Raw genomic sequence first — 115,343 nt, 5'->3', positions numbered from 1 at the left:
GTTCCATTGGTGGCATGAAAATACTGATATGTGATGACTCAGCTGTTGCAAGAAAGCTTATTGCGCGTTCTATCGTACAAGATACATCATTGCATCTTATTGAAGCGCAAGATGGTTATGAGGCGCTTAATATTCTTGCTGAGCAAAATATCGATATTTTGTTTCTCGATTTAACGATGCCCATAATGGATGGTTTTGAGGTCCTCGAATCATTACCTGTTAGTCAGTACCCGACCAAAATCGTCATTATTTCTGGAGATGTTCAACAAGAGGCAAAACAGCGCTGTCTCGGTCTTGGTGCTCAAGCTTTTATCGCTAAGCCTCTGACAGAAGAGCAGGTGCTCCCACTATACGAACAATTAGGACTGCATTATGCGTTCAAACCTAGTCATTCGGTTGATTCTAAAAACCAGGGTTGCGAAGAGCTTTCCTTACTAGCCAAATTCCGTGAAATTGCGAACATTGCCCTTGGTAAAGGGGCTGCGATTATGGCCGACCATTTACATGAGTTCATACAACTTCCTGTTCCTCATGTTGGACCGTTGTCCTACGGCGAGCTTCATATGACACTGGTTGATGTGGTTGGGCGTGACAGTTCCGTTGCGGTAGCGCAGAGGTTTGTCGGTGGTGGTATTCACGGAGAGGCACTGGTGTGCTTACGTGGTAGGGATATCAATCAGATTGGGGAAAAATTAGGTTACCTCCTTGAGTTTACGCCTCATAATGAAATCATCTTGAATATCTCTAACCTACTGGTTTCGTCATTTCTCACATCATTGGGCGATCAACTCGACAAGCAGTTCTCACTTCGTCAGCCAGGCATTGTGGATACCTTAACACCTTATTGTGAAGAGCAAGGCGAGTTGGGTGAGCTCTTTACTATCGAATACACCTACATGGCAGAAGCGCTCGATTTCGAGTGCGAGGTACTGTTTTTAATTGATAAGCCATCCGTAGAAATAATCTATGAAATCATGGAGCTAATCTAATGTCCGATATCACGCTGGACATAGCAGACTTTCATTGGGTCACACAAATTCTCGATACGATGGATTCAGGGCTTATTGTTTTGGATCAAGAGTATAAAGTGTGTGTGTGGAACAGTTTTATGCAGTCATACAGTGGCATTCTATCACAAGAAATTCTTGGTGAATGTTTATTTGAGCATTTTGAAGAGCTGCCAAGAACTTGGCTAGAAACCAAGATAAAAGCTGCCGCCGATCTGGAAACTCGTTCTTTTTCTAGCTGGGAAAACCGACCGTATCTTTTTAAGTTCAACAATTTTTCTCCGGTTTCAAACAGCAGTGATTTTATGTATCAAGATATCGTGATCACGCCGTTAATTGGGCTCTCAGGAGAGGTCAGCCACATAGCGATTCAAGTCAATGATGTTTCTGAAACTGCGAGAAATCGCATTCATTTGAAAGAAACAAATCAACATTTGTCGGAAATCAGTCGCAAAGATGGTTTAACAGGTTTATTTAATCGCGCTTATTGGGAGCAATCATTGAAAGATGAGTTTGCTCACTTAAAAGTTATCGACGGACCATGCTCATTAGTAATATTCGATATCGACCACTTTAAGAAGGTGAATGATACTTATGGTCACCCGACAGGGGACGAAGTCATTCGTCGAACCTCTGCATTGTTGAGAAAAACAGCAAGGAGCAGTGATATCTGCGGTCGTTTTGGTGGTGAAGAGTTTACGGTACTACTTCCTCACACAAACCAGGAGCAAGCTTGCTATTTCGCAGAGCGTTTGCGCAAAAGAATTGAGCAAGAGATCGTGAAAGTGGAAGATTTTTTGATTAATTACACGATAAGTATTGGTGTTTGCGAGTATAAGCCTTATTTTGAAACTCACACTCAATGGTTAAAGAGTGCCGATGCTGCGCTGTATCGTGCAAAAGAAAATGGTCGTAACCAAACCTGTTTGCATGAAAATGGCTGAAATATAAAAAGGTTTGAAGAAACCCTGCATCCGAATTCAGTGAAGCAAAGCTCAATTGTTTGAAAATCATCCAGTTGGTTCGTGAATGTTTGTTAATATGAAATAAGTTAATGAAATTTTCTCGGCATGTCTTACTATTGAAACTATTCTGCTTTCAGCTTCGAAGGCTTGCAATAAACGGAGAAAAACAGTGGTTTTAGAAACCGATGGATATCTCGCTCTTATCGAGCACTTGTCTCTAAATCTAGATATTTTTACGACCGAAATTGGCGACACTGGATCCGAAAGCATCGAAGATGTTGTCACCGATATGGTGGCTTCAAACATCATGGCGATTTTTGAGCAAAATCCAGAACTTCACTCGAGCGTACGCTTCAAATTGTTGAAAGAGGCTGATGCAGTTGTTGAAGATCTTGGTGAGATATTGGCTGGGGTATGGCATAAAAAAGCGACCAATGAACAGATCACGTTCCTTGATGAATACATCGCTCTGGTCAAAAATCTGTTCGATAATGCTGTTGCGACTTACGACTGATATTGTTTTAACTTACAGCAATGTCCGGTTAAAGAGTGAGAGGAGTTACATTGTAACTCTTCTTATTTGCCAAAACTTAGATGCCCAGTATGGGTTGTCGATTCTTGAAATAATCACACCTCTAGACGTCGATGCATGCATGAACTGCTTGTTACCCAAGTAAATTCCGACATGATAAGTTGTACGTCTTGTTTTAAAAAACACTAGATCCCCTTGCTTGGCATCTGTCCAACTTAACTCCACACCTTGCTTTGATTGCTGCCTAGTTGTCCTCGGTAACGAGAGCTGATAAGCCTCAACAAACGCTTTTTGTACAAATGCTGAGCAATCAATTCCAGATTTCTGTGTCCCGCCTAAGCGATAAGGCGTGCCGTGCCACTCTGTGTAAAAGTCGAACAAGTCAGGGTTGTCCGACAATAGCTGATTTGTAGGTGTTGTCACCTGTGCTTGCTCACTAGGCTCAGGCCCAGAAGAGCAGGCGCTTAGTAGCACACTGATTATCAAAGGAAAATATACTCGACGCAAATCACCACCTGTCATCTCTATGACCCACAACTGAAATATTAGTGTCATAACCAATCCATAGTATGGGCTGCAAATCACGGTTTTGTCTCACAAATGTGACGGAATCACTGCAGAACCGATTCAACCTTAAGAAAGAATAAAAATTGATTATGGCAAAGCGAAAACGCTCACGCACATCACTTTCACTGATTCAGGCTGTCAGTGCAACATTTTTAACTATCATTGCTCTTGTTATAGCCCTTTCTGTCTCAAGTTTCAAAGGAATGGAACAGGTAGGGGAACAATTTGAAGACTTGTCGCAAAAAGCATTACCAATCGCGATGGCAAACGCAAAGTTAACCAGGAATGTATTGGAGATGGTTAAGCTACTCAACCATGGTATGCAGATTACTGAGCCGAAAGAGTTGCCTCTCATAAAAGAGCAAATCGACTCTCTTGCAACTCAAAGCACAACTTTGGTTGTGAAAGCGTCTGGTGTAGCTCAGCAACTCTCGGAGGAGTTAGACACCAAACTAGCGCGTTTACATAACATCACGCAGTCCATTTTGTTGAAGCAATCTTCGGTGATACAAATTCAAATGGATATTGATGCCGCTGTTGGTGGTTTTCGCTATGGGCTTAGCTCTATCGGCCCGGAAATGAATCGAATCAGTTCGTTCCTTAGTGCTGATAATCCTGAGTCGAGCGATGCCGCTAACCGTTTCATTGCTTCTGCAAGCTCAATGGAAAGTACGTTCTTAGTCATGATGATGCACTCAGAATTAAACAAAGCCGAAAAAGAATACCGAGAAATGCGAAATCGCATAGCAGGTATTAAACTCGCCTATGAAGACTTCCAATCTTTCCATCCTGAAGTAAGTGAATATGCAAGCTTAACCGCACCATATGAGATGGTGAAACAAGGCTTTAGTGAAAAGGGCGTGCTGCGTTTGATCCTCGCCAAACTAGAACAAGGGGAATTGCAACGTTCAGAGTTTAAACAGGCTTCGATGCTTGCGGATGAAACCATGCGGTTACTTGATCAAATCTCCCAAACCGCTGGTCAGTTGATCGATGAAAAGGAGCGGGTGGTCAACGAGACCATTGAATCGGTGAGCGTTGTGCTCGTGTTTGCGGCGTGTGTGATTTCTTTTATTATTCTTGTTACTTGGTTTAGTCTCAAGTCATGGACAAACCGAGGGTTAAGGAATGTACTAACGCGTCTTTCAGCACTTACCGAACATGATTTTCGTGACAAGGCAGAAGAAGTTGGCCCCTATGAGCTGAAAGAAGTAGCACGAAAGTTGAATCAAGTAATCGATTCCACACATGACTCCATTCAAACGGTGACGCGCAATTGTGAAACGCTTTATCAGACGGCAGAAGTAAGTCACAGTGCAGCCGAACAAACAAGTGATGGGTTGGCAACACAAAATGAAGCGTTGTCGAGTATGATCACGACCATAACGCAGCTTGAAGCCTCTATTCGTGAAATAGCAATGGTGACAAATGCATCTTCACAGGACTCGCTCCTTGCAACCCAACACACTGAAAAAGGGGTTCAAGTCGTGGAACAAAACCGCGAACGTTTGGAGTCATTAGAAAGCTCTTTGGATGTAAATGAACAGTCAATGTTAGAGCTAGACCAGCGTGTTAAACAGATTCGTGAAATGGTGGATATGATCAGTGGGATCGCGGACAACACCAACTTACTTGCTCTCAACGCGGCAATAGAGGCTGCCCGTGCTGGTGAGCAAGGGCGTGGATTTGCGGTTGTCGCTGATGAAGTTCGCAAACTTGCAAGTGATACCTCTCAACAAACTACGAACATCCGAGAAATGATGAGCGAGCTTATTACTGCCGCAGAGCGCTCGCGCCAAGCAGTTAATGATTCAAGAGAAGAAATGACCCACGCGCTACAGTCCAGCAATGAAGTGAAATCGACATTCTCTGATATCAACCTCGCGGTTAAGCACATTCAAGAACGTGTTGAGCAAATCTCAGTTGCTACAGAAGAACAAGAACGAGCGACGGCAGATGTATCTCAATCCATCACACATATTTCTGATCTTGGCGAACGCACAAAGCTGCAGCTTGAGTCTATGGTTGAGAGTTCTGAGCAAGTGGCGGAAATTGCTGGGCACCAGCAAGCAATGCTGCACAAGTATGAGCTTCATCAGACCAAGTAAATGAGATGTTTCCACCGACTAAAAGCAGAACCGAGGTTCTGCTTTTTTGTTACGGCTACTCATTTAATGGCTCCTATTTGCATCGCAAAAGTGAGTTACATCTCATCTCGTTCATTTCTAAAGGGTTTAGTTATCACAACGTGATGTTAATGCTTTGTTCGAGGGACTCGTTGACTAGAATGTCGCCAGAATTCAAAGGAATGAATCATGCAGCTTCATGCGATTTTTTTATATCCAGAGAAAGCTAAAGCCATAAGAAGGAGTGGTTTTGTGATCGATAAAGTTTGCCCCGTCGTTCTACGTAATCAAAATCAAGAGATCCTACTTTTTAAACATCCGTTGGCGGGTGTTCAGCTCGTCAAGGGCACTGTTGAAGTGTTTGATGAAAGTTACATCATAGCGGCCAAGCGGGAGCTCGCTGAGGAGTCTGGTATCACACATGTTCGTTCCGCACGATATTTATGCTCATGGGACAGTGGCTTTCAAAATCAAGTATGGCATTTTGTTTTGTGTGAGTGTGCTGACCTCGCTAATTCATGGCTGTTTCATACGCAAGACGATGGTGGACATGATTTCGCGTTCTTCTGGCACGATGTCGAGAGCGGCCTTCCCGCGAATGCACATACTGTGTTTCAGCGCGGGCTGGAAAAGGTACGAGAGTTGATAAACCAAGGCGTGATTTAAAGGAGGATTCTGTCGTTGCATTGGCGGATTTGGGACAATGACAAAGCAAACACTATGCTAAATAAAGAAGGTAGAGCAGCCGTTACTGTTCTCATCGTGTTGATAATGGCACTGTCGATCTCAAAAATGGCGATGGGATTACAAATGTTTAAGTGACTTCTATATGCTTTGCTCATTCATTCAGATAAGGAAACGGTAATGGATAAATTCGTCGTGTTTCTCTTATGCCTTTTTATGACAGTTGGCGGAGTGGTTCATCTTTATGACAACATTGTTGGTGGCTTTTTACCTTACGATTTTGCGCCACGCTGGTTGAATATGTATTGGAGCGCTTTGGGACTATTGGACTTATTAGCAGCGTATCTATTGGTCAAGCATCGCCGCTCTGGCCTAGTCGTTATGTTATTGATTCTTATAACCAATGTTATCTTTAGTTCCCACGCTCACTATACATTAGAAATATTAGATAACAACGTCGCCCTACAAATGAAGACACTGTTTTTAGGGTTCTCATTTGGGGTATCTATCTGGTTATGGAATGCGCGAAAACATAGTCAATCGCGCCAAATATTTCGTTAATTATTATTTTCACAACACTCGATTAAGGATTGTAAACAGGGACTCGTTATGAACGATTTTAAAGACTTGGCCAGTTTTGCTGGTTTCAGCGTACTGACAGGTTTGAGCTTTGCCACCACTTTCTTCAGCCTTGCTTTTCTATACAGCTCAATAGAGGCACAGCAAGTAATGAACACCAATGCTTTGGCATGTGCAGTGCTTGGTGTTGTTGGTTTATTTGTTGGTATTACTCAGTTAAACAAAAAGCGTCAGCTAGCAGAAAACTAATCTGTTCTTACACATCATGAGGATGAAGTAGTGTTTAACAGGGGTTTAGGCTTGGTCTATTCGTTTTGTTGACATACTTCATCCAACAATATTTTTTCAACCATTACTTCTTCTCTTTATTGTAGCGAAAGGGCTGCGTTAAAAGCTTATCTAATCTTTGCTCTTCTTCGTCTCTAATTTCCGGCACACCAATAACAACATCATCATGACCCAACTTAGGCTGAGCTCGGTATGTCCCAAAAAAGCGGTCCCAAACTGAAAGGAAAAAACCAAAGTTTGAGTGGGTCTCTTTTACTATCACTGAATGGTGCACGCGATGCATGTCTGGTGTAACGATGACGTTTCGCAGTTTTTGGTCTATGGATAAAGCCAGTTTTGCATTACTGTGATTAAACATCGCGCTCGCATTAAGCACAATTTCAAATACCACAATTCCGATAGGTGAAACACCTAAGATAAACACGGCTGCAATTTTTACTCCCATTGAAATGATTATTTCGAAGGGATGAAAGCGTGCGCCTGTAGTGACGTCTATGTCGAGATCGGCGTGATGCATTCGGTGAATCTTCCACAGCGGCTTTACATGATGAAAGACAACATGCTGAGCGTAAATGACGAAATCAAGCAAAATGACGGTTAGAAAAATATTTAACCAAGCGGGGAGGGACAGAATATTGAGCAGCCCCCACTGTTGCTCCTGAGCTATGACCGCAGCTTGAAAGGCGGCGATAGGCATGATTAAAGCAATAACTAGGCTGTTAAAAGCGACCAATGACAAGTTATTGACCCAGCGAAACCTGCGCGAAGCGGTCAGTGTTTTTCTAGGCAATTTGTTTTCCCAAATGGCACAAAGCAATAATACGCCAAGGAAAAAGCCTAATCTGAGCCATGAGGGTTCTTGAAATGTCGTTTCTGTCACTGTCATTCCCTTATTTATTTCTTTATCTATGACCGAGATAAGAGTGAAATTATTTCAACACACTGCTGATGGGCTTATCTTGAGGCGAAGCCATAATATCAGTAGAATCGCGCTCTACTTTTTACTTGGCATTACTTACCATGAGAATTCACGCTTTCCACCGTTTATATCAGTACCGACAATCTATCTCAACCAAGCCTTTCAACGCGCGTGGATGTAAAGTGGTTCGTTGCCAATATTGCCAGGTTTCTGAGCAACACTGTTTGTGCGACCTTCAGCCAAACATCAAGGCCAATATTGCATGTATGTTGATTGTTTCTGAAAACGAAGTGTTTAAGCCAAGTAATACCGGTCGTCTAATCGCTGATACGATTCAAGAGACTTACGTGTATCAATGGAACCGAACAGAACCGTCTGAAGAGATGCTAGCGCTACTACAGGATGACAGTTATCAACCGGTGATTGTATTTCCTGCAGACTATGTGGATGATCCCTCTCGTTTAATTGAAGATCTAGAGCCAGGGCGATTGGTAAAAGAAGATGTCGAGAACAAAAAATTGTTGCTGATCTTTATTGATGGTAGCTGGCGTGAGGCACGAAAGATATTCCGTCGTTCTGATTTTCTTAAATCTTTGCCTGTGCTTTCCATTGAGCCGGAATCTCTGTCTGAATACATCATGCGCCGCTCCGAGAATGATCAGCATCTTTCAACCGCCGAAGTCGCGACATTAGTTTTAAAACAAGCTGGTGAGCCTAAAGCTGCGGAATGCCTTCAATTGTGGTTTGAAGCCTTCAGAGAAACTTACATGCTGAGCAAGACTCGAGTCAAAAGCGACCCTAACCAGCCACACTTGAAACGTTTCAAAGAGTGGATGAAAACCGAGAGCTGACTCTAAGGAATGAGCTTTTGTTGATGGTATGTTGTTCAACTGGCTTCGGTGAGGGGATAAATCTGCATTCGGTCACGGTTTGCAGGCGTACAGATATGGATAATGCCATCAGTTTATACTTTTGACTCTAGCCATTTTTGAGAGTCGTTTGAAGCATTTTTTAGGAGAGAAATACATGTATTACGGCTTTGATGTCGGTGGCACTAAAATTGAATTTGGTGCATTTAACGAGAAGCTTGAGCGTGTAGCGACGGAACGTGTACCTACACCAACAGACAACTACGAGCTGCTGGTTGATACCATTGCGGAATTGGTGAATAAATACGATACAGAGTTTGGCTGCGAAGGTACGATTGGTCTTGGCTTGCCAGGTATGGAAGACGCCGATGATGCAACGGTACTAACAGTTAACGTTCCTGCGGCAAAAGGCAAACCACTTCGTGCTGATCTGGAAGCTAAAATCGGTCGCAGCGTAAAAATTGAAAACGATGCAAACTGTTTCGCGCTTTCTGAAGCGTGGGACGAAGATCTTCAAGATGAACCATCTGTACTAGGTTTGATCCTTGGTACTGGTTTTGGCGGTGGCTTTATCTACGAAGGTAAAGTATTCTCTGGCCGCAACCACGTAGCGGGTGAGGTGGGTCACACACGTCTTCCTATCGACGCATGGTTCCACCTGGGCGAAAACGCACCATTACTTGGCTGTGGCTGTGGCAACAAAGGCTGTTTAGATAGTTACCTATCTGGTCGTGGTTTCGAGCTTCTTTACGCGCATTACTACGGCGAAGAGAAGAAAGCGATCGACATTATTAAAGCGCACGCAGAGGGTGAAGAGAAAGCAGTAGAGCACGTCGAGCGCTTTATGGAGCTGCTAGCAATCTGCTTTGCAAACCTGTTTACTGCAACAGACCCACACACCGTTGTACTTGGTGGAGGCTTATCTAACTTCGAATTGATTTACGAAGAGATGCCAAAACGCATCCCTAAACACTTATTGTCTGTAGCTAAGTGTCCTAAGATCATCAAAGCAAAACACGGTGATTCAGGTGGTGTACGCGGCGCTGCGTTCTTAAACATCAAGTAGTGACTGAAACCTTACTCGATACAAAGTAAGAAGAAATTTAAAGCCCCGTTTAGACCATCGAGGTAAAACGGGGCTTTTACTTGTATATCGAAGTAACTTATATACCCAAGTAACTTCTATATGCTTGGGTATAGAGCACGAACAAAAAATAGCATGCATAAAAAACTCGCGACGAATCGCGAGTTTTCTGTTTACAGCTAAGCTTATTTGTTCTTTTTGCCTACGCCTAGGTTTTCTTTTTGGGCTAGGGTGATTTTACTAAAGCCTAATTTTCTGAAGTAGTTGTCGCGGTAGTTGCGCACTGCTTTAGTGTCAGACACTGCTTCGATTTGTTGCTCCATCTTTAGGAACTCAGTGATATCGATACCTTCTGCCTCGGCAACTGCTTCTTGAATGTTGCGGTGTTGCTGGTATGAGAATGTCAGTTCTTTGTCTTGGTCTTTGTAAGTGTAAAGAATGGTGCGAGCCATAGCTGTCTCTCTGAAAAGGTTTCTGTATTAAACAAAAAGGCCAGACTCGCTGACCTTTGAATTTCTAGTTTGAGCTAGATTCTGCCTTGAAGTGGGATAATTGTCACGCTTTCTCCCGCTTTTACTGTATCAATAGCTGGGGAGATTTCGATCAAACAGTTTGCCTCACTCATTGAGCGCAAAATACCAGAGCCTTGCTTGCCTGTTGTACGAACGGTTAAACGGCCAGTTGCATCCAGTTCATAGACGCCACGGCTAAACTCGGTACGACCTTGTCGAGAGCGAAGGTTTTCAGTCGCGATGGCATTCACTTTCAGAGGCTTCCAGCCTTGTTCGCCTTGCATCTTACGCAGTGCAGGCTCGACAAAGTTAATGAAAGAGACCATCACGGCAACAGGGTTGCCCGGCAGACCAAAGAACGGCTTGTTGTTGATTTGACCAAACGCGAGTGGACGTCCCGGACGCATGTTGATTCGCCAAAAATCGATTTGACCAAGTTTATCCAAGGCAAGTTTGATGTAATCCGCATCACCAACAGATACGCCACCAGAAGTCATAACCACGTCCGCTTGCGCCGATGCGTTTTCCAACGCTTCAATCATTAACTGTTCGTTGTCTTCCAGAATACCGAAATCCAAGATCTCGCAGCCGAGCTTTTCAAGCATGCCCATGATGGTAAAACGGTTGGAATCGTAGATAGAATTCGCTTTTTGCTCTGTTCCCGGTGCTTGTACTTCGTCACCGGTGGAGAACACGGCAACTTTCAATTTGCGGAATACATTCGCTTCACCAAAGCCAAGCGAAGCGATCATGCCCATCTCTGGAGAGGCGAGGCGAGTACCTGCGGTAAAGACGTCACTGCCGATAGCGAGATCTTCACCTGCTTGACGAACGTTTTGGCCTGCTTTGATATTCGCACCGTTAAAAGTGACCTTGTCACCTTCTTGAATGGCTTGCTCACGCATGACCACTGTATCGCCGTTACGTGGTGTTGGTGCGCCAGTCATGATCTTAACTGCTTGACCAACTTCCAGAGGCTGCTCGTAAGCATGGCCCGCCATCACTTCAGCAACCACTTGGTAGCTATCACGGTCAACATCATCACTGCGGATGGCATAACCGTCCATCGCGGAGTTGGTGTATTGCGGCACATTTACTGGTGAAACGATATGTTCCGCAAGAACGCGGCCATAGGCGTTTTCAATCTTGCATGCTTCTATTTCCGAAACCGTGTTCACCAAAGAAAGGATTTTCTCTTGGCCTTGAACCACAGAAAGGAAAGCAGGAGAAAGGGTATCGCAACATGCGGCTTCTTTCTCTTTGTTTTTTGGTACTTTCGCTTCTTGAACATACTGAATAACGAACTGAGCAATCGCTTCAAGATCATTGATGTTCATTTGTGGCAGTTCAGAGTCCAACTCGCCGCCGTCTGAAGCGATAGCGATGATGTTTTCATCGTTTGGATAAAGCCAAGGCTTGCCGACTTCTTCACGGTGCAATTCGATTTTAGGAAACGCGATGTTTTTGCAGCCTTCGACCAAAACCACATCAAGCATGTCTTCATCAAAACGTGTTAATAGGTATTCAAACTCCGCTTCGGCTTCTGGCGTTTCTGTCATTAACGCAAAACGGTTGCGAGAAGCAATCAGCATTTGAGATGCGCCAGCTTTGCGTAAACGGTAGCTGTCTTTACCCGGCTTATCGACATCGAAGTTGTGATGAGCATGTTTTAGCATGCCAATGCGTAAACCTGCTTCAGTCAGTTTTGGCAATAGGGCTTCAAGTAGCGTGGTTTTGCCTGTGCCTGAATAAGCTGCAAAACCAAGAATAGGAATGTTTAGCGTGTGTTTCATGATTCTAATTGTCCAAATTGCGCCAGTTCTTCCGGAGTGTTCAAGTTGACGAAACAGTTTGGTGAGTCGCTAAAGTCAACGTAACTGGTATTGCACTCTTTGTAGAGTAGAATGATTTTGCGGTCGCCACGTTCTAAAAATGCGGTGAGTTTTGGCAGTACGCGCTTGTGGTAGAGCGTAAAAACAGGTTGCTGATGGTCACCATCATGCGCGACCAAAATATCGCTGTCTTCTTTGACAAACTGGCAGAAACGCTCGACAAGGTCGGTGTTAATTTGTGGACTATCGCAAGGTACAAATCCGACCCAGTCAGTTTCAGCATGCATCAAACCCGCGTGAATACCGCCCATAGGCCCAGGGAAATCTTTGAATTGATCACTAAATACGAAACCAAATTTGCTGTACGCATCTTGGTTTCGGTTGGCATTAATTAAAATGCGTGGAGTTTGTGGAGATAAACGTTCAATAACGTGTTCGATGAGTGGCTTCTGATTTAACTCAATCAGACCTTTATCTTTTCCACCCATACGGCTGGCTTGGCCACCAGCCAAAATGACCCAACTAGTTTGTGTTGGTTGAAGCATATGCATTCTCTTGGGATGTTTCTTTTGGTATGACATACAACAGAGGAGACTCTATCAAAGTCTTGTCTTTAATCCACCACTGTTTTTTACATAAGTCGGTCAGTGCGTTGGCCTGATGGCTTGTCACCACGATACTGGAACCACGATCCAAAAGATCTTTCGCCATCACCACCAATCGTTCAATGGATTCTTGGTCTAAAGACGCACTTGGCTCATCCATCAACAAAATCGACGGTTTTAAGATCCAAGCCCTTGCCATGGCAACGCGCTGTTTTTCACCGCCGGACAACACGGAAATATGTTCGTCCGCTAAGGTTTCTAAACCTACCATGCGCAGCGCGTGAATAACTTGAGCTCGCTTATCTTTTTGCGTGTCTTGTTGATATTTCACTCCATAGACTACGTTTTCATATACAGTGCCGTCAAAAAGGTAAGGGGATTGATGGAGATAAATCACATCGACACGACCATTGCGACGCGTCAGTTTTTTCAGCCACGTATCTTTTGGCGCAACAACATCGCCAGTAGAGGGTTTGAGCAAGCCAGCAAGGATTTTGAGTAGGGTAGTTTTGCCCACACCATTGTCACCCTTGAGATAAATGGCATCATTTGGGCCGATGGCTAACTCAGGGATGTGGAAAAGCACACGCTCTTTAAAGCGCATGGATAACTGTTCGGCGGTGATTTTTATAGTCATAATTCGCCTCGACATGGGGTTAATGGTGAGTCGTTTGTTTGCTTCATGTTCTATGTTCTGAGGTAGCCTTTGCCTCTCATACTTGATAAGAAGAAGTTTAGAGCCAACGCTAAAGATAGTAATACAATTCCTAATGCAACTCCTTGCGCAAAAGCACCTTTACTGCTTTCCATTGCGATAGCCGTGGGAATATTTCGCGTCACGCCCATAATGTTACCACCAACCATCATTGAGCAGCCCACCTCGGTCACGATACGTGAAAACCCTGCAATGATAGCCGCAAGTAGAGGAAAGCGGGTTTCCCAAATCATCGTAGCTGCCAAGCGCGGAATGGAGACGCCCAGCGTGATGGCAGTTTCCACTGCACGACGGTCGCTAGATTGTAATGCACCATGCATCATCGATACCAAAACAGGGAAGCAGATCACCATTTGGCCGAAGATCATTGCCTTCTGAGTGAACAGCATTTGCCAGTCTCCCCAAGGGCCAGCACGCGACAGCAACATGTACAGCAACAGGCCAATCACCACGGTAGGGACCGCTTGCAGCGTATTTACGATCGACAACAAAAACCATTTACCGCGAAAGTCGGTATACGCCAGTACAAAGGACATCAAAATAGCCGGCAATACCACTAGGGATATTGCCGTGATAGAAACACTAAAGGAGACCGCAACGATCTCCCATAGGTCTGCATCAAAATTCACCAGTAAGCGAAGCGCTTCCAGTGTTGTATCAGCAAGATTCATATTGCGTTATTTGCTCTCAGCATTCGCAACAAACAGTTGTTTACCGTTTAGGCGGAAACCATTGATAAGTTCCTGTCCGCGAGGGTTTACCAACCAATCACTGAATGCCTTCGCACCTTGATAGTTGATCGTTGGGTAACGCTCAGGGTTAACAAGAATAACTTGGTACGGGTTAAACAGTTTTTCATCGCCTTGGAACAGAATTTCTAGATCCAATTTGTTTTGGTAAGCCAGCCATGTGCCGCGGTCCGTCATGGTGTAGCCTTGCATTTCAGACGCCATGTTTAGAGTTGGGCCCATACCTTGACCTACGCTACGGTAGCCACCAAAGTTCGGTTCGATTTTAGTTTGAGCCCAGAAGCCCATTTCTTTTTTGTGCGTACCAGAATCATCGCCGCGAGAGATGAACGTTGCGTTTTTGTTTGCGATCTCTTTGAATACATCTAACACGCCTTCGTCATTTTTGATTGTTGCTGGGTCAGCTTTCGGGCCTACAATCACAAAGTCGTTGTACATTAGCTTGCGAGGTAAAACGCCGTAGCCTTTCTCAACAAATGCGCCTTCAGCTTTTGGTGCATGTGTCATCACCAAATCTACGTCACCGTTTTCGCCCATTTTTAAGGCTTTACCCGTACCTGCAGCAATAACATCGACTTTGTAGCCCGTGTCTTTTTCAAATTGTGGAAGCAGGTAATCAAGTAAACCTGAATGGTAAGTACTGGTTGTGGTTGCAAGGCGAACATGTTCTCCGTCTTGAGCAGAAAACGCAGAGTAACTTACAAGCGTGATAGACGTTGCAGCCAGAGTTAGCGCAATTTTTTTCATTTTTATGTGTTCCTTTCCAATGATTCTTTGGAATCTCTCCAGGTTTTAGGGAGAAGCCTTTTTGGACGAGAGCGATTAGCGTAATACGCAAGTTGTCTTAGGGTGTTGGAATAAGCAAACATCAACATCCTGAGATCACTTAAATGCGCTCCGTATCGACCTTATAGCAAACAAGATGCCAACCTTTTACAAGCTTAAAGTGCTTGGTTTATGCACTAAATCATGGGGTTATTTGCATAAAAGTTTGCGTTGGTACAAAATGTCGCACTTTTTGTAGGGTATCTCTGTTTAAACTTGGTACACTCTGTCCCATCGAAATCCATCTGGGGTAAATATGTCTACTCAATCCCATCTTAGTACAAACCAACAATATAGCGCCTTTTCCGTACTGGTCGTCGATGATGAATTAGGCATGCAAGCCATCTTGAAAAAGGCATTGGGTAAGCTTTTTTCACATGTCGATACAGCTGGTAGCATCGAAGAAGCAGAACAACTGCGTAATTCTCGACATTATGATCTGATCTTACTGGATATTAATCTGCCAGGGCGTTCTGGAATTGAGTGGGAAGAAGCGTTTGAAGATGATGACAAACGTGCCGATGTGATTTTTATGACGGGTTATGCGGATTTAGAAATTGCCATTCGAGCGCTACAGCTCGGTGCTTCCGACTTTATCCTCAAACCATTCAACCTTGAGCAGATGTTAAAAGCGGTCAGTCGCTGTATGGATCGCCGTTTGAACGAACGCATGCAGTACGCCATGACACGCGATTACCAGCGTCACAATACCTCAGAGATCATCGGCGGCTCAGAAAAAACGCGTCTGCTTAAGCAACTTATTAACCAATTTGCACCATCACGCGCTTCTGTTTTGGTGGAAGGTGAGTCGGGTACAGGTAAAGAGCTAGTTGCACGAGGTATCCACCAGGCGAGTGGGCGAACGGGCCCGTTTGTGCCAATCAACTGCGGTGCGATTGCACCAGAGCTTTTAGAAAGTGAGTTGTTTGGTCATACATCGGGCGCGTTTACCGGTGCAAAAAAATCGCGTGAAGGTTTGTTCCGTGTTGCTAACGGTGGCACCTTATTTCTTGACGAAATCGGGGAGATGCCACTTGCAATGCAGGCATCATTATTGCGTGTGTTAGAGCAGCGCACGATTCGCCCTGTCGGTTCAGAAAGAGAGATCAGTATTGATGTCCGTATTGTTGCCGCCACCAACCGTAATCTGCAAGAAGAGGTCAATCAAGGTAATTTCCGCAGTGACCTCTATTACCGTTTAAACGTTCTGAAAATTGAAGTGTGTCCGCTGCGAGAGCGCAAAACCGACTTATTTGAGTTGGTGCCATTTTTCAGCAACATGCTGACGCGCGAGCTCGGTATGCCTGCGCCCAAATGGGCTCACGAGGATATGGAAGCCATGAGTGAGTACGATTGGCCGGGAAACATTCGTGAGCTCAAAAACTTGATTGAGCGTTGTATCTTGCTTGGCAAACCACCTGCACACTATTGGCGAGAGCTGAATGGCGGGCATTCACTGCCTAATGTATCGATTACTGTTTCTCACTCTTCTGAGTTACCAACCTTTAGAGAAGGCAAAGAATTTACTGGCGAAGGCTATCCAAACAGCTGGACGTTAAAAGAAGTCGAGAAAGCACATATTAAACAAGTCGTTAACTTGCATGAAGGTAATAAGTCTGCTGCTGCTCGTGACTTGGGCGTAGCTCGCAAGACCTTAGAACGTAAGTACAAAGAATGGGATTCTGAGGGTGAGGAATATGCCGACTAACGGCCCACAGCACAAAGGATTGTCAAAATGGACGCACCGTTTTAAAACCATGGTGCGTTATCGCTTGTTATTCTTAACCTCTGCGCCGATTTTCCTCACATTGTTAGCTCTGATCGGCATTACCATTTATTGGTCTATTCATTACACGTGGCAAAATGCGCTGCTTGATGTCTCGGAACGTCTTGGTGTTGCAAATAACAGTGTAACGTTGTTACAGCAAAAGCAAGCCAATTACGTGCGGGCGTTTGCCGATTCGTACGATTTCCGTATTCGCATTAATAAAGGAATGCCACAAGGTGACCTGCAAAAGTGGGTCACAGAGCAGAAGAAAAGATATGCTTTAGATTTTCTCTCTTTCCAACGCGTTAATTCCATGGAAAACAAATTCCGCTTTATGGATCTCACCAAGCGCGAATCGTTTTTTGATGTACTCAATAAAGAAGAACTCGAACGCCTCGATCCTGAACTCGCCAAACGAGCAGAAGTGCCTATTCTTGCTGATGGTGACAGGGAAGTGCGTGGGTTAGTCAGTCGAACCGTGATTCCGGTATACAGCCAAGCGAACGATTTGATCGGCTTTCTTGATGGTGGTTTGCTCCTTAACAACAGCACAGTGCTGGTGGATCAAATCCGCGATCTCATTTACTTAAGTGATAATGACCGCCTTCGCCCTGTGGGTACGTTGACGGTATTTCTCGATGATTTGCGTGTGAGTACCAACGTTCCTCTAGACAGCGATCATAGACTAGGGCGCGCTATAGGCACTCGCGTGAGCGCAGAAGTGTATAACCAAGTACTTTCTAAGGGTGAACAGTGGGTTGATCGCGCTTATGTGTATGACGCTTGGTATATTACGGCGTATCAACCAATCAAAGACCAATACGACAATGTTATTGGTATGCTTTATACCGGTTACCTCATGTGGCCATTCGTTAAAGCCTACATGACGAACATTGCCGAAATCAGCTTGATTACGGTTATGTTATTGCTGGTTTCCGGCGTGATGGTATATCGCGGTTCTTATGATCTGTTTCGACCGATCGAACGCATTCATAAAGTGGTGAAGCAGGTCCAACAAGGTAAAGAAAAACGGATTGGCCCGTTAGGATTAGATGCCGATCATGAACTTGCGCAGTTAGCCAGACAGTTTGATGATATGTTAGACGCGCTAGAAGAGCGCAAAATTGAACTGAAAAACTCCGCAGCTCAACTTGAATGCAAAGTTCAAGAGCGTACGGCAAGCCTGAGAGAAAAAACCCAAGATCTTGAGCTGCATATTCAATTGCTCAACCAAACTCGCGACAAACTCGTTGTTCATGAAAAACTGGCAGCACTGGGAGAACTCACCGCGGGGATTGCTCACGAAATTAATAACCCAACCGCCGTGATTCTTGGCAACGTAGAATTGATCCATTTTGAATTGGGTGACGATGCAAGTCGAGTACAAGAAGAAATTGATGCGATTCACGCGCAAATTGATCGTATCCGCAATATCACACGCAGTTTATTGCAATACAGTCGCCAAGGCGGTGTTCAAGATGAAATCACTTGGCAACATGTCAATCCTATCATTGATGAAAGCATCACCTTGGTTAAAACTGGCACCAAGAAACGCGACGTTGAGTTTGTGACTGACCTACAAGCGCATACGTCCGTTGAGATAAACCGTCACCACTTGCTACAAATCTTAGTTAATTTGCAAATGAACGCCATTCACGCAATGAGCGGTAAAGGAACTTTAACAGTAGTCAGTGAAGACTGGATTGAAGAGGGCGAAGTGAAAGGAGCCGCGATTCATGTTATCGATGAGGGCTGCGGTATTAAACCAGAAAACTTGAGTCGAATCTTCTCGCCATTTTACACAACGAAACGAGAAGGCACAGGGTTAGGGCTATCGGTCTCCCAAAGTATTCTCAGCCAAACGGGTGGTGAGTTAAAAGCAGAGTCTGAATGGGGAAAAGGCAGTAAATTCAGTATTTATTTACCTAAAAAAGCCGAACTGATCCTAGAGGTGACGAACATCGCTTAGTCACTTTTTTGAAGTAATTAATGGAAAAAGAGCCACTGACGATAGTGGCTCTTTTTTGTATTTGATGACGCATTTATGTTTACGCTTTTGCTTCTTAGAAACCTTACAATGATTTCACTTGGAGTGAATTAATAAAAACAACACTTGCAGTATGTAGCATGAACAAGTACCGTTGCCCGGTTTTTCTAAATACACCCCAATTGCTAAGGTAAAGGTTTTGATCTCCACAGCGAATATTACTCAACAATTCGGCGCTAAGCCGCTATTCGAAAACATTTCAGTTAAGTTCGGCGAAGGCAATCGCTACGGCTTAATTGGAGCTAACGGTTGTGGTAAATCAACCTTTATGAAGATCCTCAGCGGCGAGCTTGAGCAAACCAGCGGTAACGTAAGCTACGATCCAAACGAGCGCGTTGCAAAACTGAACCAGGACCAGTTCGCTTACGAAGAATTTACTGTAATCGATACCGTTATCATGGGTCATAAAGAGCTATGGGAAGTGAAGAAAGAGCGTGACCGCATCTACTCACTTGCTGAAATGAGCGAAGAAGACGGCATGAAAGTGGCTGACTTAGAAGTTCAGTTTGCTGAAATGGACGGCTACATGGCAGAAGCCAAAGCGGGCGAGCTTCTTCTTGCTGTAGGTATCCCAATGGAGCAACACTTCGGTCTAATGAGTGAAGTAGCACCAGGCTGGAAACTTCGTGTGCTTCTAGCGCAGGTTCTATTCGCAGACCCAGATGTGATGCTTCTTGACGAACCTACCAACAACTTGGACATGGACACAATTCGTTGGTTGGAAGATACGCTAAACGCGCGTAACTGCACAATGATCATCATTTCGCACGACCGTCACTTCCTAAACTCAGTATGTACACACATGGCTGACTTGGACTACGGTGAACTACGCGTTTACCCTGGTAACTACGACGAGTACATGACGGCGGCTTCTCAAGCTCGCGAACGTCTACTAAACGACAACGCTAAGAAGAAAGCACAAATCGCTGAGCTGCAAACGTTCGTTGCGCGTTTCTCTGCAAACGCATCGAAAGCAAAACAAGCGACATCTCGTGCGAAGCAAATCGACAAGATCAAATTGGACGAAGTGAAAGCGTCTAGTCGTCAAAACCCATTCATTCGTTTTGAACAGTCTAAAGAGCTGTTCCGTAACGCTCTGATTGTAGAAAACCTGAGCCAAGGTTTTGAAGAGGACTTGTTCTCAGACTTCAATGCAATTTTTGAAGTGGGAGAGCGCGTTGCGATCATCGGTGAAAATGGTGTGGGTAAAACAACACTTCTAAACACGCTTGCTGGTGTACTTGAACCGCGTGCTGGTGAGTTCAAATGGTCTGAAAATGCAAACATCGGTTACTACGCGCAAGACCACGCGCATGACTTTGCAGAAGATATGAATCTAACGGATTGGATGGGTCAATGGCGTCAAGAAGGTGATGACGAGCAAGTCGTTCGTGGTTTCCTTGGTCGTATGCTGTTTGGTCAAGATGACATTAAGAAGTCAGTAAAAGTACTGTCTGGTGGTGAGCAAGGTCGTATGCTGCTTGGTAAGTTAATGATGCACAAGCCAAACATGCTGCTAATGGACGAACCAACCAACCACATGGACATGGAATCAATTGAATCTTTGAACACGGCGCTTGAGCAATACAAAGGCACGTTGTTCTTCGTCTCTCACGACCGTGTATTCGTAGACTCGCTAGCAACGCGTATTATCGAAATCCGAGATGGTAAAATCACAGACTTTAAAGGCACTTACTCTGAGTTCCTAAAATCTCGTGGCGTTGACGCGTAATTACTCGCAAAGCGTTTAAAAAGCAAAAGCCTCGCTATTTAGCGAGGCTTTTTTTATATTTGGCCTTAATCCTTAAACTGACCTGTTATATACGCATAGATTCCGACTACGCCAAAGGTAATAATCATAGAAAGCATGATACCGCTGGGCGTAAGCAGAAAATTCCACAATTGGTCATTATTCATAGTCCACATCCTCTGTGAATCCGCATTATTGGTTTTAGTTTACACTGAAAAGGTGTTATTGGTTGCCTTTTACATCAAATTCAACCTTGTCGGCTCCTGTAAACACTTGGAAGCGCAAACCTTTCGCACGCGCAATGGTCGTAATACCAAATTGCTTCGCTAGATCTAACCCCATTTGAGTAACGCCAGAGCGAGAAAGCAGAACAGGAATGCCCATTTGAGCCACTTTAATCACCATCTCTGATGTAAGGCGACCAGTTGTGTAGAAAATTTTATCTTCACCTGTTTCTTCTTTGAGCCACATCTCACCTGCAAGTGTATCCACTGCGTTGTGACGGCCGACATCTTCCACAAATGACAACACTTCATTACCTTTGCAAACCGCACAGCCGTGTACTGCGCCCGCTTTTTTGTAGGTGTCGTTGTAATGAGTTAACGCTTCCAGCGCAGAATAAATTTCTGACTGCTTAAGAGAAACTTGAGGCACTTGATAATTTTCAAGCTGCTTCATCACGTTGCCATACATAGTGCCTTGGCCACAACCTGAGGTGACGGTTTTCTTTTTCAGGGCGCCTTCTAAGTGCTCAGTGTTTTCTTTAGTAATCACCGCTGCGGAATGCGTTTCCCAGTCAATAATAACGGATTCGATCGCGGCTGGATCGGACAGGAAGCTTTGGTTTTTTAAATAACCGAGTACTAGTGCTTCTGGACGCGAACCTAGCGTCATGAGCGTGACCACTTCTTTCCAGTTCAGCATGACCGTAAGAGGACGCTCGCAAGCGATTTGCTTCGTGAGCTTTTCGCCGTACTCGTCGTACACATCGACTTCAATGGTTTGCAGGGGATTTTCACTGGTTTTAATAATATTTGGTTTCAGCACAGTCGTGTCCTAGTGATTAAGAGCGTTAGGTTGCTACGCATTTAGCTTGCTAAGTGGTTAGCAAAGCAAATCTCATTCCAAAATAGCGGTTCCCACAGAAATTGCGAGGTTTTATGTCAACAATGCATTAAAACTGCGAGTTCGCAGTAATGACACATCAATACATTTGAGTTTCGTCTAGTTTGGTACTTATAGCCTGAGGGAGTATATAGACTAAGTTATATCAGCTTGGCGCGTTTATTGCTTCGAAGACAATAAAAATGGTCGAAAACGGGGGCAAAATGTCCTGTGTGTTTTCAGACCAAAAATAGAAAGACTGGGTGAGTTATGTCGGATAAGAAAGATTTCGAAAAAAATTACGAAAAGACTGAGGATACATGGCCAATCGGCGTAGAGCTTGTTGAGCATGAGATCAGTACAGGGATTTGGGTGACAACCCAATGGCAGTTGACAGGATTTGCGCTGAATCCGACGGAAGAGACTCCAGATGTTTGTCTGTTGCAATTACATAAAGACGAGCGTACAGACTACCGCTTTAACTTAAGCTCTCAGCAACCTAAACTCTTTTTAGTGATGGATAACGTCGAGTCTGGTGAAAAACCAGCGATACAGTTACTGACGGCTTCACAATCTGTTGCGGCGCAATATATGGATGGTGATAACCTTGTACTATCTAACGATATGCCGTTAGCCGTTCAGGCTTGGATGGAAGCCTTTATCGGTCGCCACGGTGAGTTGTTAGAAGTAAGACGTAAGAAACGCAAAGGAGCGGGCAGAGCAAATGGCAACTAGTTTTTTAAGCCGTTGGTCGAAACGTAAGTTAGAAGAATCTTCCCAACATGATGAAGAGATCACGCCGATAGCAGAGACGGCGCAATCCGAAGATAGTGTCACAGCGCTTTCAAACGCTGACGAAAGCTCAGATGCTTTGAACGTCAATGAGGATAGTCAGGCTCCAGACATTACCGCGAGTGTAGAGACTGAAAAAACCGAAGAAATGTCTGTGGCGCAACTGCTGGTTTCTGAAGCCTCAGAAAGCGTCAAGAAAGCTGCGCTGCGCAAAATGTTCTTGTCCGAAGAATTTAACGTGCGTGACGGCCTAGACGATTACGATGATGATTACAGTAACTTAAAGTCACTTTCTCAAGACGTCGCTGAGACGCTGCGTGATTGGGTTAAAGACAAAGTGGAAGACGAACCAGACGCTGAAACTGCGCAAGGGTCTGAGCTTAACGCTAACGATATCGCATCTGAGGTAGTTGAAGACGCAGAGTCAAACACCGACAAAAGTGGCCAAATTACTCAAGATGAAAATGAACTGTATATAAATACAGTTCCTGGCGAAAGTGATACTTTTGCTGAAGAATCACAGCCTAACGAGGTGAGACAAAATATACCACACAAAGAATAGGTACATTTTGACTAAACACTCAATGAGCCGGCTGAGACAAAATGTCTCAACCGGTTTTTTTATCCCTACTATTTGTCAGTAAAGTTGATAACCTATTGATTTTTAGTTGATATTTTATTGGCATGACACTTGCTATCTGTTGCTCAATACCAATCTGGTTGAAGTTAGTACGGACGCACTGCGTAGTATTCATCGCCTATAGATGGCGGAATAAGAATGCTCATTGATAAGTTAATCAGCAGAATCTCCGGCGCTAACTACACTAAGAGATGGAAAAGACTATCCATGTTCATAAATGGAATTGAGCAATGCTGAAACAATTATTAGAACAAGCAACTTCCAATAACGGTAAAGCGAGGCTGTACGCTTTCGAAAATACCGTAGAGTTGACCAATCTTATTCCACCAACCGTAAGCTATGAAAGCGGCGGTAATACTTTGATTGTGGGCCCAACAGCAATCATCGAAAGTGCGGCAGCGCAATTGTCGCAAATGAACAGCCTAACGCTGCTTTCTACCGATGGCGAAAAGGGCACAAATCCCGAGCTTTATTACGCCAATTCGGTTCAGGTTTCAGGGTTCTTAGGTACGTTTGAAGTTCTGATTGAAAATCATGGTTCGACCAACAATCTTGCCAAGGTCGCGATCAATAGCGATTGTTTCGATATCGTACTCGATCTTTGCCTTAACAGCTGCATGTCGGAAGAAGTCCCAGTACCGGGCTACTACCCAGTAGGTCGTGGCTATCCGAAACTGGCTGAAGCGTTGGAAGAGATTCCAACCTTAATGGGGACGTTCGATAAACCGAAATTCTTCCGTTTAGATACCGATTTATGTGCACACAGCTCTCGTGGCGTAAAAGGTTGCGAACGGTGTGTGGATGCTTGTCCGGCAGGGGCACTATCGAGTGAAGGCAGCGACAGAACGGGCCATCGCATCGAGATCAACCCATACCTATGTCAAGGCGTGGGGACTTGTGCTACAGCGTGTCCGACAGAAGCGATTCATTACGCACTGCCAAACCCTGAAGATACGCAAAAGTTTATTGAACGTACGCTCGCCAACTATGAGCAAGCGGGTGGTTTAGATCCTATCGTATTGATTTGTAGTTCTCGCCACGAGAGCTACAACGTGATGGCACTAAAAGCACTGCCAGATAATGTGATTCCAATTGTGGTGGAAGAACTGCCTTCGGTTGGTATTGATACTTGGTTCGCCGCGCTTGTGAATGGTGCTACTCAGGTGCTGTTTACGGCTTCACGTTTTATGCCTCAAACCATTATTCGTGTGCTTAATAGCGAAGTAGGTATTGCTCAAGAGCTGCTCGGTCAGCTTGGTATCGCCAAAGAAACCATCGACATTCTGTATCTAGAGTCACTACGTGAAGGTGCTCCGACACTTTGTACCGAGTCTTTTGATTTGGCATTAGGAGACTTGCAAGGCAACAAACGTCAGCGTCTATTTACGGCGTTGGATGCGTTGTCGTCTTCTCGTATTCCAGTCGAGAACATTGTTGAGCTGCCAGCAAACGCGCCTTACGGCAATGTTTCTTGTGAGAGCAAAGATTGTACGTTGTGTATGAGCTGTGTGGCAGTTTGTCCAACACGTGCATTGCATACGGACGGTCGATCTCCGTCGCTTAAATTCGTCGAGCAAGACTGCATTCAATGTGGGCTGTGCGAGAAAGCGTGTCCAGAGAAAGTGCTGACGCTTACTCCTCGTATGAACTGGGTGAAAGAAGAACGCCAGAAAGCGGTTGTGATTCATGAAGAAAAGGCAGCCGAGTGCATTCGTTGTCACAAGCCTTTTGCTCCGCAATCGATGATCGACATGCTACAAAACAAGTTACGCGGTCACTCTCATTTCTCTGATGAAGCGGCGATCAATCGTATCGCGATGTGTGAAGACTGCCGTGTGATCGACATGTTTGAGTCGATGGCAGAAGACCCAATGAAACAACTGAAATACTAGGAGCTCGCAGTGGACACACAACAAGAACAAACACTGAGAACAGACATTTATCTCGTTCTATCTGCACTTTTTCGTAGTGCGCCTAGTGATGAAATGCTGGCGTTCCTGAAGTCGCTAGAAATTGAACCGTCTGAGAGCGCGATGCAAAAAGCTTGGCTCGGACTGCAACAAGCCGCGAACGAAGCGCAACGAGAAGCGTTAGAAGAAGAATATCAAGATCTGTTTATTGGAATCGGCCGTGGTGAAGTTGTGCCATTCGGATCTTGGCATCGCACGGGCTCGATGATGGAAAAACCGTTAGCGGAAATTCGTCGCGATTTGGATCTTTTAGGCATCGAACGAGAAGAGAACGTGAAAGAGCCTGAAGACCATATTTCTGCACTGTGCGAAGTGATGGCAATGCTGACAGGTGAAGAGGAAGAACTTCAACAAGCGGTGTTTAACAAACACATCGCCCCTTGGTTCCAATCTTTTACGCGCCAACTAGAGAGCGCAGAAAGCGTGAACTTCTACAAGCCAGCTGCACAGCTTTGCGATGCGTTTTTAACGTTAGAGCAAGTGCGCTTTAGCGTGAACACCAAAAGTAGTAAGAACAAATTAAAAATTGATGTGAAAAACGTCACTGATTACGAGTAATCGAGCAGTACTTGGTCATATCGATAGAGAGGCATGAGTCTCCAAAGATCTACCGTAAGGTAAGGAAGCAATGATGAAAGATAATAAAGAAATAAACACAAGCCGTAGGGATCTCCTAAAAGGCTTCACAACCGCTGCCGTTGCCGGCGCTGTTGTTGCGGGAACCACGAAAGTGGCCGTTGCTTCAGAAACGGTTGAGCCTTCTGAAAACGACGTGAAGAAGAAAGGGTATCGTGAAACTCAACACATTCGCGATTACTACGACACACTTTAGGAGATAACGGATGAAACTTGTCAAACGCTCCGACAGTGTGAGCAAAGAAACGAACCAGCTTGGCGTATCTCGTCGTGCATTCATGAAAAACACTTCGCTTGCCGCTGGTGGCGCAGTGGTTGGTGCTAGTCTATTCGCACCGGGAATGATGAAAAAAGCGCAAGCAAAATCAGTCGATCCAGAAGCGAAAACAGAAGTAAAACGTACTATCTGTTCTCACTGTTCAGTGGGTTGTGGTATTTACGCAGAAGTTCAAAATGGTGTTTGGACGGGTCAAGAGCCTGCATTCGACCACCCATTTAACGCGGGTGGTCACTGTGCAAAAGGCGCAGCACTGCGTGAACATGGTCACGGTGAGCGCCGTCTTAAATACCCAATGAAGCTTGAAAACGGTAAGTGGAAAAAGCTTTCTTGGGATCAAGCGATCGAAGAAATCGGTAACAAGGTGATGGACATCCGCAAAGAGTCTGGCCCTGATTCGGTTTACTTCTTGGGAAGCGCAAAGCACAGCAACGAACAAGCGTACTTGTTCCGCAAAATGGCATCACTTTGGGGTACGAACAACGTTGACCACCAAGCGCGTATTTGTCACTCAACAACCGTGGCTGGTGTAGCGAATACTTGGGGTTACGGTGCGATGACCAACTCTTTCAATGACATGCACAACTGTAAGTCGATGCTATTCATTGGTTCAAACCCAGCTGAAGCACACCCAGTAGCGATGCAGCACATTCTGATCGCAAAAGAGAAGAACAACTGTAAGATCGTCGTAGCAGATCCTCGTCGTACACGTACGGCAGCAAAATCGGATCACTATGTATCACTTCGTCCTGGTTCTGACGTAGCATTCATTTGGGGTGTGTTGTGGCACATCTTCGAAAACCAATGGGAAGATAAAGAGTTCATCCGTCAACGTGTATTCGGTATGGATGAGATCCGTGCTGAAGTGGCGAAATGGACGCCAGCAGAAGTTGAGCGCGTAACAGGCGTAAGCGAAGAAGACGTTTACCAAACAGCAAAACTGCTTTCTGAAAATCGCCCAGGCTGTATTATTTGGTGTATGGGTGGTACTCAGCATACTACTGGTAACAACAACACACGTGCTTACTGTGTGCTTGAGCTAGCGCTTGGTAACATTGGTAAATCAGGCGGCGGCGCAAACATCTTCCGTGGTCACGATAACGTACAAGGCGCAACCGACCTTGGCGTACTTTCTGACACGCTACCGGGCTACTACGGCCTTTCTGAAGGCGCTTGGCGTCATTGGTCAAAAGTGTGGGAAATCGATTACGAATGGATCAAAGGTCGTTTCGATGACAACGCTTACAGCGGTCAGAAACCAATGCACAGTGCAGGTATTCCTGTATCTCGTTGGGTTGATGGTGTACTGGAGAACAAAGACAACATTCGTCAGCGCGAAAACATCCGTGCAATGTTCTACTGGGGACACGCAGTGAACTCTCAAACACGTGGTGTTGAGATGAAAAAAGCGATGCAGAAGTTGGACATGATGGTGATTGTGGACCCTTACCCAACGGTTGCTGCGGTAATGAACGACCGTACCGACGGCGTTTACCTGCTTCCTGCAACAACACAGTTTGAAACACACGGCAGCGTTACCGCATCTAACCGTTCTCTACAATGGCGTGAGCAGGTGATTGAACCTTTGTTTGAATCAAAACCAGACCACGAAATCATGTACCTGCTTTCGAAGAAACTGGGCTATTCCGATCTTCTGTTCAAAAACATCCGTGTTGAAAACAACCAGCCGGTGATTGAAGACCTAACGCGTGAATTCAACAAAGGCATGTGGACGATTGGTTACACAGGCCAAAGCCCAGAGCGTTTGAAAGCGCACCAACAAAACTGGCATACGTTCCACAAAACCACATTGGAAGCGGAAGGTGGCCCTGTCAACGGTGAAACCTACGGTCTACCTTGGCCATGCTGGGGCACACCAGAAATGAAACACCCAGGTACACACATTCTGTACGATACGTCTAAGACGGTTGCAGAAGGTGGCGGTAACTTCCGTACGCGCTTTGGTGTGGAATTCGAAGGCAAAAGCCTTCTTGCAGAAGACAGTTATTCGAAAGGCTGTGAGATCAAAGACGGTTACCCAGAGTTCACTGATAAGTTATTGAAACAACTTGGTTGGTGGGACGACCTAACTGCTGAAGAGAAAGTGGCAGCAGAGGGTAAAAACTGGAAGACTGACCTTTCTGGCGGTATTCAGCGTGTCGCGATCAAGCACGGTTGTATTCCATTTGGTAACGCGAAAGCGCGTGCGATTGTTTGGACGTTCCCAGACCGTGTGCCACTGCATCGTGAACCACTTTACACACCACGTCGTGACCTTGTAACGGATTACCCAACTTGGGAAGACAAAGATGCAATCTTCCGTGTACCTACGTTGTATAAATCCATTCAAGAGCAGGACAAATCGGGCGAGTACCCAATCGTTCTGACTTCTGGCCGTCTGGTTGAATACGAAGGTGGTGGTGAAGAGACGCGTTCAAACCCTTGGCTTGCCGAGCTTCAACAAGAAATGTTTGTTGAAGTGAACCCGAAAGACGCGAACGATCTTGGCTTTAGAGATGGTGATGATGTTTGGGTTGAAGGTGCAGAGAAAGGACGAATCAAGGTGAAAGCGATGGTAACACGTCGTGTGAAACCTGGTTTGGCGTTCATTCCGTTCCACTTTGGCGGTAAGTTCGAAGGTGAAGACCTACGCCCTAAATACCCAGAAGGTACACAACCTTACGTTGTTGGCGAATCGGCTAACACGGCAACCACTTACGGTTACGACCCGGTTACCTTGATGCAGGAAACCAAAGTAACCCTATGTAACATTCGTAAAGCGTAAGGAGTCTGACAATGGCACGAATGAAATTTCTATGTGACACCAAACGCTGTATCGAGTGTAACGGCTGTGTTACTGCATGTAAGAACGAAAACGACGATGCGCTTGAATGGGGCATTCAACGTCGCCGCGTGGTAACACTAAACGACGGTGAAGCTGGTGAAAACTCTATCTCTGTTGCTTGTATGCACTGTACCGATGCACCTTGTATGGCAGTTTGTCCAGCAGACTGTTTCGAACATACCGAAGACGGCATCGTTCTTCACAATAAAGATCTGTGTATCGGTTGTGGTTACTGTTTGTTTGCTTGTCCGTTTGGCGCACCTCAATTTCCTAAACAAGAAGCGTTTGGTGAACGTGGCAAAATGGATAAATGTACTTTCTGCGCGGGCGGCCCAGAAACAGAGCCTGGCTCTGAGGAAGAACGTCAAAAATACGGTGCGAACCGTATCGCAGAAGGCAAGTTACCGATGTGTGCATCGCTTTGTTCAACTAAAGCGCTGCTTGCGGGTGACGCAGAGAAAGTATCTGACATTTTCCGTCAACGTGTGGTAGAACGCGGCGCGAAAAACGCAGGTTGGACAGACGGAAACGATCTTTCTTACGATGCGACGAAAAGCTAAGTAAGGAGAGGCACATGTTAAACACGCTTAAACGTGCATCTTTAGCAATGCTGTCAATGATGACAGCATTGCTGCTGACTTTCGCAATGCCTGCTTCAGCAGAGGAACAATCTTCTAAAGTTATTCAACAGGAGATCACGCAACTCGCCGGGGCAGACTATTGGCGCGAAGTCAGAGAGGGGCAAGAAGGCTACACCACGTCTCAATCGCCAGAACATGGCGTATTGATCAGTAAACCTGGTGAGACTTGGTACATTCTAAAAGAGAAATGGATGTCTCCAGCGGGTGCTGTCGCGATTTTCGGCAGTATTGCAATGGTAATCATGGCTTACGTATTCGTTGGTCCTTTGATGCTTAGCAAGCCGCGTACTGGTAAAAAAATGAAGCGTTGGTCTCGTTTAGACCGCGCGCTTCACTGGAGTATGGCGTTTACATTCTTAATGCTGGCATTCAGTGGTTTGATGCTGGTTTACGGTAAGCACTTCTTAAAACCGTACGTTCCTACTGAGTTCTGGGGCTTTATCGTCATGTTGGCGAAGCAGTACCACAATTACATGGGACCATTGTTCTTCATTTTACTGATGCTCGTGCTCTTTAAATGGTGGCGCAAGTCGATTCCAAACATGACAGATGTTCGTTGGTTTATGAAAATGGGCGGCATGGTTGGTAAATACAAAGGCACACATCCGTCAGCTGGTTTCTCAAACGGTGGTGAGAAGGCAATCTATTGGTTGTTAATCTTCTTTGGTGCTATCGCGGCAGTGAGTGGCTTAGTTCTGGACTTTCCTATCTTTGGCCAAACTCGCCGTGACATGGAGCTTTCTAACTTAGTTCATGCGATTTCGGCGCTGATTCTAATCTGTGGCTTTATCTTCCACATCTATATTGGTCTATTCGGTATGGAAGGTGCGCTAGAAGGCATGGTGACAGGTGAAGTTGATGAAACATGGGCGAAAGAGCATCACGATCTTTGGTATGAGGAAGTGAAGTCCAAAGAAGCGATGGGTGAAACAGATACGGCACAAACGGAAGTAAAAGGAGCGAAAGCGAATGAACAAACCTCATAACGGGATTTGGGTTGCGTACATCCTGAGCTGTCTGACCCCGTTTACGTTTCTGATCTCAGGCGTTATCGCAATTATCTATGCGGGTTACCGATTAGATAAGGGAGAAGACAGCGACGTAGTGATTTCTCATTACTACGGTTTAATTCGCACCTTCTTTCTCTACCTGACGTTTTTTGTTGTGTTGATCGTCACCGTCGCGACTTCTAACGGTGTACTCGTTGGCGTGAGTGATTATTGGTTGCATAGTACTTTGCTTGAAACCATCGCTTACTTTATTCCTTGGGTAGGGATGGTGTTTGCTGCATTAGCCATCTTGGTGTGGTTTATGCGAATGTTTCAAGGGATGCAGCAACTGCGGAATAACCAACCACACAGACCATCGACAGGTCCAAACCTTTAATCAGTATTCTTTAAGCAAAACCGCCGTAATAGGCGGTTTTTTTGTTGCTGTTTTGTCTCAAATATGAAGCGTTGAGTCGCAGTGGTGATACTTGATGCAACTTATTGAGTGAATTTACGTAACTGGGCAGAAAATCATAGTTAAGTAAGAAACATGTAAAAAAATCGCGTCACGATGAGACATTAGTCTCACTCACGCTATTGTTCATTTACTCAGGATTCATCGTCCCGTTAAAGTACGCTGCGCTCAGAAATTCAAAGAGTTGCATACGTGAAAATTGCCATCAATACATTCAGTCTACGCATACAGAGGAATCTCTATCGGAGGATGTTTGATTAAGGCATCTTGCTCTCACAAATAAAAAGAGCGAAACGAGCATTAAATGATGCGGCAAGGTAAGAAAAGGACAAACACGTTACGGCTATGATCCCTCAATTCGTCATTCCTATCACGAATCGCTTTGGCGAAAGTTATCACTTCTCTGGTCAGTTACTTACTAGCGGCGAACCTAAAACATTCGTGACCAAACAAGAGGCAATAGAGTTTCTTGAGAGCTTTGGTGAGCTTGACCTTCGCTATGTCGAGGATTTGTTCTATGCGATTGGTCAATTCAAGCCAAACATACCTGACGGTGAGCTTACTTCCCAACACTATAATTCAACGTTTGCCAATGCTTTGGTGAACGGTGACTTGCATGTCGCTCGAATTGTACCTACCGGCGAAAACTACGCACTCTCGTCGGCGGTTACGCCTCCACCGACTCAAAATACCGTCAATGCAAAACCATCGAAGGGAAAGGGGAAGTCGAATAAAAAGAGTGGCAGAAGTGCCGCATCCGCCAAGCCTCAGCAACAAAGCAGCGAAAAACATGAGAAAGCCGGTGATCCTGTATCACTTGTGACGGGTGAAGAAATTCTCGAACTCTATGATATCGAGCTACAACAAGGTACTACTTGGCAGCGTACTTACCGCTCTTCGCAGTCGGATGTAAATCATGGAATGGGCTTTGGTTGGCGACATGCATTTCAGTTTGAATTACGCGAAAAGACGAACGAGAAAGACAATGTTATCGCTTGGGAGTTTGTTGACGATAAGGCCGATATCACAGAATTTGAGCCAGTAGATATTGGAGCAACAAGTTATCAAATATACGCTGGTGCGAGCTGTTATTTCCTGAGCTCAACAACTCGGATTGTAACGCTCGCTAATGGGCATCAATATCGGTTTGAGCAAAAAGATGATCGCTGGCTTGTTAAACAAGTTAGAAATGGCACGTTTTCAACGTTTCAATTGCAGTATTCTCGAAACCATCGATTGATCGAGATCGCATATAACAAGCGTCCGGTTCTTGAATGTCAATATGATAAGCAAGGACGCCTTGTAGAACTGCTTAATGCAAAGTCCCAAAAAGTTCTGACAACTTATACCTATGATGAGCACGATGATTTGGTCAGTGCAACTAATCATTTAGGCTTAAAGGAACAGTATCAATACCGCGGCCATTTAATTGTTAAGCGTGTACGACCAACTGGCTTTACTCATTATTTTGAATGGGATGGCGAAGGTGCTAACGCGAAATGCATCAGGAACGTTGGGGACGCAGGAATTTATGACTATCGCTTCCATTATCAGGGAAATCACTCTTCTTATTCTGACTCGTTAGATCATCAATGGTCTTTCTTGCATGACGAGCAGGGTAACTTACTCGAGAAAATAAGCCCCACAGGTAAAACTTGGCGATGGCAATATGATGAATTAGGAAGAAAAGCACAAGCTATCTATCCTGATCAGTCAACGGTCAATTATCAATATAATCAGCATGGTCAATTGGTTTCTAAGTTTCATTCCTCTGGCAAAGAAATTCAATATGGCTATGACGGCTTAGGTAAGTTAGTTAAAACGGTTTCGCCAGATGGGGATATCGAGAAGGCTTACTACAATAGCCTCGGTCAAAGAGTTTGGGATACCGACCAGTTTGGCTGTGTCACGGAATATGATTACGATAAACACGGGCAAGTCGTCAAAAAAGAGTCTGAAGATGGTAAGAAAAGTCAATGGTGGTGGGATGAACAACAAAGACTTATCGCGAATGAAATAGACGGTACATTACTTCGTTACAGCTACAATGAAGAAGATTTAGTGAATGGCGTTGCTTATCCCGATGGGTGTATTGCTCAACTCGCTTATGATCAATTTGGCAGGCGTACATCAGTTCGTTATTTTAACGACGAAGACAAAGTCGGTTATAGCGAAGAATATTCTTACGATGAGCACAGTCGTGTTGCTCAGATTCGGACGCCAGCAGGCATTACCTCGTATCAATGGGGAGCACTCGCGCAACAAGAAGCAGTCATCTTTCCCGATGGCAGCCATATTTCTTACGAATACGATCAACAACGTAACCTGACTAAATTAGTTCGGAGTGACGGCTTAGAGTTCGAATTCCTGTATGACGATGAAGGCCAGCTATCAGGAACTATTGGGTTTGATAATCTACAAAGCCAATTTGATTATGATCATATGGGGCGGCTCCATCGTAAGCAAGTCGCCGATAGAACGGTGCTGTATCGCTATGACGCTGCGGGTTATCTCATGCACGTCAAAGCAGGAAATGGTAGCAGTATTGTAGAGAACCACTTCAATTATACGCTTGGTGGGCGACTTACTTTAGCATCCAATCGCCATCAAACATTGCAATACCAATACTCTTCATTTGGGCATTTAACAAAGCGCATTCAAGGCCAGTTTGAGATAGCGCAGGAGTTTAACAGAGTTGGCCAACGCGTATCTCAGGTACTGCCAGATAATACGGAACTGAACTTCTCTTACGATCGATATGGGCGTTTTTCAGCGATTCGGTTTGGAAACCTAGATTTACCTCAAATCAAATTTCATTACGATGAAATGGGACGAGTTTCCCAAATTGAAACGGCATATTTTAATGAGCGCATCATTTATGATGGTGTTGGTCGTTTGGTTGAACAGCATTGGCCAGATAGAGAGAAAAAGTACGTTTACAACGCACAAAACCGTATTTCATCAATCATTGATAATACGGCAGGAGCAACGCACTATCAGTACGATGCCTTAGGGCAACTGAAACGAGTCAATGCTTCCGGAGAAGTGACTAAGTTTGAATACGATAGTTTTGGCAATCCTACTTTGCCAACTTCAGAGGTATTCGCTGATCGTATTGAAGTACACGATGGTGTCCGGTTCAAATATGACGCGCAAGGAAACCAGACAAAACGTGAGGGGCAAGGACAAGTTCAGACTCGAGTGTTTGATGCGTTAAATCAGCTCATTGAAGTTCACACCGACGATGGCATCAGTCAATATGAATATGATGCATTAGGGCGCAGGACGAAGAAAATTACACAACAAGGCGTTACGGAGTTCTTGTGGGAAGGGGAACGTTTAATTGGTGAACGCTCTTCATGTGCTTTCCGCTGGTACCTATATCAACCAGAAACCTACACGCCAGTGGCACTGCTAGAAAATGACGTTATTTATTGGTACCAGTGCGATCAAGTTGGTAAACCAGAGCGACTGATCGATTGCGAGGGGAATGTTGTATGGAGTGCCAGCTACGATGCTCATGGCTTTGCTCATGTACATATTGAAAAAGTAGTAAATCCACTGCGTTTTCAAGGGCAGTACTTCGATCAAGAAACCGACTTACACTACAACCTCGCTCGGTATTACGATCCTAAGCTAGGACGCTTTATCCAACAAGATCCGGTATCTATTGCTGGTGGTATTAATCATTACCAATATGCAGTCAACCCAATTCAATGGATTGACCCAACAGGTTTCCTATGTGAAGAAGGGCTAAAACGCTTGGGTCAAATGTTGGCAGAGTATCAGGCGCAAAACAACGTTCCCCAAGAGGTTTGCGATCAGATTTTAGAGGCAGCAAAAGAATCATCCGTCGGAGAAGATGGCGTTCGCTCGCAAGTCAAAATCCGAAAACCCAAAGGTAAAAATCATATTCGATATGAATACGATTTAGACCATATTGATTGCGAAAGAAACGAGATTACTTTTTATCGTCATATCAATCATTCAGATGGCAGCCGACACGAAGTGCAGTATGTTGTTGGGATTGAGGAGTTTGTCAATGCGCATGTTTTTGACTCAGAGAAAGTTGGTGGAGAGGAAGGTTGTACTATCTTAACCGAGGATCTAGTGCTTAATGAAGCGGATTACAAAGAGAGCTCAAAATTCAACGATAATGATAAATACAAACTCTCTGAAGAGTGTAAAGAAAAGATTGAAGAGTGTTTAGTAGAACGTCAAAAGGCAATGGACGCTCGGACTGGTCAAGATGGATATAACGCGCAAATAGGTAAAATCAATAAACAATCGGCAAAAATTGGTGAATTGGCGGCGGATGATTTTGTTCGGAGTAAATGTCCTAATGCTAAGCTAATTCATCCCAAAGATATTGGAACCTCAATTTCGAAGCCGGGCGACTTTGATATGGTTTACAAGGTGGAAGAGCCACCACCTGGTGAAATTATAATTGTTGAGGCTAAAGGTGGCAGCAGTTCGCTCGGTAGCCGTAAAATTGGCAATGAAGCATATCAACAAGGGACATCTAAGTACGCAGCCGAAATAATATCCCTGATGGACAGTAAGAAACATGGTACTACAGAAAAAAACGCTGCTAATAGCATTAACTCTGCTATTCAAGATGATATACCAATACGTTATATACATACACAAGCAGAAATATCCTCTAGTGGTAAGGTTTCCAAGTTCAAAGCAAAAGAGTTTGATATAGATATAGGAGAGTTCAGAAGTGGTTGATAACTCAAAGGTAAAAAAGGTTGAACGAGTAGCTCATGTTGAACTAAGTGATTTTGAAAGAGAAGCTTATCGAGAAGAAATAAAAGAGAATTTAGACAAAAGGAAAAGGCGTATATCTATAAAGAGAGAGAACTTGATTTACTTGAGCGATGGCATTTCTTATCAGCTCCGCCTGTATACATGGTTACCTCCATTAGATGATGAGAGAATCGGCACACTATGTTTATATGAATCATCAATAATGCGTGCCTTCTACCATAAACTGGCTATTAAGCCAAGTGAGCCTCAAAGCATTAAATTACCTGATTATCCAGAAGTAGCATGGAAAGGCGAAGGTATTTTACAAACAGGTTTCATTTGCCCCTCAATGTGGCTAGATGCGTATTTTACCTCTGTCATCGTTCGTGACGAAGCTAGTATGGATGTGTTGGCGAACTTTCCGATTTCTTTGATGAGACAGAGCTCTACTAAAGCGGGTGAATTGTCTTACATGTTAGTAGATGTCATCCAGTCGTTTCATAATCGCACATCGGACTATCCTGATAAACTCGTCGCAGCAATGGACGCAGCGGTAGCCCAAGGGGATAACTGGGCGTTAGAAATTGCTATGGGGATCCTAGAAACCTTCGCGGCGCTTACCACCGACATTGGTTATGACTTTGAGGAAGTTCTCGTTAAAAACCTACAGTTCCAAGAGAAATATCACCTTAGGGAATTAGGACCAGATAGAATAGGGATCCGCACGTTCATTAATTTCCCTCTACTTGGCATGGCTTGCATGTGGTACGACAAAGGCAACCGTCTATCTGTTGAAACTGGTTGGCTTCCTCCCTATCTTGTCGAAGGACGTTGGTTAGAAGATGTAAAAGCAGGGAAGATCACTCGATAAACCCCTTTAGTTAGCAATTCCGTATATGAGCCACCTCTCATGGGGTGGCTTTTACGTTTATGGTAGAGAGTTTGCTGTTTGTTGAACCATATAGTGCGCATTGTGTTGGTGCACTAAAACCATATTGGTGCATTTATTAGCATGTTAAACACCATTTCAAGAATACGTAATTTTATTAAAGTTCATACAAAACAATAAATTAAAGCGTAAGTGTTAGAAATGTAAATTATGGAATGAGAATTGCTCTGTTAGACGCTCTATAAATTAAGTTCACCAAATTGGTGATGAGCCTAACTTTGATGCACAGGATAAGTGCGCTACAGATCAACGGAGACAATCATAATGAGTGTAACTGCCAATCAGGTACACGGCGCTGTACAAACTCTCACGCAAAGTTCCGACACACTTTTCTTACTACTTGGCGCAATCATGGTTTTTTTGATGCATGCTGGTTTTGCTTTTCTTGAAGTAGGAACCGTGCGCCAAAAGAACCAAGTTAATGCTTTAGTTAAAATCTTGGCCGATTTCGGTATATCCGCCATCGCGTATTTTTTCATTGGATACTGGGTCGCTTATGGCGGCACCTTCTTCGCTGATGCTGAGACATTATCTCAAGGCAATGGTTACGAGTTAGTGAAGTTCTTTTTCTTGCTGACCTTCGCTGCAGCGATTCCCGCTATTGTTTCAGGTGGTATCGCAGAGCGAGCTCGTTTTTATCCGATTCTAATCGCAACATTTTTCACTGTCGGTATTGTATACCCACTATTTGAAGGAATGATCTGGAACGGAAACTTTGGTGTTCAAGTTTGGTTTGAAAATAGCTTTGGTTATGGCTTCCACGATTTTGCAGGTTCAGTCGTTGTACATGGTGTTGGCGGCTGGATAGCGCTTGTTGCCGTCGTGTTTTTGGGCATGAGAAAAGGCAGAGTTCGAGCAGGAAAGCACACCAACTTTGCACCTTCGAATATTCCGTTTTTGGCTTTGGGAGCTTGGGTCTTATGTGTGGGGTGGTTTGGCTTCAACGTCATGTCAGCTCAAACTGTGTCAGGCATAAGTGGCTTGGTGGCTATGAACTCATTGATGGCAATGGTCGGGGGCATTGTCGCGTCACTGTTGGCTGGTAAGAATGACCCTGGCTTTATTCATAACGGCCCACTAGCTGGCTTGGTTGCTGTATGTGCGGGCTCAGACTTAATGCATCCTATCGGTGCTTTAGTGACAGGTGCGATTGCTGGCGTGCTATTTGTTTATCTTTTTACCCACCTACAAAACAAAACCAAGATTGATGATGTGCTGGGTGTCTGGCCTTTACACGGTGTATGTGGCGCTTGGGGTGGTATTGCTGCGGGGATCTTTGGCCAAAGCTCGTTGGGTGGGCTAGGGGGCGTGAGCATTATCGTTCAGTTTCTAGGAACGCTTTTGGGCATTTCCATCGCTGTGCTTGGGGCACTTGCAGTCTACGGCGCGATTAATACCAGTATGGGACTAAGGCTTTCAGAAGAAGACGAATTCAATGGCGCTGACCTAGCCATTCATAAAATATCTTCGACCAACGAGGATTGAGGCCAATATGGGAGCGGCATAAAGCCGCTCTTTTAGCAATTGCCTTTCTTGGCTTGGCCTGGAGGACAGAAATTACCATTACCTCGATGGTCATCATCATTGGAGCTGACTCTTACCTTTACATCATCGACTTCGCCTTCAACATTGGTAAGTTGACAGCCTGCCAAAGTCATAAGCAATATAAACGCTAGAGATACTTGTCTCATTGCTGTTCCTCTTAAATTGTAATTCTAATAGTGACCATTACGACTATGGTCTAATCCATATTACTACTGTTGCTATTCTTTCAGTGTTAAGCTAATGAAAAAACAGCAAGGATGAGTTATGAATTTCCCTTATAGAAATATTGTAGTACTTACTGGTGCAGGTATCTCGGCCGAATCTGGTATTCAAACATTTCGTGCGCAAGATGGCCTATGGGAGAATCACCGTATCGAAGATGTAGCAACGCCTGAAGGGTTTGCTCGCGATCCGGACCTTGTTCAAGATTTTTACAACCAACGCCGCAAGAAACTTCAAGATAATGCGATAAAGCCTAATGCAGCGCATGAAGCATTGGGTCGTTTAGAGGCTGAGTTAGAAGGTAAAGTGACGGTCATCACTCAAAATATAGACAACCTTCACGAAAGAGGAGGCAGTCAGAATGTGATTCACATGCATGGTGAGTTGCTCAAGGCCCGCTGTAGTGAATCTAACCAAGTAGTAGAGCACAATGAGGACATTAAGACCGGCGAGCTTTGTCATTGTTGTCAGATCCCTTCACAAATGCGACCACATATTGTTTGGTTTGGTGAAATGCCACTGCGAATGGGTGATATCTACGCGTCATTAGAAGAAGCAGATTTGTTTATTTCGATTGGGACTTCTGGCGTTGTGTATCCCGCAGCAGGTTTTGTTCATGATGCAAAAATGCACGGCGCACATACCATTGAAATTAACCTAGAACCTAGTGCGGTAGAAAGTGAATTTGAGGAAAAACGCTACGGAAAAGCAAGCGTTGAGGTTCCAAAATTAGTTGACGAGATACTGGCTCTAGAAGGAAAAGAAAGAGCGTAATAACTTCAACAGGAAGAGTTTTTGTCTTGTCATTAAGAGCAAAAAAGCGGCTCATGAGCCGCTTTTTCATATCTTTAAAACTAACGAATTAGTTGTTCACTTTTAGCTTTTGGAAGTACTCATCGTACATTACGCTCGCTTCGCCAACTTCATCTTGCCAAGTACCGCTGTCCATCACTTCTTGTGGTGGGAAGATGCTTGGATCATTAGCAAATTCTTTCGGTAGCAGATCGTGTGCCGTTTTAACTGGAGTAGGGTAACCAATCTCTAGTGCGATTTTAGCTGCATTCTCAGGACGTAGTAGGAAATCGATCATCTTATGAGCGGCGTCAACGTTCTTTGCGCCAGTTGGAATTGCTAGGCTGTCCATCCAGAAGATAGTGCCTTTTTCTGGCCAGATGATGTCGATGTTCGCGCCTTCTTGACGAGCCATGTATGCAGAACCGTTCCAAAGCATGCCTAGTGAAACTTCACCCGCAAGGTAAGGGTTTGCAGGAAAGTCTGAGTTAAATACTAATACGTTTGGCATTAGCTTTTTCAGTTCTTCGTAAGCGGCTTTGATTTCTTCTGGGTTAGTCGTGTTTGGTGAGTAACCAAGCTTAGTCAATGCAATGTGGAATACTTCGCGAGAATCATCCATCAGCATTAGTTGACCTTCCCACTTGCTATCCCAGAAATCATCCCATTTAGAAACCGATGACTTGTCTAGCATGTCAGCATTGATACCAATACCGGTCGCCCCCCAAATGTATGGGATAGAGTAGTTGTTGTTCGGATCGAACGGTTTGTTTAGGAAGTTAGTATCAAGATCGGCAAAATGAGATAATTTCTCTTTGTCGATCTGTTGTAGCATGCCTTCTTTACGCATTTTAGAGACGAAATAGGTAGACGGTACTACCAAGTCGTAACCAGAACCTTGAGTTTTTAGTTTTGCATACATACTCTCGTTAGATTCGTATGTAGAGTAAATAACTTTGATTCCAGTTTCTTTTGTAAAGTCTTCAAGAACTTCGTTTGGAATGTATTCCGACCAGTTGTAGAAATACAGTTCTTGATCAGCAGCCATTGCAGGGGTAGCGATGAGCGTCGCTGCACATAGAGCGCTTGCGTAGAATTTACTTTTCATTTGTTTTCCGTTTTGTTTCGCGATTGGACAAGTCAATACTAGTTGGAGTTATCAATTTGAGCCAAATCGCAGTAAGCACAAATATGTTCATTTAGCTTGAATATCGTTGTCTCCTTGTTATGAGACGATAAATCTATGATACCAAGACAAATAAACCTAGCAACGCGCGATTATATCAGCCTAAGACAAAAATAGGCAGCGTATTGCTGCCTATTTTCCTATGGTTGATGACTTGTTACACAAGCTAGATTATTGTCCCGCTTTCAGCTTGAGGAAATAATCTTCGTACTTAACGGTTAGATCACCAACCGCATCTTGCCATTCAACGCGGTCAAGGTCTTCTTGAGAAGGGAACAGTGGGGCAACGTCTTTAAACTTAGCATTCGATTCTTCCACCGCCGTTAGGTAGCCAGTATCACGAGAGATTTGCTCTGCGATTTCTGGGCGCAGTAGGAAGTCAATCATCTTGTGAGCGGCTTCTACGTTCTTCGCACCGGAAGAGATAGCGAAGTTATCAACCCAGCCGATACCGCCTTCTTTAGGAAAAACGAGTTTAAGGTTCAGGCCTTCACTTTGTGCCGCTGCGGCGCTACCGTTCCAAAGCATACCAATGCCCACTTCACCAGACATGTAAGGTGCGCCAGGGTTGTCAGAGTTGAAAACTAAAACGTTAGGCATCAACTTTTGTAGCTCAGCGTACGCTTCATCGATTTGCTTAGGGTCTTTTGAGTTACCTGAGTAGCCAAGTTTACGCAGAGCGATATGGAACACTTCACGAGTGTCGTCCATCAACATTACTTGACCTTCAAGCTCAGGCTTCCATAAGTCAGCCCAGCTTTGGAAGTCGTTTGGATCGTACATATCTGCGTTAACCGCTAGGCCTGTAATCGCAACAACGTGTGGGATAGAGTAGTCGTTACTTGGATCGTAAGGCTTGTCTAGGTAGTTTTTATCTAGGTTGCCGAAGTTTTTCAGCTTAGTCTTATCGATCTTTTGTAGCATGCCTTCGTCACGCATCTTCGCCACGAAGTACGTTGAAGGTACTACTAGGTCATAACCTTGGTTATGGGTTTTTAGCTTTGCATACAAAGTTTCGTTCGACTCGTAAGTCGAGTAGATCACTTTGATGCCAGTTTCTTTAGTAAATTGCTCTAGGATATTACTGTTGATGTAAGGACCCCAGTTCATAAATACTAGTTCTTTATCATCCGCTGTCGCTGTACCAGAGAACAGAGAAAGCGCACATGCACTACCAGCTAATAGAGTAGCCCATTTTTTCATTGACGTTAGCTCCAAACCAAACGTTGTCCAATTTTGGACGATAGATAGAAAAACAGAATGGCATGTAACCATTCTGTTTCGTGATGTTAACAGGTGCGGATTCTACTTCACTTTTTCTCTTGCTAGCAACTGAGAAATTACTACCAAGACCAAAGAAACAATCAACATCACCGTTGCTAGGGCGTTCACTTCCGGTGAAATGCCCACCTTAACCATGGAGTAAATCTTCAATGGCAAGATTTCGTATGTTGGACCCGTTACAAACGAGCTGATGATCACATCGTCCAAAGACAGGGTAAAGCTCAATAACCAACCTGCGGCAACCGCTGGTTTAGCGAGAGGAAGGATGATCTGTTTCAAGATAACCCACTCGCTTGCACCAAGGTCTTTTGCTGCTTCCAACATTTTCACATCAAAGCCATTTAAGCGGCTGTATACAGTTACCACAACGAATGGTAGACAAAAGGTGATGTGAGCAATCAATAGTGTAAAGAAGCCAAGCTGTGCGCCTAATACTAGGAACAGAGCAAGTAATGAAATCGCCATTACAATATCGGGAGACATCATCACGACAAACAGCATGCCGTTTACCGCACCTTTACCTTTGAACGAGTAACGGAATAGGGCAACGGCCGTTAAGCTACCAATGATGGTTGCTGCTGTCGCTGAGAATACCGCTACGTTCAATGAATGCCATGCAGCTTGCATTAGGCTGTCGTTATTTACTAAGGTTTCGTACCATTTCGTGGTGAAACCACCCCATTTCATACCAAATTTGTTGGCATTAAATGAGTTAACAATTAAGACGATGATTGGCAGATACAAAAATGCATACACCAGCGCCATAAAGCTAAATCTAACTGTGCGTCCCATTAGTCTAGCTCCACTTTCTTATTCAATAGTTTGCCTGCTCTGTAGTAAGCGTAAAGCATCACAGCCATTGCGAAGGTGAGGGCGATACTGGTCGCAGCACCAAATGGCCAGTCACGAGCGTTCAATACTTGGCTCTTAATAACGTTACCAATCAGTAGGTTCTTCGCACCACCAAGAAGGTCAGAGATGTAGAACATACCTAGTGCTGGTAGCAGAACCAACAAACAACCACCGATAATGCCAGGCATTGTCAGAGGTAGAATCACTTTCGTAATGGTTTGGAACTTGTTCGCACCAAGATCTTTCGCCGCCTCGATATAAGTGTTGTCCAACTTCTCGATTGCCGAGTAAAGCGGCAGAATCATAAATGGAAGCAGGATGTACACAAGACCAATCATTACTGCTGTTTCGGTGTACATAATACGTAATGGCTTATCGATGATTTCCATCGCCATTAATGATTTGTTCAAAATACCTTGTGTACCCAGAACAATCTTCAGGCCGTAAGTACGGATAAGAGAGTTTGTCCAAAAAGGTACGATAACTAAGAACAACATAAATGGGCGCCATTTCTCTGGCATTTTCGCTATGATGTAAGCAAATGGGTAACCAATTACTAAACACAACAACGTCGCCACGATCGCCATGTAGAACGAGTGCATCAGCACTTTCGCATACAAGGGGTCGAGTAGACGTAAGTAGTTGTCGAAAGTAAATGTCATTTCGATTAAGTTTGCTTCATCACGCGTTAAGAAACTCGTACCGATAATCATCACATTTGGTACCAACACGAAAAGTGTTAACCAACCGACGATTAAGGTAATGATCGCGTTTTGAAGATTAATCTTCTTGCTTATCATTGAGGACTACCTCCCAGCTCTCAACCCAAGTGATAGCGACTTTCTGGCCAAGTGAGTGGTCCACATCAGGATCATCTTCGTTAAAGAATTCGCTAACCATTACACGCATGCCCGAATCCAATTGGATAACTGAATCAAGCGTCATACCTTTATAGGTACGCTCTGTTACGTGACCTACGATGCCTTTTTCTTCAGACTCTTTGATCTCTTCGATACGTAAGTCTTCTGGGCGAAGTAGTACTTGCAGTTTTTCACCTGCTTGCGCTTCCTGATCGTAGTAAACAACAGATTCTACACCTTCGATTTCTGCACGGATACGTTTCTCGTCGATACGCTCTAGCATGGTTGCGTTGAATACGTTGATCTCACCGATAAAGCGAGCAACAAATAGGTTCTTCGGCTCTTCGTAAATCTCACGTGGAGAACCATCCTGCTCGATAACACCATCGCGCATTACAATAATGCGGTCAGACATCGATAGGGCTTCTTCCTGATCGTGCGTAACGAAGATAAAGGTAATACCAAGCTGACGCTGAAGCTGTTTAAGCTCGATTTGCATTTGCTTACGCAGTTTGTAATCAAGTGCAGATAGAGATTCATCTAGCAGCAGTACTTTTGGCTTGTTCACAACCGCACGCGCAATGGCGATACGTTGTTGTTGACCACCAGAAAGTTGGTGAGGCTTACGCTGTGCCATTTTTTCTAGGCGAACCATGCGAAGCGCATCCATAACTCGTGGCTCGATCTCTGCTGCAGGTGTTTTCTGCATGCGAAGACCAAAAGCAACGTTTTCAAATACGGTCATATGAGGGAAGAGTGCATAACTCTGAAATACCGTGTTGACGTGCCTTTGCTCTGCAGGAACCTGTGTTACATCCTGGTCATCCAAAATAATTTGACCGTTATCTGCCGTTTCAAAACCTGCAATCATGCGTAAAACTGTTGTCTTACCACAACCAGAAGGCCCGAGAATCGTCAGAAATTCACCATGATTAACATCCAGATTTAAATTACCGATGATTTCCTTACCATCGAAACTTTTACTAATACCAGATAAACGAATAACTGGCTTTCCTGCTTGCGGTTTTGCGTTCAACGTCTGTATTTCCCCCACGTTCAAGCCGGGATTATCCCAGCTGATGTGACACTAACCATTCACTTTTGAGGCGCGCATCATAATCACCAAAAGTGTGAAATTAAAGCATTTTCTTATCTTGAAACAGAAATAATTTTGCAGGAAAAAGCCATCATTCCTTACCATACTGTTTTTATGAGATTAATTGGCATCTAGACACAGTTTGATAGCACTAAACTTTGTTCAACAATTGTTTCAATTTCATGACCTTGAAAGTGGTCAATTATCAACCATACAGTTGAGATTGCAAGGATTGTAGGTGAGTTGTGATGTTAGATGTGGAAAGATTTCTTTATAATGACGATTACATTAATTGACTGGAATTCCAGTCAAAATTTTACAAGTTAGTCTTGGATAAACTATGAACGACGATTTTGAGAAAGATTTCAATCTTGGGGGGAGTGTAGAGCGAGCTTTGTCTGGCAACTACGAGCTTAAAGCTGGCGCGGTTTTTAACGAAGCTTGGCGAGCAACCATCCAGCACTTTTTATCATTTTCTCCTGCCATTATTGTATTGCTTTTTGTCCAGTTAGGTATTTTCTATATTGCATTAAAACTGCAGTTGGGCGATTTGAGCGTTATTCTTGATGCATTTGAGAACCCAGAGTCGTTCACAAACGATATTGTGTCTTCTATTTATGTCGCGAATTTCAGTTATGAGGTGATTAGCGCACCAATTTATGCGGGGATCAGCTTGATGGCTATGAGCCATGTCGCCGGCCTGAAGACTAAGTTGCGCCATGTTGGAAAGGGGTTGCAGTTCACCATTCCTGTTATTCTAGCAACGCTCATGAGCTTAATGCTACAAGGTGTGGTTGGTATGATTTTTCCTTTACTGTCGCTGTATCTTTCCTTGGCATTTAGTCACTCTATTTTGTTGATTTGTGAGAAAAGGGTGCCACCAATGCAAGCGTTGCTGTTATCACTTCGCGCAATCAACAAGAAGATTTTTGTGGTCGCGGGGCTTTACTTAGGCGTGATGTTAATGTTTATTATTGCAGCAATGTTCTACGGTATTGGCTTGGTTTTTGTGCTGCCATTCTTCTTCCATTTGAAAGGCATACTCTACCGCGAAATGTTTGGAATTAAGCTTAAGATCGTTACAACACAGAAAAACGATAATGATCACGATGGTAACTCACAGGTGTTTGATGCCTAATTCTTTGAAATCAATAAGTTTACGAGTGGCGGCAACCTGTATAGCCGCCACTTTTATTTCTATAGGCCCATATTTACACTACGAGAAACAGTTTAAATATGTGGAAAATCCTGACGTACTCTCTGGCAAGATTAAGCATGTCGATTTATCACACTTGCCATACATCGGTGATATCCCAGACTTCAATTCAATAAAAGATACGAAAGAGAAAAAAGCTGCTTTTTTTGATTTTTTAAGGCCTAAAATTGCTCTTGAGAATCAACGAATTCGTCATGAGCGGGCCTTTCTTACCTCTTTAAAGGTGGGACAAGTGACGCAAGAACAACAAGAGTATGCTCAGCGGTTATCATCTCTGTATTCGTTGCCCTTGAGTAACGATAAGATTGATCAAGCATGGCTAGACGAGATGCTTGTGCGAGTGAACGTCTTACCTGAAGCCTTGGTTCTAACTCAAGCGGCAAATGAATCTGCGTGGGGCACTTCTCGTTTTGCTACTCAAGCAAACAACTTGTTCGGCCAATGGTGTTATAAAAAGGGCTGTGGAATTGTTCCAGCGCAACGTGGCGCTAACAAAGTTCATGAAGTTGAAAAATTCGATTCTGTACAACAGTCTGTTCATGGCTACTTTATGAATGTTAATCGAAACCCAGCGTATGCAGACCTGCGTGAAATCAGAACATCTCTGGCTGAAAAGAACAAGGGCTTGTTAACGGTTGCAACCGCGTCAGAGTTAACGCATGGGTTGCTAGCCTATTCTGAACGTGGCATCGCCTATGTACACGATCTTCGCGCTATGATTCGTCATAACAACGCCTACTGGACGCAATAAAATAACGGATAAAATGAAAAAGTTAAGCCTAAGTCTATTGGGAAGTGCGGCGCTAATTCTTGTATCGCCGATAACCCAAGCTCAAGAGTACATGTTCACGTACTCAAAGTTATACACTCAACTAAAAAACAACAATAAAGAAGGGCATGACGATGTGAAAGTTGGTGTCTTTTTTGTGGACGCAAAAACTAAACAAATTTGTACGATAGAAAAAGCTTGGATGGAAAAAGAAGAGCACTATGAAGAGTTTGTTATCCCTGCTTCACAAGAGTTGCCTTTACCTGTTGATAAAAACTTAAAGTCAGCGAATCCGTTGGTTTTTATCGATACCCCAAAAGATACACGTTGCGATTACTCACTTGTCGTGATGACCAAAGAACCATTACAGGGTAACGTTTCTTACGAGCAACTTAAGCCTCTTCTACCTCAAATGCAGACGATGCTGGAAGATTTAGGCGGTATGTTTGCGGGTTGGTTTACACCGGAAGTTCAAGGTGTGACGATGGAGTTTGCAAATCAACTGAATGATAAAGTGATTTTCTCAAACGGAACCGAAAAGCCAATTGTCAATGGCAAGATACAAGTCGCACTAAGTGAAATAGGGCAAGGTGGCACAATGACACTACCAGAACCGACGATGCGAGTGTTACCTTATCTACCTAACGCAAAGAAATGAACACTGAACGTTTAGAAAGGGCTGCAATCGCAGCTCTTTTTTAATTTTGACCGTAACTAAAGTATCTTTCACACTCTTTTCTTAAAGACTCAATAAGACAAGCATTTAATCCTGCGTAAAAAGCTCGTATAATCCACGCCCCAAAGAAACCCATGTTAGGAAGTCCTAGTCGATTTATCGGCGATGTGAGAGCCCGCAATGAACCAAATAGATACAAGAAAAGAAACCCTAGAATTCAACAAGCTTCAGAAACGCCTAAGAAGACATGTTGGAAATGCCATTACTGATTACAACATGATCGAAGAAGGCGATGTTGTAATGGCATGTATTAGCGGTGGTAAAGATTCATTCGCGATGCTTGATATCCTGCTGAATCTTCAAAAAGCCGCACCGATCAAATTTGAAGTGGTTGCGGTAAACCTAGACCAAAAACAACCGGGCTTCCCTGAGCACATTCTGCCAGAGTATTTCGAAACACTGAATATCCCTTACTATATCGTCGATAAGGACACGTATTCCGTCGTAAAAGAGAAGGTACCAGAAGGCAAAACCACTTGTGGTCTGTGTTCACGCCTGCGACGTGGTACGCTGTATTCATTTGCAGAGAAGATTGGTGCAACTAAGCTTGCGCTAGGTCATCACATGGATGACATCGTCGAAACAATGTTCTTGAATATGTTCCACGGCTCTCGCCTTAAAGCGATGCCACCAAAGCTACGCTCTGATGATGGCCGTAACGTGGTCATTCGTCCATTGACTTACTGTCGTGAAAAAGATTTGATCAAATACGCTGAGCACAAGGATTTCCCAATAATTCCGTGTAACCTTTGTGGCTCTCAAGAGAACCTTCAGCGTCAATCTATAAAAGCAATGTTGATTGAATGGGATAAGAAGACGCCAGGGCGTGTGGAAGCAATTTTTAAATCAATTCAAAACGTAAGCCCAAGCCAACTAGCAGACCGCGAATTGTTCGACTTTGTTAACTTACCGCTAGATCGTGAAGGTAACCGCGAAGAGTATGAATTTAATGAGGCTGTCGTTTCTTCGACGAATATTGATGAATCGATGTTCATCGATGTTACGAACATCTAACTCGTAAAAAAGGAGGTCAATTAGACCTCCTTTTTTGTACCCAACGCTTTAACTGTTCCCAAACAAAAATCCCCCTGTATTCGGGGGATTTATTAGCGCTTATTTGAAAGCGCTCAATACATAGCAATACTAAAGAGAGATTAGGTTGCTGTATTTGGGTCGAGAGGGCTAATGTAGCCTTTTGGTTTTAGAGCCAACACGTCGCAATTTATTTTATCAATTACGTGCTCCGCTGTATTACCAATAAAGACAGCAGAAAGCCCTGTTCGCCCTGTGGTACCTAAAATAACCATTGCTGCGTTCAAGCGCTCTGCAGCTGCCGGAATGACATCTTCAGGTAAACCTTGCTCAACTATCGTTTGTTCTTCATCAAGACCATGTTTTTGGCGTAGTGCTTTCATAGCCGTTAAATGATGACCTCGCACTGCATCGGTATAAGTCGTTGGGTCAAATTCAGGAAGTTCAATCGTAATATTCGCCGGTGTAACGGGATAGGCGTTTACAAGATATGGCTTGGCCTCAAGCCGAGTGGTGATTTCTTTTAATCGCTCGACCATCGTATCGTTGAGATCAATATGAGTCGGGTTTTCTGAGCCCACATGTACTGAGGCAAGGATACTTGCTTGTTCCGGCCAAGCAGCATTCTTGATAAGAAGCACTGGAATAGGGCATTTTCGCAACAAGTGCCAATCTGTCGGTGTGAAAATGACAGACTCTAAAACATCATGCTTACGTGTGCCTTTGATGACTAGGTCATGATTGCCTGCATAGACTTCAGCAATAATCGCCTCATAAGGGCGGTTGTGCCAGACAACACAAACATCAAAGTCGAAGCCATCGTTTAGGTATGGTTGAGCAATTTTACGCATCCACTGCTCACGCTGATGAATGACACCTCGACGCATAGCATCTCTTTCATCCACTGATAGCATTGACGTCATGTCATACGAGAAATCGTAAATGGATAAAAAGAAAGTGATTCGGCTTCTAGATACACTTTTCTGAGCTAATTGAACAGCTCTTGCAAGTGCGGGCTGCTCATCATTATTGATGTCAGCTACAACAAGGATCTTACTGTATATACTCATAACTAAGCCCACTTCTATTGCAAAACCAGATACTGAATGTAAATTAAATCAGTATTTTGGAGTACTCACCGTACATTTTTACTGTAGCTTAGTTTGGAGAACTTTTTGAGGACTTTCGAAAGGAATTTATGAGAAATATGATGTAGCTCATTTTCGAGCTACATCAATAATTAGGGTGTATTATTCTTTAGTTACACCAGCAAGTTCCATCAATGCATCGTGGTCTAAGATAGTGATATATTTACCTTTTACGCTTAGGATCTCAGATTTCTGGAAACGACCTAACAAACGACTGATCGTTTCGACTGTAAGACCAAGGTAGTTGCCAATATCACCACGAGTCATAGTTAAACGAAACTCTCTAGGGCTGAAGCCACGCTGAGAAAAACGCGTTGATAGGTTGTAAAGGAAAGCAGCTAGTCGCTCTTCTGCGTTCTTTTTAGAAAGAAGCAAAATCATTTCCTGATCACCTTTAATTTCGTTACTCATCAAACGCATGATTTGCTGGCGAAGCTTAGGCATTTTACCCGATAGATCGTCTAAAATTTCGTATGGGATTTCACATACCATCGACGTTTCGAGTGCTTGAGCAAAGCTAGGGTGGGAGTCACCAGTGATAGCATCGAAACCGACTAAGTCTCCAGCTAAGTGAAACGCTGTGATTTGCTCATCACCTTGCTCTGTGATCGTATAGCTCTTGATGGTACCAGAGCGGATAGCGTATAGCGATTTTAGCTCATCACCGGCCTTAAAAAGCTCTTGTCCTTTTTGAATAGGCTTCTTACGTTCGATGATTTGGTCAAGCTGGTCAAGTTCTGCCTCATTTAGAGTGAACGGGATACACAGTTGACTAATGCTACAATCTTGGCAATGAATGGCGCAACCGCCTGATTGGATACGCTTTGTTGCAGGTTTTTCAGAAATCATAACAACCTTTCACTATTTGATATACATCAATATTTTAGCATCGCTTAATCCTAAAGGGTAGCAAAAATGTCACCTCAATAGAGTTTAACGTTATATGAAACCGAGTAATGCTAAGGCTCCTACAGCGGTATACGTACCATAGCCAATAAGGATTAATGCTGAAATATTTCTAAATATTAATGATTTTTGTAATTTCTGAAAATGATTGGCACCGTATCCAATAATAAGCATTGCAGGTAGCGTTCCGAGCCCAAACGCAAGCATAATTAGGCCGCCGTTCATCGCACTACCAGAAACCGCCGACCAAGTAAGCGCTGAATAAACTAAACCACATGGTAACCAACCCCAAATAAAGCCAAATGGCAACGCGTGAAGAGGATGCTTTAATGGCAACAAACTCTTCCCTGCCGGCGAGATAAAGCGCCAGAGATACTGCCCTAGCTTTTCTATTAAAAGTAAGCCTTGCCACCATTTAGCAATATACAGCGCGACCAGAATCATGAATAACGCAGCAATCAGCCTTAACCAAGCAAGAGAATGCGTTAACCCACTAAGCTCAGATAAACCTGATATAGCACCACCCACTAATGCTCCTATTAAGGTATAACTGATCAATCGTCCGAGGTTGTAGAAGAGGGGGATAAGAGGGGTGGTTTTATTTTTAGCAGAAGAGCCCATGGTAAGCAGAGACGCGATACCACCACACATACCCATACAATGACCGGCTCCTACTAAGCCGATCATCAACGCACCGATAAAATCAGGAGTCATAAAGGTCGCTACTTTTTATCACTATTAGATTGGTCTTCTTCGTCGAGAAGAATGTTGTGCCCTTGCCGTTCAAGATCTTCAAACTGATCGCTTCTTACCGCCCAAAGAAAAACGGCGACAGCAACACAAACGAGAACGATAGCGATGGGAATCAATATATAAAGACTTTCCATGTTTGCTTTCTCTACTTATTTCTCTTTGAGCAGGCGCAAAGAGTTAGATACAACGATAATTGAGCTTGCAGACATGCCAACTACTGCAATGTAGGGAGCCACTAAACCTGCGACCGCCAAAGGCAAAATTAACAGGTTGTAACCCAAAGACCAAGCCAAGTTTTCTCGAATAATCTTTCTTGTACGCAGTGCAAGCAAACGTGCTTCTAGTAGCTTTTCGAGATTATCCCCAAGTAACGTCATATCTGCAGAAGCTTTAGCGACATCTGTACCACCGCCCATTGCGACAGAAAGGTGAGCTCCGGCGAGAGTCGGCGCGTCATTGATTCCATCACCAACCATCATAGTGATACTGTTTTCGTCCAAGCTCTTAAGGTATGCAAGCTTATCTTCTGGCTTTGCTGACGCGACGATGTGACCGATACCAATTTCATTCGCCACTGGTTGGGCGTTTGAGAGAGAATCACCAGTTAGCAGGGTTGTCTTAATTCCAGCGTCAGCAAAACGTTGAATAAAGGCTTTGCTTTCTTTTCGGATAGGGTCGCGGTAGTAAAAGCTAGCGACATGCTTGCCATCAACCGACAGATAGACCGCCTGGCTTTCACCACTTTCTTTGCCTTGAACAAAAGCCGCACTGCCTATCTTAACGATTTTGCCATTCCATATCCCTTCAATCCCTGACCCAATCACGTTTTGCACATCAGACACGATAAAGTCATCATTGGTGAAAGTTGCAAAAGAACGAGCGATAGGGTGGTTTGCATGAGCCTCTAAAGCTGCAGCTAGTGATAGACAATCTTTCTGTGGGAGATCACTAAGTACCTTTGTTTCACAGATCTCAATATCACCTTTCGTTAGAGTGCCTGTTTTATCTACAACTAAGTGGTTGATCTTACATAATGTCTCAAACACATGGCCTTTACGAAGTAAAATGCCAAAATTACCCATTCTAGAGGTAGCACAAGTGAGTGCGGTCGGTGTGGCCAGAGATAGCGCACATGGACACGTAGCGACTAACACAGACAGCATGATCCAAAACGCATCATCTGGTTTTGTTTGATGCCAGTAAAACCAAGTACCAGCAGAGATGATAAGAATCACACCAACAAAGTAACGGGCGACAATGTCTGCAATTTCCGCAATTTTAGGTTTGGAGTGTTGAGCTTCATCTTGTAAACGCACGATGTTAGAAATCATTGAATCGGCCTTTGAGCTTACTACCTCAAGTTCAAATGATTCGTCTCCGTTTAGCGTTCCCGCATAAACAATATCGCCTTCTCGTTTCACAACGTGCACTGACTCACCCGTTAGCATGGATTCATCAATATGAATACGGCCTGAAATAACTTTACCGTCAGCGGGGATATGTTCACCAGGTAGAACGCGGATACGATCGCCAACTTTTAGCGTCTTCACGGGTATCTGATCACCGTCCAGCGTTGTAGCAATTGCCGGAATCAACTTAAGAAGGTTACCACTCGCTGCAGCAGCTTTGCGACGAGCGCGCATCTCTAAGAATCGACCTACTAACAAAAAGAAGGTAAACATCGAGATAGATTCAAAGAAGACTTCGCCTTGTTCAGTTACTGTTGCAACTAAACTTGCAACATAGGCAAAGATCAACGCGATAGAAACCGGGACATCCATACCAAGGGTTCGGCCTTTGATACTGCGCCATGCGTTTAAGTAAAATGGAAGAGCGGAATAAAGCAAAACAGGAGTAGCAAAAATCAAACTTACCCAACGAAAGTAACTTTTAAACTCTGGCTCTAAATCACCAAAGACTTCGAGATACAGTGCAACGGCGAGCATCATGACCTGCATGGTTGCTAAACCTGCAATACCTAGCCGATATAGATATTGCTTCATCATTCGATGGTAAGAAGCTTCTTGCTTATCTGCTTCAAAAGGTGCAGCTTTGTAACCAAGTTTATGTATAACGGAAAGGAGCTCGCTTAACCGTACCTGAGTTTTATCCCAGGCTAGTAACGCTCGATTGGTGGTTGTATTAACACGGATAGATACCAACCCGGCCGTATTAGAAACTTGCTTTTCGATTAACCACGCACAAGCGGCACATGAAACGCCTTCCAAAGAAAGGGTTACTTCAGAAACATTTTCGCGATTTCGTACGAATTCAGATTGTACATCCGCATTGTCATAATGAATTAAAGCTTGGAGTTGCTCTGGTACTAGATCTGCCTTTTCTGCAGGCGCAGTGCGGTATTGGTAATATGATACAAGACCACTATCGACAATAGTCTGCGCCACAGTTTCGCAGCCCGGACAACACATGTCGCGAATTTCACCCAATATTTCTACTTTGAAATCCGTGTTGGCTGGTACATCTTCACCGCAGTGATAACAGGATTTACACATATGCTTACTTCATTAACGGTGTTGAAGAGGCAGGAAACTCAACTTTACCTTGGATCATCCATTGCTTGTCGTGTGGTTGTAGTTCAACAAACCATGGTCCTTGAATAGATTCCTCAGCTTTTAGTCGGTAATTACCAGATGCATCCGCTGTTACAAGCTTTGTGAAGTCACGATCAGGAAGAGTACGATGAGTGAAAGTGGCCGTTAGAGCAGGGTAATGAGGTAGCTTCCCTTTAGCGAAAACAATCACAACATTGTTATTTTCAGAGGAAATCTCAGCGTTAAGACCTAGGTCACGAGCGACATTCATTTTACTAATGTCGATATTAATACCTTTGCCTTTTTTATAGTAATCCTCGGCGACTAAAGAAACAGAGTTGTTCGAGAAAACGACCACAGTAATCACAGTCCAAACTACGACAGTAAGAGGAAGGATGATTAGGAACCACGGCCAAAATTGTTTATACCAAGGCTTTACCATAAAAAAGTTCTCAACAGCTAAATGAAAAAATGTAAGGCGTTAAATTTAAAGGAAAGACAGCCCCTATGAAAGGGGCTGTTATTGCTATGTTACGTAATATCTCAGTTACTTACTCTCTGAGTTACTTAAACTCCAGACATATGAGGCAACGAGCTGAACTTTATCTTCACCCAAAATGTCTTTCCACGCAGGCATTACGCCTGAGCGTCCGTTCATTACGGTTTCTGTTACAGCTGCACGAGAGTCACCAAATAACCAGTCTTGGTCTGTAAGGTCAGGCGCACCGACTGCAGGGTTACCCTTACCATCGGTACCATGACAAGCAGCACACACTACGAAGCGTGCTTTACCTGCCGCGGCTTCACGAGCATTTACTTTACGACCAGATAAACTAAGTGTGTAACTTACAACTTCTTGAACACCTTGCTCACCAAGGGCATCTTTCCATGCTGGCATTTGACCAATACGGCCGTGCATGATGGTTGTAACGATCGCTGCTGGCTCGCCACCATATAGCCATGCATCATCAGTCAGGTTAGGGAAGCCTTTCTGACCACGTGCATCAGAGCCATGGCATTGAGAACAGTTTTGCAAAAACAAACGCTGACCAACTTTTAATGCTTCAGGATCTTGCGCAATTTCAGGAATTGGGCGTAGACCACTGTCATTGTGCGCAAGTTTACGGAATGCTTCGCCGAAGTAAGCGTCGGCATCATCCAGTTCTTTTGCATATTGGTTTAGTTGCTTGTTCTCTTGTGCTGCAGCGATGGCTTCTTTTGACTCTTCTAGTGAGCGAACGGTTTGAGCCGAACTCTGCCAGTTTAAAAAGCCCTTGAAGCTACCTAGACCTGGGAATAGGGCAAGGTAAACTGCTGCGAACACAAATGTGCTTACAAACAGGTAAGTCCACCACTTTGGTAGAGGGTTGTTTAGCTCGCGAATACCATCGTACTCGTGGCCCATGTCTTCCCCTTCCTCGACGCCCATTTTATCTTTAGCGCACCAAGTCAGGAGAATCGCACAGCCTACTAGCGTACCGACAGTAATCACGATAATCCAGAGACTCCAGAATGTAGTCATTACTTCTTCACTCCTTGGTTATTAGGGGTCTTTTGTTCTTCGTCAGCAAACACCAAGTTGGCATCTTCTTCAAAGCGTGCTTTACGCTTTTTACTAAATGCCCACCATACGATGCCAATAAAACTAGCGAAGAGCACAACGGTATAAATACTATGAATTGTACCGAAATCCATATGATCCCCTTACTTCATTGCATGACCAAGAGACTGAAGGTAAGCGATGATTGCATCCATCTCTGTTTTACCTTCTACTTCTTTAGCCGAATTCGCGATCTCTTCATCAGTGTATGGAACGCCGAACTGATCACGAAATAGCTCAAGTTTCTTCTGAGTTAGCTTACCGTCTAAAACGTTTTCAGCTAGCCACGGGAAACCTGGCATGTTTGACTCAGGTACAAGCTCACGAGGATCTAACAGGTGAACACGGTGCCATTCGTCAGAATAACGACCACCAACACGAGCTAAATCCGGGCCTGTACGCTTAGAGCCCCAAAGGAATGGGTGTTCCCAAACACTCTCACCAGCAACAGAGTAGTGACCGTAACGTTCAGTCTCTGAGCGGAAAGGACGAACCATCTGGCTGTGACAGACGTTACAACCTTCACGGATGTAGATATCACGGCCTTCCATCTCCAAAGGAGTGTAAGCGCGCAGATTTTCTACAGGTTCAGTCGTTTGCTTTTGGAAAATCAGAGGAGTGATCTCTACAAGAGCACCCCAACTGATAGCAAACACGATAAAAATAGCCAACAAACCGACATTACGTTCTAAGATTTCATGGCGATTATTAGAATTATTACTCATTCTTAAATCTCCTTATGCCGGATGTGGGATAGCTTTTAGGCTTTCTTTAGGTGCACTTACCGTTTTGTACGTGTTGTATGCCATTAGGAACATACCAGATAGGAAGATAAATCCGCCTAGGAAACGTACAAAGTAGAACGGATAAGACGCTTCTACAGATTCAACAAAACTGTAAGTTAGCGTACCGTCAGAGTTAACCGCGCGCCACATAAGACCTTGCATTACACCAGAGATCCACATCGCAACGATGTAAAGAACGGTACCGATTGTTGCTAGCCAGAAATGCACATTAACTAGACCAACAGAGTACATACGCTCTTGGCCAAATAGGCGAGGTACCAAGTGATATACAGAGCCGATAGAAACCATCGCAACCCAACCTAACGCACCAGAGTGAACGTGACCAATGGTCCAGTCTGTGTAGTGAGAAAGTGCGTTAACCGTCTTAATCGACATCATCGGGCCTTCAAAGGTAGACATACCGTAGAACGACAGTGAAACGATTAGGAAACGTAGGATAGGGTCATAACGAAGCTTATGCCATGCACCAGATAACGTCATAATACCGTTGATCATACCACCCCAAGAAGGAGCAAATAGAACCAGCGACATAACCATACCTAGAGACTGAGTCCAGTCTGGTAGCGCTGTATAATGAAGGTGGTGAGGGCCTGCCCAAATATATAGAGAAATAAGTGCCCAGAAGTGAACGATAGATAGACGGTAAGAATAAACAGGACGTTCAGCTTGTTTAGGAACGAAGTAGTACATCATACCTAGGAAACCAGCGGTCAGTAGGAAACCTACCGCATTGTGTCCATACCACCACTGAACCATCGCATCCACTGCGCCCGAGTAAATCGAGTAAGATTTACCAAGTGACACAGGAATAGCCATGCTGTTCACGATGTGAAGTACTGCTACTGTGATAATAAAGGCACCGAAGAACCAGTTTGCCACATAAATATGTGACGTGTTTCGCTTCACTAGTGTGCCGAAGAACACCACCGCATATGATACCCATATTAGCGCAATTGCGATATCAATAGGCCATTCTAGCTCAGCATACTCTTTACCCGATGTTAAACCGAGAGGCAAAGTAATGGCTGCTGCCAGGATGATTGCTTGCCAACCCCAAAAGGTGAAGGCAACGAGTGGGCCACCAAAAAGACGTGTTTGACATGTGCGCTGTACAACATAATAAGACGTTGCGAACAGAGCACTGGTACCAAACGCAAAAATTACCGCATTAGTATGCAGTGGACGTAAGCGACTGTACGTCAACCACGGCGTATCAAAGTTTAGCTGTGGCCAAACTAATTGAGCGGCAATCAAAACACCAACAGCCATACCAACTATGCCCCATAAAATGGTCACAAGGGTAAATTGGCGAACGACTGTATAGTTGTAGTTTTGTTCAAGCTGCTTTACTTGGCTCATTTGCATGCTTCCAATTTCTAATTAACTACACTTTTACTTCCAACACGACTTGCGTCGTAACACCACCCAAGTAAACTCTAGAATTCAAGTGTTATCATCACCTTATTTCCATTGCTGACTTTAATAAAAAGTGGCATTTTCAGCGTGACACTATACTTGAATTAACAATTCAATGACAGGGTAGTAACCTTACTGGACCTCTGGAAATCATTTTTTATTTAAAAAGTTTGAAGTTTGTAACAAGGATATTAGTAATTATGCCTGCACAAAAGTTAACAAAGGCGCGACTTGCACAAATCTTAATCATGCTCAGTGTTTTAATAGGCGCATTTTTCTGGCGTACCTTTACACACGAGAGCGTTAATAGCGTTGACTGTTCACAAAAAGAACGATGCGATGTAACAATTGAAGGAGAAATAATCACGATTAATCGTGACTCAATGGGAATTTCGCTCGAAACGACAGAAAGTAGCACTCTAAAAATTGATCTAAATCAATCTGGTAATTTTATCAATCTCAACGAAAAGCATAAGTCAGTTGAATGGGACATCATGCCTGAATCGAAAAAAATCACCTTTAAAAAAGGTGAAAACATTGTTGTAGTTCAATTATAAATACGATCTATCACGAGATAATCGTAACTTATTAATGAAATTAACACCTTCTTACCTAGAGAAAATTGGTTGGAATGGTATAACAGCAGAGTGATATCCAATTATAAAATCGTATGCATTGCCAATCAGTTTTTACTCATATTAAAGATGAAGACTCAGCGATAAAAACGCTCAGGTCAGAATTGACACAACAGAACTTGTCTTACGTGATGTGTTACTACACGGAAGAATACAATTTCGAGTTGATTCGAGAAGCGTTTCTTGCGCATTTTCCTGGTGTGCCTTTTCATGGCGCCAGTTCATGTCAAGCCGTAATGACAGATCAGGGCTTTCATACAGGACCAGTAATTGCGGCACTTGCTGTTTATGATACAGGTCCTCATGCTTATGGTACTGGTATTTCTAATCACAACTCAGGTGACAGCGTCACCAAGGCTTTGGATATGGCCCTTGAGAACGCAAACCGTGTAGGAGAGGTACCAAACTTAATTCTACTTCATGCTACACCAGGGCAAGAGGAATCAATCATTGCGTCTATAGATGAAAGATTTGGAACTCTAATTCCAATTATTGGTGGTTCGGCCGCTGATAATAACATCGCTGGGAAATGGTCTGTGATAACCGCCCAAGGCTCTCAAACTTCAGGTTTAAGCTTAACTCTCTTTTACTCCTCTCAACCTGTTGATATCGCTTTCAGCGCTGGGCATACACCAACTAATATCAAAGGTGTTGCAACCAAGACCAACGATAGATGCTTACTTGAAATTGATAATGAACCTGCGCTCAATGTTTATAGAAGGTGGACAAATCACCAGGATAACCAAGTAGGTAAAGATAATATGCTGTTTACAAACTCGAGTGCTTATCCATTAGGGCGGATCGCAGGTCATCTCTATGATCGCCCATATTACAAGTTATCCCATCCGATCCGTGAGACGCCAGATGGTGGAATCGAGTTGTTTACACGAATAGAAGAGGGTGACGAGCTCACATTAATGAAAGGAAGTCGTGAGCATCTCGTTGCGCGCGCTGCAAAAGTCGTCAATGCCGCTTTTAACCAAAAATTAGAAGAGTCTCGAAAAATTGGAGTGATAAATATCTTTTGCGCAGGTCCCATGTTGCACTTAATGCAAGACATGAATAGCGTTTGTGAACAAATTAACCAAGAACTAGAACATTTGCCTTTTATTTGCCCTTTTACTTTCGGCGAGCAAGGTAGATTTATTGGTGGTGAGAATGGACATGGAAACCTGATGATTTCATCGGCTATATTCCATAAACCTTATGAAAGATAAATACTTAGACATATATCAACAGGAAGCGCTTCAAGAAGCGTTAGTTGAGCTAAAGCAGGCTAGACAAAGAGAACGACTACTCGCTGATGAAAACAAGGCCATTCTTTCCGCGATATCTGCGATGAGTGAGGCAAAGAATCGGCATGAGATATTTACGGGATTAAACAATGTCCTCAAAAAGTACATCAACTTCGATGATTTTATTGTACTGACTCGTGATGGTGAACGATATCCCTTCAAGACATTGATATCAACTAATAGCGTATTTGATAATGTATCCTGGTTACACGGTAACACCTATCAAAGAGCTCTCAATGGTGAATGCATTCTACTGTTCGAGCCAGATAAACTCGCTGAGTTTGTTAACTTAAACAGCTTTATAAAAAGCCATGTAAACTCGGTCGTTTTAACTGGTATACGTTCAGAAGTAACGCAAACCGTAATCCTACTTATTGGAGCTCAGAAAGGGCACTTTAGCATAGAGAATAAGGAAACCTTGAGGCGGTTTCGTCCCTTAATTGAAAGGGCGGTCATTGATATCGAGACCAAAGAGAAGTTACAACGTATCGTTGAGGTAAGAACAACTCAGCTCGCTAAAGCAAGAGAAGAAGCAGAGCTTGCGAACCGCTCTAAGTCGGAGTTCTTAGCGATGATGAGCCATGAAATAAGAACCCCTTTAAATTCCGTTCTTGGAATGCTAGATATACTGAAGCAATCAACCTTGTCAGAAGAACAAATTGATGCGTTGAGCCAAATGGAGTGCTCTGCAGAGTTACTTCTCGCGATAATCAGTGACATTCTTGATCTCTCTAAAATCGAGTCAGGTCGCTTTCAGCTCAATGAACAATGGATTAATTTAAGAGACACTGTCACTTTTGTCATTTCTCAGCAAAAACAAATAGCTAAGAAGAAAAATCTCCAATTTAAACTCAACTGTACTGTCACTAATGACAAACAATTTTGGATTGACTCCACGCGGTTATCTCAAATCCTGTTTAATCTAATAGGGAATGCAATAAAGTTTACAGACGAAGGTGAAGTAAAAGTTTCTGTATCTGAGCAAGATGCTGAACTTGTGATCTCAATATCTGACACTGGAATTGGTATATCTAAAGCAAAGCAAGAGCACTTGTTTACGGCATTTCATCAAGGAGACCGTTCCATCACGAGACGCTTCGGTGGTACAGGACTGGGGCTCGCAATAACCAAGCATTTAGTTGAAATGATGCGTGGAAAGATTGCCGTTAAAAGTGATGAGCATGTTGGTTCAACCTTTACGATTTCGATTCCAGTTTTGACTCGTTGTAATCAAAATCGTCCAGTTAGAATCGAAACCAATCAACCGACAAAAGCAATGGAACTTCTCGTCGTAGAAGATACCGAGTCGAATCAGTTCGTAATAAAGCTTATCTTAAATAAGCTTGGCCATAATGTTCATATCGCAAGCCATGGAGCAGAGGCATTAACATTTTTAGAGGAGCATGAGGATTTAATCGATTTGATTCTCATGGATGTCTCGATGCCGGTGATGGATGGAATTACTGCAACAAGGCTTATTCGAGATAAAGGCCTCAAGACTCCAATTATAGCGTTAACTGCACATGCGCTAGAAAGCGATAGAGATAAATGCCTGGATGCCGGGATGGACGGATTCATTTCCAAGCCAGTTAGAAGACAAGATATCTTTGAAGCTATACAGTCATTTCAATAAGTAAAAAGGCGTTAATATAGATCTTAACAATCGATAGATTATTAAGATCTATATTAAGTATTTTATGGTAAATAACGATTATGTTTAATGCTCACTGTAAGGCCCTTAAATTTAAAATCTGCAGGGGAATAGGAGCATACTCAGACAACATTTAGCGTACAGCAATACATAATTTAACATAACACATATAATGCGCACTAAGGAGTGAGATCTCAAAGCAATAATGTCCGGTTTTAGCTACTTTAAAATGTCCTCCTAAGATTAACAACATTGTTTGCTTTTGAGGCTTTAACCGAGGTTCCTGTGGACTTGCCATCGCTAGTTTGGTTTGTGGTTATGCTTACGAAGCAAATCAAATCTCTTATTGAAAATTGATGCGCGCTTAGTCCCCGACTTACTGGCGTGTCCTTCCGTAAGCACCTGAATCAATCTATGTATGGTGATGATGGCCAACTCACTGAATTTGCCACTCAATGGCATCACGATTACTAACTTAAGCGCTACCAAACAAAAAAGCCTTTCATACTCGCCTCGTACAACAGCAAAAATCAGCTAAACGCTCTAATCGCTCCGCAACGAAATCTGCCAAAAATCACGAGCTCAGTTGCGTTCTGAAACAATTATAAGCCTGTGGTTATATGGAGGCGAATGTACTTTTCGGGGTATTTGTAACGATAGCGTTTTCCTTTCTTCAAGTTGGACTTAACGTACCTACACACTTTTTGGTCACCACTGCTGGTTACTCTTTTTAATACTGCGTTTTTACTTTTGTGCTCCATTTCTATCATGACGTCACAATAACCTTGATAGCCATCAAACTTATTGTCTACTTTCTTTTGAAGCTTAGTCTTAATCTTTTTAGCCAACAGGTTCGTTTCTGAATCGTCAGCAAAAACTGAATTACTTGCAAAGATCAATACCATTAAAGTTACAACGTATCTCATCGTTTTGGTCCGTTTATGTTGTTGATTGTTCGATGATAAGTAATTTTTCTGTAGATACGAAAATGGGACGCCACATTGCGTCCCATTTAACATGATGAAGTAACTGATATGTAATTAAGCGCGCTTCTTGCCTTTGTTTGCTTTGAAGCCCTGGTGCGGAAAAACGTTACGAATCCTCTGTTGAACTTTTTTGGGAATGCCTTTGGAAAAGCTTAAGCGCATTCCTGTTCGTTGGCTATACACCTTCATTTCACCAGTAAACGGGTTATGCTCACTAATATCCTGTAAGTTGTGTTTGAAAGAAGGAGGTAGATGCCCTTTTACGTTACTAATATGGCCATTATCGAACTTTACTTTTAACACCGGCCTATCGACTGCGATCAACCAAAAGATCACGATGGCTGCAATTAAGATTACATATAACATTTGGCACTCCCTATCCTAGCTAGATAGCAATTTACTCAAATCCTCTTTAATTGAGGTAACTTTTTGACTCGCTTTTTCACTTCTCGACGCTTCGGAAAGCAAATATTCAATTGCGTCAGATAACGTACAACCAAGTTCATTCGCTCTACTAGAAAGCTTTTCCCAAACTCGGTAATCTAAATCAATGGATTTCTTCTTTGTATGGACTTGCTCTGCATTGAAGTGACGTTTCCGTTTCGCTCGGATAGCCTGCTTGAGTTTATTATCTAACTCTTCTGACATGTGGTTTTCTATCCAAGCTAAGACAAGTGTAGGCTCGTGTTCAAGGCGTTTTAGTTCTGCGACCGCTGCATCTGCTTCGCTTGTATCAATATGTCGGGTAATCGCTTCACCATCTTTCCATTTTTTGATGAGATACTTCCATTTCCACCCACATTCTAGATTCTCAAGCTGCTGATATTTCATTTGTTCCGACCCATAAACATAACCTAGTGACAGCGTAACCCAGATGGTTTACTTGGGCAAATAAAACTCTTAGAAGTATCGATGTTGATCACTCATTTGTCTAAGTATTGTTCATTGAGAGATGAATGCCGAGAGCAAACCAAATTGGTGCTAGGGTGTTATAGTCCGTTTCGTTATAATGTCGGCAAGATTGAATTACGATGAATTTTAATGAACCAACTTAATTGGCAAGACGTAACACCTTCACTTGAGCAGTACGAAGCACTTTTAAAGTCTGCACCTTCGTTAACAAAGAAGTCTTTTACTGATCTCCAACCGAGAATGTCGGCAACGATATCTCGTTTTTCAAAAATTTCCGGATTGACGCGAGTACTACTCATTAACTGCGTAGATAATTCTGTATATAGAGAGTTCATCAGTAAAGCTCTTCAGAGCCAGTCTAACGCTGCGATAGTTTTTTCGGAATCACTTGATGCCAAACGTTTATTTGACCGTTACAGTGTTGATGTAAGTGGTGATATTGCCTTCCAACCTGGTTTAATTTCACAGGCAGATAACGGTTACTTAATTGTACCGGCTAATCTAATTTTGGCTAACCCAGGGCTTTGGCCAAATATAAAGTCTGCAATTCAACAAAACCTTATCGAGCCACTGAACCTAAGCCCTACTCGTTTACCTACTTCAGTACCGCAAGCTAAAGCTTATGATGTAAAACTGATTGTAACAGGAGAAAGAAGTCAGTTAGCAGAGCTAGAATACATCGATGAAGACTTCTGTTCTGGCTTTGCCATGTATACGGAAGTTGAAGAAGATATTCATCTGTCAGAGCAGAATTTGACAGATTACTTTGGTTTAGTGAACTGGATATGTTCTCAATATCAGCTGCCTCACTTAACTGAATGTGGTTTTAGAAGATTGTTGCTAGCCGGTATGAGATTTACTGAAGATCAACATTATCTGCCTTTAGGAGTAATGTGGCACTCTCAACTTCTAACGCTTGCCAGCCAGTTCAGTGATGGTCACGCATTAGATTACAAGTCGTTAGATAAAGCGATTGACGACAAGTATTACCGAGAATCTTACCTTCCTCAGCGTGCCGTGTACGATATTTTAGATGGCCAAGTCATCATTGAGACAACTGGGGAACAAGTTGGTCAAATCAATGGCCTAACCGTTATTGATATGGCTGGGCACCCTGTCAGCTATGGTGAGCCTGCACGAATATCTTGTGTAATTCATTTTGGTGATGGCGATGTTTCCGATGTTGAGCGCAAAGCTGAGCTTGGAGGCAATCTACATGCAAAAGGCATGATGATTATGCAAGCTTTCTTGAGCTCTGCTCTGAAACTGGATGAACCACTGCCTTACTCAGCCTCCATCGTATTTGAACAGTCTTATAGTGAAGTTGATGGTGACAGCGCATCTCTTGCAGAACTTTGTTGCTTGGTAAGTGCTTTATCTGAATCTCCAATTAATCAACAAGTTGCGGTTACAGGGGCTGTTGATCAGTTTGGTCGAGTGCAAGCCGTTGGTGGCTTGAACGAAAAAATTGAAGGTTTTTATCAGGTTTGTAAACATCAAGGTTTTACAGGAAATCAAGGTGTTGTGATGCCAAAATCAAACCTTAAACACCTTGCATTACATAAAGATGTAATAGAAAGCATTAAAAATGGTGAGTTCCATATTTGGTCCGTTTCTACCGTAGATGAAGCTATTCCGATTGTAATGAATAAACCTTTTAGAGGTGAAGACGATAGCATTATTGGCAAAATAGCGGAACGTATTGAAAACTTTGAAAGACATGAGCATCCAGAAGGAATTGTGCAGCGCATCAAAAACTGGTTTGTCTAGTACTGATCGGAGTTGTTTAGCGTACACGTGTTCACTAAGATGCAGCTATCAAAAATTGGAGTAATTGATAATGCAAAACAAACGTGATTCTTATAACCGTGACGATCTACTTGCTTCTAGCCAAGGCGAACTGTTTGGGCCTGGTTACCCTCAGCTTCCTGCGCCAAACATGCTAATGATGGATCGTGTTACTAAAATGTCTGAGACTGAAGGCGATTTTGGTAAAGGTTTGATCTTGGCGGAATTGGATATTACTCCAGATTTGTGGTTCTTTGACTGCCACTTCCCTGGCGACCCAGTAATGCCGGGTTGTCTTGGCCTTGATGCGATGTGGCAACTTGTTGGTTTCTTCCTTGGCTGGGTTGGTGGCAAAGGAAAAGGTCGTGCTCTGGGTGTTGGCGAAGTGAAGTTTACAGGTCAGATCCTGCCAACAGCGAAAAAAGTGACGTACGAAATCCACATGAAACGCGTTGTAAACCGTAAGCTTGTGATGGGTTTGGCTGACGGTCGTGTATGTGTGGACGGCAAAGAAATCTACGTAGCAAAAGATTTGAAAGTTGGCTTGTTCCAAGACACTTCAAGCTTCTAATCACGATTTTAATCGATTTATTAAGGCTCCTATTTAGGAGCCTTTTTGTTATCGAGTGTTAACCTACTTCCCTATGTCCCTATAATGTAGAAAAGGCTCCGTAGAGCCCTTTCGAATCCTTCTTTTTGTATGTGGAGAGTTTATTTGTAGAGACCAGATTGTCTTTCATCTCTGGCATCACGCCAACCACCTAACCAATACGACCGAGCATCAACTTGTTGATATGGGCAAGCCTCTTGAGACCTTCCATTCAATCCAGCTTTGTAGCCTTGAGATTGAGCTCGTTCTAGGCGATCACGCTTTTGTCTCTTCATAGTTAATTCCTCATACAGGTCCATTTACTAACGTACAGCTGTTATTGTGAAACTTTGATGGAGTTTTTATGACTCCACTTATAAGAATCGATCAAAGTAGGCAATTTCTCAAGGCATAAAAAAAGCAGAGACTCAAATGTGTGAGCCTCTGCTTGATTTAAAAATTACTGACGATTTTTAACTATTTTCTACGGAACCCAAACAATCCAAGCATGGTCAAAGCTAACCAACCAAGGCCTGCACCTTGACGCTCTGTCGTCGTTGAGTCAATGCTTCGAGATACGATGTCGTCCTTAATTGCGTCAGCAATAGGTACTAGTTTGACTGCTACAATTTGCTCTTCAGAGCTACATGTCGCATTGTTTGCTGTTGTGCTATAACCACCTGCACATTTCATAGCAGTACCAGAGATCACACCTGCATCATTGATATCAGTTGCGTCGATAATACGGAACTGATTGTTTTGTTCAGAGTAATCACCGCCATTAGTCAAACTGTCTAGGAACCAAGCTTTTCCATTAAACAATGTTGCAGCACGTTCACTAGTCTCGCCACCTAGGCTATATGGATAGATAAAACCGCGCTTACGACGTGGCTTGCCATCGTCTTCACGAGTCGTTTCCGCATCAAGTTGCCCGACGATTTCATTGTAAGAGTTGATACCGCCCATCTTACCGCCCGCACCGCTAAAGAAAATGCCAGTAGTTGGGTAAAAAGCGCTAATAGAATCCTTACGAACATCATCTACGATAAAGAGACGATTCGGAGCAGAGCCCGTTGGCATTAAGTATCCGCCCGAACGTTTCGCTTCACCAATAGCAACAAAATTAGAGTTAACGTCGGTTAAGCGTGAGTTTGTATGAACCGTATCATCACCTTCGCGCTGTCTAGCTCCTACAACAACTTTATTTTTCCAAGTTGCGTTTTCAACGCTACCTTCGGCTTCTAGAGTTCCGACAAAAACAGTCGCATTCAGGTAGTTATCATCACTGTAAGTGTTGTAACCTACGCCATAGACCGTTGTTCCATCAGTGACAAGGTCACGCATGCTCCCTTGAGCTAACCTTTCTCCATCTTTAGATGTGCCACTAGGCCAAGCCAATTCACTGACGGTTCCGCTTTGATCCCAAATCGCTGCTTTTGATGTGTGGTGAGATCCATTGGTATTGCTTGCTGTTCGAGAAACACTGCCAACAGTAAAAATGCCGTCTGTGCTCCAAGCATGGCTTTGCACAACACTTGCGTCACTATCGCCAGTAAGAATATTTGGCTCTACTGGTGCAACTACGGTATTTCGTGTTTCTAATGTAGAAGTATTTTCTGTGCTAACTTTACTCTGATTACCGACAGCTGCACCACCCTCGGTAAGCTGGTTGATAACATTGTTATATTCATTTTTATAAGCAGCAGAATCTTCTTCTATGAACGCTAACGCATTAGAAGTAAAGTCTTTACTACGTTCTTTATTCCACGGCGTCCAGTTTACTGAAGCCCATGAGTCACAGGTGGAATAGCGAAGCTGGTTGTAACAGTAACGCTCAAAGTCTTTGAGTTCTTGGATGTAATAAAAGCCAGCGTCTAATCCGAATGGGATTTCTTCACGATAGCTGTTCCCATCCACGGCTTGTGTCGCTGAAATCGGCGTAGTGCGAGTTTCCATTGCAAGTTTAAACTGCTCTGGCGTGCAGTTTGCTGCTGCATCAAAGCAGCCTAAAGCGAAAGGTGAACCTGTTGAAGGATCTGTACCTGCATCGCCCTGTTGAATTGCAACCCCGTAAGCCGTTTGGTAGTCACCGTTTGAACCATGATCCTGAGGTGAAACCTCAACAACTTGATACAATGCCGCCTGTGCGTTCATTGTGGTACCAACCATCATTGCAATGGCGGTCAATTTGAATTTATTACTACAATTCATTGAATTCTTAACTATCCTGTTGCATTGCTTCGAGTTCTTCCCATCTCTCGAATGCGATTTCCAACTCCTGCTCTAGTGCAGCAAGCTGTTCCAATACCGGCTGAGTTTGCTCTACAGGTTTAGCAAAGAACTCTGGATCGTTCACTTGCTCCTGAAGGCTCTCGATATCCGACTCTAATTGTTCAAGTTTAGCTGGTAGAGCCTCTAATTCTCTTTGCAGCTTATACGATAACTTCTTCGAATTGTTCTTAGGTTGCGTAGTTTTGGGAGTTTCCTCAACCACTTTCTCTTTCTTCGTTGGTTTTTCAACCTGACTGCGCGAAGCAAGAACTTGGTCACGCTGCTGTTTAGCATCATGATAACCACCAACGAACTCTTCGATTATACCGTTACCCTCAAAAATCCAGCTGGTTGTTACTGTGTTGTCTACGAACTCACGGTCGTGACTCACTAACAATAATGTACCCTGATAATTGGCAAGCATTTCTTCTAAAAGTTCCAACGTTTCGATATCCAAATCGTTAGTTGGTTCATCAAGAATAAGTAAGTTGTTTGGTTTCAACAAGATACGGGCTAGCAATAATCGGTTTTTCTCACCACCGGAAAGTGCCTTAACCGGGGTTCTGGCGCGCTTAGGTGCAAATAAGAAGTCTTGGAGATAACTCAGCGCATGACGCTGACGTCCCCCAACCATTACTTCTTGTTTCCCATCCGCTAAGTTATCGATCACTGTCTTTTCTGGATCCAAAATCTCTCGGTACTGATCAAAGTACGCGACTTCTAATTTTGTTCCGCAGTGTAAACGACCAGACTGCGCTTCCAATTGCCCTAATAGCAATTTAAGTACCGTACTCTTACCGCAGCCATTTGGTCCGATAAGTGCAATACGGTCACCACGCATGATGTTAAAGCTAAAGTCGTCGACAATTGTCTTGCCTTCGTAAGCAAAAGATACATTTTCTGCTTCAAATACAATCTTACCTGAACGAGAAGCATCATCGATGTTTAGGTTAACTTTACCTTGAACTTCACGACGGTCACGACGCTCTTCACGAAGTTTTTTAAGGGCTCGAACACGGCCTTCATTACGAGTACGACGTGCTTTAATACCTTGACGAATCCACACTTCTTCCTGAGCTAGTTTCTTATCGAACTCAGCATTTTGCATTTCTTCGACGCGAAGCATTTCTTCTTTGTCATTCAAATACTGTTCGTAATTACCAGGGAAAGAAGCTAATTGACCGCGATCTAAGTCAACGATGCGTGTCGCCATCGACTTGATGAATGCACGGTCGTGAGAAATAAAGATGATCGAGCCTTTGAAGTCTTTTAAGAAGTTCTCTAACCATTCGATCGTTGTCACATCGAGATGGTTTGTTGGTTCATCAAGAAGCAATACATCAGGATCACAAACCAGAGCACGAGCTAAAGCAGCTTTACGTTGCCAGCCACCGGATAGATCGGTCAGTTTGGTTTCTGGGCTTAGTTTTAAAGCGCCAAGTACGTTGTTAACACGGTCATCAAAGCGCCAAGCATTAGAATGATCAAGCTGCTCTTGAACTTTCGCCAAACGGTTAATGTTCTTCTCACTTGGGTCTTGAGCAACAAGATCGAGAAGATCGTGATAGATCTTCAATTGTTCGCCGATTTCAGCCAAACCGCCAGATACGTATTCGTAAACCGTACCCTCTTGATTGCGCGGTGGATCTTGTTCAAGCCGAGAAACTACTACGTCTTGAGTTATTTGAATCTTGCCATCATCCAACAAAATGTCGCCGGCAAGCACTTTCATTAACGTGGACTTACCTGCTCCGTTACGACCAACTAAACAAACGCGTTCGTTCTCTTGAAGAGCGAACTCCGCTTTGTCTAGCAATGGGTGGTCACCAAATGCAAGTTGTGCGTTATGAATGGTAAGTAATGCCATTATTATCCAACCAATGTGTGAGTTGTTCTAAGTCAAACGGCCAGTTCAACTCAGAATCTTGATATTTTAATACGGGTATTGTGACGCCGTAACGAGAAAATAGTACATCATCGAACGCAATATCAATGATATCTGTTTGCTCGGCCAAACCGACTTGGTCTACTAGAGCAAATGCCATCTCACAAAGATGGCATCCCTCCGTGCTATACAATATCAGCACGTATTAATCCTTTTGTTTATACTACGCGTGCGTTACTAGCCAACAGTTATGAATCTGTTTATTACGCGCAAAATCTAATGGTAACGTTTGAGAAGAAATATTCTGAGCCTTCAAACCTAATTCAGCGAGTGATTCTTCATCCATCTTGAAGTGACGTTTGTTATTTGAAAATACGATTGTGCCTTCACTTCTCAGTAAACGTTTGAGGTTCTTCATTAGCTTAATGTGGTCACGTTGTACATCGAATGATGTTTCCATACGCTTAGAGTTAGAGAACGTAGGTGGGTCAATAAAGATCAAGTCGTACTCACCTTTTGCGTTTTCTAGCCATTGCAAACAGTCCGCTTGTTCATATTTATGTTGGCGCCCTACACAGCCATTAAGCTGCATATTGTCTTTCGCCCAGTTCAAGTAGGTGTTTGACATATCGACAGTTGTAGTGGAACGCGCACCACCAACTGCAGCGTGCACTGTTGCACTACCAGTGTAAGCAAACAAGTTAAGGAAATCTTTACCCTGTGCCATTTCGCCAAGACGACGACGAGTGATCTTATGATCCAAGAACAGGCCTGTGTCTAGGTAGTCATGAAGGTTCACGATCAGCTTCACACCGTACTCGTTTACTTCGAGCGTCTCTGATACCTGACCTAATTTTTGGTACTGGCTTCGACCTTTCTGCTTCTCACGAACTTTCAGTACAACTTTGTTCGCTTCGACACCGGTCACCTGAATCGTCGCACGGATAATGTCCGTTAGACGACGCTTGGCTTTTTCTTCAGGGATGTTCTTAGGTGCTGCGTACTCTTGAATCACAATTTGATCGCCGTACACGTCGATCGCTACGTTGTATTCTGGAAGGTCTGCATCGTAGATACGATAGCAGTCTAGTTTCTCTTTACGCGCCCACTTGCCAATCTTGCCAATGTTTTTCTTCAAACGGTTTGAGAAGTCTGGTGCGATTTGAACGTTAGTATCTGCACCTTTAACTTCATCAGCGCTGCGCTCGGCAATGCTGTAGTTCTTTTGGTGACACGGTAACGCACCGTTGTTCAATTTAAACTGTTTATCAGCGCGCATACGAAGGCAACTCAAGAGCTCGTCTGAGCTAGAGAAGATAGATGCTTTACATCCGCCAAACTCAGATTTTAGCTGTCCCCCGAATGCGGTATAGAGCGCAATCAGCCCCGGCTCAGTTCCTAGACGCTCACCGTAAGGTGGGTTTGAAACGATAACACCGTGTTCAAATCCTGCGGGACGAGTAATAGTTGCAGCATCACCTTGCGCAAACTCAATCAACTCTTCAACACCTGCTCTGCGGGCGTTTTCTTGAGCGACTTTTAATACTTTGGGGTCGTTATCGAATCCAAAAAACTTAGCGTCAACTTTCCTGACACCTCGTCTAGCTTGAACATTAGCCTCTGATTTAATCTCAGCCCAGGTCTCCGGTTCAAAATCTTCCAAAACTTCGAAGCCCCATTGTTTGCGCTTAACGCCAGGTGCCATGTTGGCTGCCATCATTGCCGCTTCAATAAGCAAAGTACCAGAACCACACATTGGATCGAGTAATGGTTGATGCCCATCCCAGCCACAACGCATGATAATCGCAGAAGCAAGCGTTTCACGTAATGGCGCACGACCCGATTCTGGTCGATAACCACGCTGATGAAGACCACTACCTACCATGTCTACCCCAAGCAACGCTTTATCTTTATGCAAACGAACGTGAATACGAATATCTGGGCGTTCTTTGCTGATATTAGGACGTGGCAAGCCTTTATTCTCAAAGCAATCTACGATGCCATCTTTGACCTTCATAGCCCCGTATTGGCTATTTCTAATCTCACGGTTTGTGCCGTTAAAGTCCACAACAAAGCGTTTAGAGCTATGAAATTGGTTAACCCAGTTAATAGTGGAAGTGGATAGATACAAGTCCATGTCGTTGTTACACGTGAACTCAGATAAAACACGTACAAATCGAGACGCTAAACGGCTCCACAAACAACAGCGATAAACCTGTTCGTTTGTCGCTTTAAATTTTACGCCTGCCTGTACTGGTTTCGCATTTTCAATGCCTAGTTTAGTCAGTTCTTCAACAAGCAAATTTTCCATGCCATTTGAAGTTACCGCGAGATATTGATTCATAGTGTTCTTTCGCTGATAAAAAATGGCTTCAATTATACCTGACTTTACGATCAATGCCTCGTTTTTAAAGGTATTTTCCCACCCGTTAGTTCAAATCATCACCACTCAAATGGTCTAAAACTTTCAACATCTTTAGTTTGAATGTTTTTCATTCATGAACGTATTTTGTTTCCTTTAGAAGAAGTGAATACTTATTTACACGCCTTTTGGTATATACCAGCTGTGATTGGTTGATGTAAATTACTTACAAATACCCTTTATAGGGGAATAAATAGGGTTGTTTTAGGCGCTAGGTTGCCTAATTAAAGGAGTAATCAAATTGAAATAAGTAAAATAAAAGTGACCAGCTTCATGTTTGCATGCATAGAAAACAAACAGTTTCATGGTCTTTCGGATTGGAGTGTCAGAGGAAAGGACAAAAAAAATCGACCCAATAAGGTCGATTAAGGCAAACAAAGGAACGAAATAAAGAAAAATTAAACAGCTTTAACCCACCATTGCCATAGGGGGCATTGCAAAGAGGTGATTTGCACAAGCCATGCGATCATGCATTACTTTAATCGGCTGCCCAAATTGAAGCGCCTTATTGCCATCAAGAACAAAGGCTTCTTGGTTAACATAAGCACATAAGCTCGATGTTTCGCCTGGTTCTAGAACGATGAACATACCATCAGAATATTGATTTGTGAGAAAGACCATGTCCCCTTCTTGAGGTTCATAATCAGAGGACTGTGCATCGAAGAACCAGCTCTTAGGCTGTACAGGTTTATGAAAACGCTTTGCAGCAACACAATACAGTGTTAATTCAGCTTGGCGATATTCACTGATATCGAGACAGCGAATGCGCTCATTAAACGTTTGAAATGCGCTGGCGTCATCAACGGTAAATTCACTGTTTGAGAAGGCACAGTTAACCAACAATTTTCGGGATAGATTGGTTTGGAAAATCATTTCCTCCCCCAGATCCAGCATTAAGCAAGCTTTTTGCTCGTCAAAATACCAATTCCATTTGTCGCTGGGTTTAAGCATTATTCCGTTCTCTCTTGACTAGTTAAATCAGTGGTAAAGAGGTAAGACGCTTAATTACCTACTCGTGATTTTTAAATTCTACAAACGAACGGATAAAAAAAAAGAGGAAACAAAGTCCTCTTTTTTATGTAACAGGTACTGATTTTTCAGTAGTTTTTGATGTATATGTTAAAGATTCTTAACAATATCACGTACGAGACCTGGGCCGTGGTAAATAAAGCCAGTGTAGACTTGAACAAGTTTAGCGCCTGCCATGATCTTTTCTTTGGCTGCAACATAGGAATCTACACCACCAACACCGATAATTGGAAGTTTGTCTCCAAGCTCTTCATGAAGCTTACGTACGACCTCCGTAGAGCGTGATTGCACAGGGCGACCACTCAAGCCACCTGCCTCATTGGCGTGTTTCATCCCTTCTACGATCGTGCGATCCAAAGTTGTGTTAGTCGCGATCACACCATCTATATTGTTTTTCAATAAAGAATCGCAGATTTGGCAGATTTCATCGTCACTTAAATCTGGCGCAATCTTTAATGCTAACGGGACATACTTGTTGTACTTCTCTGATAACTCCGCTTGTTTCGCTTTTAATTCGGAAAGCAGTTCATCAAGCGCTTCACCATATTGAAGTGAACGAAGACCTGGAGTGTTTGGCGATGAGATGTTTACTGCAATATAGCCAGCATACTCATACACTTTTTCCATACAAATCAGGTAGTCCTCTGCCCCTTTTTCAATTGGCGTATCTTTATTTTTACCGATATTAATTCCGAGAACACAATTGAATTTTGCTCGTTTAACATTCTCGATCAAATTATCAACGCCTAGGTTATTAAAGCCCATGCGGTTGATGATCCCTTCTGCTTCCACTAAACGGAATAAACGTGGTTTATCATTACCTGGTTGTGGTCGTGGCGTTACAGTGCCGACTTCGACAAAGCCAAAGCCCATGGCATCAAATGCTTCAATACATTCGCCGTTTTTATCTAAACCAGCCGCAAGACCAACAGGGTTACGGAATGTTAGACCCATACACTCAACTGGACGAGTTGGTAACTGTTGGCGGTAAAAGAGATCAAGTGGTGTGCCGTTAAAGCGTTGGAAGTTCTTGATTGCAAGATCATGTGCCTTCTCGGCATCGAGTTGGAAAAAGCCAGTTCTGGCTAGACGGTAAAGCATTGTGCCTCCGAAAGAAAAAAGCCCCGTATAAACGGGACAATATTATTTACCGTTTTTCATCGTAATTCAATGAAAATGAACGTAATAAGTAAAAACCTATATCTTTATAAGATTTTCAAATATAAAACAAACAATTACAATCAAGTTTCTGCTATAAAAATCGTAACTAACCGCTTAAAAGCAATCGATTTCACTCTGTTTTAATTTCAACTCAATGTGACAATGTAACTATTTTCGTTCCAAATGTGAATAATAGATAATAAAAAGCCCCGTTAAATAACGAGGCTTTTACTTATGACTTGATTATTCCACTACTCTTTCGATGAGCAGTTGAGGTTTAAAAGTACTAGCTCTCGAAGTGCTACAGAGAACTTAGCAAATTCGTGTACTGAGCCAACTTTGAACTCGTTTAAGATACTCTCCCAGCGGTGCAACGATTGCTCGTTAGTTTCAATCCAATCTTCTAACGCAGCCATCACATCAAGCTCTTCGGTTGAGCAGCCACAAGTCAGTACCTGAGCGGTAAGTTGACGTTGTTGCCAGTCCAGATCTTCACGGAATGCCGCTCTTGCAAGTGCTTGCCAGTTGTTATCAACGGCTTGGCTATTAATTTGCTTCAAGAACCAATGCAACGATAAACGGTCACCCAAGTTAAAGTAGAGTTTCGATGCTTGCTCAACCGTTTTACCTGTTTCACTTGCCACTGATGAAATATCCAGTGCAGATTGTAAGCTTGATAAGCGGGCAACTTGGTGAGCGAGTTTCTCTTCAACCCCTTTCTCTATCCAACCTTGAGCCAAGTCATTGTGTTCTTCAACTTCAGACTCAACTAACATAGTGTCTAGGGTTTCAGTGATAACATTGACATCTTGCTTGTAGATAGCAATCAACTCACCGACCGTGCATTTGCCGCTACGGTTACGAAGCAACCAGCGTGCAATTCGACGCAGTGCTCGGCGCACGTAAAACATAATTTCGTATTGAGCTTGCGCTGTCGCAACGTTATCAAGTTTGCGAGTTTGCTTGAGGATTGCTTCTAAATCAAAGATTTCTCTAGCCGCACTGTAAGCATTGGCAATATCGACAACACTTGCACCAGTTTCTTCTTGCAAACGAGTAACGAAGTTACAGCCCATTTCATTAACCATCTGGTTAGCCAATGCTGTAGCTATAATTTCAGCTCGCAGTGGGTGATTAACCATTTGATCTTTATAGTTACGTCGTAACGCACTTGGGAAATATTCAACAAGTTGTTTTGCATGGAATTCATCATTTGCGATTTCATCCGTAACAAGTTGCTGTTTAAGTACCATTTTACCGTAGGCAACTAACACTGATAGCTCAGGGCGAGTCAGGCCTAGTCCCTGTTTTTCACGCTCGATTAGCGTTTCATCATCAGGAATGTATTCGAGAGCACGGTCCAAGTACCCTGCTTTCTCCATAGTGTGGATGAATCGAATTTGCTCCTTAACAATGCCAACACCTTGCTGTTCAGTAACAGAGATCGACTCCGACTGACGGTAAGCATCATCCAAGACAATTTCACCCACTTCGTCTTCCATAGACTCTAGAATTTGGTTACGTTGCTTAACCGTAAGATCGCCATTTGAAACCAGTCCATTGAGGAAGATCTTGATGTTGACTTCATTATCCGAACAGTCAACGCCACCTACGTTATCAACGAAGTCCGTGTTCACTCGACCGCCAGTTAGTGCGTATTCGATACGACCAAGCTGAGTCATACCCAAGTTACCACCTTCGCCAACCACTTTGGCTCTTAAGTCACGGCCGTCAATGCGCAGCATGTCGTTAGCACGGTCACCAACATCTGTATGAGTTTCTGTCGATGATTTAACGTAAGTGCCGATACCACCATTCCAAAGCAGATCGACTTTCATTTTCAAGATCATCTTTATCAGATCGTTAGGCGCTAAAGATGCTTTCTTCGTACCTAACATTTTCTGAATTTCTGGTGTCAACTGGATCGATTTTGATCGACGAGAGAAGATGCCACCACCTTGAGAGATCAAGTCTTTGTTGTAATCTTCCCAGCTTGATCTTGGCAAATTAAACAAGCGGTTACGCTCTTCCCAGCTGCTGGCTGAATCTGGATTTGGATCAATAAAGATGTGCATGTGGTTAAACGCAGCTTGCAATCGAATATGCTTCGATAACAGCATACCGTTACCGAACACGTCACCTGCCATATCACCTACACCGATTGCAGTAAAATCAGTGGTCTGACAGTTGATGCCCATTTCACGGAAGTGACGTTTAACAGATTCCCAACCACCTTTTGCGGTGATTCCCATTGCTTTGTGATCGTAACCGTTTGAACCACCTGAAGCGAATGCGTCACCTAGCCAGAAGTTGTATTCTGCAGAAACAGAGTTTGCCAAATCTGAGAAGGTTGCTGTGCCTTTATCGGCAGCCACTACTAGATATGGGTCATCTTCATCGTGACGAACAACGTTTTGTGGTGGTACCACCTCTCCTTCAATGATGTTATCTGACACATCTAGCAGTGCACGGATAAAGCGTTTGTAACAACGCTGACCTTCCGCAAAAATTTCATCACGCGTGGTGAGAGATGGCTGGCGTTTACAAACGAAGCCGCCTTTTGCACCCACAGGTACGATAACAGTGTTCTTAACCTGTTGCGCTTTCACTAAGCCAAGAATCTCCGTACGGAAGTCTTCTTGACGATCTGACCAACGCAAACCACCACGAGCCACTTTTCCACCACGAAGGTGAACACCTTCAATATCTGGTGCGTAAACAAAGATCTCGAATGCAGGTACAGGCTGCGGAATCTCAGGAATATCACTTGGCTTCATTTTCAAAGATAACCAAGGCTTAGGCTGCTTATTCTCGTCTACTTGGTAGTAGTTGGTACGAAGCGTCGCCATGATCATTTCGATATAACGACGAATAATACGATCATCATCCAAGCTCTCTACACGATCCAACTGCTCTGTTAGCTTTTTAATTAGATCGTTTTGGCCTTTCTCGCTGCCTTTGTGTTTCGGATCAAATCGCTTGGTGAACAGCTTGACTAGACCTGTCGCTAAGTCTGGGTAGTGGCTTAGCGTGTCTTCGATGTACTGCTGACTGAATGGGAAGCCGACTTGGCGCATGTATCGTGCGTAAGCGCGAAGAATGGAAATCTCACGGCCAGATAAAGACGCACCTAATAACAATCGGTTGAAACCATCACTTTCAAGATTACCCGCCCAAATGGCAGCAAATGCTTGTTGGAAACGATCACGAGCTTCACGAAGGTCAACGGTTTTCTCGCTCTTATGCAGCATAGAGAAGTCAAGGATCCAGAAAGTCTGACCGTTGTTTTTCTCGATCTCATATGGCGATTCGCCAATCACACGCAAACCAAGGTTTTCCAACATCGGCATTACGTCAGAAAGGTGAATTGGTTCATCGCGATGATATAACTTTAAGCGGACAGCTTTGGAATCTGCTCCCTCTTCTTGAGGTCGGTAGAACAACATACCAAGTTTATTATCATCACTTAACGCTTCTAAGCGCTCGATATCTGCAACCGCAGAACCTGGCATCATGTCCTCTTTGTATGAGCGAGGGAACGCACTCATATATTCTTTTGAAAGAGGAAGGCCTTTACTTTCACCAAAGTTAGCAATGATGGATTCTTTTAGTCTGTCATCCCAAGAGGTAGAAACTTCCATTAGATTTTGCTCGATCTTTTTCACGTCTACGTCAATGTTGTTATTGTCTACACGAACAATGTAATGTGTTCTCGCTAGTGGGCTTTCTGAGAAGTACGTTGTAAATTCAACCTCTTGCTCGCAACCAAAGTACTGCTTAAGAATGCGTTGAGTTTGACGACGCAATTCTGTGTTGTAACGATCTTTAGTGACATAAACCATGCAACTGAAGAAACGACCAAATGGGTCTTTACGAACAAACAAACGCAGCAAGTCACGATCTTGCATTTGTACAACACCCATTCCCACCTCAAGCAGCTCTTCTTCATTAGCTTGAAGCAACTCGTCGCGTGGGTAGTTTTCTAAGATATTGTGCAATGCTTTGTATGAGTATGATCCGTGACGGTATCCACTTGCTTCAAGGATACGGTCAACTTTTTCGCGGATCAAAGGAATACTTTGTACCGCTTGGTTGTAAACGGCGGAGGTATATAAACCAGTAAAGCGATGCTCACCTATTACTTTACCGTTTTCATCAAACTTCTTAATACCGATGTAATCAGTATAAGCCGGACGGTGGATACGAGATGCTTTGTTACCTTTGGTGATGATCAGAGCGTATGGTTTTTTCGCTTCTAATCGCGCTGAATCTGATAATTCAGAGAGCTTGACGCTACGCACGCGCTTGTCATCAGCAAACAGACCTAGTCCTTTTTCTTTAGCAGGAACAAGTTCGGTATCACCATTGACCTCTTTTAAGTCATAATCTTTATAACCCATAAAGGTAAAGTTATGATCTTCTAGCCAACGAAGAAATGCGATCGTTTCATCCATACGATCAGTTTGGATAGAAACACGATCTTTATTTTTCTCAAGTTCATCAGTAACAAACTTAAGCTTATCAACCATCTGCTTCCAGTCATCAACGACTAAGCGAGTATCAGATAGAATTCTTAACAGCTCTTCTTTAAGCGCTTGCATCTCGTCTTTACTAGTAAGGCGGTCTACCTCTATGTGGAAAAGTGATTGAAGAACACCACCCTCACCGTTTACGTCTGTAACTTGGCCTTTTTTATCACGCTGAATCTGTGTTGGGTTATTCAACATTAGGTGACAAACAAGATCCAAACGCGCTAAAGCCATTTTGACTGAGTCCACTAAGAATGGACTATCTGGAACAACAATTTCTACGATTGTGTGTGTGGATTGCCAGCCTTGACGACTTACGGTCGGGTTAAATACTCGAACCGAAATCTCTTCTGGTTTTTTTTCATTGATATGGTGCCAAAGACTAACGACAGCACCATAAAGGTCGGATTCGTTTCGCTGAATTAGATCATCATCAGCAATGTTACTGAATAAGTGTTGAGCAAGTTTAGTTACAAGCGTTTGGTGAGAAAGCTCGAGTTTGTCTTGAATCAGTTGGTAAACCTTTTCAAGCAGAACCGGCACTACATTTTCACGCGCGGTCATATTCACACTCCACATTAGAATTGTTGTTTTGTAGGGGGACTTAGTAGCTAGGTTGTTACCTTAGAAACTAAGCATAGGTAATGCATGTGCCCATTGTAAAAGCATAATTACAAATGTTTAACAACTAATCGTAGTGGTAAGAGGTGAAATGTCCGATTCTGTGACTAAGATTCCTATTTAACTCTCTGCAAATACAATACATCACAGAGTTTCTAACTTAAGAAACTTATTATTTTGGTCAGTTGTTAGTCTAAACTGGCCTCTAACGCCCAATTGACTAAGAAATGGCCTAAATCTCGCGGCGGGTAACTGCAAACGCAAACCGTTGTGTGTGACAACTTGAACAACACTTGCCGCACCAGAATAATGAGATAAAAACGTTTGATATGAAATGTTGAGATTGAAGTAGTAATAGTTCATGAAGTGAAAACTAAGTGACATAAACACAATAGGGTGGTCTAAATGACCACCCTATTGTGTTGTTTACTATTCGTCTAGTGCTTTAGTCACTTTTTCGAATAGATCTTTAGCAAGATTATCCATTGCTTTGAGCTTTTCAAGTTCTGCACGAATCATTGCTTGGCGAGCTTCATCGTATTTACGGAACTTAAGCAAAGGATCAATCATTCGAGAAGCTACTTGTGGGTTCGAATCATTTAGTTGGCGAAGAATTTCACCGGCAAACTGGTAACCTACACCGGATTTATCATGGAAACGTACAGGGTTCGCACTTAAGAACGAGCCAATTAAGCTACGCGTACGGTTCGGATTTTTCAAACTAAATGCTTCGTGGTTCATGGTTGCTTTTACTTTTTCAAGAGCATCCTCTGCAGGATTGCTACCTTGAAGTGCAAACCACTTATCCATAACCAAACCGTCGTGCTTCCATTTATCGCTGTAATCAGCCATAAGTGCTTCACGACACTCGAGCTGAGCGTTATTTGCAGCACTCATCGCAGCAATCGGATCTGTCATGTTATTTGCAGATGCGTATTGCGCGTTGACTAAATCATTACCTTTTGCCGTATGTGCTAGGTACTGTAGGCAACGGTTACGTAAAGCACGCTTGCCAATAGCAGCATGGTCGATCGTATACTCTGCTTGCTTAAGCGTGTGATAAGTCGCACTTAGCTCATCTTCTAATTCCTTAGAAAGTGACACTGTAATGCTGTTTAGCACTTTATCTACGGCATCGATATCAATTTGCTGGTACCAACCAGTAATCTCATTGATTGAAGGCATAGAGAAAACTTGAGCAATGAAAGCTGGCTCAAGCGTTTCATCCAACAGCACACCGCGGAAAGCATCTATCACACCTTCAGAAAGCGATACTTCTTGTCCCGCTTGAACGTTTTTCACATTCTGACGAATGTATTTAGCCAATAGCATTTGGCTAGCGTCCCATCGAGCAAAATCGTTCGTTGCGTGCTTCATCAAGAAGACTAACTCGTCATCGCTGTAATCGTATTCTAATTTGACTGGTGCCGAGAATTCACGCAACAAAGATGGCACTGGCTGTTCTTCGACATTTTCAAATACGAACGTTTGCTTATCTTGTTTAATATCCAGCACGTTATGAACAGATTCACCGTTACTCATCAATGGGATAACTTGACCTTTCGAATCATACAACTCGATATCGAACGGGATATGCAGCGCTTGTTTTTCTGCTTGGTCTTGCGTCGGCTCCGTAAATTGCTCTACCGTTAGTGCGTAAGTTTTTGCATCAGCGTTGTATTCGCTATTTACGCGTAGCGTTGGTGTACCCGATTGGCTGTACCACAAACGGAACTGTTTTAAATCAACACCGGTGGCATCTTCCATTGCAGAAACAAAGTCTTCACACGTCGCGGCGGTACCATCGTGACGTTCAAAATAAAGTTTCATTCCTTTTTGGAAGCCCTCTTCGCCAAGGAGTGTATGGTACATGCGAATAACTTCGCTGCCCTTTTCATACACCGTTAGCGTGTAGAAGTTATTCATCTCAATGACTTTGTCAGGACGAATCGGGTGAGACATTGGGCTTGCATCTTCCGCAAATTGAGGACCACGAATAATACGTACGTTATCAATACGGTTATCAGCACGAGAGCCTAAGTCAGAAGAGAATTCTTGGTCACGGAATACGGTTAAGCCTTCTTTTAGACTTAGTTGGAACCAGTCACGACAAGTGACACGGTTGCCAGTCCAGTTGTGGAAGTACTCATGACCGATCACAGCTTCGATGCCTAAATAATCACGATCTGTCGCAGTTTGATCGTTCGCCAGCACATATTTTGAGTTAAAAATGTTCAAGCCTTTGTTTTCCATTGCACCCATGTTGAAGAAATCAACAGCAACGATCATGTAAATATCCAGATCGTATTCCAGGCCAAAGCGTTCCTCATCCCACTTCATCGAGTTGATCAGCGATGTCATCGCATGACCTGCACGATCTAAGTTACCTTTATCAACAAAGATTTCTAAATCAACACTGCGACCTGACATCGTTGTATATTTGTCACGCAATACATCAAAGTCGCCTGCAACAAGGGCGAACAAGTAAGCTGGTTTTGGATGCGGATCCTGCCATTGAACCCAGTGACGACCGTTCTCTGCATCGCCTTCTGCAATTCGGTTACCATTGCTCAGCAAATATGGATAAACCGCTTTATCTGCGATCACTTTTGTTGTGTATTTTGCTAGAACATCCGGACGGTCTAGATAGTACGTGATACGGCGGAAGCCCTCAGCCTCACACTGAGTACAAAATGCGCCGCCTGATTTGTACAAACCTTCGAGTGCTGTATTCGCTTCAGGATCAATTTTGGTGACGATTTCAAGTTCAAACTCGGATGGAAGATCGGTCAGTACCAGCGACGACTCCTTCACCTCGTGATGAGCCCAATCCTCACCATTTACTTTTACAGCGTGTAGCTCAAGTCCTTCGCCATCGAGTTCTAGCGTTGTTGTATCGCCTTTTTGAGCAACTTTTGATACCGCCGTAACGATTGTGTCATTGTCATATAGATCAAAAGTAAGATCGATATCAGTAATCGCATGAGATGGCTCTTTATAATCTTTACGATATTTGGCCTGGGGAGCTTGAGACATGAGCATAAATCCTTGTATGTCGAACAACAAAAATACCAGACTGCATGATCAAAAATGCAGTTCTGGTATCACTATATAAGCTATTTGTAGGGGTTGTGGTATCAGAATACAAGTCTTTCCATCAAAAAACGGAGCTTTTAGTGCTCTAGCTCCGTTTTTTGATTAACATTTAAACAACATTAATGACTTACCGTACGCACGCGTAATTTGGCGCATGTTAAAGGCATCATGGCGTAACTCTATTGAGTACGGCGTACATATCACCATTGGAATCTTCGATCGTTAGCTCATTCTTGTTGAGCTTATACGTTGTTCCATGCTCGCCATTTTCATACAACAGAACCAAAAACTCATCTTCTGTGTAAAACACACCTTGTTTGATGGACTCATCCCCTTCTTCGTTCGAAACCCTAAACATGAACACGAAATCAGGTTGAAGTATCAAATCCATCTGATTAATGTTGTTGGCCACTAGACCGTCGCCAGATACGTGAGAGCTAGACCAAATACCTGCAAGTGAATTGGATAATCCCTTAGTGAATGTTACACCATTAAGATCAAGCGTATTATGGTTGTTGCGATAGGCATAAATTTGAGGCTCGTCGGTGTTTAAACCAAGAACGATGGTGTCTTCATTTGCGTTATACAGCCCTTCCCAATGGTCAACGGAATAGTCTTTCTTTTGAATATCAATAGAAAAGCTGTAGTCAGAACCTAATGAGAGTTTGATCGCACGAAAGTTTTCAGCCGACTCTTCGGGGTTTGGGTTCATCAAATACCAGTCTCCGATGAGAAACGGCGTGTCAAAGTGACTTAATTCATCTTCTCTGGTGTTTTCTCCACCAAACACACTAAAGCAGCAAAAGCTAAGTAAAATAAAGAACCACTTCATATCGGCATCCTTATCGTTTTCTTTTAGCTTAGCCAGTAGTCCTCACTTTCGCGAAATTTTAGATGTAGATCACGTAAATTATTGGGGGAAAATAAGCGAATATCTTGCTCGATATCGAGACAGCGGAAGACAAAAAGGCATAAAAAAAGAGTGAATCTGAAAGACTCACTCTTTTTATTCTAAATTGCCAGTTATTATGACTGATTTTCCTGCTTAAGTAGATCGACCATAATCGCGACAGACTCATCTAAATAAACATCAGGAGCCTCGTAGTCTTTTGGTATGTCATCCAATGTTTTGAATGCTTTTTTACCCAAAGCAACTTGACGTTCATTTATGCGTTGTAATCGAAGGGCTTCCGCTTTATCCGATTCAGCTTTACGAACTTTTTCGTTCAAAGACAAAGTATTATCGTCTTTTTCTTTACGATATTTCTCGATGTCTTCATTGATAAAGCGGAACTCCATTTCATCAGAAATACGCTTGTTATGAAGAGCAGTAAGTTTTTCAACTAAGGCGTCGTTACTTGGAAACGTTTGATATTGTGCTTTATCAATCTGATCCCAAGGTAAAGCATTGTCTTCAACACTTTCACCTGTTTCAGAAGCCTCTATTGGCGTTGGGTACGAAATATCTGGTGCAACACCACGATTTTGCGTACTTCCACCGTCAATACGATAAAACTTCTGAATCGTGTACTGAACATAACCTAGCTCTTTATCGAAAAGATCGTAAATATGATTCAGTGAACGATGTTGCTGAACTGTACCTTTACCGAAAGAGTTTTCACCTAAGATGATTGCACGATTATAATCTTGCATTGCCGCTGCAAAAATTTCAGATGCTGAAGCACTGTAGCGGTTAATCAACACCGTCAATGGGCCATCATAACTCACTTTTCCATCGGTATCGGCATTCACCTTGATGCGGCCATAGCTGTCACGGACTTGAACTACAGGGCCTTCTTTAATGAATAGACCTGTCAATGCCGTTGCTTCTGTTAGCGCACCACCGCCATTGTTGCGTAGATCAACGATTACGCCGTCAACGTTTTTGGTTTTCAACTCAGCTAGTAATTTATCGGTGTCTTTCGATAAGCCGACGTAGAAACTTGGTACTTCTAAAATACCAATCTTCTTACCGTCTTTTTCGATGATTTCTGACTTAACCGCACGATCTTCTAAGCGAACTTTGTCACGAACAATTGTGACAATGTAACTCTTCGCATCGTTACCTTCTGGCAAGATCTGTAGCTTAACCTTTGTGCCTTTAGGGCCTTTGATTAACTGAACAACATCATCCAGACGCCAACCGATCACGTCGACAATTTCTTCACCGTCTTGTCCAACACCAGTGATTCGGTCCCCTTCACCAAGTTGCTTACTCTTTGATGCCGGACCGCCAACAACAAGTGAACGAATTACTGTGTAATCGTCTGTCATTTGCAAAACGGCGCCGATGCCTTCTAGAGAAAGGTTCATTTCCGATTGGAATTGCTCGGCATTACGTGGAGAAAGGTAGCTTGTATGAGGGTCAACCTGTCGCGCGAAGGCATTCATATACAACTGAAATGCGTCTTCATTGTTGGTCTGTGTGATGCGCTTCATCGCGTTGTTATAACGCTTCTCTAAAACTTCTTTAATCTCTGGCCACTCTTTGCCAGTCAGTTTCAGATTTAACGCGTCATATTTCACACGCTTGCGCCACAACTCGTTGAGCTCTGCTTCGTCTTTTGGCCATGCTGCCTCAGAGCGGTCTAACTCTATCTCGTCATCGGTATCAAACTTGATCTCTTCATCGAGTAGAGTTAACGCATAAGCAAAACGATCGAAACGCTTCTGCATTGAGAGGTTGTAAACATCAAAAGCAATTTGGTTGTTGCCCGATTTAAGCTGATCATCAAGCTCGACTGACCAATTTTTAAATGAATCGATGTCTGCTTGAGTGAAAATATTTCTATTGTAATCAAGCAACTCTACATAGCGTTCAAATATCGCTTTAGAGAAATCATCATTGAGGCTGAAGTGCTTATAATGAGAGCGGGTAAATCGCGAGGTGACTCGTTTGCTAGCTGTTTCATGCTGAACTTCAGGAGAAAGAACCGGCAGGTCATCTTTATGTAGTTTGGCTTCAAGAGCCTGAGCTGATGCTGCTAGCCATAAGCTAGCAGCAATCAGGGTCACTTTTGAACGGCAATTCATGCGTAGGAGTATCTCCTTTATGCGCGCAAGTGCTCCGCTTTCACAACCATTTGTAGGCCGTTAGCAAGTTGAACACGTACATCATCCTTATTGATTTCAACAATGGTCGCTGCCATGTTTCCTTTGCCCATGTTCACGTTAACTGCGTTACCTACTGTGATTTCATCAGCATTTAGAGCGCGCGTTTCTACAGGCTTAGTTGGTTTTTGTACTTTTGGTTTATTAGTACGACGAGGCTGTTGAGGCTTTTTAGCCGCAGGTTTCGCTTTCGCCTTACCCTCTTCACGAGCTTTTTGTGCTTGTTCTTTACGACGAGCCTGAACTTTCGCCTTGCTTTCTGCAAGTGTCGCTTTCGCGTGTTCAACGTGCTCTTCTTCTAGCTCACCACAAGGGTTGCCATCTAGGTCTACACGTACTGCACCTGGTTTTACACCGTGTAGGTAACGCCATGATGAAGTGTACTGTCTTAACGCTGCACGAAGCTGTGTTTTGCTTACTTTTTCGTCTTCATTTAGACGTTCCGCAAGATCTTGAAAAATACCAATTTTCAGAGGTTTTGCTTCACCTTCTAAAGTAAAGCACTTAGGGAAACATTCAGCAATATATGCAATAACTTCTTTGCTGTTTTTTAACTTTTCAGTCATGAGGGGTCCTGATTTGAGCGGATTTCCGCGAGCATTAAGAAAAAATATTCTCGTATTATAGTGACATGCCAAGGAAAAACCACACTCGAAGGCTAATTTATGCGTCGTTCGCGTGTGAATTAAGCAGCTTTTCTACTTCAACCATGAAATGAGTGAGACCTTCTTCGTCTGTTTCATTAAATCGGCCAATACTTGGACTATCAATATCAAGTACACCAACCACCTTTCCATTAATAGAAAATGGAATCACAATTTCTGAATTGCTCGCTGCATCGCACGCAATATGCCCCTCAAATTCGTGAACGTCGTATACTCTTTGTATAGTATTAGTTTGTGCAGCAGTACCGCAGACGCCTCGACCCATTGGGATACGAACACAAGCTGGTTTTCCTTGGAACGGACCAAGAATAAGCTCTTCACCTTTTGTTAGGTAAAAGCCTGCCCAGTTAAGATCGTCAAGTTCCATGAAAAGCAATGAGCTCAAGTTTGCTAGGTTCGCAATAAAGTCTGGTTCAGACTCAATTAGAGCAACAGCTTGTTTGGTTAGTCTTTGGTATTGTTCTAAGTTCATATTAACTTCCTACTTACTATAAAAGCTTCCATTCTCAATGTATGGCGCTAAAATGCAGCCCTACTTTATAATAGGACTTATTCTCAATTACAATGCTTCTGAAAAATGACACTATTAGCCGTTCTTGGTTGATAACACAAGTAAAAAAGCACAAGTCCAAGCTGATCATAGCGAACTTGATAGCGGTGCTTGCAACCTTGATTAGTGTTCCAATTCCCCTCCTCATGCCTTTGATGGTTGATGAGGTCTTATTGGACCAACCTGCAAAAGGTTTAGATGCCATGAATGCCATTCTCCCTGAAGCGTGGCACACTCCGACAGGCTATATTTTCTTCACCCTGTTCTTGGTTGTTCTTATGCGAGCTGCGAGCCAAGGATTAAATATCCTTCAAAGCCGACAATTTACGCTTGTTTCAAAAACCATCACGTTTGAGATGCGCAGTAAAATGATCGACAAACTCGGCCGTATCAGCATCCGACAATACGAAACCAAAGGTAGCGGAGGAATCAACGCACACCTTATCACTGACATTGAGACCATTGATAAATTTATTGGTTCTACGTTAGCAAAATTCGTTATCAGTTTTCTGACTGTTATTGGTACTGCTATCGTTCTACTTTGGCTCGATTGGCGACTTGGTCTGTTTATCCTGTTAGTTAACCCTATTGTCATTTACTTCTCACGTAAACTAGGCAGTATGGTTAAACATCTGAAACGGAAGGAAAATCATTCTTTTGAAATTTTCCAAAACCGTTTAGTTGAAACATTAGATGGAATCTACCAACTACGCGCGGCCAATAAAGAACGAGAATTTCTCCAGCAACTCAAAGACAGTGCGAACCAAGTTCGCGTTGATGCAGACAAGTATGCTTGGCAATCTGAAGCTGCTGGTCGCGTATCTTTCCTTCTCTTTTTGATCGGCTTTGAATTATTCAGAGCTGTCGCAATGTTAATGGTCATGTTCAGTGACCTTACTATTGGCCAAATATTTGCCGTTTTTGGTTACCTATGGTTCATGCTGTCTCCTGTTCAAGAGTTGCTTGGGATTCAGTTTTCTTGGTATAGCGCTAAAGCGGCATTAAAACGCATCAACGACTTATTAGAGTTAGAAGAAGAGCAGAGACCGGTTTCTAAGGTAAATCCTTTCAAAGAAGGTAGAGAAGTTGATGTTAAAGTAGAAAACATTAATTTCTCTTACAATAATGAAAACAAAGTCCTAGATAATCTTTCTTTACATATGCCGGCAGGAAAGAAAGTGGCGTTAGTTGGTGCAAGCGGCGGTGGTAAGTCAACCTTGATACAATTACTTATTGGGGTTTACCGTCAAAACTCCGGTAGCATTCGCTTTAATGATGAATTAACAGAAGATATTGGTTTTGAAGTAATTCGCGACAAAATTGCCGTGGTATTACAGCAACCTATACTATTTAACGACACCTTGAGGCATAATCTAACGCTTGGTGGGGATTTTGACGAAATGTCACTTTGGCGTGCGCTTGAAGTGGCTCAGCTGCAAGATGTTATTTCTCAACTGAACCACGGCTTGGATACTCAAGTTGGTCGTAATGGCATTCGTTTGTCAGGAGGTCAACGACAACGGCTGGCCATTGCTAGAATGGTGCTGAGTAATCCTCAATTTGTTATTTTAGACGAAGCCACGTCTGCGCTAGATACCGCTACTGAAGCGGCTTTACACAAAGCACTGACCGAGTTCTTACGTGGTAGAACAACATTAATCGTTGCGCACCGACTGTCCGCTGTTAAACAAGCCGATTTGATCTACGTGCTTGAAGATGGGAAAGTGACGCAAACAGGTACTCATGGTGAGTTAGTTGAGCAAGAAGGCTTATATCAAACCTTATATGGGGGCATACAGTCCCACGCTTAAATCGTTCAAGCTAGAGAGGTCGTTATGACCTCTCTGTCTAAGCACGCCATGCAACCCAATAACGTACGTTTGTGCCAAGGTTGTGAATTGCCTGTCGACATCGTCGACTTACCCCATGGCAAAAATGCACACTGCCCTCGTTGTGGTACACAATTATATCGCGGAGGTAGCCCTAGCCTCTCTGGTAATCTAGCCGTCGCGATAACCTGCATCCTACTATTTATTCCATCGCACTTTTTTAACTTTATTAGCATCCGACTCTTTGGTGTGATGATTCCGGCAACCCTACCTTCAGGGATGATCACATTGATGGAAGAAGGATTTGTTCTTCTTTCATTGCTCATTCTATTTTGTAGCTCTCTTGCGCCACTGACGGTTTGTGTTTCAGTGGTAACGGCACATATTTCTTTACATCAACGATGGTTCCGTGGGCTTCGTATCTCACTGTGGCTAATTCAACATTTGAAGCATTGGGTTATGTTGGATGTGTTCTTAGTTAGCATCGCCATTTCCTGTTTTAAACTCCAAGATTATTCCGACATTTTCGTCGGTCCAGGGTTAATTGGTCTGGTTCTTTTGCAGATATTTACCGTTTTGTTAGTTTCAAGAATCAGCGTGCGTCGTTATTGGGAAGCTTGGAAGCCAGAAAGTTTATATGCTTTTGAGCATAAAGATGTGCATTGCCATGAATGCCACTTGTCCCAACCTGAAGGTGACCATTGCCAGCGTTGTCATCACGAGTTATATCATCGTAAGCCAAACTCCATTCAGAAAACATGGGCTTACCTCATCGCAGCAACGGTCGCCATCTTCCCTGCTAACCTGATCCCTATTTCCATCTTGCTTACCAATGGTAAGCGTTTGGAGGACACTATTTTTTCAGGCGTGGCTGGTTTGGTAAAAAGCGGCATGTATGGAATCGCTGCGATCATTTTTGTTGCCAGTATCGTTGTACCGGTGATTAAAATACTTGGGCTCGCCTACATCATGCTTTGCATCCAATTCAAACGTTCGGTGTTTAAGAGACAACGAATGATGGTTTACTTTGTTGTTAAATGGATCGGTAAATGGTCTGTGATGGATTTGTTTGTTATTTCTATCATGATGACGTTAGTCGATCGTGGTCAGATACTGGATTTCACACCAGGATATGGCGCGGTAGCATTTGGTGTTGTCGTTGTATTGACCATGCTTGCAGCAGAAAGTATTGATCCAAGGCTAATCTGGGACCAAACAAGCCCAAAACAATCAGAAAAAGAGTCAATGAATGAGTGATCAGAACAGTTCTCAAACGTCATACGTACCAGATGTAAAGCGGAGTAAAGGCATATCTCCTCTTTGGCTGTTGCCAATTTTGACCATGGTCTTAGCTGGCTGGCTTGTTGTGAAGTCGATACACGATGCAGGACAACGAGTGCAAATCTATTTTTCTGATGCCGCTGGTCTTGTCGCCGGCCGAACCACTATCCGTTACCAAGGATTAGAAGTCGGCATGGTAAGAGACATTAACCTCACCGAAGATCTCGGCAGTATTTATGTCGATGCTGATATCTATCCTGAAGCTGCAAAGTTACTGAACGATAAAACACGCTTTTGGTTAGTAAAACCAACAGCTAGCCTAACGGGAGTTTCCGGACTGGATGCGCTCGTCTCAGGTAACTACATCTCGATTCAACCCGGAGATGGTCAAGAGTTTGAGACAACATTCCATGCGTTAGACTCTGCCCCAACAGATTTACGCGTTTCTCAAGGTTTGAATATTAAGCTCAAAAGCCGTGATTTAGGTGGTGTATCGGTTGGCTCTCAAATTGTTTATAAGAAAATCCCAATCGGTGAAGTGTACAGTTACCAGCTAGATGAAGATGCAAAATCTATCACTATTCAAGCCAACATTCAGGATCAATACCGACATATCATTAACAACCGCAGTCGATTCTGGAACGTCAGTGGAATTGGTGCCAGCATCGGTTTTGAAGGTGTCGATGTAAGACTAGAAAGCATGAGTGCCTTACTAGGTGGCGCCATCGCCGTCGACTCTCCGGATGATGGTGAGCCTGTAGAAGAGAACACCGAGTTCCGTTTGTATAAAGATTTGAAAACTGCTGGTCGAGGCATCGCGGTTAAAATCGTCCTACCTGATGACAGCAAGATCAGCGGAGAAGGCGCTCCAATTATGTATCGCGGAATCGAAATTGGCCAAGTTACGGACTTGAGCCTTTCCGAAGGCCGAGAAGTGATATTGGCGTCAGCGGCAATTCAACCCGCTTTTAGTGACATGCTGACGACAGGTACTCGATTTGTTTTAGAAGAAGCAAAAGTGTCCCTTTCTGGTGTTGAAAACATTGCTAATTTAGTGCGAGGAAACTTCTTAACGATCGTGCCGGGCGCGGGTGAACGCTCTCGCCGCTTTACTGCCATTCGTAAAAACGTGTTTAACCAACAGCAAGAAAAGTCCATCGCGATTCGGTTGGTGTCCGACAATTCGTTTGGCCTAGATAGCGGTGCCAATGTACTTTATAAAGGCATCGTTGTTGGTTCAATCATCAAAGTGGGCCTAGTTAAGGAAGATAAAAAATCACAACACGAAGTATTTATGGATGTATTGATTGACCATGAATACAAACATCTGATCAAATCAAACAATCGTTTTTATGTAACCGGCAGTGCATCAGCAGAGTTAACTGAATCCGGGCTCAGCGTTACCGTTCCTCCAGCAAAGCAGTTGTTAACCGGGTCAATTAGTTTTGTGAGCGAAGGCAAGCAGGATATTCAAAAAGAGTATCAGCTGTTCCAAAATGAATCATTGGCTGAATTGGCGCAGTACAATCAAAGTGGCTCTAGGGCGCTAACACTATTTGCTTCTGAATTGCCGCCGATTTCCAAAGGCAGTCCTCTACTCTATCGTAATCTTCCAGTTGGTAACGTCTCCGATTTCCAACTAGTTGATGGCGGAGTACTAATTAAGGCTACCATCGAAAACCGCTTCGCTTATCTTGTAACGCCACAAACCGTTTTTTGGAATCGTTCAGGGATCGAGATAGATGCATCATTAGCCGGAGTTAGTGTGAAAGCGCACCCTTTAAAATCGTTAATCGAAGGTGGCATCGCTTTTGACTCCGTACCAGGCGTTGAAAACAAAATCGGAGAAAACTGGAAGCTGTATTCTGATCAAAAAACCGCTCGCAAGTTTGGGCGCGTCATTGCTTTAGAAACCGACGGTTCGCAAGAGATTGCTAAAGGAATGCCGATTGAATATCAAGGTGTTAAAGTTGGTGAAATCACTCTGGTTGTACCGAATTTTCGTCGTAACATGGTTGAAGTCACTGCAAGAATCCTACCTGAATACGTAGAAAACATTGCAGTTGAAGGTTCACATTTTTGGCTAACTGAACCAGAAATTGGTTTAGGTGGCGTTAAAAACCTCGGAGCGTTGGTGTCGAAATCCATCAGTGTTGAACCAGGTAAAGGTAAAGCCAAATTTGATTTTCAGTTAGAAAATAGTTCAGAACGCGTGCATGGAATCATGTTTACGTTACAAAGTGAACAAAGAGGCTCAGTACAAGTCGGTACCCCTATTCTTTACCGCCAGATGGAAGTTGGCCAAGTGACCGACGTAAGCCTAGGAGAATTTGCTGATCGCATCGTCACGACTATCAAAATACAGCCTGAATATGCTTACCTCGTTCGTCAAAACAGCGTGTTTTGGAATGTTTCAGGAGTAGATGTCTCCATCGGGCTTACTGGCGCGAACATCAAAGCAGGCACATTTGATAGTTTAGTTCGCGGAGGAATTGCGTTTTCAACGCCAGAGCAATCGACTATTCCACCAGCGGCAAAAAGTGGGCAATCTTTCTTTTTGTATCCACAAGCTGAAGAAGGTTGGACTCAATGGCGTACTGCGATTCCTAAGCCGTAGAATAAAGCTCAATTCAGGTACAATTGAAGTTTGAGTACCTTAAAAGAGCAGCAATCGCTGCTCTTTTTTATTGCTCGGCCCTTGTCACTATTCGTTTCTGCTTCGCTTTCGTATATTATTTGCCACAAATTCTGCAAACGAGATCCCACATTGCATCCTAATGTTTACATCCCAGACGCGTTTCTGGAAAAAATCCAAACTATCCTTCCAGCTCACCTCAACATGGAAGACTTTATCGCATCGTGCCAAAAGCCACTGCGCAAGAGTATTCGAGTTAATACGTTGAAGATCAGCGTTGAAGCGTTTTTAGAACGAGCAGAAACAAAAGGCTGGAAGCTTTCTCCTGTGCCTTGGTGTGACACGGGGTTTTGGATTGAAGCGGACGAGTCAGTTGTACCATTAGGCAACACAGCAGAACACATGTCTGGCTTATTCTACATTCAAGAAGCCAGTTCGATGATGCCGGTATCTGCTCTGTTTATGAATGATGAATCTTACGATGCCGTGTTAGATACCGCAGCCGCTCCAGGCTCAAAAACCACTCAAATTGCAGCTTTAATGAACAACGAAGGTGTACTTGTGGCCAATGAATACGCCGCAAGTCGTGTAAAAGTACTGCACGCTAATGTGGAACGTTGTGGGGTACGTAACGCCGCACTAAGTAACTTCGATGGACGCGTTTTTGGCGGTTGGCTACCAGAACAATTTGATGCGGTTTTGCTCGACGCGCCTTGCTCTGGAGAAGGCACCGTTCGCAAAGACGAAGATGCGATGAAAAACTGGACGCAAGCTTCCGTACTCGACATCGCTGACACGCAGAAAGATCTTATTGAAAGCGCCTTCCATGCATTAAAGCCCGGTGGTGTGATGGTTTACTCAACATGTACGCTCAGTACAGAAGAAAACCAACAAGTTTGTCATCACTTGAAAGAAACCTTTGGGGATGCTGTAGAGTTTGAAAGCCTTGAGAACTTGTTTGAGAACGCAGAGGCAGCTCTAACTGAAGAAGGCTTTTTGCATATTTTCCCACAGGTCTACGACTGTGAAGGGTTCTTTGTTGCAAGAATTCGCAAACTGGCTGCTGTTGAGGCGCCAGAAGTCAAAAAGCGCATGGGGAAATTCCCCTTTGCTAAAACTTCAAAAAAAGAATCGACAGAAATTGCTCAACAACTCCAAAGCGCGTTAGGTATTAAACTTCCAAATGACAGTTCTGTATGGCTTCGCGATAAAGATGTCTGGTTATTCCCTAATGCTTTAGAAGCGATGATCGGCGAATTACGCTTCTCCCGTATGGGTATAAAGATCGCGGAAGCCCATAAAAATGGCTACCGTTGGCAACACCAAGTCGCGACTGCCCTGGCGACAGGTTCTGAAAGCAACGCCATTGAACTCAGTATTGAAGAAGCGCGCGAATGGTACATGGGGCGTGATGTTCGCCCACAAACCATTCCTGAGGGAATGAAAACAGGTAAAGGCGAAGTGCTTGTCACCTATCAAGGCGCAGTTATTGGCCTTGGCAAGTGGGTAAGCAACCGAATAAAGAATGGTCTCCCTCGCGAATTAGTACGAGATAAGAACTTATTTTAAAAGACGTAACGAACCATAAATAAATGAAAAGCCATCGTATTTGCGATGGCTTTTTAATTCGTAAGTATGAAAGCAAGTGGGCTCGCTAGCGATCCGGACACGCTGTACTAAACTAGTTGTATCAAAGTAATGCTTTGATGTGGCATTTCTCTCTATGTTCACCAACAAAATTATTGTTGGACAAGTTTAGCGCAGGCTCTGCGGAGCCGTTTCCCCTAGGCCCAAAAAAAGGAAAAGTTTGGGCCGTTTTTTTGGCTGTAGTTCCACTATACGTGAGTTTGGACTACGCTAGACGAATACCGTCTTTCTCAATGACAATTTTACCCTGCTTGTATAAGCCACCGATGGTCTTTTTATAAGTCCCTTTACTTGTGCGGAAAGCATCAAAAATCGCTTCAGGAGAAGACTTGTCATTCAAAGGCAAAAATCCGCCTTTCTTCTCTAGCAAGTCAAGGATCTTACTAGAAAGATCGTCCATTTTCGCCACACCGACTTTTTGTAGAGCAAGGTCGATTTTGCCATCTTCACGAATGTGCTTAATAAAGCCTTTCAGCTTTTTACCGATGTAAAGCTTACCAAAAACATCCGATGGGAAAATCATGCCCCAATGCTTACCATTAACGATAGCTTTATAACCAAGTTGACTACGCTCTGCGATGATCAAATCAACTTGCTCGTTAACTTCATAATTCGCTGGAGTTTTATCTAACCATTTATTGAACTTAGTCGTACCAACAATGCGACCTGACGCTTTGTCGGTATAAACATACACTAAAATGGTTTGTCCGGCAGAGAAGCGAGTGCGTTGCTCACTAAAAGGAATCAGTAAGTCCTTTTCTTTGATGCCCCAATTTACAAAAGCACCTGTCGCATTCACACCCTCAATCTTCATTAAACCCCATTCACCCACTTGGGCAATTGGTCTTTCAATGGTCGCAGCAAGTTGGCTTTCTGAATCGAAGTACAGAAATACGTCTACATGCTCACCAATTTCAGTACCCTCTGGTACATACTTACTAGGTAGTAGAACAGAACCGTAATCATCGCCATCCAGAAATACGCCAAAATCAGCCTTTTTAATGACTTCTAAGCTGTTAATTTGACCAATTTTAATCATTGATTTTGTCTCTTTTTAAATTTACGTGGAATTATACCTAAACTAACAAGAAAATCAGAGAGAAAAGCATAGTGCTCTGTTATGCTGTTGTCGTTCAGCTATATGCCCCAGTCACTCTTTTAGCACTCTTATACTTACCTGCTCAACGGAACGCATAAGTTAAGAATGCTTTAGCAAAGTCAGGAGCTTTCTTTGGTCACCGTCGATAAACAAGACTCAATAACATTAAAAATCAGTCATGCACTCGCAAAGAGCAAAAGTGTCGACCTAGATATTTACTTTTTTATACCTGGTGAGCTTGGTTTAAACGCCGATATCATCAGTGAATCCGAATTTTATTACACCTCAATCACACAGCAACGATCTTATTACAGTACTGAAATCCTTCTTCCGCTAGTACACAGTCGACTTGCCAAACGTGGACGCCTGTCGAATCAGCAATACCGAGTAAGTTTGAGTTTGTTCGCTTACCAATACGTTATCGCGCTAGACAAAGCGGTAGCAAGTTTAAACAAGCATGAGAACAACTCCGTAACGGAAGATGAAGTGGACGAAGTTATCGAGCTCACGCTTGAGATCTTAAAGCGCTTGCGGCGTTCTATTCCTTATGAAGAGAACTTAAAACGCTACTACGTTAACATCGATAACTATCTGTCTTGGTATACCGAGCAAAAGTTCCTGTCACTGGTGGCCCATCTACCACGTGAAGGCGACTATGGCACGATCAAAAAGCGTCTGATCACGCTATGTGAGAAAGAGCAAGCCCATCGTAAACTCAACAAATACAACTCATCAAGAGTCGTTGAAGACGTTACTCGCCTATCTAACAAAATGCGCTTGCTAAGGCGATTGATTGAACACCCTATCGTGCTTCGTGAAGAAACCATATCGATGGGTAACAACATTAAGCGCGCTATCAAAGGTATTGCAACCGGTTTAGTGATGGTTGTCGTGACCTCGACCGTGATTCTCGCTCGCGATTATCTGGGGGAAATTTCTGCCTCATTCATTATCGCGATGTCTTTTATTTACGCTTTACGAGAAATCTTTAAAGATGATTTACGCGATGCCATGTGGCGATGGATCCGTAAAGGCAAACCAAAATGGCGTAAGAAGTACGTTGATCCAACGACGAAAAAAGTGGTTGGCAAAAAATTGGAGTGGCTCGATTATCGTACCTTAAGTAGCTTGCCGGATAAGATTCAAAGAATACGTAAAAAACGCGTCGTTCAACGTGAAGAGCAGATTCTTCATTATCACGAGAAAACCGAAATGGCGACCTCTCTTTTCTTGAGTGGTTACGAACAAACGAGAGAAACATTGAACATCAGTTTGCGCCCTATCATCCGCTTGATGGATAAAAGCTCAAACCGAGTTTACCGTTTAAATGAAGGTCAAGTAACCAAAGAGTCAGTAGAGAAACGTCATTTGCTCAATGTGATTGTCAAAGAGGACAACCACACCGATGAGCCTGTTTATTACCGCTGGAAAGTGGTCTTAAATCGCTCCAAAATCGTCTCTATCGAGAAGATTGAACTCAATTAAGCCAACGCCTTTAAACAAACGAGCCACAAACCACTAGGCAGCCTCTTTTCTTTGTTGGGCTGCTTTTTTTATCGAAAGAGTAAGCGAAAATTCAGCCATTGGCTCGTCACCATGTAAGTTAGGACACAGCGCGACAATTTTTACGTCACGATTTACTCGTTCACCCGTTGCCAAGGTGTGCTCGAGCATCTCATCAATGACATGACCATCGTTACAAACAAAGTGCACATCGGCTTCCGGGCGCTTTAAAAACTCGGCTTTCACACCTTTAAATGCTAGCGAGATCGCTTCTCCCTTTTCTTGCGCTTTACTCATAGCAAGAAAACCACCAGCAACATCAGCGCCAACGGCTAAAGCGCCGAAATACATGCTATTCAGGTGGTTCTTCGTTCTTCTGCGCAATGGGATACGAATCTCAACATGCTTGCTATCTATCGCAATGATTTTAGGGTGGCAAAGCCAAATCAGCGGCACTTTCGAAAAGCCAAACAGATTTAGATACAAATTCGCACGACGTAGAGCTGATAACATTTTGGTCTCCTTACCAATCTAGTCAGACCAGTTAATCAACGAAAGAAATAGATGTCAAAGAAATGTTAACAAAAGCTCGATCTCACGAGTTATTTAACCCTCATGAAGTGACGGCGTCACCCGTGAGGTATGAAGTTTATCGCAGTTACTTAGATTACCTTACAGCGAGATAGATAAAATGGTTATAAATTCAAATGTATATATATTGATTTAATGATCAAGTTTTGTCATTTATACATAAGTCATTTAAATGAATACCTACACCTTTGTATACAATTCGGTATTTCCTGGCGAAGATTCCCGTGAAACGGTTTATTCCTGCCTGTAATTCCGTTATCTTTACCCCTTCGCAATAGAGAATAAAGCTATAACATGCCTATAAAAACAGATGAATTGAGAACCCAGCCTTTGGGTCCAATGCCTACCCCAGCAGAGCTAGGTAGTGTACATCCTATTACGGATGACGTTGCAGACCGTATCGCTCAATCTCGTCGTCAGATTGAAAACATTTTATCGGGTGAAGACGATCGCCTTCTTGCGATTGTAGGTCCGTGTTCTGTTCACGACACTGAAGCTGCCATTGATTACGCCACTCGCCTGAGTGAAATCCAAGACAAGTACAAAGACGAACTGTTTATCGTGATGCGTACTTACTTTGAAAAGCCTCGTACAGTAGTTGGTTGGAAAGGTTTGATTACGGACCCTAACCTAGATGGTTCTTACGCACTTGAAGCTGGTCTTCATAAAGCTCGTAAACTACTACTGGATATCAACAAGCTTGGTCTTGCGACTGCTACTGAGTTTCTTGATATGATCACTGGCCAATACATCGCGGATTTGATCACTTGGGGCGCGATTGGTGCTCGCACAACGGAATCACAAATTCACCGTGAAATGGCGTCGGCACTATCTTGCCCAGTTGGTTTCAAAAATGGCACAAATGGCAACGTAAAAATTGCAATTGATGCAATTCGCGCATCGAAAGCATCGCATTACTTCTACTCGCCAGATAAGAACGGTCGAATGACGGTTTACCGCACAAGTGGCAACCCTTACGGTCATATTATTCTGCGCGGTGGAGAAAAAGGCCCTAACTTTGATGAAGCATCAGTCAAACAAGCATGTGATGCTTTAGCTGAGTTTGGATTGCCACAACGTTTGGTTGTGGATTTCAGCCATGCAAACTGTCAGAAGCAACACAGAAAACAAATCGACGTAGCTCAAGACATTTGTAACCAAATTAAGTCAGGCAGCACTCGTATTGCGGGTATCATGGCAGAAAGCTTTATTCTTGAAGGCAATCAGCCAATGACTGACATCAATAACCTAACGTATGGTCAGTCTATTACAGATCCATGCCTAGGTTGGGAAGACACTGCTACAATGCTAGATATGCTGGCAAGCGCTGTTAAGTCCCGAAAGTCCCTATAACAAAATAATCAAGGAATCTTCATGCCATCGTTTGATATTGTTTCTGAAATCGATACGGTTGAACTACGTAACGCCGTTGATAATGCTAACCGTGAATTGTCTACTCGTTTCGATTTCCGCAACGTAAATGCGAGCTTTGAGCTAGTAGAAGAAAACGTAAAAATGTCTGCGGAAGGTGACTTCCAACTTAAGCAAATGCGCGACATTTTACGCGGCCACTTAGCGAAGCGTAATATTGACGCGAACGCAATGGATGCACAAGACCCAGACGTTACTGGTAAAAACTGGCACCAAACTCTGCTTTTCCGCCAAGGTATTGATACTCCAACGGCGAAAAAAGTAGTGAAACTTATCAAAGACGCAAAGTTAAAAGTACAAGCTTCTATTCAAGGCGACAAAGTACGTGTTACCGGTAAGAAACGCGACGACCTGCAAGCGACAATGGCAGCGATTCGTGAAGCAGAGATGGGTATCCCATTCCAGTTTAACAACTTCCGTGATTAATCAATCTGAGAAGTAAATAAAAACGCCAGCGCATAATCCGCTGGCGTTTTTTATTGGCTTTAGTGTAACGAACTACGTATCCACTTTAGCATTTGGCATTGCTAGATAACTAAGTCCTGTCCTTGCAGCAATACGAATTCGCTCGTTCCTTGTGGTATGAACACGCAAATTCGAAGCTTTTCAGCTTTAGCCTTGGCCAGCATATCCGAAAGCTCAGCAGCGCTCGAGAAAGCTTCTCTTTCTGCATCTCTTCGTATTAGTTCTAACACATTCGCTTCACATCGAGTTGAGTACAGAGCCAGCTCCGCTTGTTGCATATAGCGTACGGCTTTTATTGGCAACATCTCAACATCTTTCCCAACATGAACCCAAGTACAACTTCCCTTTTCATCTAAAGGTGTTGCCATGGTCGCTTGGTAAATTGCTTCTAACTCACGATTATCTCGCGCGTTTTCCACCTCGGGGTTCGAGAAGAATTGCTCCCAAAACTTGCGGCGTAAATCGACACTAGGCAGCGCCTCTTTAATTGAGTTTCGCTTTGAGTTAGCAAAGTCCGCCATCAACCCCATGTTTTGTGGCAGTATCGATTCAAGTTTTTCACGGATGTTTCGAATTAAAACTGGCGAAGCTCCACCACTAGAGATTGCGATTTGGATGCGGCCACGATTAATCATAGACGGCGTGATGAAATCACAATAAGGCTTATCATCCACAACGTTAACCAAGATGCCTAGCTCTTTGGCATCTTTGTACACTTGGTGATTTAGCTCAGGATTGTCTGTCGTCGCCCACACTTGAACAAAGTTTTTAGTGACAATGTCACTCGAATAGAAACGTTGTACCCAGCGCAGTTGATGCTCAGAAGCAAGCTTAGACAGAAAATCAACCAACGTCGGAGAAACGATAGTCACATCCGCCCCAGCCTTTAGCAACGCTTCCACCTTTCGGCTTGCCACCTCACCGCCACCCACGACGAGAACGGGTTTATTAATTAAATCTAAGAACAGAGGAAAATATCGCATTTCAATCCATGATTACTCTAATTAGCTGTTGTAGACCATGCTACCAAAAATGGGGCAAGCTCATCACCCTGTTTCGGTATCACAAATAATTTTTGTTTGAATTTTTACTGAACTTCACCTTGCTCAGCTAATGACAGTTTTAATAACAACTTTTTATTCTTTTGTATTGTTCACTCTTCTATTGATTGTTCTGATGCACCAAATTGTCCATGAATTGCACTATTTACAAACAATTAACATTTCGTCATTCTAAATCTCAAGGCACTTTGTAAGTTCTCTCAAAACTTCATTTAAATTATATATTTGAGAATTAACAGATCCTTTCCTACGCTTATAACTGGTTGATCTATCGAATGCCGTTTCTTCGAAAATCAATCACGTAGGACGATAACTCTAACGAATTGGACACGTTATTTCAGGTCACTCCTGATTAAACATGGATCATACAGGAAGGATACAAATGGCAAATAAACTCACAGTTCTTGCTTCCGTCGTAGCGGCTTCTACTGCGATGATGGCAACATCAGCTCAAGCAGCAGACACTACTCTGGACAAAGTCACAAAACAAGGCTTTCTTACTTGTGGCGTAAGTACCGGTCTACCTGGTTTCTCTAACCCTAACTCAAAAGGCGAATGGGAAGGTATCGACGTAGAATATTGCCAAGCACTGGCTGCAGCCGTTCTTGGGGATAAAACGAAAGTTAAATATGTACCCCTAACCGCAAAAGAACGTTTCACTGCGCTTCAATCTGGTGAGATTGATGTGCTTTCCCGTAACACGACCTGGACTCTCCACCGTGACACTGCACTGGGCCTAAACTTCGTAGGTGTGAACTACTACGATGGTCAAGGTTTTATGGTGAAGAAGGAACTTGGTATCTCAAGTGCTAAAGAGCTTGATGGTGCGTCGGTATGTGTTCAATCAGGTACAACAACCGAGCTAAACCTTGCAGATTATTTCCGCAACCAAGGCATGGCGTACAAACCAGTGGTATTCGACACAGCGGCGCAAACTTCGAAAGGTTTTGATGCGGGACGCTGTGACGTATTAACAACTGACCAATCTGGCCTTTATGCACTACGTTTGAATTTGAAAGATCCGTCCTCTGCGGCCGTTCTTCCAGAAATCATCTCTAAAGAGCCACTAGGTCCAGTCGTTCGTCAAGGCGATGATCAATGGTTTAACATCGCTAAGTGGACATTGTCTGCGATGATTAACGCTGAAGAATACGGTATTAGTTCGAAGAATGCGGATGAAATGCTGAAGTCAACAGATCCAAACATCAAACGTATCCTCGGTGTTGATGGCCCTAAAGGCAAAGGTTTGGGTATTCGTGATGATTGGGGCTACCAAGTTATCAAACAAGTTGGTAATTATGGTGAAAGCTTCGAGCGTACAGTCGGTACTGGTTCGCCGTTAGAAATCTCTCGTGGCGTTAATGCGCTATGGAATGCGGGCGGCTTTATGTACGCGCCACCAATCCGATAGAAAGAGTTAATCAGGGCGGTTCATGCCGCCCTTTTTCTTGATTATATCTCACTGTATGAGTAAGGATCGCTCATTGGATGGCGAAAAGCGCTCGCTTGGTGGAACGGCTTTAAAGGTTCGTAAGTCACCAGACATGAGAGCGTTATTCTTTAGCCAGCAAGGACGAAACTTCTTTATACAGGCCGATATCTATAACTAAGGTTTGAGGTTATCGCTGTATGAAACCGACACAAGATGCATCGCCAAGTACGATGTCCAAACCAAGCGGAAGCAAGAGCCTGATTTATAATCCTGCCTTTCGTTCTGCTATTTTCCAGATCATTGCCATTGCTGCACTGGTATTTTTCTTTTACACGATTGTAAACAACGCTCTCAATAACTTAGATGCTCGTGGTATTGCAACGGGCTTCGGTTTTCTGAATCAAGAAGCCGGGTTTGGTATTGGGTTAACACTAATTGAATACGATGAAACGTACTCTTACGGTAGAACATTTATCATCGGCCTTCTTAATACGGCGTTAGTCTCCGTATTAGGTATTATTCTGGCTACTGTGATTGGCTTTACCATGGGGGTTGCCCGCCTTTCTTCTAACTGGTTAGTTAGTCGTTTAGCGGCAGTTTATATCGAAACTTTCCGAAATATCCCCCTTCTTCTGCAAATATTCTTCTGGTATTTCGCTGTTCTTCAAGCATTACCCTCACCACGCCAAAGCTTAAGTCTTGGTGAAGCTATTTTCCTGAACGTTCGTGGCTTATATTTCCCTGCACCGACTATGGAACCCGGCAGTAGCTACGTTATTGCCGCGTTAATCTTCGGGGTAATCGCAAGCTTATTAATTAATGTATGGGCGAATAATAAGCAACGTCTCACTGGGCAACAAACCCCAATGGGAAGAATAGTTTTGGGTTTAGTTGTTGGCCTTCCATTGGTTGTGTACTTCCTTGCTGGTATGCCAATTTCACTGAATTATCCTGAACTAAAAGGGTTTAACTTCCGAGGTGGTATTAGCATTATTCCTGAATTGGCTGCGCTACTTTTGGCATTGAGTGTTTATACAGCTTCTTTCATTGCTGAGATTGTGCGCTCTGGTATTAATGCGGTTAGCCATGGTCAAACCGAAGCAGCGATGTCGCTAGGCTTACCACGCTCGAAAACTTTAAAGCTTGTTGTCATTCCTCAAGCGTTACGAATTATTATTCCACCTTTAACCAGTCAATATCTCAACCTCACCAAAAACTCATCGTTAGCGATGGCGATTGGTTACCCAGATCTTGTCTCTGTGTTTGCTGGTACTACCCTGAACCAAACGGGACAAGCGATTGAGATCATTGCGATGACGATGGGCGTGTACTTGACATTAAGTCTGATTACGTCTGCATTAATGAACTTGTATAACCGTAAAGTCGCGCTGGTGGAGAGATAATATGAGTACTCATCAATTTCAACCGGATCTCCCACCACCCGCCAATACTGTAGGCTTCGTTGGTTGGATGCGGAAAAATCTATTTAATGGCCCTATCAATTCCATTGTTACTGTCATTCTTGCGTATATTGTCGTAACTGCAATATGGTATATCGTGGATTGGGCGTTTATTAACGCAGACTGGATTGGCTCAACGCGTGACGACTGTAGCCGAGATGGTGCTTGCTGGGTATTTATCAGCGTGCGCTGGGAGCAGTTCATGTATGGTTTTTATCCAGAGTCCGAACTATGGCGCCCTCGCCTTTTCTATATCACATTGGCCATATTTACTGTTTTACTCGCGTATGAGAAGACACCGAAACGGATGTGGATTTGGCTTTTCTTCGTAAACATCTACCCATTCATCATCGCTGGGCTGTTATACGGTGGTGTCTTTGGACTAGAAGTGGTCGATACACACAAGTGGGGTGGACTACTCGTTACACTCATTATTGCGCTAGTTGGTATCGTAGTTTCATTGCCAATTGGTGTGGTGCTTGCGCTTGGTAGACGTTCAGAGATGCCGATCATTCGCAGCATTTGTACCGTCTACATTGAAGTTTGGCGTGGCGTTCCTCTGATTACGGTTTTGTTCATGGCTTCGGTTATGCTTCCATTGTTTATGTCTGAAGGCTCAGAGACAGATAAACTGATTCGCGCCCTTATAGGTGTGGTTATGTTTGCCTCCGCTTACATGGCAGAAGTGGTACGCGGTGGTCTACAAGCCATTCCGAAAGGTCAATATGAAGCCGCTGATGCGCTTGGGTTAAGTTACTGGAAAAAGACTGGGCTGATTATCTTGCCACAGGCGCTAAAGATTACTATTCCTTCTATCGTGAACACCTTCATCGGTTTGTTTAAAGACACCAGTTTGGTACTCATCATTGGTATGTTTGACGTACTCGGTATAGGGCAAGCAGCAAACACCGACCCTGAATGGTTAGGCTTTGCTACAGAAAGTTATGTATTTGTCGCGTTAGTGTTTTGGGTATTTTGTTTTGGCATGTCACGCTATTCGATATGGCTTGAAAACAAACTTCATACCGGTCACAAACGATAACTCATCAAGATCAAGGACGTATTATGACGCAACAACAAGACTACATGATCCAATTGAAGGACATGAATAAATGGTATGGTGAGTTTCACGTACTAAAAAATATTAACCTCGACGTTAAGCGCGGCGAGAAAATCGTTATCTGTGGTCCATCAGGGTCGGGAAAATCAACGATGATTCGCTGTATTAACCGTCTTGAAGAGCACCAAGCAGGCAGCATTTACGTCTCTGGTACGGAATTAACTGAAGACTTAAAGAACATTGAAGCAGTGCGCCGAGAAGTGGGCATGTGCTTTCAACACTTTAATCTCTTCCCTCATTTAACCGTACTGGAAAACTGTACGCTCGCGCCTATCTGGGTGAAGAAGATGCCAAAAGATGAGGCAGAAGCAGTTGCGATGAAATATCTGGAACGTGTAAAAATTCCAGACCAAGCGGAGAAGTATCCCGGTCAGTTGTCTGGTGGTCAGCAGCAACGTGTGGCGATTGCTCGCTCTTTGTGTATGAACCCTAAAGTCATGCTTTTTGATGAGCCAACATCTGCACTCGACCCGGAAATGGTTCGCGAAGTACTGGATGTAATGGTCGAACTCGCCGAGGAAGGCATGACTATGCTATGTGTGACACATGAAATGGGCTTTGCTAAAGAGGTTGCCGATCGCGTGATATTCATGGACGCAGGAGAGATCATCGAAGAAAACAACCCGGTCGACTTCTTTGAGAATCCTCAATCGGATAGGACCCAAAACTTCCTAGCGCAAATCTTACACCACTAAGATTTAGCCGAATCGACATAAAAAAGCACTGGTTTCTATGAAGCCAGTGCTTTTTGTTACTAAATTCAAAAATCTGTGTAAGAATCAATATAGCTATGCTAGTCAGTAATATTGTGTTACAAGTTGCCAAATACATAACATCTTATTTCTATTATTATTTTATCTAAGTTACGTATGGTTAGGGCTTGATTTTTTGAACTTTCAATCCCATAAATGTACTTAAAAGAAAGTCTCTTATCGAGGAAGATTATGAACAGTCCAATGTTTACCCGCACTTCAACTCAAGAAAGTGCTCTACAAACGAACAAAGTATTGCGTAATACTTACGCTCTACTTTCAATGACACTTTTATGGTCGGCAGTCGTTGCTGGCGTTGCAATGGCATTTAACCTTCCACATCCAGGTATCATCCTAATGCTGGTTGGTTTCTACGGCCTATTATTCTTAACAGAGAAAAACCGTAACAACAGTCTTGGCCTTGTGTTTACGTTCCTATTTACTGGCTTCTTAGGTTACACCGTTGGCCCTATTCTAAACATGTACATAGGTGCAGGCATGGGCGATATCGTATTAACCGCACTCGGTGGTACGGCACTATCTTTCATGGCAGCATCGGCATACGCACTAACAACGAAACGTGACCTATCGATGATGGGTGGCTTAATGCTATCACTATTTGTTGTGCTGGTTGTGGGCATGATTGCAAGCTTCTTTATTCAATCAACCCTTTTACACTTGGCGTTGAGCAGCTTGTTTATCATTTTCTCTACTATGGCGATCCTGATGACAACACAAAGCATTATTCGTGGCGGTGAAACAAACTACATCTCTGCGACAGTAACTTTGTATGTATCAATCTACAACATCTTCATCAGCCTACTAAGCATTCTAGGCATCATGAACGACGATTAATCGTTTCTCGTTAAGTAGAATCAAAAAGCCCGAAGGTAATTCCTTCGGGCTTTTTCTTTGCAAGTAATTCAGTTTGTTACGCTTGGTCTACCGCCAACTCGATAACTTCGTCAGCTTCTGGGTTTTCTCTAAAGCGTCTCACTTTAATCGTTTCCTCTCCTAACATGATTTGCTTGGCGATTCGGTGCATACCGTCAAAAACACGATAGTCACTGGTTAAGATTACCGGATACGACAAATCAGCATTGTTGATTCGTTGGCAATGTTTTGCAATTTCACGACAGGTTGGCTGTGGCCCTTCATGACTAAACCAAGTCACTTCATTTGGGCCTTTTATATCAGCAATCGCAATTTCTTCTACAGGTAAGGATTCTGCAAGTTGCCAAATTCGCTCGATGGACCAAGTGGATTTTACATTGTCATTAATCTCAATGTAACGTTGTTTCGACATGACTAACTCCTTGTCATCATTGTTGTTTCTAACCTGAATACAGGCTTTCATTAATCCAATGAGAATATCGGTCTATGAAAACAAACACAACGTTGTCAGCTATTCATTCACCCATAAAATCCCATAATCAGACAAGTAGCCAAGAAAAAACCAAAACAAAAATGAATAAGCCTGGATATCCATGCAATTTCGTTGGTACTCACCCCGTAAAATTTCTAACAAACTGAATAGTTTCCTATTTATTTGAATAAAAGAGCATTTCTATCAAAGTGCCTAGCTCAGTCAAAAACACTCACCATTTTGTACGCTTTTGATTCGCTCGATACGACTTCGAGATTCTTTTGTTGAGAACATTCTCGGCTGTCGCTAATCTATAAACATCCATGTTTACTTAACGGATAAAACGTTATGTTCGTTTACAACGGCAAAGAAATTGAAACGGATGCTCAAGGCTACTTATTGGATCATACTCAATGGGAAGAAGGTATGATTGAGCTTTTAGCAAAAGAAGAAGACATCGAGCTTACGGATGCTCATTTGGAAGTTGTGCATTTTGTGCGAGACTTTTATGAAGAGTTTAATACCTCCCCTGCAGTGCGTATGCTTGTGAAAGCGATGGAAAAAGCGCACGGCCCAGAAAAAGGTAATAGTAAGTATCTATTCAAGCTGTTTAAAAAGGGGCCAGCCAAACAAGCAACCAAATTAGCCGGCCTACCAAAGCCAGCTAAATGCTTGTAGATTCATAAAATTTTAAAACCGCGTAACGGCTTATACGACGCAGGCTCCTGCATCACATGCTCTACTGTTGCCGTTCGCGGTCCTTCTTGTAACCATTTCGAAAACGCAACTATTTGCGCGTCTGTTCCACACGCCATCACTTCAACATCACCATTGTTTAGGTTCTTCGCATAACCTGTTAACCCTAGCTTCAATCCTTGATGGGAAGTATGGTAACGAAAGCCCACGCCTTGAACATGACCTTTTACTATAAATCTCTCACACTTTACGTTCATCTTTGTACCGCTTCTTTTTACTGAGTGATATATTCTTTTCGTCTATTCACCCCACTAAGGATAGTGGGTTTTTGCACGGTTATTATAATTATGAAAGAAATTCCATTCCGCTGGATTGATAAGTATCTCATTCACTTAAAGATTCAAGAAAAGTTCTATTTGCTCTTCGTTCTCCCTCTTCTTGCTTTAGTCATTCTCACTCTCGTCCTTAATAGCGCGGCTAATACACTGATCTCAAGTATGTACCAAGAAGAGCTCATGCTTATGAAAGGTCTGATAGAGGCAGGCAATCTTTCTCAATCTCAAGTAGCAAGCCTCATTGCGGGTTCAGAAACCGTTTCTATTGGCTCTGGTCCGCAATCCGTGTCTGTTTTAAATGGTGCGTACAGTTTGGTTGCGAACCATGAACTTTCTTTATGGACTGCCCTATCAACGACTCAAGTGAGCATCATCTGTGTGAGCTTGTTTATTCTCGCTCTTGGCGTTTACTACATCATGACGTTTATTGGCGGCGCGATGTTCACGATGAACAAAGCATTAAACACTCTTGCTGGTGGCGACCTAACTGCGAGAATGAACTTCTTCCCTGTTCGCGACGAGTTTAGTGAAATTGCTATTACGATAGACAAAGTTGCAGAACGAGAGCAACAAATGGTGCTGTCGATTCAAGAGTCTGTGGCTTTAATGCAACAAATTAGCTCAGATCTGAATCAATCGATTCATCACAGTTCAGATATTTCAGCGACTCAGCAGGAACACCTCAACTCTCTTGCGAGTGCAACTGAACAGATGGCATCAACGATTCGAGAAGTCGCGACACTAGCTCACGATTCAAGCACGCAAACCGATGATGCACGTAACGTGGCTCAGTCTGGACAAGTGAAAGTTGAGAATACGCTTCACTCGATTTCGAACCTTTCTAATGAGATTCAATCTGCGTCTCAAGCCGTTGCCGAGTTAGATGCCAATGCAGCACAAATTGATGAAGTAGTGACAACCATTAATGGGATTTCCGAGCAAACTAACCTACTTGCATTGAACGCAGCCATTGAAGCAGCACGTGCTGGAGAACAAGGTCGTGGATTTGCGGTCGTTGCGGATGAGGTTCGCGCTCTTGCGGGGCGCACTCAGCAAGCGACAGTTGAAATCCAAACGATGATTGAATCGTTACAGCGTAACAGCCAGTCGCTTACTAAGCTGATGGAAGTGACAGTTAATAATGCAAATGAGGGACAAAACCTCATGACGGAAGTGAATCACGAAATCGGCTCTTTGGCAGATAAAAATCAAACTATCTCCGACAGTAGCATTCAAATTGCAACAGCAGCTGAAGAGCAAGGTGTAGTCGCGGACAATATCGCCTCAAGCGTTGAAGAAATTCGAGTTCAAGCAGATAACGTGTGCAATATGATAAGCACGACTTCACAAAACGTTGATCAACTGCGTAAGCAAAGCGACACAATGGAAGCACTACTTACTGGACTTAAAGCATAGCAACGGAATCTATTACAGCAAATTCAATAAAAGGGTCACTTTATGACCTTTTTTGTATTTAAAAGTCACTACAATGTACTGGATTGCCGAGGGATATTGCTTTTACCATTTACATCCCGGACAATACGCCCCTTTCAAAATTCAACAAGAGCTAATGAAATGACAGCTGCTATCTATTTGGTTAAAGGTCGTGAGAAATCGGTCAAGCGCAAGCACCCTTGGATCTTCTCTCGAGGCATCAACAAAGTTGAGGGCGAACCTGCTCTTGGCGAAACGGTTGATGTATTCACTCACGACGGTAAATGGCTAGCTAAGGCGGCATATTCGCCAGCTTCACAAATTCGTGCTCGTATTTGGAGTTTTGATAAAGAAGAAATCGACACCGCGTTTTTCGTTAAACGACTTAAAGACGCACAACTTCTTCGTGACGACATTATCAAACGTGATGGCCTTACGGGTTATCGCCTTATCGCAGCAGAGTCTGACGGCTTACCTGGCGTTACGATCGACCGTTACCAAAATTTCTTTGTGTGCCAACTTCTCAGTGCTGGCGCAGAACACAATAAGCAGGCTATTGTTGACGCTCTGGTTGAGTGCTTCCCTGATTGTAATGTGTACGAGCGCTCTGACGTGGCCGTTCGTAAAAAAGAAGGTTTAAAAGAGAGCACGGGCGTTTTGCACGGCGAAGAGCCACCTAAATCGGTCGTCATCGAAGAAAATGGCGTAAAGATTAGTGTAGATATCGTTGGCGGACACAAAACAGGTTTCTACCTAGATCAACGTGATAGTCGCCAGCAAGCGATGAAATATATGAAAGGCAAAGAAGTTCTTAACTGCTTCTCTTACACAGGTGGCTTCGGACTTTACGCTCTAAAAGGTGATGCAAAGCGTGTGATTAACGCTGACGTGTCGCAACCTGCTTTAGATACCGCAAAATTCAACGCAGAGCTAAACGAGTTTGATATTTCGAAGAAGCGTGCCGTGTTCCTAAATGCAGACGTGTTTAAGCTACTTCGTGAGTATCGTGATCAAGGAACTCAGTTCGATGTGGTTATTATGGACCCACCGAAGTTCGCAGAGAGCAAAGCACAACTAAACGGCGCATGTCGTGGTTACAAAGACATCAACATGCTTGCAATGCAAATTCTAAAACCGGGCGGCACGCTACTGACCTACTCGTGCTCTGGCTTGATGGATCAAGTTCTGTTCCAGAAAATCATCGCTGATGCAGCCGTAGACGCTAACCGCCAAGTAAAGTTTGTGGAGCGTTTTGAACAAGCCGCTGACCACCCAACCGATACAGCATATCCAGAAGGTTTCTACTTAAAAGGTTTTGCATGTAAAGTGCTTTAGGCTACGAATAAGTAAGACAAAGCAGAAGAAAAGGGCCTACTGGCCCTTTTTCATTATGGCTCTAAGTTAACCTTAGTCAGTGCGGATAACACATCTCTCTCAAAGTCCGCATTTCCCACGATTAAATCACTAAACTCTGTCGCCCCGTTTTCTATTACGATAGTTTGAATTGAGTTTCCATCGTTATGGGTTATTTCTAGAGATAAGTCATCGCCATCAATGTTCAAGTCAATACTATTGAGAAGTTCTTCTATCGTATTGTGCCCTGCATCTTCAACGACTTCACTCAGATCTAAGGTGTCCAAATCTCTCTCAAAACCTCTAATTAGATCTGTTCCTGTATCCAAGGAGTCGTTGACCCATTTAAAGACATCTGCCTCGTTATCATTACCGATCAAGATGTCATGACTTACGTCCACTTCAGCTTCAATAATATTTGCAGAGCCATTACTTGAAGCATTTACTCCTCCGTTTTCATCAATAACGAATTGCAGGGTGTTCTCACTTTGATCACCATCGTTATCCGTCAATACATAATCGAAGTCTAACGTTTCAACTGCATCACCCACCGCACCATAAAATGCATACGCACCATCGTTTAAGTCGATTTCCAGAGTATGTTTGCTGTCGATATAGATAGTAAGCTGCATCGTTGTGTCGTCAAATGCATGCGAAATACCATCGTTATTGTCAGTTACTATTAGGTCTGAACCATCAAACGAATAAGTGACACCGTCATGTTCTATTTCGCTAATATAACCACCATCTGCACCAATACCTGTATCTGGAGAAGTGGTATACATCAAGTTCCCCCCAACAGGTTGAATCACTGACTGCAACATAACCGGAGGTAATTGAGTTACGTCAGGAACCACAACACCATCAAGGTCTTGATTCAAAAAGCCATCATATGCTACGCGATCTAATTGCTCCGGCATAAGATTAACGCCCATACCATACGCTAGGGCTGTTATCTGATTATCAGGATCGGTTAGGTGATCAATCCAACTCTGCTCGCGAGCGTCGTTTATAAATGATGACGCAGGGTTTGGCTGACCATCTGACAAGAAGTAACTAACATTCGACGCACTGGTTAACTTACCTACATCATCCCATGACTGTTTTGCTTCATTTAGCGCGTTGTTATAGTTAGTCGCGCCACCCGCAGTTAGCGTCTCAATATACGCTTTGGCCTCCTCGACCGTCAGCCACGTCGCAGCACCTATAGCGTAAGTGGATGCTGTACTGCTATAAGTAATAATTTGAACTCGCGTTTGACCGATAGACTCATATTGATTCAATAACTGAGTTGCCGAATCTTTCATTATCTGCAAGCGATTATCCGTTCGCATAGAACCCGAGACATCCATTATGAGCTGAACGTTGGCACTTTCTTTAGTTTCTGCAACTACATCGTGAATAATAGATGCAGAATCTGGTGAGTCATCTTCCACAATAACGTTGACCGTTGTGGAGTTAGTAAGACCACGAGCATTCGAGACAAGCACAGGCACCTCAATATTTAAGGTGTCTTCTCCAGATGGGTTGGAGTGATCAATCGGACCAAGAAGCTCCGTAGATACCACTCCAGTATCATTGACTGATATTTTGATAACCTCTTCACCGTTCGCTGAACCGATAAGCATTTGGTCGTTATTTGATAACGTCCACGTTACAGAGATACCGTTACTAGTAAGAGCTGTAGATGGTTCACTGAGCGTAACAGAATCAACGGTTTGACCCAGCGTCAATTGTTCTACATCAGTACTCGAGTCAGTTGTGTCATCAAAGCCGTTTAGAGCAGAGTCATCAGCAATGGCGTTGCTTAAGCCTTCCTCAGAAACGTTTAGAGTTACACCTTCTACGATTGGTGGGGCGTAAGGGTTGACAGAAAAGTACCCCGTTTTACTGTCTCCATCATTATCAGTAATCGTGTAGTTAAAATCGATATCCCCATCGCCATAAGGTGAGGTCAAAGGTAAGTATTGGAAGAACTCCCATTTTCCAGTGCTAGGTGTAAGTTGAACTTCGAATGCAAGCTCTCCATCAGCCTCTGCAATCAGTCTATTAGAGTTTTGTGGATCAACGTATATCAACACGTCTTTACCATCTAGAGTCTCTAAACCAGCCTCACCTCCATTTAAGACTATAGAACCAGGGCCATCAGCTCCATATACAGCACCGAGGTTCCCATCCGCACTAGCAATTGGCACGCCAGAGTACGCACCTGTAAAGGTTATTGATTTAACGGTAAAGTCACTGTTGTCTTCAGTATCCGGGCCATTGCCATTACTGGTCGCCTCGAGGATGATTTTATCAAAGCCTCCCTGTTGAACATTGAAATTTGCCGCGTAATCACCACTGCTTGCGTCAGAGCTGAACGATTGCTGAGCAATTAATACACCATCTCTATAAAAAGATGCGATTCCTTTCTCAAGTTCACCACCAAACATTTTCTCAAATTCTATTTCTGCTCCGTAAGCAACTTTATTGCCTAAGTCTATGATTAACTGCTCTGATACACCCTCATTACCCGCGAATCGATAATCGACTTCGTTTTCTAATTGGAAGCCGTTGTTACCAGAACTTTTAACGCCAATCCCTTCTGATGATTGATTGATTTCAGCTGTTCCCAGCATCACAGATTCGTCAGACACAAAACCGTTTGCAGTCACAACAACGTCCCCAAATGTTCGACTGGTTGCGTCTGCCTCACTTCCTGCAAAATCTATGCGCCCTGTCAGAACGTTAGGTGCACCAGTAAGCGACACATCGACGGGTTGAACAACAACAGGCACGTATGGGCAATCATCTTCAACGGCCACATTTAAGCTTTGAGATGTTGTTGTTTGTCCATCACTTACAGAAATCTGTAAATCAAAGTTGATGATGTCTTCCACATCATTAACAGGATGATCAAGTGGCTCAAACAGAGTAATAGTATAGTCCCAAGAGCCTTGACCTGAAGCTGAAGGCTCGCTCAGCATAACAGTAGCAACAACGCTCAGGTGAGCAGTTTTCGCAGTCAGCGTTTGAGTACTGTTGTCCCACGTCCACGATATAGGCTCCCCTCCTGATGTTAGGTTGTTAGGGCCTGCCAATACCACTGAAACATTCGCCGTGTCTGGATCGGCAACTGTGAATGTTCCTGAGAAACTTGCGGAGTTAGTGGTGTCTGAAGGTGATCCTGTATTATCAGGGATGCCATTAGCTAAACCTTCTTCCGAAACAACTGCATTCACAACATTTGAAATAGAAGGAGGAGCATCATTATCAATAATCGTTGCCGTACCGGTATCGCTGCCTTGCACTGCGCCAATGCCAGTCACTGTCACACTGAAATCTTCTGGGCCTTCGTACACCGCGTCATCAATGGCAGCGATGCGCACATCAAACTCAGTTTGCCCTGCCGGCACCGTCACCACGCCATCGTTTGGCACTGTCACCCAACCGGAGCCTGTGTTGTATTCTAAGGTGCCTAAGTCTCCAACTTCGGTGTCACCTAAGTTCAGGCCTAGCTCGACTTGAACAGTGGACTCGGAGGCGTTCGACAACGTCACTTTGAAGTTGGCTGTCTCACCCTCATTGATGGTGCCAGCGTCGGTAATAGTCACATTCGGGCGGTCATCATCCGGATCAGGGCCCGGACCACTGCCGTCATCCACTATCGTCGCCGTACCCGTATCGCTACCTTGCACTGCGCCAATGCCAGTCACCGTCACACTGAAATCTTCAGGGCCTTCATAAACAGCATCATCAATGGCAGCGATGCGCACATCAAACTCAGTTTGCCCTGCCGGCACCGTCACCACGCCATCGTTTGGCACTGTCACCCAACCGGAGCCTGTGTTGTATTCTAAGGTGCCTAAGTCTCCAACTTCTGTGTCACCTAAGTTCAGGCCTAGCTCGACTTGAACAGTGGACTCAGAGGCGTTCGACAGCGTCACTTTGAAGTTCGCTGTCTCACCCTCATTGATGGTGCCAGCATCTGAAATAGTCACATTCGGGCGGTCATCATCCGGATCAGGGCCTGGACCCGTGCCATCGTCCACGATCGTTGCTGTCCCCGTATCGCTACCTTGCACTGCGCCAATGCCAGTCACCGTCACACTGAAATCTTCTGGGCCTTCATAAACAGCGTCATCAATAGAAGCGATGCGCACATCAAACTCAGTTTGCCCTGCTGGCACCGTTACTACGCCATCGTTTGGCACTGTCACCCAACCGCTTCCGGTGTTGTATTCTAAGGTGCCTAAGTCACCGGTTTCGGTGTCACCTAAGTTGAGGCCAAGCTCGACTTGAACTGTAGACTCGGAGGCGTTCGACAACGTCACTTTGAAATTCGCTGTCTCACCCTCATTGATGGTGCCAGCGTCTGAAATAGTCACATTCGGGCGGTCATCATCCGGATCAGGTCCTGGACCCGTACCGTCATCCACTATCGTTGCCGTCCCCGTATCGCTGCCTTGCACTGCGCCAATGCCAGTCACCGTCACACTGAAATCTTCAGGGCCTTCGTACACCGCGTCATCAATGGAAGCAATGCGCACATCAAACTCGGTTTGCCCCGCTGGCACCGTTACTACTCCATCGTTTGGCACTGCAACCCAACCACTTCCCGTGTTGTATTCTAAGGTGCCTAAGTCACCGGCTTCCGTATCACCAAGATTAAGACCCAGTTCCAACTGCGTTTCCGCTTCAGACGCGTTCGATAGCGTTACTTTGAAGTTCGCCGTATCACCCTCATTAATGGTGCCAGCATCGGTAATAGTCACGCTTGGACGGTCATCATCCGGATCAGGTCCTGGACCCGTGCCGTCATCCACTATCGTTGCCGTACCGGTATCGCTACCTTGCACCGCCCCAATGCCAGTCACCGTCACGCTGAAATCTTCTGGGCCTTCGTACACCGCGTCATCAATGGAAGCAATACGCACATCAAACTCAGTTTGCCCCGCTGGCACCGTTACTACGCCATCGTTTGGCACTGCAACCCAACCGGAGCCTGTGTTGTATTCTAAGGTGCCTAAGTCACCGACTTCGGTATCGCCGAGATTAAGACCCAACTCTACTTGCGTTTCCGCTTCAGACGCGTTCGATAGCGTTACTTTGAAGTTCGCCGTATCACCCTCATTAATGGTGCCAGCATCGGTAATAGTCACGCTTGGACGGTCATCATCCGGATCAGGTCCTGGACCCGTGCCGTCATCCACTATCGTTGCCGTACCGGTATCGCTACCTTGCACCGCCCCAATGCCAGTCACCGTCACGCTGAAATCTTCTGGGCCTTCGTACACCGCGTCATCAATGGAAGCAATACGCACATCAAACTCAGTTTGCCCTGCTGGCACCGTTACTACGCCATCGTTTGGCACTGCAACCCAACCGGAGCCTGTGTTGTATTCCAAGGT

97 protein-coding genes are annotated in these 115,343 nt (G+C 43.6%); 49 read left to right on the top strand and 48 right to left on the bottom strand.

Annotated features, from left to right (window positions below):
* The first annotated feature begins 14 nt into the window (after positions 1 to 14).
* The 3 genes from R7E00_RS07250 (at position 15) to R7E00_RS07240 (ending at position 2,486) form a co-directional block, all read left to right on the top strand.
* Positions 15 to 989, top strand: coding sequence for a response regulator (locus R7E00_RS07250; RefSeq protein ID WP_262606076.1), 975 nt, complete (start codon positions 15 to 17; stop codon positions 987 to 989).
* Positions 989 to 1,951, top strand: coding sequence for a GGDEF domain-containing protein (locus R7E00_RS07245; RefSeq protein ID WP_005377621.1), 963 nt, complete (start codon positions 989 to 991; stop codon positions 1,949 to 1,951). Before R7E00_RS07250 ends, R7E00_RS07245 begins: the two co-directional genes overlap by 1 nt.
* A gap of 190 nt (positions 1,952 to 2,141) precedes the next feature.
* Positions 2,142 to 2,486, top strand: a complete 345-nt coding sequence (locus R7E00_RS07240; RefSeq protein ID WP_005377620.1) for a DUF3802 family protein — start codon at positions 2,142 to 2,144, stop codon at positions 2,484 to 2,486.
* 45 nt (positions 2,487 to 2,531) lie between these two features.
* Here R7E00_RS07240 and R7E00_RS07235 read toward each other — a convergent pair whose 3' ends face one another.
* A complete protein-coding gene (locus tag R7E00_RS07235) occupies positions 2,532 to 3,026 on the bottom strand; it encodes an NlpC/P60 family protein (RefSeq protein ID WP_054579488.1) in 495 nt (164 codons plus the stop codon).
* 134 nt (positions 3,027 to 3,160) lie between these two features.
* Between R7E00_RS07235 and R7E00_RS07230 the strand changes: the two genes are divergently transcribed.
* From R7E00_RS07230 to R7E00_RS07215, 4 genes are all read left to right on the top strand, one after another.
* Positions 3,161 to 5,179, top strand: coding sequence for a methyl-accepting chemotaxis protein (locus R7E00_RS07230; RefSeq protein WP_005377618.1), 2,019 nt, complete (start codon positions 3,161 to 3,163; stop codon positions 5,177 to 5,179).
* A 270-nt stretch (positions 5,180 to 5,449) separates the two neighbouring features.
* Positions 5,450 to 5,863, top strand: a complete 414-nt coding sequence (locus R7E00_RS07225; RefSeq protein ID WP_053307087.1) for an NUDIX hydrolase — start codon at positions 5,450 to 5,452, stop codon at positions 5,861 to 5,863.
* A 198-nt stretch (positions 5,864 to 6,061) separates the two neighbouring features.
* Positions 6,062 to 6,442, top strand: coding sequence for a hypothetical protein (locus tag R7E00_RS07220; RefSeq protein WP_005377611.1), 381 nt, complete (start codon positions 6,062 to 6,064; stop codon positions 6,440 to 6,442).
* A 48-nt stretch (positions 6,443 to 6,490) separates the two neighbouring features.
* The gene (locus tag R7E00_RS07215; RefSeq protein ID WP_005389537.1) at positions 6,491 to 6,709 is read left to right on the top strand and encodes a hypothetical protein; all 219 of its coding nucleotides are present in this window, start codon (positions 6,491 to 6,493) and stop codon (positions 6,707 to 6,709) included.
* A gap of 103 nt (positions 6,710 to 6,812) precedes the next feature.
* Here R7E00_RS07215 and R7E00_RS07210 read toward each other — a convergent pair whose 3' ends face one another.
* The gene (locus R7E00_RS07210; protein WP_031781345.1) at positions 6,813 to 7,628 is read right to left on the bottom strand and encodes a sterol desaturase family protein; all 816 of its coding nucleotides are present in this window, start codon (positions 7,626 to 7,628) and stop codon (positions 6,813 to 6,815) included.
* A 140-nt stretch (positions 7,629 to 7,768) separates the two neighbouring features.
* On the opposite strand from R7E00_RS07210, the gene R7E00_RS07205 reads away from it, so the two are divergent.
* Positions 7,769 to 8,518, top strand: coding sequence for a tRNA-uridine aminocarboxypropyltransferase (locus tag R7E00_RS07205; RefSeq protein WP_054730066.1), 750 nt, complete (start codon positions 7,769 to 7,771; stop codon positions 8,516 to 8,518).
* 175 nt (positions 8,519 to 8,693) lie between these two features.
* Positions 8,694 to 9,602, top strand: a complete 909-nt coding sequence (nagK, locus tag R7E00_RS07200) for an N-acetylglucosamine kinase (RefSeq protein ID WP_005377586.1) — start codon at positions 8,694 to 8,696, stop codon at positions 9,600 to 9,602.
* A 203-nt stretch (positions 9,603 to 9,805) separates the two neighbouring features.
* Here nagK and R7E00_RS07195 read toward each other — a convergent pair whose 3' ends face one another.
* From R7E00_RS07195 to R7E00_RS07170, 6 genes are all read right to left on the bottom strand, one after another.
* The gene (locus R7E00_RS07195; protein ID WP_005377584.1) at positions 9,806 to 10,072 is read right to left on the bottom strand and encodes a DUF2960 domain-containing protein; all 267 of its coding nucleotides are present in this window, start codon (positions 10,070 to 10,072) and stop codon (positions 9,806 to 9,808) included.
* Positions 10,073 to 10,146: 74 nt separating this feature from the next.
* Entirely contained in the window at positions 10,147 to 11,925 is a 1,779-nt protein-coding gene (locus R7E00_RS07190) for a bifunctional molybdopterin-guanine dinucleotide biosynthesis adaptor protein MobB/molybdopterin molybdotransferase MoeA (protein ID WP_191116138.1), read from the bottom strand.
* Positions 11,922 to 12,509 carry a molybdenum cofactor guanylyltransferase MobA gene (gene mobA, locus R7E00_RS07185; protein WP_005377572.1) on the bottom strand — a complete coding sequence of 196 codons (588 nt, stop codon included), beginning with the start codon at positions 12,507 to 12,509 and terminating at the stop codon, positions 11,922 to 11,924. Before mobA ends, R7E00_RS07190 begins: the two co-directional genes overlap by 4 nt.
* Complete coding sequence (locus tag R7E00_RS07180) at positions 12,487 to 13,206, bottom strand: energy-coupling factor ABC transporter ATP-binding protein (RefSeq protein ID WP_017634914.1); 720 nt, start codon at positions 13,204 to 13,206, stop codon at positions 12,487 to 12,489. Before R7E00_RS07180 ends, mobA begins: the two co-directional genes overlap by 23 nt.
* A 50-nt stretch (positions 13,207 to 13,256) precedes the next feature.
* Positions 13,257 to 13,955: an ABC transporter permease gene (locus tag R7E00_RS07175; RefSeq protein WP_005389524.1), complete on the bottom strand. Its 699-nt coding sequence runs from the start codon at positions 13,953 to 13,955 to the stop codon at positions 13,257 to 13,259.
* Positions 13,956 to 13,961: 6 nt separating this feature from the next.
* Entirely contained in the window at positions 13,962 to 14,780 is an 819-nt protein-coding gene (locus R7E00_RS07170; RefSeq protein WP_005389522.1) for a substrate-binding domain-containing protein, read from the bottom strand.
* Positions 14,781 to 15,114: 334 nt separating this feature from the next.
* Here R7E00_RS07170 and R7E00_RS07165 point away from each other — a divergent pair, with 334 nt between their 5' ends.
* The 3 genes from R7E00_RS07165 to R7E00_RS07155 all read left to right on the top strand — a co-directional run bounded on the left by R7E00_RS07165 (position 15,115) and on the right by R7E00_RS07155 (position 20,405).
* Positions 15,115 to 16,566 carry a sigma-54-dependent transcriptional regulator gene (locus tag R7E00_RS07165; RefSeq protein ID WP_136977097.1) on the top strand — a complete coding sequence of 484 codons (1,452 nt, stop codon included), beginning with the start codon at positions 15,115 to 15,117 and terminating at the stop codon, positions 16,564 to 16,566.
* Positions 16,556 to 18,595 carry a cache domain-containing protein gene (locus tag R7E00_RS07160; protein ID WP_137281988.1) on the top strand — a complete coding sequence of 680 codons (2,040 nt, stop codon included), beginning with the start codon at positions 16,556 to 16,558 and terminating at the stop codon, positions 18,593 to 18,595. The genes R7E00_RS07165 and R7E00_RS07160 overlap by 11 nt, the downstream gene beginning before the upstream one ends.
* A gap of 217 nt (positions 18,596 to 18,812) precedes the next feature.
* A complete protein-coding gene (locus R7E00_RS07155) occupies positions 18,813 to 20,405 on the top strand; it encodes an ABC-F family ATPase (RefSeq protein WP_025766654.1) in 1,593 nt (530 codons plus the stop codon).
* 240 nt (positions 20,406 to 20,645) lie between these two features.
* On the opposite strand, the gene R7E00_RS07150 is transcribed toward R7E00_RS07155, so the two are convergent.
* Positions 20,646 to 21,470 carry a formate dehydrogenase accessory sulfurtransferase FdhD gene (locus R7E00_RS07150; RefSeq protein ID WP_005377552.1) on the bottom strand — a complete coding sequence of 275 codons (825 nt, stop codon included), beginning with the start codon at positions 21,468 to 21,470 and terminating at the stop codon, positions 20,646 to 20,648.
* Between the two features lie 327 nt (positions 21,471 to 21,797).
* On the opposite strand from R7E00_RS07150, the gene R7E00_RS07145 reads away from it, so the two are divergent.
* The 12 genes from R7E00_RS07145 (at position 21,798) to R7E00_RS07090 (ending at position 37,978) form a co-directional block, all read left to right on the top strand.
* Positions 21,798 to 22,262, top strand: a complete 465-nt coding sequence (locus R7E00_RS07145) for a DUF3305 domain-containing protein (protein WP_005389514.1) — start codon at positions 21,798 to 21,800, stop codon at positions 22,260 to 22,262.
* Positions 22,252 to 22,881, top strand: a complete 630-nt coding sequence (locus R7E00_RS07140) for a DUF3306 domain-containing protein (protein ID WP_115385977.1) — start codon at positions 22,252 to 22,254, stop codon at positions 22,879 to 22,881. The genes R7E00_RS07145 and R7E00_RS07140 overlap by 11 nt, the downstream gene beginning before the upstream one ends.
* A 308-nt stretch (positions 22,882 to 23,189) precedes the next feature.
* Complete coding sequence (locus R7E00_RS07135) at positions 23,190 to 24,851, top strand: 4Fe-4S dicluster domain-containing protein (protein ID WP_205390876.1); 1,662 nt, start codon at positions 23,190 to 23,192, stop codon at positions 24,849 to 24,851.
* Between the two features lie 9 nt (positions 24,852 to 24,860).
* Positions 24,861 to 25,487 carry a molecular chaperone gene (locus R7E00_RS07130; RefSeq protein ID WP_213885308.1) on the top strand — a complete coding sequence of 209 codons (627 nt, stop codon included), beginning with the start codon at positions 24,861 to 24,863 and terminating at the stop codon, positions 25,485 to 25,487.
* Between the two features lie 73 nt (positions 25,488 to 25,560).
* Entirely contained in the window at positions 25,561 to 25,761 is a 201-nt protein-coding gene (locus R7E00_RS07125; RefSeq protein ID WP_005377542.1) for a twin-arginine translocation signal domain-containing protein, read from the top strand.
* Between the two features lie 10 nt (positions 25,762 to 25,771).
* Positions 25,772 to 28,627 (top strand): formate dehydrogenase subunit alpha, encoded by a 2,856-nt coding sequence (locus tag R7E00_RS07120; protein ID WP_213885307.1) that lies wholly within the window; start codon positions 25,772 to 25,774, stop codon positions 28,625 to 28,627.
* Positions 28,628 to 28,638: 11 nt separating this feature from the next.
* A complete protein-coding gene (gene fdh3B, locus R7E00_RS07115) occupies positions 28,639 to 29,247 on the top strand; it encodes a formate dehydrogenase FDH3 subunit beta (RefSeq protein ID WP_005377536.1) in 609 nt (202 codons plus the stop codon).
* Between the two features lie 14 nt (positions 29,248 to 29,261).
* A complete protein-coding gene (locus tag R7E00_RS07110) occupies positions 29,262 to 30,314 on the top strand; it encodes a formate dehydrogenase subunit gamma (RefSeq protein WP_318124418.1) in 1,053 nt (350 codons plus the stop codon).
* Entirely contained in the window at positions 30,298 to 30,714 is a 417-nt protein-coding gene (locus tag R7E00_RS07105) for a membrane protein (protein WP_012841836.1), read from the top strand. Before R7E00_RS07110 ends, R7E00_RS07105 begins: the two co-directional genes overlap by 17 nt.
* A 423-nt stretch (positions 30,715 to 31,137) precedes the next feature.
* Positions 31,138 to 35,526, top strand: coding sequence for an RHS repeat-associated core domain-containing protein (locus tag R7E00_RS07100; RefSeq protein ID WP_262606075.1), 4,389 nt, complete (start codon positions 31,138 to 31,140; stop codon positions 35,524 to 35,526).
* The gene (locus R7E00_RS07095; RefSeq protein WP_213885305.1) at positions 35,519 to 36,415 is read left to right on the top strand and encodes an immunity 49 family protein; all 897 of its coding nucleotides are present in this window, start codon (positions 35,519 to 35,521) and stop codon (positions 36,413 to 36,415) included. The genes R7E00_RS07100 and R7E00_RS07095 overlap by 8 nt, the downstream gene beginning before the upstream one ends.
* 342 nt (positions 36,416 to 36,757) lie before the next feature.
* Complete coding sequence (locus tag R7E00_RS07090; protein WP_213885304.1) at positions 36,758 to 37,978, top strand: ammonium transporter; 1,221 nt, start codon at positions 36,758 to 36,760, stop codon at positions 37,976 to 37,978.
* A gap of 32 nt (positions 37,979 to 38,010) precedes the next feature.
* On the opposite strand, the gene R7E00_RS07085 is transcribed toward R7E00_RS07090, so the two are convergent.
* Complete coding sequence (locus R7E00_RS07085) at positions 38,011 to 38,184, bottom strand: hypothetical protein (protein ID WP_169628679.1); 174 nt, start codon at positions 38,182 to 38,184, stop codon at positions 38,011 to 38,013.
* Between the two features lie 118 nt (positions 38,185 to 38,302).
* On the opposite strand from R7E00_RS07085, the gene cobB reads away from it, so the two are divergent.
* The gene (cobB, locus tag R7E00_RS07080) at positions 38,303 to 39,034 is read left to right on the top strand and encodes a Sir2 family NAD+-dependent deacetylase (RefSeq protein WP_005377522.1); all 732 of its coding nucleotides are present in this window, start codon (positions 38,303 to 38,305) and stop codon (positions 39,032 to 39,034) included.
* 88 nt (positions 39,035 to 39,122) lie between these two features.
* Here the strand turns inward: cobB and R7E00_RS07075 are convergent, their stop codons facing one another.
* The 5 genes from R7E00_RS07075 to potA all read right to left on the bottom strand — a co-directional run bounded on the left by R7E00_RS07075 (position 39,123) and on the right by potA (position 44,270).
* A complete protein-coding gene (locus R7E00_RS07075; RefSeq protein WP_033905298.1) occupies positions 39,123 to 40,160 on the bottom strand; it encodes an extracellular solute-binding protein in 1,038 nt (345 codons plus the stop codon).
* A gap of 249 nt (positions 40,161 to 40,409) precedes the next feature.
* Entirely contained in the window at positions 40,410 to 41,441 is a 1,032-nt protein-coding gene (locus R7E00_RS07070) for an extracellular solute-binding protein (RefSeq protein ID WP_042522970.1), read from the bottom strand.
* A gap of 102 nt (positions 41,442 to 41,543) precedes the next feature.
* A complete protein-coding gene (gene potC, locus R7E00_RS07065; RefSeq protein WP_005389180.1) occupies positions 41,544 to 42,314 on the bottom strand; it encodes a spermidine/putrescine ABC transporter permease PotC in 771 nt (256 codons plus the stop codon).
* On the bottom strand, positions 42,314 to 43,174 hold the full coding sequence (gene potB / locus R7E00_RS07060) for a spermidine/putrescine ABC transporter permease PotB (RefSeq protein WP_005377512.1): 861 nt from the start codon (positions 43,172 to 43,174) through the stop codon (positions 42,314 to 42,316). Before potB ends, potC begins: the two co-directional genes overlap by 1 nt.
* Entirely contained in the window at positions 43,155 to 44,270 is a 1,116-nt protein-coding gene (potA, locus tag R7E00_RS07055; RefSeq protein ID WP_047102297.1) for a spermidine/putrescine ABC transporter ATP-binding protein PotA, read from the bottom strand. The genes potB and potA overlap by 20 nt, the downstream gene beginning before the upstream one ends.
* A gap of 400 nt (positions 44,271 to 44,670) precedes the next feature.
* Between potA and R7E00_RS07050 the strand changes: the two genes are divergently transcribed.
* The 4 genes from R7E00_RS07050 (at position 44,671) to ttcA (ending at position 48,065) form a co-directional block, all read left to right on the top strand.
* Complete coding sequence (locus tag R7E00_RS07050) at positions 44,671 to 45,468, top strand: hypothetical protein (protein WP_262606074.1); 798 nt, start codon at positions 44,671 to 44,673, stop codon at positions 45,466 to 45,468.
* Entirely contained in the window at positions 45,461 to 46,297 is an 837-nt protein-coding gene (locus R7E00_RS07045; RefSeq protein WP_017634900.1) for a glucosaminidase domain-containing protein, read from the top strand. Before R7E00_RS07050 ends, R7E00_RS07045 begins: the two co-directional genes overlap by 8 nt.
* A gap of 13 nt (positions 46,298 to 46,310) precedes the next feature.
* Positions 46,311 to 46,973: a DUF2987 domain-containing protein gene (locus R7E00_RS07040; RefSeq protein ID WP_042522976.1), complete on the top strand. Its 663-nt coding sequence runs from the start codon at positions 46,311 to 46,313 to the stop codon at positions 46,971 to 46,973.
* 198 nt (positions 46,974 to 47,171) lie between these two features.
* On the top strand, positions 47,172 to 48,065 hold the full coding sequence (gene ttcA / locus R7E00_RS07035) for a tRNA 2-thiocytidine(32) synthetase TtcA (protein ID WP_005377502.1): 894 nt from the start codon (positions 47,172 to 47,174) through the stop codon (positions 48,063 to 48,065).
* Between the two features lie 140 nt (positions 48,066 to 48,205).
* Here the strand turns inward: ttcA and uspE are convergent, their stop codons facing one another.
* The 10 genes from uspE to ccoN form a co-directional block, all read right to left on the bottom strand.
* Positions 48,206 to 49,153, bottom strand: a complete 948-nt coding sequence (gene uspE, locus R7E00_RS07030) for a universal stress protein UspE (protein WP_005377500.1) — start codon at positions 49,151 to 49,153, stop codon at positions 48,206 to 48,208.
* 180 nt (positions 49,154 to 49,333) lie between these two features.
* A complete protein-coding gene (locus R7E00_RS07025; protein ID WP_005377497.1) occupies positions 49,334 to 50,080 on the bottom strand; it encodes an FNR family transcription factor in 747 nt (248 codons plus the stop codon).
* Positions 50,081 to 50,170: 90 nt separating this feature from the next.
* Entirely contained in the window at positions 50,171 to 50,851 is a 681-nt protein-coding gene (locus R7E00_RS07020; protein ID WP_033905304.1) for a sulfite exporter TauE/SafE family protein, read from the bottom strand.
* An 8-nt stretch (positions 50,852 to 50,859) separates the two neighbouring features.
* Positions 50,860 to 51,024, bottom strand: coding sequence for a cbb3-type cytochrome oxidase assembly protein CcoS (ccoS, locus tag R7E00_RS07015; RefSeq protein WP_005377493.1), 165 nt, complete (start codon positions 51,022 to 51,024; stop codon positions 50,860 to 50,862).
* Between the two features lie 15 nt (positions 51,025 to 51,039).
* Positions 51,040 to 53,403: a heavy metal translocating P-type ATPase gene (locus R7E00_RS07010; RefSeq protein WP_033905305.1), complete on the bottom strand. Its 2,364-nt coding sequence runs from the start codon at positions 53,401 to 53,403 to the stop codon at positions 51,040 to 51,042.
* Between the two features lie 4 nt (positions 53,404 to 53,407).
* Positions 53,408 to 53,884 (bottom strand): FixH family protein, encoded by a 477-nt coding sequence (locus R7E00_RS07005; protein ID WP_005377489.1) that lies wholly within the window; start codon positions 53,882 to 53,884, stop codon positions 53,408 to 53,410.
* Positions 53,885 to 53,989: 105 nt separating this feature from the next.
* Positions 53,990 to 54,964, bottom strand: a complete 975-nt coding sequence (gene ccoP / locus R7E00_RS07000) for a cytochrome-c oxidase, cbb3-type subunit III (RefSeq protein ID WP_005377487.1) — start codon at positions 54,962 to 54,964, stop codon at positions 53,990 to 53,992.
* The gene (locus tag R7E00_RS06995) at positions 54,964 to 55,137 is read right to left on the bottom strand and encodes a cbb3-type cytochrome oxidase subunit 3 (protein ID WP_005377485.1); all 174 of its coding nucleotides are present in this window, start codon (positions 55,135 to 55,137) and stop codon (positions 54,964 to 54,966) included. Before R7E00_RS06995 ends, ccoP begins: the two co-directional genes overlap by 1 nt.
* A gap of 9 nt (positions 55,138 to 55,146) precedes the next feature.
* The gene (gene ccoO, locus R7E00_RS06990) at positions 55,147 to 55,767 is read right to left on the bottom strand and encodes a cytochrome-c oxidase, cbb3-type subunit II (RefSeq protein WP_005377475.1); all 621 of its coding nucleotides are present in this window, start codon (positions 55,765 to 55,767) and stop codon (positions 55,147 to 55,149) included.
* Between the two features lie 12 nt (positions 55,768 to 55,779).
* Positions 55,780 to 57,207: a cytochrome-c oxidase, cbb3-type subunit I gene (gene ccoN / locus R7E00_RS06985; RefSeq protein WP_033905306.1), complete on the bottom strand. Its 1,428-nt coding sequence runs from the start codon at positions 57,205 to 57,207 to the stop codon at positions 55,780 to 55,782.
* A 257-nt stretch (positions 57,208 to 57,464) separates the two neighbouring features.
* On the opposite strand from ccoN, the gene R7E00_RS06980 reads away from it, so the two are divergent.
* The 3 genes from R7E00_RS06980 (at position 57,465) to R7E00_RS06970 (ending at position 60,827) form a co-directional block, all read left to right on the top strand.
* The gene (locus R7E00_RS06980; protein ID WP_005377473.1) at positions 57,465 to 57,821 is read left to right on the top strand and encodes a hypothetical protein; all 357 of its coding nucleotides are present in this window, start codon (positions 57,465 to 57,467) and stop codon (positions 57,819 to 57,821) included.
* A 113-nt stretch (positions 57,822 to 57,934) separates the two neighbouring features.
* Entirely contained in the window at positions 57,935 to 59,116 is a 1,182-nt protein-coding gene (locus R7E00_RS06975; protein WP_017634895.1) for an FIST signal transduction protein, read from the top strand.
* The gene (locus tag R7E00_RS06970) at positions 59,106 to 60,827 is read left to right on the top strand and encodes an ATP-binding protein (RefSeq protein ID WP_213971245.1); all 1,722 of its coding nucleotides are present in this window, start codon (positions 59,106 to 59,108) and stop codon (positions 60,825 to 60,827) included. The genes R7E00_RS06975 and R7E00_RS06970 overlap by 11 nt, the downstream gene beginning before the upstream one ends.
* A 620-nt stretch (positions 60,828 to 61,447) precedes the next feature.
* Here the strand turns inward: R7E00_RS06970 and R7E00_RS06965 are convergent.
* From R7E00_RS06965 to matP, 3 genes are all read right to left on the bottom strand, one after another.
* Positions 61,448 to 61,771 carry a hypothetical protein gene (locus tag R7E00_RS06965; protein ID WP_213907961.1) on the bottom strand — a complete coding sequence of 108 codons (324 nt, stop codon included), beginning with the start codon at positions 61,769 to 61,771 and terminating at the stop codon, positions 61,448 to 61,450.
* 114 nt (positions 61,772 to 61,885) lie between these two features.
* Positions 61,886 to 62,197, bottom strand: a complete 312-nt coding sequence (locus tag R7E00_RS06960) for a DUF3634 family protein (protein WP_005377468.1) — start codon at positions 62,195 to 62,197, stop codon at positions 61,886 to 61,888.
* 15 nt (positions 62,198 to 62,212) lie between these two features.
* Complete coding sequence (gene matP / locus R7E00_RS06955; RefSeq protein ID WP_005396497.1) at positions 62,213 to 62,662, bottom strand: macrodomain Ter protein MatP; 450 nt, start codon at positions 62,660 to 62,662, stop codon at positions 62,213 to 62,215.
* Positions 62,663 to 62,872: 210 nt separating this feature from the next.
* Here matP and R7E00_RS06950 point away from each other — a divergent pair, with 210 nt between their 5' ends.
* Together R7E00_RS06950 and fabA are read left to right on the top strand one after the other, a co-directional pair.
* Positions 62,873 to 64,513 (top strand): AAA family ATPase, encoded by a 1,641-nt coding sequence (locus R7E00_RS06950; protein WP_170890639.1) that lies wholly within the window; start codon positions 62,873 to 62,875, stop codon positions 64,511 to 64,513.
* 70 nt (positions 64,514 to 64,583) lie between these two features.
* Complete coding sequence (gene fabA, locus R7E00_RS06945) at positions 64,584 to 65,102, top strand: bifunctional 3-hydroxydecanoyl-ACP dehydratase/trans-2-decenoyl-ACP isomerase (protein WP_005390081.1); 519 nt, start codon at positions 64,584 to 64,586, stop codon at positions 65,100 to 65,102.
* Positions 65,103 to 65,242: 140 nt separating this feature from the next.
* On the opposite strand, the gene rmf is transcribed toward fabA, so the two are convergent.
* From rmf to R7E00_RS06875, 14 genes are all read right to left on the bottom strand, one after another.
* Positions 65,243 to 65,416, bottom strand: a complete 174-nt coding sequence (gene rmf / locus R7E00_RS06940; RefSeq protein ID WP_005377453.1) for a ribosome modulation factor — start codon at positions 65,414 to 65,416, stop codon at positions 65,243 to 65,245.
* Between the two features lie 181 nt (positions 65,417 to 65,597).
* Positions 65,598 to 67,331: a DUF3466 family protein gene (locus tag R7E00_RS06935; RefSeq protein ID WP_262606065.1), complete on the bottom strand. Its 1,734-nt coding sequence runs from the start codon at positions 67,329 to 67,331 to the stop codon at positions 65,598 to 65,600.
* A gap of 7 nt (positions 67,332 to 67,338) precedes the next feature.
* Positions 67,339 to 69,258, bottom strand: a complete 1,920-nt coding sequence (locus tag R7E00_RS06930) for an ABC transporter ATP-binding protein (protein WP_137282029.1) — start codon at positions 69,256 to 69,258, stop codon at positions 67,339 to 67,341.
* Complete coding sequence (locus tag R7E00_RS06925) at positions 69,236 to 69,478, bottom strand: glutaredoxin family protein (protein ID WP_017821808.1); 243 nt, start codon at positions 69,476 to 69,478, stop codon at positions 69,236 to 69,238. Before R7E00_RS06925 ends, R7E00_RS06930 begins: the two co-directional genes overlap by 23 nt.
* A gap of 21 nt (positions 69,479 to 69,499) precedes the next feature.
* Positions 69,500 to 71,620: a bifunctional 23S rRNA (guanine(2069)-N(7))-methyltransferase RlmK/23S rRNA (guanine(2445)-N(2))-methyltransferase RlmL gene (gene rlmKL / locus R7E00_RS06920; protein WP_258473518.1), complete on the bottom strand. Its 2,121-nt coding sequence runs from the start codon at positions 71,618 to 71,620 to the stop codon at positions 69,500 to 69,502.
* 486 nt (positions 71,621 to 72,106) lie between these two features.
* Positions 72,107 to 72,649, bottom strand: a complete 543-nt coding sequence (locus tag R7E00_RS06915; protein ID WP_258481656.1) for a cell division protein ZapC — start codon at positions 72,647 to 72,649, stop codon at positions 72,107 to 72,109.
* Positions 72,650 to 72,817: 168 nt separating this feature from the next.
* Positions 72,818 to 73,828 carry a quinone-dependent dihydroorotate dehydrogenase gene (gene pyrD, locus R7E00_RS06910; protein WP_017634281.1) on the bottom strand — a complete coding sequence of 337 codons (1,011 nt, stop codon included), beginning with the start codon at positions 73,826 to 73,828 and terminating at the stop codon, positions 72,818 to 72,820.
* A 311-nt stretch (positions 73,829 to 74,139) separates the two neighbouring features.
* On the bottom strand, positions 74,140 to 78,981 hold the full coding sequence (locus R7E00_RS06905) for an NAD-glutamate dehydrogenase (RefSeq protein ID WP_062730584.1): 4,842 nt from the start codon (positions 78,979 to 78,981) through the stop codon (positions 74,140 to 74,142).
* Between the two features lie 201 nt (positions 78,982 to 79,182).
* Positions 79,183 to 79,401, bottom strand: a complete 219-nt coding sequence (locus tag R7E00_RS06900) for a DUF2835 domain-containing protein (RefSeq protein WP_005377440.1) — start codon at positions 79,399 to 79,401, stop codon at positions 79,183 to 79,185.
* A 66-nt stretch (positions 79,402 to 79,467) separates the two neighbouring features.
* On the bottom strand, positions 79,468 to 82,074 hold the full coding sequence (gene pepN / locus R7E00_RS06895) for an aminopeptidase N (RefSeq protein WP_262606064.1): 2,607 nt from the start codon (positions 82,072 to 82,074) through the stop codon (positions 79,468 to 79,470).
* A gap of 226 nt (positions 82,075 to 82,300) precedes the next feature.
* Positions 82,301 to 82,966 carry a hypothetical protein gene (locus R7E00_RS06890; RefSeq protein ID WP_005377438.1) on the bottom strand — a complete coding sequence of 222 codons (666 nt, stop codon included), beginning with the start codon at positions 82,964 to 82,966 and terminating at the stop codon, positions 82,301 to 82,303.
* A gap of 194 nt (positions 82,967 to 83,160) precedes the next feature.
* Positions 83,161 to 85,167, bottom strand: coding sequence for a carboxy terminal-processing peptidase (gene prc / locus R7E00_RS06885; RefSeq protein ID WP_042522998.1), 2,007 nt, complete (start codon positions 85,165 to 85,167; stop codon positions 83,161 to 83,163).
* 17 nt (positions 85,168 to 85,184) lie between these two features.
* Positions 85,185 to 85,811 carry an RNA chaperone ProQ gene (proQ, locus tag R7E00_RS06880; protein WP_005377435.1) on the bottom strand — a complete coding sequence of 209 codons (627 nt, stop codon included), beginning with the start codon at positions 85,809 to 85,811 and terminating at the stop codon, positions 85,185 to 85,187.
* A gap of 97 nt (positions 85,812 to 85,908) precedes the next feature.
* Positions 85,909 to 86,382, bottom strand: a complete 474-nt coding sequence (locus tag R7E00_RS06875; protein WP_017634278.1) for a GAF domain-containing protein — start codon at positions 86,380 to 86,382, stop codon at positions 85,909 to 85,911.
* A gap of 92 nt (positions 86,383 to 86,474) precedes the next feature.
* On the opposite strand from R7E00_RS06875, the gene R7E00_RS06870 reads away from it, so the two are divergent.
* From R7E00_RS06870 to rsmF, 4 genes are all read left to right on the top strand, one after another.
* The gene (locus tag R7E00_RS06870) at positions 86,475 to 88,271 is read left to right on the top strand and encodes an ABC transporter ATP-binding protein (RefSeq protein ID WP_033905326.1); all 1,797 of its coding nucleotides are present in this window, start codon (positions 86,475 to 86,477) and stop codon (positions 88,269 to 88,271) included.
* A 24-nt stretch (positions 88,272 to 88,295) separates the two neighbouring features.
* Positions 88,296 to 89,546 (top strand): paraquat-inducible protein A, encoded by a 1,251-nt coding sequence (locus R7E00_RS06865; RefSeq protein WP_005377429.1) that lies wholly within the window; start codon positions 88,296 to 88,298, stop codon positions 89,544 to 89,546.
* Positions 89,539 to 92,187, top strand: coding sequence for an MlaD family protein (locus R7E00_RS06860; RefSeq protein ID WP_017634276.1), 2,649 nt, complete (start codon positions 89,539 to 89,541; stop codon positions 92,185 to 92,187). The genes R7E00_RS06865 and R7E00_RS06860 overlap by 8 nt, the downstream gene beginning before the upstream one ends.
* Positions 92,188 to 92,337: 150 nt before the next feature.
* Positions 92,338 to 93,774 (top strand): 16S rRNA (cytosine(1407)-C(5))-methyltransferase RsmF, encoded by a 1,437-nt coding sequence (gene rsmF / locus R7E00_RS06855; protein WP_031781146.1) that lies wholly within the window; start codon positions 92,338 to 92,340, stop codon positions 93,772 to 93,774.
* A gap of 283 nt (positions 93,775 to 94,057) precedes the next feature.
* Here the strand turns inward: rsmF and R7E00_RS06850 are convergent, their stop codons facing one another.
* On the bottom strand, positions 94,058 to 94,891 hold the full coding sequence (locus R7E00_RS06850) for a S1 RNA-binding domain-containing protein (protein ID WP_017633794.1): 834 nt from the start codon (positions 94,889 to 94,891) through the stop codon (positions 94,058 to 94,060).
* 192 nt (positions 94,892 to 95,083) lie between these two features.
* On the opposite strand from R7E00_RS06850, the gene R7E00_RS06845 reads away from it, so the two are divergent.
* A complete protein-coding gene (locus R7E00_RS06845) occupies positions 95,084 to 96,436 on the top strand; it encodes a hypothetical protein (protein ID WP_005377421.1) in 1,353 nt (450 codons plus the stop codon).
* A 33-nt stretch (positions 96,437 to 96,469) separates the two neighbouring features.
* Here the strand turns inward: R7E00_RS06845 and R7E00_RS06840 are convergent, their stop codons facing one another.
* On the bottom strand, positions 96,470 to 96,967 hold the full coding sequence (locus tag R7E00_RS06840; protein ID WP_262606063.1) for a PaaI family thioesterase: 498 nt from the start codon (positions 96,965 to 96,967) through the stop codon (positions 96,470 to 96,472).
* A gap of 372 nt (positions 96,968 to 97,339) precedes the next feature.
* On the opposite strand from R7E00_RS06840, the gene R7E00_RS06835 reads away from it, so the two are divergent.
* Both R7E00_RS06835 and R7E00_RS06830 read left to right on the top strand, forming a co-directional pair.
* Positions 97,340 to 98,398, top strand: a complete 1,059-nt coding sequence (locus tag R7E00_RS06835) for a 3-deoxy-7-phosphoheptulonate synthase (protein ID WP_005390197.1) — start codon at positions 97,340 to 97,342, stop codon at positions 98,396 to 98,398.
* A gap of 21 nt (positions 98,399 to 98,419) precedes the next feature.
* Positions 98,420 to 98,902, top strand: a complete 483-nt coding sequence (locus R7E00_RS06830) for a YajQ family cyclic di-GMP-binding protein (RefSeq protein ID WP_005377415.1) — start codon at positions 98,420 to 98,422, stop codon at positions 98,900 to 98,902.
* A 101-nt stretch (positions 98,903 to 99,003) separates the two neighbouring features.
* Here R7E00_RS06830 and R7E00_RS06825 read toward each other — a convergent pair whose 3' ends face one another.
* On the bottom strand, positions 99,004 to 99,924 hold the full coding sequence (locus R7E00_RS06825) for a bifunctional precorrin-2 dehydrogenase/sirohydrochlorin ferrochelatase (protein WP_005377406.1): 921 nt from the start codon (positions 99,922 to 99,924) through the stop codon (positions 99,004 to 99,006).
* Positions 99,925 to 100,384: 460 nt separating this feature from the next.
* Between R7E00_RS06825 and R7E00_RS06820 the strand changes: the two genes are divergently transcribed.
* The 5 genes from R7E00_RS06820 (at position 100,385) to R7E00_RS06800 (ending at position 105,621) form a co-directional block, all read left to right on the top strand.
* A complete protein-coding gene (locus tag R7E00_RS06820) occupies positions 100,385 to 101,413 on the top strand; it encodes an amino acid ABC transporter substrate-binding protein (protein WP_005377403.1) in 1,029 nt (342 codons plus the stop codon).
* A 218-nt stretch (positions 101,414 to 101,631) separates the two neighbouring features.
* On the top strand, positions 101,632 to 102,837 hold the full coding sequence (locus tag R7E00_RS06815) for an amino acid ABC transporter permease (RefSeq protein ID WP_005377402.1): 1,206 nt from the start codon (positions 101,632 to 101,634) through the stop codon (positions 102,835 to 102,837).
* Position 102,838: 1 nt separating this feature from the next.
* Positions 102,839 to 103,936: an amino acid ABC transporter permease gene (locus R7E00_RS06810; protein WP_005389988.1), complete on the top strand. Its 1,098-nt coding sequence runs from the start codon at positions 102,839 to 102,841 to the stop codon at positions 103,934 to 103,936.
* A gap of 23 nt (positions 103,937 to 103,959) precedes the next feature.
* Entirely contained in the window at positions 103,960 to 104,709 is a 750-nt protein-coding gene (locus R7E00_RS06805) for an amino acid ABC transporter ATP-binding protein (protein WP_005377400.1), read from the top strand.
* Positions 104,710 to 104,958: 249 nt separating this feature from the next.
* Complete coding sequence (locus tag R7E00_RS06800) at positions 104,959 to 105,621, top strand: Bax inhibitor-1/YccA family protein (RefSeq protein WP_025766607.1); 663 nt, start codon at positions 104,959 to 104,961, stop codon at positions 105,619 to 105,621.
* Between the two features lie 76 nt (positions 105,622 to 105,697).
* Here R7E00_RS06800 and R7E00_RS06795 read toward each other — a convergent pair whose 3' ends face one another.
* Complete coding sequence (locus R7E00_RS06795; RefSeq protein WP_042523006.1) at positions 105,698 to 106,072, bottom strand: chromosome partitioning protein ParB; 375 nt, start codon at positions 106,070 to 106,072, stop codon at positions 105,698 to 105,700.
* Between the two features lie 408 nt (positions 106,073 to 106,480).
* Here R7E00_RS06795 and R7E00_RS06790 point away from each other — a divergent pair, with 408 nt between their 5' ends.
* A complete protein-coding gene (locus tag R7E00_RS06790; protein WP_005377396.1) occupies positions 106,481 to 106,810 on the top strand; it encodes a TusE/DsrC/DsvC family sulfur relay protein in 330 nt (109 codons plus the stop codon).
* Between the two features lie 2 nt (positions 106,811 to 106,812).
* Here the strand turns inward: R7E00_RS06790 and yccX are convergent, their stop codons facing one another.
* A complete protein-coding gene (gene yccX / locus R7E00_RS06785; RefSeq protein ID WP_033905335.1) occupies positions 106,813 to 107,085 on the bottom strand; it encodes an acylphosphatase in 273 nt (90 codons plus the stop codon).
* 90 nt (positions 107,086 to 107,175) lie between these two features.
* Here yccX and R7E00_RS06780 point away from each other — a divergent pair, with 90 nt between their 5' ends.
* On the top strand, positions 107,176 to 108,579 hold the full coding sequence (locus R7E00_RS06780; RefSeq protein ID WP_053304484.1) for a methyl-accepting chemotaxis protein: 1,404 nt from the start codon (positions 107,176 to 107,178) through the stop codon (positions 108,577 to 108,579).
* A 159-nt stretch (positions 108,580 to 108,738) separates the two neighbouring features.
* Positions 108,739 to 109,932: a class I SAM-dependent methyltransferase gene (locus tag R7E00_RS06775; RefSeq protein WP_262606062.1), complete on the top strand. Its 1,194-nt coding sequence runs from the start codon at positions 108,739 to 108,741 to the stop codon at positions 109,930 to 109,932.
* A 53-nt stretch (positions 109,933 to 109,985) separates the two neighbouring features.
* Here the strand turns inward: R7E00_RS06775 and R7E00_RS06770 are convergent.
* A partial coding sequence (locus R7E00_RS06770) for a Calx-beta domain-containing protein (RefSeq protein WP_318124417.1) occupies positions 109,986 to 115,343 on the bottom strand: 5,358 nt, incomplete at its 5' end.

This window comes from Vibrio sp. Vb1755, assembly GCF_033338635.1.
Lineage (GTDB): Bacteria > Pseudomonadota > Gammaproteobacteria > Enterobacterales > Vibrionaceae > Vibrio > Vibrio alginolyticus.
Note: the sequence above shows the minus strand (reverse complement) of the source record. Positions and strands in the feature narration are given on the sequence as shown.

Bases quoted from the DNA above. Each gene is read 5' to 3' on its own strand.
- mobA (WP_005377572.1), bottom strand. From the start codon at position 12,509: ATGCTTCAACCAACACAAACTAGTTGGGTCATTTTGGCTGGTGGCCAA.
- ccoN (WP_033905306.1), bottom strand. From the start codon at position 57,207: ATGAGCCAAGTAAAGCAGCTTGAACAAAACTACAACTATACAGTCGTT.
- R7E00_RS07040 (WP_042522976.1), top strand. From the start codon at position 46,311: ATGAAAAAGTTAAGCCTAAGTCTATTGGGAAGTGCGGCGCTAATTCTT.
- R7E00_RS06810 (WP_005389988.1), top strand. From the start codon at position 102,839: ATGAGTACTCATCAATTTCAACCGGATCTCCCACCACCCGCCAATACT.
- R7E00_RS07205 (WP_054730066.1), top strand. From the start codon at position 7,769: ATGAGAATTCACGCTTTCCACCGTTTATATCAGTACCGACAATCTATC.
- R7E00_RS06915 (WP_258481656.1), bottom strand. From the start codon at position 72,649: ATGCTTAAACCCAGCGACAAATGGAATTGGTATTTTGACGAGCAAAAA.
- R7E00_RS07235 (WP_054579488.1), bottom strand. From the start codon at position 3,026: ATGACAGGTGGTGATTTGCGTCGAGTATATTTTCCTTTGATAATCAGT.
- R7E00_RS06850 (WP_017633794.1), bottom strand. From the start codon at position 94,891: ATGATTAAAATTGGTCAAATTAACAGCTTAGAAGTCATTAAAAAGGCT.
- R7E00_RS07075 (WP_033905298.1), bottom strand. From the start codon at position 40,160: ATGAAAAGTAAATTCTACGCAAGCGCTCTATGTGCAGCGACGCTCATC.
- ccoO (WP_005377475.1), bottom strand. From the start codon at position 55,767: ATGAGTAATAATTCTAATAATCGCCATGAAATCTTAGAACGTAATGTC.
- R7E00_RS07025 (WP_005377497.1), bottom strand. From the start codon at position 50,080: ATGATTTCTGAAAAACCTGCAACAAAGCGTATCCAATCAGGCGGTTGC.
- R7E00_RS06775 (WP_262606062.1), top strand. From the start codon at position 108,739: ATGACAGCTGCTATCTATTTGGTTAAAGGTCGTGAGAAATCGGTCAAG.
- rmf (WP_005377453.1), bottom strand. From the start codon at position 65,416: ATGAAGAGACAAAAGCGTGATCGCCTAGAACGAGCTCAATCTCAAGGC.
- ccoP (WP_005377487.1), bottom strand. From the start codon at position 54,964: ATGACTACATTCTGGAGTCTCTGGATTATCGTGATTACTGTCGGTACG.
- R7E00_RS07195 (WP_005377584.1), bottom strand. From the start codon at position 10,072: ATGGCTCGCACCATTCTTTACACTTACAAAGACCAAGACAAAGAACTG.
- R7E00_RS07050 (WP_262606074.1), top strand. From the start codon at position 44,671: ATGAACGACGATTTTGAGAAAGATTTCAATCTTGGGGGGAGTGTAGAG.
- R7E00_RS06835 (WP_005390197.1), top strand. From the start codon at position 97,340: ATGCCTATAAAAACAGATGAATTGAGAACCCAGCCTTTGGGTCCAATG.
- R7E00_RS06815 (WP_005377402.1), top strand. From the start codon at position 101,632: ATGAAACCGACACAAGATGCATCGCCAAGTACGATGTCCAAACCAAGC.
- R7E00_RS06825 (WP_005377406.1), bottom strand. From the start codon at position 99,924: ATGCGATATTTTCCTCTGTTCTTAGATTTAATTAATAAACCCGTTCTC.
- R7E00_RS06790 (WP_005377396.1), top strand. From the start codon at position 106,481: ATGTTCGTTTACAACGGCAAAGAAATTGAAACGGATGCTCAAGGCTAC.
- R7E00_RS06995 (WP_005377485.1), bottom strand. From the start codon at position 55,137: ATGGATTTCGGTACAATTCATAGTATTTATACCGTTGTGCTCTTCGCT.
- R7E00_RS06820 (WP_005377403.1), top strand. From the start codon at position 100,385: ATGGCAAATAAACTCACAGTTCTTGCTTCCGTCGTAGCGGCTTCTACT.
- R7E00_RS06965 (WP_213907961.1), bottom strand. From the start codon at position 61,771: ATGAGATACGTTGTAACTTTAATGGTATTGATCTTTGCAAGTAATTCA.
- pyrD (WP_017634281.1), bottom strand. From the start codon at position 73,828: ATGCTTTACCGTCTAGCCAGAACTGGCTTTTTCCAACTCGATGCCGAG.
- R7E00_RS07180 (WP_017634914.1), bottom strand. From the start codon at position 13,206: ATGACTATAAAAATCACCGCCGAACAGTTATCCATGCGCTTTAAAGAG.
- R7E00_RS07100 (WP_262606075.1), top strand. From the start codon at position 31,138: ATGATCCCTCAATTCGTCATTCCTATCACGAATCGCTTTGGCGAAAGT.
- R7E00_RS06970 (WP_213971245.1), top strand. From the start codon at position 59,106: ATGAAAGATAAATACTTAGACATATATCAACAGGAAGCGCTTCAAGAA.
- R7E00_RS07135 (WP_205390876.1), top strand. From the start codon at position 23,190: ATGCTGAAACAATTATTAGAACAAGCAACTTCCAATAACGGTAAAGCG.
- nagK (WP_005377586.1), top strand. From the start codon at position 8,694: ATGTATTACGGCTTTGATGTCGGTGGCACTAAAATTGAATTTGGTGCA.
- R7E00_RS07245 (WP_005377621.1), top strand. From the start codon at position 989: ATGTCCGATATCACGCTGGACATAGCAGACTTTCATTGGGTCACACAA.
- R7E00_RS07045 (WP_017634900.1), top strand. From the start codon at position 45,461: ATGCCTAATTCTTTGAAATCAATAAGTTTACGAGTGGCGGCAACCTGT.
- potB (WP_005377512.1), bottom strand. From the start codon at position 43,174: ATGATAAGCAAGAAGATTAATCTTCAAAACGCGATCATTACCTTAATC.
- proQ (WP_005377435.1), bottom strand. From the start codon at position 85,811: ATGACTGAAAAGTTAAAAAACAGCAAAGAAGTTATTGCATATATTGCT.
- R7E00_RS07020 (WP_033905304.1), bottom strand. From the start codon at position 50,851: ATGACTCCTGATTTTATCGGTGCGTTGATGATCGGCTTAGTAGGAGCC.
- R7E00_RS06840 (WP_262606063.1), bottom strand. From the start codon at position 96,967: ATGTTATCAGCTCTACGTCGTGCGAATTTGTATCTAAATCTGTTTGGC.
- yccX (WP_033905335.1), bottom strand. From the start codon at position 107,085: ATGAACGTAAAGTGTGAGAGATTTATAGTAAAAGGTCATGTTCAAGGC.
- fdh3B (WP_005377536.1), top strand. From the start codon at position 28,639: ATGGCACGAATGAAATTTCTATGTGACACCAAACGCTGTATCGAGTGT.
- R7E00_RS06780 (WP_053304484.1), top strand. From the start codon at position 107,176: ATGAAAGAAATTCCATTCCGCTGGATTGATAAGTATCTCATTCACTTA.
- R7E00_RS07140 (WP_115385977.1), top strand. From the start codon at position 22,252: ATGGCAACTAGTTTTTTAAGCCGTTGGTCGAAACGTAAGTTAGAAGAA.
- R7E00_RS07070 (WP_042522970.1), bottom strand. From the start codon at position 41,441: ATGAAAAAATGGGCTACTCTATTAGCTGGTAGTGCATGTGCGCTTTCT.
- R7E00_RS06800 (WP_025766607.1), top strand. From the start codon at position 104,959: ATGAACAGTCCAATGTTTACCCGCACTTCAACTCAAGAAAGTGCTCTA.
- pepN (WP_262606064.1), bottom strand. From the start codon at position 82,074: ATGTCTCAAGCTCCCCAGGCCAAATATCGTAAAGATTATAAAGAGCCA.
- R7E00_RS06870 (WP_033905326.1), top strand. From the start codon at position 86,475: ATGCTTCTGAAAAATGACACTATTAGCCGTTCTTGGTTGATAACACAA.
- R7E00_RS06980 (WP_005377473.1), top strand. From the start codon at position 57,465: ATGCCTGCACAAAAGTTAACAAAGGCGCGACTTGCACAAATCTTAATC.
- matP (WP_005396497.1), bottom strand. From the start codon at position 62,662: ATGAAATATCAGCAGCTTGAGAATCTAGAATGTGGGTGGAAATGGAAG.
- R7E00_RS07170 (WP_005389522.1), bottom strand. From the start codon at position 14,780: ATGAAAAAAATTGCGCTAACTCTGGCTGCAACGTCTATCACGCTTGTA.
- rlmKL (WP_258473518.1), bottom strand. From the start codon at position 71,620: ATGAATCAATATCTCGCGGTAACTTCAAATGGCATGGAAAATTTGCTT.
- R7E00_RS06830 (WP_005377415.1), top strand. From the start codon at position 98,420: ATGCCATCGTTTGATATTGTTTCTGAAATCGATACGGTTGAACTACGT.
- R7E00_RS07160 (WP_137281988.1), top strand. From the start codon at position 16,556: ATGCCGACTAACGGCCCACAGCACAAAGGATTGTCAAAATGGACGCAC.
- R7E00_RS06860 (WP_017634276.1), top strand. From the start codon at position 89,539: ATGAGTGATCAGAACAGTTCTCAAACGTCATACGTACCAGATGTAAAG.
- R7E00_RS06795 (WP_042523006.1), bottom strand. From the start codon at position 106,072: ATGTCGAAACAACGTTACATTGAGATTAATGACAATGTAAAATCCACT.
- R7E00_RS06865 (WP_005377429.1), top strand. From the start codon at position 88,296: ATGACCTCTCTGTCTAAGCACGCCATGCAACCCAATAACGTACGTTTG.
- uspE (WP_005377500.1), bottom strand. From the start codon at position 49,153: ATGAGTATATACAGTAAGATCCTTGTTGTAGCTGACATCAATAATGAT.
- ccoS (WP_005377493.1), bottom strand. From the start codon at position 51,024: ATGGAAAGTCTTTATATATTGATTCCCATCGCTATCGTTCTCGTTTGT.
- R7E00_RS06890 (WP_005377438.1), bottom strand. From the start codon at position 82,966: ATGAAGTGGTTCTTTATTTTACTTAGCTTTTGCTGCTTTAGTGTGTTT.
- R7E00_RS06950 (WP_170890639.1), top strand. From the start codon at position 62,873: ATGAACCAACTTAATTGGCAAGACGTAACACCTTCACTTGAGCAGTAC.
- R7E00_RS07165 (WP_136977097.1), top strand. From the start codon at position 15,115: ATGTCTACTCAATCCCATCTTAGTACAAACCAACAATATAGCGCCTTT.
- R7E00_RS06900 (WP_005377440.1), bottom strand. From the start codon at position 79,401: ATGAACTATTACTACTTCAATCTCAACATTTCATATCAAACGTTTTTA.
- R7E00_RS07125 (WP_005377542.1), top strand. From the start codon at position 25,561: ATGAAAGATAATAAAGAAATAAACACAAGCCGTAGGGATCTCCTAAAA.
- R7E00_RS06805 (WP_005377400.1), top strand. From the start codon at position 103,960: ATGACGCAACAACAAGACTACATGATCCAATTGAAGGACATGAATAAA.
- R7E00_RS07190 (WP_191116138.1), bottom strand. From the start codon at position 11,925: ATGAAACACACGCTAAACATTCCTATTCTTGGTTTTGCAGCTTATTCA.
- R7E00_RS07145 (WP_005389514.1), top strand. From the start codon at position 21,798: ATGTCGGATAAGAAAGATTTCGAAAAAAATTACGAAAAGACTGAGGAT.
- R7E00_RS07215 (WP_005389537.1), top strand. From the start codon at position 6,491: ATGAACGATTTTAAAGACTTGGCCAGTTTTGCTGGTTTCAGCGTACTG.
- potC (WP_005389180.1), bottom strand. From the start codon at position 42,314: ATGGGACGCACAGTTAGATTTAGCTTTATGGCGCTGGTGTATGCATTT.
- R7E00_RS07005 (WP_005377489.1), bottom strand. From the start codon at position 53,884: ATGGTAAAGCCTTGGTATAAACAATTTTGGCCGTGGTTCCTAATCATC.
- R7E00_RS07110 (WP_318124418.1), top strand. From the start codon at position 29,262: ATGTTAAACACGCTTAAACGTGCATCTTTAGCAATGCTGTCAATGATG.
- R7E00_RS06875 (WP_017634278.1), bottom strand. From the start codon at position 86,382: ATGAACTTAGAACAATACCAAAGACTAACCAAACAAGCTGTTGCTCTA.
- R7E00_RS07175 (WP_005389524.1), bottom strand. From the start codon at position 13,955: ATGAATCTTGCTGATACAACACTGGAAGCGCTTCGCTTACTGGTGAAT.
- R7E00_RS06975 (WP_017634895.1), top strand. From the start codon at position 57,935: ATGCATTGCCAATCAGTTTTTACTCATATTAAAGATGAAGACTCAGCG.
- R7E00_RS07010 (WP_033905305.1), bottom strand. From the start codon at position 53,403: ATGTGTAAATCCTGTTATCACTGCGGTGAAGATGTACCAGCCAACACG.
- R7E00_RS07250 (WP_262606076.1), top strand. From the start codon at position 15: ATGAAAATACTGATATGTGATGACTCAGCTGTTGCAAGAAAGCTTATT.
- R7E00_RS07120 (WP_213885307.1), top strand. From the start codon at position 25,772: ATGAAACTTGTCAAACGCTCCGACAGTGTGAGCAAAGAAACGAACCAG.
- R7E00_RS06960 (WP_005377468.1), bottom strand. From the start codon at position 62,197: ATGTTATATGTAATCTTAATTGCAGCCATCGTGATCTTTTGGTTGATC.
- ttcA (WP_005377502.1), top strand. From the start codon at position 47,172: ATGAACCAAATAGATACAAGAAAAGAAACCCTAGAATTCAACAAGCTT.
- prc (WP_042522998.1), bottom strand. From the start codon at position 85,167: ATGAATTGCCGTTCAAAAGTGACCCTGATTGCTGCTAGCTTATGGCTA.
- R7E00_RS07090 (WP_213885304.1), top strand. From the start codon at position 36,758: ATGAGTGTAACTGCCAATCAGGTACACGGCGCTGTACAAACTCTCACG.
- R7E00_RS07220 (WP_005377611.1), top strand. From the start codon at position 6,062: ATGGATAAATTCGTCGTGTTTCTCTTATGCCTTTTTATGACAGTTGGC.
- R7E00_RS06905 (WP_062730584.1), bottom strand. From the start codon at position 78,981: ATGACCGCGCGTGAAAATGTAGTGCCGGTTCTGCTTGAAAAGGTTTAC.
- cobB (WP_005377522.1), top strand. From the start codon at position 38,303: ATGAATTTCCCTTATAGAAATATTGTAGTACTTACTGGTGCAGGTATC.
- R7E00_RS06930 (WP_137282029.1), bottom strand. From the start codon at position 69,258: ATGGCATTACTTACCATTCATAACGCACAACTTGCATTTGGTGACCAC.
- R7E00_RS06935 (WP_262606065.1), bottom strand. From the start codon at position 67,331: ATGAATTGTAGTAATAAATTCAAATTGACCGCCATTGCAATGATGGTT.
- fabA (WP_005390081.1), top strand. From the start codon at position 64,584: ATGCAAAACAAACGTGATTCTTATAACCGTGACGATCTACTTGCTTCT.
- R7E00_RS07230 (WP_005377618.1), top strand. From the start codon at position 3,161: ATGGCAAAGCGAAAACGCTCACGCACATCACTTTCACTGATTCAGGCT.
- R7E00_RS07105 (WP_012841836.1), top strand. From the start codon at position 30,298: ATGAACAAACCTCATAACGGGATTTGGGTTGCGTACATCCTGAGCTGT.
- R7E00_RS07085 (WP_169628679.1), bottom strand. From the start codon at position 38,184: ATGAGACAAGTATCTCTAGCGTTTATATTGCTTATGACTTTGGCAGGC.